Source organism: Paenibacillus sp. cl123 (genome assembly GCF_900101595.1).
Classification (GTDB): Bacteria; Bacillota; Bacilli; order Paenibacillales; family NBRC-103111; genus Paenibacillus_G.
Genome location: NZ_FMYY01000020.1, coordinates 1 through 115343, shown reverse-complemented (window position 1 = coordinate 115343; position 115343 = coordinate 1). Strand labels below are relative to the sequence as shown.

Below are 115343 nucleotides of genomic sequence, written 5' to 3'. Positions count from 1 at the left end.
CCCGTTTTTTGCGTTCACGCCGAGAACGAATAACCCCAGAGCAAGCCGGGGTGCCGGATTCCGGACGCAGACGGACACCCGGACTTCGCCGCAGCGAGGTTGCTTTGCTGGCAGATGTGGGATTGGATTGGTATACCTATCTGGAACAAGGGCGTCATATCAACGTATCCGCTGAAGTCCTTGATCGAATAGCGAAGGTGCTTCGGTTAGATGAATCGGAATGCAAGCATCTGTACCATCTTGCCCGTAAGCAATTTCCTTTGACCGGTACGAAGCAACCCTCTAAGGTAACGCCGGAGCTTCAACGTTTTTTGGGCAGCCAGAACCTTTCTCCTACGACTGTCATGGATGCGCGCATGAACATCATTGCCTGGAATGATGCCTACTGCGCAATAAATGGAAATCTCGCGGTTATGTCGGAAAGGGAGCGGAATTTGGTATGGATGACGTTTACTTCTCCCCGTTTCCGCTATCTAAAGGGAGACCAATGGGAAGTGCATGCCAAGCGAATCGTTGCTAATTTTCATGCCGGGTATGCGCGTCACGTCGACGATCCCTGGTGGTCCGAGCAGTTCGAAGCGCTTTCGCAGGCTAGCAGGGAGTTTCGAGAATTTTGGGATTCCCACGAGGTTCTCGATGCTATTGATGCTCCTAAGACGCTGCATTGTCCGAATCTCGGGATCTTGAATTTTGATCTTGTTTCGTTTCATTACTTGAACGATTCTAATTTGATCGTTTGCATTCATGTTCCTCATCCAGATGGGACGGTGGATAAGATGCAGCAGCTGCTAATGGATTATCAGAGCCAGCATTCTGAGCAGCTTGAATCTTCTCCAAGAGTTTAGTAGAGGAAGGCACTCAGAACTGGTATCAGGCATGAATCAAGACATCCGAGCGGTATCGCAAATAACGGCAAGTTTTAAATATGCTCCTCTTTAAGTAAGCAGGTTTAATAAATAAACCGGCTATTTCAGAGGAGCATATCAGTTGCCGTGGATGACGAATTCTTTGGTATCTTTTAAATTTGTTTTACCACATCATCTGAATCAGTGGAGTAAGCCAGCTCTTTTTGTGCCTCCAGAGCGGCCAGTCTGTCCAGCAGGGCTGCCCGGATTTGCTCATAGGCGTCACTGCCCAACGCCATACGTATCGGACCCTCTCCCTGGTCGACACGACGGATAATTTGCTGCGCCATTTTATCCGGATCGCCAATAACCATTTGATTGAACATGCTCATATCTATACCGGGCAGTTCTCCCTTCATCAGGCTAACGAATCGGCCCGCCTCCGTAACCCGGTATTCGTCCATCCGCTCACCGAATACGGCATTGCTTGTAAGGAAATTCGTTCGGATTCCGCCGGGCTCCACCAGAGTGGTCTTAATATTGAACGGAGCCACTTCCTTAGCTAGCGCTTCAAAGGCTCCTTCGACCGCCCATTTCGAAGAGCAATACAGTCCCATACCCGGAATAGAGTAATGACCCGCCATACTCGAAATCTGTACGATGTGACCGCCGCCCTGCTTGCGGAAAAAGGGCAGGGCTGCACGCGCTGCACGCAGGGAGCCGAGCACATTGGTCATAAACTGATGCTCAATTTGCCTGTCGCTTGCTTCTTCTACTGCGCCATACAGGCCATAGGCTGCATTATTGACAAACACATCGATCGTGCCCAGTTCTAAAAATGCACGTTCCACCACTTCAACAATTTGCTGAGAGTTTGTCAGATCTACATGAGCCTGCCAAAGTTGCGAGCCATACTGTGCCTGCAGATCATCCAGCACCCCCGGCTTGCGTACCGTTGCGGCTACACGGTCCCCTCTATCAAGCAACCGGCGAGTTATACATGAACCCAAGCCTCCTGATGCTCCTGTAATGAACCAAGTTTGCATGCTAAACACCCTCCATTTGCTGTCATCCACTGAATTATACAAACAACTGGAGGGAGCTAGCCACAGCACGTCTATTCTATTAACGGGAGTAACAGTCTACGGTAGCAGCCTGTCCTGCTCAAGTAGACGTAATAATCTTTCCTCCGTACCTGAACCGGCCACCGGAACAAAGAAACACCAGTGCAGTCCCGGGTCATTATCGATTACAGCCGCGGAATGGAGCTCGAACTCCACCTCCTGTGCGTCAGGAAGACGGAATAAAGCGGTAGCTACGCGTTTTTGTTTGATTTCATATAGCTCCCAGAAATGTACGAACTCCGTGCTTTCCCGCATCAAGCGTTCAAACCGTTCCATATATATCGGGTTGTTCTTGTAATGATCGAAGCTTGCCCGCAGGACGGCTACAGAGTAACGGGCAGCGGCTTCCCAATTCACCAGTCTGTGGCGGTAATCAGGCTTTAAAAACATAATGTCCATCATATTCCGTTCGTCGTCCGGCAGACTGCCGAAATCGGCTATGATCAGTTCTGCCGCTCGATTCCACACGATAATATCCGTACCTTCGTCTGTGATAAAAGAAGGATAATGCAGTTGCTCTACGATTTTCTGCAGAACTCCCGTGTCCGGCCCACCGTTATTCGGCACGGTGACGACGCTCGCCACATCTACATTGGCCAGATCGAACAGATGCTTCTGCTCGTCTTCGTCAAGCTGAAGCGCTTTGCTAATGCTTAGCAGCACTTCCGGCGAAGGATTAACCTCCTTGCCTTGCTCCAGCCAGGTATAGTAAGTCACGCTTATATGGGCAAGATAGGAGACTTCTTCTCTTCGAAGTCCCGGAGTGCGTCTTCGTCCGGGCAGCGGCTGAATTCCGGCCTCTGAAGGCTGCAACCGTTCTCTGCGCGATTTAAGGAAGTCACCCAATGCGGATGAGGAACGATTCATTTTCAAGTGGGTCACCTCTATTTACTCATCTGGAAGATACATATCGCGAATAACCAAATAGACCAAAAGCACTTTATACATGATTATTATAACCGTTGTTGAATATTCGTTTCCACAAAAGAGAACCATAGCGAGTACGGAGCTGTTAATCCCGCTAATACTTGCGCGCTTAGTATCAATTCGATTTGAAAAAAAGTCGAGTCTGTGCTATTATCAGAAAAATACAAATATTGCGAAGAAGAGAAGGCTATACAGTAGTGTTTATGTCCAGAGAGCAGAGGGATTGCTGGAACCTCCGCCGTAACGCCTGTATAGTGTCGTCTCGGAGCTGTTGACCGAACGCGGAAGGCGTGATTGCACGCCCGCAAGTAGAATCAACCGGCCTGGCATCCGTTAACATGCTGCAGGTATAGCATCGGCTTTACCTCATGAGACTGCAATTGCGAGATTGCAGTAAACCTGGGTGGTACCGCGAACATTCCCCTTTCGTCCCAAGGCTTCAAGCAGTAGCTTCGAGCCTTGGGAAGGAAGGGGTTATTTATTTTAATACCAGCAGGCGATGAAGAGAAAGCCAGCAAAGGCGCTTATGCCCAGAGAGCGGAGGAAACGCTGAAACCTTTGCCTTAACCCTTTGTACGGTGTCGTCTCGGAGCTGTTAACCGAAAGCGGCTGGTCTCATTCCATGCCTGCAAGTAGACTTAACCGAAATGGCGCTCGTTAACGCGCCGCAGGTAAGGCATCGGCCTTACCTCATGAGGCTGCATTCGCGAGAGTGGCAGCGAACTTGGGTGGTACCGCGAAAAAATCCCCTTTCGTCCCTGTATGAGCTGACTGAATCGCTGTCAGTTGACTCAGCAGGAGAGGGGATTTTATTTTGCAAAGGAGGCTGCCCAATGGAACAGCAAATAGGAATGACGAATGAAACAACGACGCCATCAGAGGAATATATCACCGGTTCGGAGGTGCTTTTGCGCGGCTTGCTGCAGGAAGGGGTGGAATGCGTATTCGGCTATCCGGGAGGCAATGTGCTCTACATTTATGACGCGATGGTACATCAGCCTGAATTCAAGCATATCTTGACCCGGCACGAACAAGGCGCGATTCACGCGGCGGACGGCTATGCCAGGTCTACGGGGAAGGTTGGGGTATGCATTGCGACATCCGGTCCGGGAGCAACAAATCTGGTGACTGGCATCGCAACCGCCTATATGGATTCGGTGCCGCTGGTCGTCATAACGGGGAACGTATCTACGACTGTCATGGGCACGGATGCTTTTCAGGAAGCGGATATCTTTAGCATCACGATGTCGATTACGAAGCACAGCTACATGGTTCGCCATGTAAACGACCTTCCTCGCATCATTCGTGAAGCGTTCTACATCGCGAATACGGGCCGCAAAGGTCCTGTCTTGATCGATATTCCGAAAGACGTGACCAATCAGCGGATGGCATATCGTCCGGCGGACACGGTTCAGCTGCGCGGATACCACAGAGCCCCGCAACCGAATCCGGCAGAAGTGGATGCGCTGCTTCAGGCGATGGCAGAAGCGCGCAAGCCGCTTATTATCGCAGGCGGCGGCGTTGTCTATGCGAACGCCTCGCAGGAACTCATCAAGTTCGTCCACACTACGCGGATTCCGGTCGCGACGACTCTGCTCGGCCTCGGCGGGTTTCCGAGCGATGACGAAATGTGGCTGGGCATGCTCGGACATCATGGCGTATATGCGGCGAACATGGCGGTGCAGAATGCGGATCTCATTATTTCGATCGGCTCGCGTTTCGATGACAGGGTCACGATGAAGCTGGACGGGTTTGCGCCTAAGGCCACACGTTTCGCCCATATCGATATCGATCCTGCGGAAATCGGCAAGAACGTCAAGACAGAGATCGCGTGCATCGGCGATATTAAAAACGTGCTGGCTTATGCGAACACGAAAGCGCAAGCAGCTCAGACGGAAGCCTGGCTCGAGCAGCTTCATGCGTATAAGGCGCAGCATCCGCTTCGATATACCGATTCGGATACAGTCATTAAGCCGCAATATGTGCTCGAGATGATTAGCGAGACGACGCAAGGCAATGCGATCATCACCACCGATGTCGGCCAGCATCAAATGTGGACCGCGCAGTTTTACCGCTTCAAGCATCCTCGCTCACTCATCACGTCGGGCGGTCTTGGCACGATGGGCTTTGGATTCCCGGCTGCGATCGGAGCTAAAGTCGGAAATCCGGATCGTCTGGTCGTCTCGATCAATGGCGACGGGGGCATGCAGATGTGCGCGCAGGAGATGGCGATCTGCGCGATTCATCAGATTCCGGTCAAAATCGTGGTCTTGAACAACCAGGTACTCGGCATGGTTAAGCAGCAGCAGGAATTGATGTACGAACGACGTTACAGCCAGATCGATCTGTCCGGCAGTCCGGATTTCGTCCAGCTTGCGGAAGCATACGGAATCAAGGGATTAAGGGCAACGAGCAAGGCTGAGGCTTCCAAGGTCTGGTTTGAGGCGCTGCAGACAACAGGACCTGTGCTCGTCGAGTTCGTCATCCCGGCCAATGAGAACGTGTACCCCATGGTGCTTGCCGGCACGACGCTGGATCAAATGCTTCTAGGGTACGACGAATAATTGCGCCGAAGAGTCGTTGCGCCTCCGGATGGAACGTGCCTTTTCTAACCGCCCTTTAGGGCGGTTATTTGCGTCCGGCAGGCATTGCCTAATTTGCAAACGACTAGGCAGCGCATGCTGTTATTCGTTGTTCTTAGTTTTAGCGTCCTCCAGCAAGACGACCAGCCATGTCGTCCGCAACGGAATCGGATATGGACGCTGCACTTATGAAATGGCTTGCAAAATATGAACGATTTTCCCCTCCATATTGGAATTGTCTATGATCTTCAGATATTCAGGTTTTAGCAATTGATACTGCTTCATGGAGTAGAAATCCATAATAGCTTGTTTCAAAGTGATATCATACTGAATCGAAAATGACGGCTCGATAAAGCGTCGCAGCACAGCGTCATCTTGAACCATAAACAACACGGCATTCAATCTGTTGAAAATCTGTTGCTCCATACCGGCTTCAAAAAAAGCTTGTAAGCTTTTATTCCGATTTTGCAGGGCAATGGACAGATTGTCAAAATGGTGCGGATAAAATTCCTTAAGATCTTGCAAGAACAAATCGGAGATATACGCGGCGCACATCAAAGATTGTAAAAATGTTAATTGAAAACGGTCCAAAAATGAGACGGAATCATCTTTGACAACGGTGTCAGCCTCCTTCGAATAATCAATGTAATAATCCACGACTTGTTCGATGATGTCGTCTTTGGAGGAAAAATGCTTATAAAGTGTCACTTTACTGATATCCATATATTTGGCGAGATCGTCGACCTTCAGTTGGCTGAATTTTGTTTTTCTTATAATGGGCTTTATTTTTCCCACATATGAATCTACACTCGCTGCTTTTCTCACGGATAAATACCTCCCTTTGATGCCTGCAAAACATATTATAACAAATGTGCTGCTCTTTATGTATAAAACTAATTAAATGAACTAAATTAATTAATTTTGTTTACTTATTAAATTTATTGTTTTATAATCGCTCCTGTACCTAACATCCGATTGCGGATTATAAAAGGAGGACGTTTGAAATGGATTTATTCAGCAAGGGCAAATTCTCTGACAAAAAGGTCGTAATCACGGGAGGCAGCAGCGGAATAGGTCTTGCGACAGCGAAGTTGCTAGTGGACGAAGGCGCACACGTTCTGATTACTGGACGTACCCAGGGGACGTTGGATGCGGCTCGTGCACAACTCGGCAACAGCGCAATCGCGGTTATAAGCGATGCCGCTTCATTGAAAGATATTGCCGCGTTAGCTGATCGAGTAAAGGATGAATTTGGAACAATTGATGCCCTGTTCGTTAACGCTGGTGTTACGGGGTTTGTCCCTTTCGAGACAATGACCGAAGAAAAGTACGACGAGATACTTGCTATCAATGCCAAAGGACCGTACTTTACCGTGCAGAAACTTGCTCCGTTGCTGGGCTCAGGCGGCGGGGTAGTCCTTACCACCTCCATCGTGAACGCAGTGGGTCTACCCATGCTCAGTGCTTACGCAGCTAGTAAGGCGGCGCTGCGCTCCATGACTCGAGGTCTGGCGCGCGAGTTATTGCCTCGAAATATTCGCGTCAACGCAGTCAGTCCCGGCGTTATTGACACAGGCATCATGGAAAAGGCAATGCCGGAAGAAGCTGCCAAACAGACAAAAGCACAGATGAGACAGCAGCTCCCAATGCTGCGTTTAGGCGATCCAGTCGAGGTCGCCAAGGCCGTTGCATTCCTGGCATTTGAGGCCACCTATACCACAGGAGCTGAGTTCCCTGTCGACGGAGGCGGCTCCCAGATCTAAGCTCGTCCATTTACGCGCCTTGGAAGACCATTCGAAATCGCAGAATGCACGATTTTATCAGAGCGAAATGCCCGACTCCGACTGATACGCACATTTAACCGGTGAAATTCTGAATGAAGGAGGACATGCTTTGAGTAAGAATCAACGAGAACGTATGGCATTGATTACAGGTGCAAGTAACGGGATCGGGTTGGCATTGGCCCGGAAAATGCTGTCGGAGAACTGGCAGGTGGTTGCTTTGAACCGGTCGGATTTTCCGGAGGAAGATAGATTCCTCCAAAATCATCTCAAGGACGGGCGGCTCCGCGCCTATAAAGTGAAGGATCTCACCGATTATGGCAGCTTGAGACACGCTTTGGAAGAAATCAAAAGCAAGGAGCAGCAGCTCGATATTTTGTTTAACAACGCCGGAGGAGGATTAAGTGAGCTGCGCTATTCGAAACAAGGACGTGAATTGCATTATGAATTGTTGACAGTCGTTCCTTATATTATTCTGATGGAATTGAAGGACCTGCTCAATAACGGCCGTTTAAAAACGGTGATTAACACTTCGTCGCAGGTGTTTAGATTTACGAAGGAGTTTACGATCGAAAAATTGGAGCATCCCCAAACCTTCCGCAAAATGTATGGACCCTATGCGACTTCGAAGCTGGCTCTTTCGTTGTGGACCCAAGCCGTCGCACCGCAGCTTGCCAAGGAAGGCATCAAGATCCGCAGCGTTGACCCGGGCATTAACAACACGCTAAGAAAAGAAAAAGATTCCGGACTGACCGCAGGGTTCGAACTATTCATGAAGTTTTTTTCCTCTCCGCCAACTCATGGAGCCAATCTATTATATGAGGGAGCTCTTGGCAAAAACAGCAATGAGACCGGCGTGTTTCTGTTCAAAGATCGGATTGCGGACTTGAAGTTTACAGAGCATGCGCAGACTGTGCTGGAAAAAGTCTCCGATATATATCGCCATGAATTTCTTGGCGGGAGTGTTCAACGATAACGCAGGAAAATAGTTCATGAGGCCACCGCAAATGATTAACCGGGTGGCCTCACCCCTCCCGGTTAGGCTATAATCAGAAGAATCAATAGTCCACGGCGTCGTGGATGATTGCGATTTGACTTTGCCCTTGGAGGTCGACAGCCATGAACGCTTCTTCCGCAAACCGCATCAAGATCGCGCCAGGCTTCTGGACCAGCTTGAGGGGGATAGGAATAGAACCCATTGATGTAGCCCGCCAAGCACGTCTGCCGCTAACCGTCATCAGCGAACCGTTAGTTACGACCACACAATATTATGCGATTTGGCAAGCTTATTCCGAACTAGTCGGGGACATCGCTGCAGGCATCGTCAAGCTTGCGACCGCGTACGAGACAGCACAGTATCCGCCGGATGCTTTGGCGACCTTTCATGCTTGCGACTACCGGGACGCGCTTAACCGAATGGCGCGCTATAAGCAAATGTGCCCTCCGGAAAACTTGAAGATTCAGGAAGAAGGCGGGCGATGTTCGATTGAATTGGAATGGCAGCATGCCGAGCTGCCCGGACCGCCGGTGCTTGTCGGCATTACGCTCGCTTATCTGCTTGAGCTCGGGCGTCGGGGAACCGGTCATCATCTGAAGGCACATGCCGTCGAATTCATAAACCCCATGGGCGATGTTGAAGCTCTTGAAAGTTATTTCGGTTGTCGCGTTCGGACAGGGACGGAGCGCAATCGGCTCATACTGAATCGTGAAGATCTGGATCGCCCCTTCACGTCGTACAACGAAGAACTTCTCGAGATTCTGACTCCCTCCTTGGATCGTACGTTAGAGGAGCGGCAGAGCCAGTCCACCATGAGCGCTAAGGTGCAGTGGCTCCTGTCTCGGTGCCTGACTCTAGGGAGAATCGACATTCAAACCGTAGCCTCGGAGCTAGGGATGAGCGAGCGCACCTTGCAGCGAAGGCTGACGGAAGAAGGCGAAAGCTTTAAACGGTTGCTGGCGAAAACGAAGCGGGAGATGGCTTTCGCTTACTTGGCAAACCCTGCGCTGGAGATCAAAGAGGTCGCTTTTCTCGTCGGCTACGAGGACCAAAATTCGTTTTATCGCGCGTTTCGCTTATGGACAGGGGAGACTCCTGCCAGTTGGCGTGTCTTGCAAGAGAATTGACGTTCCGTGCTAGTTACCGAGCAGACGAAACGATGTATCATGATCCCTATCCTAGACACAAGGAGTGCAGGCAGATGGATATGGGATTAAAGAATAAGACAGCTTTAGTAACGGGATCAACTAGAGGCATAGGAAAAGCGATTGCCTTTGAACTTGCCAGGGAAGGTGTTCATGTTCTCATAAATGGGCGTAACAACGATGACGTAGAACGTACGGTAGCTGAGATCCAAGCGGCATTCCCGGAAACGGAACCTCGAAATGCAACCGCCGATCTCGTCGATTCGCGGCAAAGAGAAGCTTTATTCACAAGTTTCCCCCACGTCGATATCCTCGTCAACAGCATGGGCATCTATGAGATCATGTCCTATGACAACGTAGACGATGCCGTATGGGAGAAGTACTTCCGTACGAACTTTCTCGCCGCCAACGCCTTAAGCAAGTTTTATTTGCCCTCCATGCTGAGACGCGAATACGGCCGTATTATCTTCATCGCGAGTGAGGAAGCCGTCATGCCTTCCGGACAGATGCCTCAATACGGTGTGACCAAATCCATGCTGTTGTCATTGTCCAAAAGCTTGTCCAAGCTGACCCGCGGCGCCGAAGTGACAGTGAACACGATCCTGCCGGGGCCGACCCTCTCCGAGAACGTGATGGAGATCATCGAGAGCATTTATTCCAACGACAAAATGACCTTCGAGGCTAAAGAGAAAGACTTTATGACGAAAAACCTGCCTCAATCCGAAATCGGGCGGTTTATCAGACCTGTGGAGATTGGCCGGTTGACTGCTTTCCTTTGCAGCCCGATGGCCTCCGCCTTCAAAGGATCCCCGATCCGAATAGATGGGGGAATGGTACCGACCATCTTTTAATTTTGGCGCGCAGCCAGAAGCGGTAGGCGAAGAACTTGCGGATTTATTCCATCTCGCCAAGTCGCTTCAATGTAATTGTGACTGCCAGAAACAGAACACAGAACTGATCTTCTGTTATGGAGATCAGTTCTGTTTTTTGGCATTAACTGCTTCGTATACTTTTGGTCACGCGCAGAAGCTCGGGCAACGTAACGATCCGGTAGCCTTTGGCTTGCAGCGCTTCGATGACTCGGGGAAGCGCCTGTACGGTTCCTTTCAGATTCTGGGAAGCTCCTCCACCGGAATGTTGGAGAACGATCGAACCGGCTGTGACATGATTCAATATATTGCTTGTGACTTGAGCTTCCCCCAGCTGCTTCCAGTCAAGCGAATCGACATTCCAATTGACGATTAAATACCCTTTTTCCGAGGCCCATAATAGCTGAGATTCTTTAATCTCACCGTAGGGCGGGCGTATAAGCTTGGGCATATAGCCGATCAGGGGTTTTAGAATATGTCCGGTTTGCTCGATCTGATCTTGGAAGCCGGTCTGAGAAAGCTTGGTGAACAAGGGATGAGAGTAGGAATGGTTGCCGATGACATGTCCTTCCTGAACGATTCGTTTGACAATGGCAGGATGCTTTTGGGCTTGAGAGCCGATCAGGAAAAAAGTCGCGCGTACCTTATACTTCTTTAAGATATCCAGCACTTGCGGGGTATAAGTCGTATCCGGCGCATCATCGAACGTCAAGGCGATCTGTTTGCTGCTTGTGCGTCCATGCAATAGCAGCAGATCGGGATATTTCCGGACAAGCTGGGATAAGGTCAAACTGCCGGATTTAGCATTTGCTGCCGCTGTGGGCTTGATGTTTTTCCGAACATCAGGCTTGGGCTTCGGTTTAAGAGCCGCCGGAGGCGCGGGAACTGCGGGAGACTCGGTTGACGGCTGAATGGGAGCCGGAGCTGCCTCAGCTTGTTTAGGAGGGGCGGCGACAAGCGGCGGTCCTATAAAATCGAATGGGCCAAGGGATAGCGGCTCCTTATTCCCGGCTCCTGCCGATTTCGGGTGCCCGTTTGGCTTAGCGACAGCGGAATTGGGAGCTTGAACTCCGTCGAGGCCCATAAGGCCATTCGAAACCGGGGCTTGCTGTCTGTGGGCAGCGGCGGAAGGCGGTGGAGCAGCGGGCGCTTCAGAAGAGGGCGCCGGTTTGCTGCTGCAAGCCGGGAGCAACAGAAGGAGCAGGCAGCCGGAAAAGGTATAGGCCAATAATCTCCTGTCGAAGGGTTGTGCAGCCAAAAAAATTCCCCCTATCACCCTGAATTGTTGTTAGTGTGGGATGAAGGGAGAGCTTTTATGCCTGTTGGCTTTTGGCACGGGCTATAAGATTTTAAAGCCTTCCAGAATCATTTTAACTGCAATGATGACAAAAGAGATGCGGAGCACCCAAAGCAATTTGGCGCTGCTCAGCTTACTGGCGATACGGGCGCCTAACCAGCCACCGATGATTGCGGTTGGGGCCAGACACACGACCATCCAAAGGTCGACCTGACCCAAGGAAAGCTTGGTGAAGGTGCCCATTAACGAAGAAAGCAGGATGACAAACATCGAGGTGGCTGTCGCTACATGAGGCGGATACCGGAACAGCAAAACCATCGCAGGTACGAACAGGGAGCCGCCGCCAATGCCGAACAATCCGGAAATAAAACCTACGGCTAGACCTAATGCAAGTGCGGGTACCAGGCTGTAGCCGTAGTTGAAGGTTTGTCCGGCACCGTCCGTATACGTGCGGTTTACGCTCCACCGGACATTCAGCGGCTTGATGCGGTCACGCACTATTAGCAGTATGGCCATAAACAGCATGAAGAACCCGAAGCTAAGCTGGAAGGAATCCGCATCGACGAATTGTGTGATGTAGGAACCAACCATAGCTCCTGGAGCGCATGTCACGATAAACAGCCAGCCGCTTTTGAAATCGACCCGTTTCTGCTTGACGAAGGTCATTGTTGAGGACAGAGCCGTGAAGATGAGCACTGCCAGCGAGGTGCCTACCGCCGTAGATACGGAGATGGATTGGCCGACAAATACAGGGCCTAAGTAAACGAGGGCCGGGACAATAATGACCCCGCCGCCGAGTCCGACAAGACTGCCGAAGGTTGCCGCGAGTAAGCCGATAGCTGTGAAAAACAATAAACTCATGAGATTAACCTTCTTCCTGGTCAATAATTAGCTTAGCTAAATAGTAACACAGGAAGAGTCAAGATCAATGCTGCAGCGCAAGAATATCGTTCAGCAGCTGTTTGTTTGGCAAGTAATGGCTCGATTGGATGAAACGAATGGTCCGGGTTTTGGCTCTCATCACGATGGAATGGGTGTCCGCACGATGGTCGGATGTATAGCGAATGCCGCTTAAAAATTCACCAGGCGTAATCCCTGTAGCGGCGAAAATAACATCCCCCGTGCCGACCATATCATCCATACTGAGCAGCTTCAGCGGATCGTGTATGCCCATAGCTTGGCAGCGGGCAACCTCCTCATCGTTGGCCGGCATTAACCGGCCCAGCAGCTCTCCACCCAAGCAGCGAAGAGCAGCGGCTGCCAGCACGCCTTCGGGGGCGCCGCCCGAACCTACATAAAGATCAATGCCGGATTCCGACAAGGCCGGAGCCATCGCCCCGGCTACGTCTCCATCGCTCAGCAGCTTGATCCGCACGCCAACCTTGCGCAATGTGGCTATTTTCTCCTGATGACGATCCCTGTCAAGTATCATGACGGTAAGATTGCTTAGCGGCTTATCCAAAATCTCAGCGGCCCGCTGCAGCGTAAGCTCGAGCGGATCGTCCAGGCTTAGTTTGCCTGTAAGGGCAGGCCCTACGGCAAGCTTTTCCATATACATATCGGGGGCATGCAGAAGCTGTCCCTTACCCGCGATGGCGATAACGGCGAGGGCGTTATTCAAGCCTTTGGCTACCAGCTCCGTGCCTTCCAGAGGATCTACGGCTACATCAACCTCAGGGCCTTGTCCATTGCCTACGGCTTCCCCGATGTACAGCATGGGGGCCTCATCCATTTCTCCTTCGCCGATGACGACGGTGCCTCGGATAGATACAGAATCGAACATGGCCCTCATAGCGGATGTAGCTGCTCCGTCTGCCTGATGTTTATCCCCTCGTCCCATCCAGCTTGCAGCCGAAAGTGCGGCCAGTTCGGTAACTCTTACGATCTCTAAGGCCAATTCTCTTTCCATCGGCGTTTCACTCCTCCAGATATAGTTGGTACTATTCGTTTAATATAGTATAATTAATGGATATATAATGCGCAATATATAAGTGATTAAATTTTAATATTATACGTATAAAAAGCTGTAATAGGGGGAATAGAGGTAAAACCCTCCTATGAGAAAGAGACTATTTTTGATACAATTGAAAGGGGTAATGCAGCTGGATAAGCTGTTGTAGGATAAGGAGGGACGGGTCATCGAACTGACTGCGCGCCAATTACAGATTGTTGAGCTTGTGAAAGCGAACGCGCCGATTACCGGCGAACAGATAGCCGAGCTGCTCGGTCTAAGCAGGCCGACGCTGCGGTCTGACCTGGCGCTGCTTGTCATGCTGGGTTTGATCGATGCCAAGCCTAAGGTGGGCTACACCGCCGGATCCTCCGTCAATATGGGATCGCATTTGTCTCGCAAGCTTCTGGCTTTGAAAATAAAGGATGTGCAATCGATTCCTGTCGTGGTGGGCGAGCAGGCAACGGTGCATGATGCTGTAGTTTCTTTATTTATGGAAAATGTAGGAAGTCTGATCGTGGTGGGCGAGGATGGCTGTTTATCCGGTGTGATCTCTAGGAAGGATCTGCTGAAATTTACACTCGGTCATGCGAATGCGGCCTCTATGCCGGTCAGTATGGTTATGACGCGCGAGCCCAATGTCGTCCACGTCACGCCGGATGAATCGATTATCGATGCGGCTCATAAGATGATCAATCATCAGGTCGACAGCTTGCCCGTCGTCGTACCCGCCAAAACCGAACAATCCGGCAACCGGGTCCGCTGGGAAGTGGTCGGAAGGATTACGAAGACGATCATGACTCATATTCTGCTTGATCTGGCTGTAGATCGATAAGCTGGAGACGCACTCATGTAAGGAGAAGAACCGGATGAAGGAAGAGAGGCATTACCAGATCACCATATGCTCGGATTCGGTCGGGGAGACGGCGGAAGCTGTCGTCAGAGCGACGATCCGTCAGTTCGATGCGCATCAAGTCACGACCAAACGGATCGGACATATTAAAAGCGAGGACGAAATCCGCTCCATCGTAGAAGCCGCCGCCAAGCGAGGGGGATTTGTGGCTTACACGCTTGTGCAGCCGGAGCTGAGGGAGACGATGAAGGAGGAAGCGCTGCGTCTTGGCGTGAGAGCCGTCGACATTATGGGGCCGATGATGGAGGCATTCGTCGACACGTTTAACGATGCGCCAAGGCGTGAGCCCGGGCTGCTTCATCGGCTGGATGAGGATTATTTCCGCCGGGTGGAGGCGGTGGAGTTTGCGGTCAAATGCGATGACGGGCGCGATACGAGCTCGCTGCTGAAGGCCAGCCTGGTGCTGATCGGCGTCTCGCGGACGTCTAAAACGCCGCTGAGCATCTTTTTGGCTCACAAAGGCATTAAAGTATCCAACCTGCCGCTGGTGCCGGAGGTCAAGCCTCCGAAGGAGCTGTTTCTCGTCCCCGGCGATCGGATCGTCGGTTTGACGATGGATGCCGATAAGCTGTACAAGATTCGAACGGAGCGTCTGAAAGCCGTGGGGCTGCCCTTCGGAGCCAAATATGCGACGATGGAACGGATTGAAGAGGAGCTTCGGTACGCGCATGCATTGATGAAGCAGGTAGGTTGTCTCATCATCAACGTAACAGATAAAGCGATCGAGGAGACCGCAGGCATCATTATAGGAGATTTGCGTTAGCAGTGGTCTAAACGATATTTCGGGGAAGTCGAGGTGACAGGGAATGACGCAGAGGTTGGTAGACCGGTATGGACGTGTTCACGATTATCTTCGTATTTCCGTCACGGATCGCTGCAACCTGCGATGTGTGTATTGCATGCCCGAAGAAGGCATGCAATTCGAGCCTGAGGAGAACATTTTATCCTTCGAGGAGATTCATGAAGTCGTTAGGGTGTTGGCCGGTTACGGCGTGCGCAAGCTGCGATTGACGGGCGGGGAGCCGCTGGTGCGCAGAGGCCTGGAGAGGCTGGTCGGCATGCTCCGCGAAATTCCGGGCATTGAGGATATAGCCCTGACGACGAACGGCATTTATTTCGCTTCGCGCGCGGAGGCGTTTGAAGAGGCCGGACTGACCCGGATCAATATTAGTCTGGATTCGCTGCGTGAGGATCGGTTCCGGATGATTACCCGCGGCGGAGATGTGAGAAGGGTGCTGCAATCGCTGGAGGCCGCAAAACGTGTGGGACTCGGGCCAATCAAGCTCAACGTCGTGCTGATGAAGGGGATTAACGACGACGAGATCGAAGACTTCCTGAGGCTCAGCCTGGAGGACGATCTGCATGTCCGGTTTATTGAATATATGCCGATCGGCCATGATGATCAAGGATGGAAGTCGAGATATTTGCCGTTGACTGAGGTTTTCAATCGCTGCGAGGCGCAAGGCTGGTCTGTGGAGAAGCTGGAGCAGGAGGTGCGCGGCAATGGTCCTTCGCAAAATTACCGGATTGCCGGCGCCGCAGGCTCCTTCGGCTTGATCCATCCGGTCAGCGACCATTTTTGCCAGACGTGCAACCGGCTGCGCTTGACGGCAGACGGGAACATCAAGCCGTGCTTGTATTGGTCTGATGAATTCAATGTGCGCAAGGTCATCGGGGATGACCGCAAACTGGCGGAGATGTTCTTCCGCGCGCTGGACGTGAAGCCGGAAAGCCATGAGATGGCCAAGGCGCTGGAAAATGAAAAACAAAGTCATACGCCAACGGAACGCCGGATGTCTCAGATCGGCGGTTAACAAGCGGCAAAGCAAGCCCCGGTCAAGCCAGGAAAGCTTAACCGGGGTGTTTGTCGTGCATTAGATAACGAAAGTGCGAGAAATGATAACGAGCAAGATGAACAATACAAGAATAACACCTGTCGAAGTGTAGAATCCGCCTACTGCGCTCATGTGACATCCCCCTTTCAGAAGTCATAATACACCATATGAGGCCGCGGCTTAAGCGGTATAGACTTTCGCCCGTTCCTGCATGAAAAAAACATCCGTCCATTCTGAACGGACGGATGACAAGGAGAAGGTATGTAAAGGTTAGAGCTGACGGATTAATAGGTGTGTCCCCCGAAAAGAAACCGATGCTCCCAGGAGGTGCCTGCGATCGAGTCGATGCGAACGCCGCCGGATTCCTCCGAATAAGTGTGCAGGACTTGGCCATTGCCCAGATAGATGCCTACATGGGTAATGGTAGCGGATGACTTGTCGATTCCGCTGTAGTTTGACGCTTTGGAGCCTTTATAGGACATGAAAAACATCAAATCGCCACGCTGCAGCTGCCGCCAGTCCGTCTGCGAACCGCCTATCGACCGCACATAAGAGCCTTGCGTGCGCGAGTTGCCGGGCAGCTGCTGTCCGATCCCGTCCAAGAACGCCTGTCGGACGAAATCAGAGCAATCGAAGGTGCTGGTATCATTGCGATTAGAGCCGAATTCGTAAGGAACGCCCATATATGACATTCCCGCTTGAATAACCTGCTCGGCGGCGGTCATGCGATTAAGCTGCTTATAAGGTTCAACAAAGGCAGTGCTTATGTATTTGGCGCTTGTGCTTACATAGCCGACGGTTCCGTTCTGATCCTGGACGTTATACCAGTAATCATTGTATTTGTCCAGCACAAGCACTTTCTCTCCAGCTGAGAGATAGCGGATCCGGGGATCGTCTGTTCCGGGTCCAGTCCGGAAAGAAACGGAGCTGACGATCGTACCGTTAGGAGGGGCCTGGAACAGCTCTTCTTCCTTTTCTTCCTCCAGCGCGGGCTCCTGATTATCATAAGTTTCTATGTACTGGGAGCTTGTACTAACATAGCCTGTATTCTCATTGGCGTCCATCACGCGGTACCAGTAGCTGTTTACTTTTTCCAATATGAGCACCTGTTCGCCTTCTTTGAGGAAGCGTGTGCGGGTGCTGGAGGTGGAAGGTCCGGTACGGAAGGAGACGGAACTGACGATTGTCGCGTTAGGCTCTGCCGGCACTTTGATCTTTGTTTCTTTCACATAGGTGGAGGAGGAGGATACATATCCGGTTTGTCCGGCCGCGTCCCGGACGAGGAGCCAATTATTATTGTAAGTCTGAATGAGCTCCAGCAGTTCTCCGGTTTTGAGCATGCGAATTTTGTCACCGCTTGTCGACGGCTGCTCTCGAAAATTGACGCCTTGGACCACTTTAAGCTGAGAGGTTTCGACATAGTACCCGAAGGCTTGGAATGGGAGAATGGACACGGTTGCGATCGCGCTGAGCAGGATGGCAAGCAGCTTCTTTTTCATGAGCTTGTAAACCCCCTTGTGGTTGTAGGACTACGGCAGTGCTGATGAACCCTGTCGAAAGTCTCCAAAAACTACCTTGCTTAGGTAAATGATAGCATAGGCTTTTTGCTAAAATTAGCGGAAAAACTTGACAAATCCCAGGGTGGAAAAAGACGAATTTAGGTATTTTGGGGGATTATTAACGTCATTCTATGGTGCCGATTAAATTAAAAGGGTATTTTCGCTTAATTACAATCAGGACATTTTTGTGAAATATGGATATTCAAAAAGTAAACAAAGGATGCCTATTGAAAAATAGTCTTAAAGTCACGGACATAATTGTTAGGTTTGACCCGAAATAATCGGCGGAAAAACCCGTCTTTCCTTGAGCTGGCATGTTAGTTTTGCCGATGGAAAAGCCTAGAAACTTAAGGTACAATGACTGCATATTAAGAAGTGAAAAAGGATGCCTAATCCTAATGTAAAAAGAATGGAGAACTAACCATGCCGAATCAGGATCAAGTTGAAATTCGCATCCTTGCCCAGGAACACTACGCCGAATCTATGGAGCTCTCGGCGTTCGCCTTTCAGTATGAGCTGTCCGAGGAGGAGCGCCGGCATCGCGAGGCTCTGCATCATATGCAGGAGCAGTGGGGGGCTTACGTCGAAGGAAAGCTGGCTGCGAAGCTGACGATTCTTGACTTTCAGTGCTATATGCAGGGGCATTCGCTAGCAATGGGCGGCATCGCCAGTGTCGCTACATGGCCCGAGTACCGCCGCGGAGGACTTGTGACCAAGCTGCTCGTGCAAGCCCTGTGCTCCATGAAGGACAAGGGGCAGACCTTATCCTTCCTGTATCCGTTCCAATACGGCTTCTACCGGAAGTTCGGCTGGGAGATGTGCGCGGAGCATAAGCAGTTCGAGATCGCCACCGCGCAGCTTCCCAAATGGCCGCATAGTCCTGGCAAGGTTGTACGCACGGATCGTCAGTGGGAGCCTCTTCATCGGATATATTCGGAGTACGCGGTCCGCTTCAACGGAATGCTGGAGCGCAGCGAAGCTTGGTGGACGCATCGGGTGCTGCCGAATAAGAAAGGGACGGCTGCCATCTATTATAATGAGGCGGGCGAGCCGACGGGTTATGTGCTGTATCAAGTGAAGGAACGGGTGCTCAAGGTACACGAACTGATAGGGCTTACGCATGAAGCGAAGCTGGGCTTGTGGCGCTTCCTGGCGGATCATGATTCCATGATCGAACGGCTGACTTGGAATGCCCCGGGGAACGAGGCGCTGCCGTTTCTGCTGGATAATCCGCGGGTGAAGCAGGAGATCGTCCCGACGTTCATGGCGCGGATTGTCGATGTTCCTGCCTTTCTGAATAAATATCCGTTTCAATCGGGTATGGAGGGGGCCTTCCTGCTGGATATCCGGGATGAGCATGCGCCGTGGAATCAGGGGGTCTGGCTTGTGGCTGTAGATGAGGCGGGACGAGCCGCCGTATCCTCTCCGGAGGAGGCTGGCGACCTGCAGAAGGTGAAGTGCTCGATCCAAACGTTGTCCGCGCTGCTGCTGGGCTACCAGAGGCCCTGCTTCCTGCAGGAAATCGGCAGACTGGATGCTCCGAAAGAAGCGGTAGACCAGTTGGAGCGGCTGGTGCCTTCTCGTCCTGTGTTTATTACAGATTTTTTCTAAATGGATGCGATGAAGAAATCCCGGCGCCCAGCGTCGGGATTTTTGTGCCATATAGCATGGACACTACAACGGCTGAACGAATGGGATTAATAATTTCAGGCTGCGGCGCATAGGTTCTGAATAAGCGCGAATAAGCTTCCAGACTTCAATAACCTCTAAATAAAGCTCCCCCCACTCCGTGGGGGTATTTGGCCTTCCGGGTGCGCTCATGGCCCGGGAAGCATGTCGGCTGGCGGAGGTCCTGCCCACAGCCGGGCAGGCGACTAGACTTAAGTCGAGTTGCAAAACCCGCCGCAGGTTCGTTTTGGGCGAAGGCGTTTTTCTCTAGAATAAAGACATAAGCAAGAGACATATCCAGAGAGGCGGTGAATCGAAACACATGAGAATGAATAAGCATACCGGCATCGCGCTGCTGATGATTTTCTTCGGAGTCCTGATCTTGCTGAACAAGATGGGGATACACACAGGCGGACATCTGATGAGCTACCTGTTCCCGATCGCAATGGTCGGCTTCGGATTCCTGGGATTGAAGAACGGCAAGTCGGTTATCGGGCTAATTCTTATCGGTATCGGCGGCCTGATCCTGCTGGGCAAGCTCTCCGGTCTGATCGGACTGCTGTTCGCAGGCGGATTGATCTGGTACGGCATCTCGCTCATCCGCAAAAAGTCGGTCTACTAAAGCGCATATGATATCTGATAGAAAAGGTGGTTGAGTCCTCTATGAGTCTAGGCAAAAGATTCCGTGATATCACGGTAGCTCACTTTAATGAAATGTTGGAAAACTCGGAAGATCCGGTTCGCCTGATCGACAAATACTTAGGTTCCCAATCGGAGCAAATCAGGGAGTCGGAGCGGCTGCTCCAGCAATGCCTGAGCCACGCCGCTTCGCTCCGGCATCAATACACCTCGGCCGAGCAGCTCAAGGAACGCCGAGAGCATCAAGCGATGCTGGCGCTTCGGGCGGGAGAGGATGAGGTCGCCCGCATCGCTCTGCAGGAGAAGATGGCGCAGGAGGAGAAAGCCTCGCAGTACAAAGCGTTGTATGAGCAAAGCAAGCTGGGCATCGTCGAGCTGGAGAACCAGATTCAGCAGCTGAAGGCGGATTTCGACGAAGTGGCGTCCAAACGCAGCTACTACATCGCAAGGCTGGAGTCGATCCGGCTGCAGCAGCGCATGAACGAGCGGCTGCGCACCATGGGGAGCGGACCGTCGCCGAGAATGTTCGATCGTCTGGACGAGCGCGTATCCGACATGGAGATGACGGCGCGAACGCTGCGGGAAGTGCGCGGTCACCTTCGCGAGGCTTGGAATACGGCCAGCGGGGCCGCTTCGCAAGCGGTGGATCAGGAGCTCGCCAAGCTTCGCAGCAAATTGCAGCAGGAGGGATGGAACCGGCCATGACGAAATTATACCGTTCAAGAACCGATCGCAAGTTAACCGGCTTGTGCGGCGGTCTGGCAAGCATGATGGGCATTGATTCCACGCTGCTGCGGCTTATCGTCGTACTGGCTGCTGTCTTCACTTCCGGCGTCGTACTGGGCATCTACGTGCTGGCCGCTCTGGTCATCCCTAGCGAGCCTTACTACGGCGGTCCATACGGACCAGGACCGGGTCCGGGACACGCGGGACCTTATGACGGCCGCGGCGAGCATAACTTCAGCAGCTGGAAGGACTGGAGACGCGCCGAGAGGCATTTCCGCAAAGCGCAAAAGTATGGTTGGGGTTCCTACGCCGCTCATGGCGGGCATCGCGAATATGACGCCGAGTATGCAGCGGGACCACAAATGCAGGGCCATCATGCCGGCAGCTACAGCCAAAGTCAGCACGCATCCGAACCGACGGGCAGCGATCTCGACGATATGATGAAGGACATCGAGAAAAAAGCGATGTGGAAGGAAATCGAAGAGCTTCGCGCCAAAGTCGCCAAATATGAAAAACAACAGCAAAACCAAAACCAACCAACTCAAACAACTAAAGGAGAGATCTGATCATGGGAGTATTTTCGAGAATTAAGGATATGACGAAAGCATCGCTGCACGAGGTACTGGACAAAGTGGAAGATCCGATCATCATGCTGAACCAGTACATCCGCGACATGGAAGAAGAGATCGCTCAAGCTGAAGTGACGGTAGCCCGCCAGATCGCCAGCGAGCGCAAGCTGAAGGAGCGTTTGGAGGAAGCGGGCCGCTTGGCCGCCCAGTTCGAAGCTCAGGCCAAGGACGCGCTGAAGAACAACCAGGAGGCGACGGCTCGCCAGGCGTTGGAGCAAAAGCTGTACTATGACGGCAAAATCACCGAGTACACGGATATGCATGAGCAAGCTAAAGCCCAAGCGGCCGAGCTGGTAGCTCAGCTGCATGAGATGAAGGATTCGTTCTATCAAATGCGCAACAAGCGCAGCGAGCTGATCACCCGGGCTCAGCTGGCCAAAGCCAAAAAGCAAATGGCCGAGGTGACGGCGAACAACGTGATCGAAGGCGGCAATGCGGCTAAAGGGTTCCGCCGTATGGAAGAGAAAATCATGACGATGGAAGTGGAAGCGGAGATTGCCCGCAAGCCTTATGTCGGCTCCGGCTCTTACGGAGGTTCGGTCTACAGCGCTACGGCATCGGCCGATCCGGCCAAGCAGCAGAAGCTCGATGAGCAGCTGAACCTGTTGAAAGAAAAGATTTCCTCGGAGCAGTAAACAGCCAGTGGAGTGAAACGGGCAGTTGTGATATGCTAGGTAAGGCAAAAGCCATGGGGCCGGAAAAAGCCGCTATGGCTTTTGCCTCAGTTAGGGGAGAGTTGTTTCGAAAGGGGGCGGCAGCATGAACAGCAAACGGAACCGCAACATTGCCATCGTGTTAATCGGTGCGGGGGTATTTTTACTGGCAGACGATCATCTTAGCTTCATGACGATTGTCGCCCTCTTTCTGCTTTTGTTCGGGGTGTATCAGGTTCGGTCGGGCACGGGCCGCAGGGGTTATGTCTTTATGATCATCGGACTGCTGCTGCTGATCGGCGGGAATTTGCCGCTTGTCATAGCGGTCATTCTGATCTCGCTCGGGTTTTTCTACAATAAATCGCGTAAGCTTCATCGGGATGATCAGCATTATCGCAAGCAGAGCATCATAGACAGCATTCGCTGGGGACGCGAGCCCTGGGTTCTGCGGAATATGTCGATCTGGAACGTGCTTGGCGAGATGCATATGGACCTGACGTATGCGATTCCCGAAACGAAGGAAACGACGATCATTTTACAAGGCGTGATCGGGGATATCGACGTAATTGTTCCCGAGGACGTAGGACTGTCCATCACGGCATCGGTGCTGTTCGGTCAGACCAGCATCGGCAACGACAAAGAGACCGGCATGATGAACAAACTGGTCTGGCAGTCGCCCAACTACTGGACGGCCGACCGTCAGGTGAAGCTGGAGATGTCCTACGTGATCGCGGATATCGACATTAAAATCGTGTAGTGCTGGAGGTTCTGGAGAATGGATGGACATGAAAAACGTCTAACCAATATGATATGGCGGAATATGGCGGAGTCCATGGGGCTCAGCCTTGTTCTGTTTGCCGTCATCGTGTATTTCCTCCAGGCTAACGGGTACTTGAGGCCATTCGAATCATGGAAGGAAGGCGTTAGCGTCAGTCTGACGCTGATCGCCATCACGGTTATCATCGGCGCGTCCTATGGGCTGTGGTCGGCTTACCGGATCACGCGCAGGCTGGAGCAGCTGAGGGAGGTCATGCTTTCGCTGGAGAAAGGCAATCTGAACCGCTCGGTGCCGCCGCTGGGCGAAGATGAGATCGGCCGGCTCGGCGAGCAGCTGAATCAGATCACGAAAAAGTGGGAGGAGCAGGTGTCTTCGCTACAGAGGCTGTCCAGCAACAATGCCCAGCTCGCCCAGCGGGCGAAGTATTCGGCGATCGTAGAAGAGCGGCAGCGGCTCGCGCGCGAGCTGCATGATGCGGTCAGCCAGCAGCTGTTTGCGATCTCGATGACGGCGACGGCTGTCGGCCGGACGCTGGACAAGGACTTTGACAAGGCTCAGCGGCAAATTTTCCTGATTGAGGAGATGGCGTCGGTCGCTCAATCCGAGATGCGTGCCTTGCTTCTGCATCTGCGGCCGGTCCACTTGGAGGGCAAGCGGCTGTCGGATGGGCTTGTCGAGCTGATGCAGGAGCTGTCCGCGAAGGTGCCGATGAAGATCGACTGGGAGTTCGCAGAAGGAGTCAGGCTGCCGCGGGGAATCGAGGACCATTTGTTCCGGATTGCCCAGGAGGCCATGTCGAACGCGCTGCGGCATTCCAAAGCAACCAAGCTTGAGGTGAAGCTGACCAAGCCATCGGTTGATGTGGTTAAGCTCATGATCCGGGATGACGGAGTCGGCTTCGATCTGGACACGCGGAAGCAGGCTTCCTACGGGATTGTGACGATGAATGAACGTGTGAACGAAATCGGCGGATCGATGAATCTGATCACGGCTCCCGGTAAAGGGACGCGCATTGAAATTAGAATTCCGATATTGGCGGAAGGAGGAACCCATCATGGAAGAGACGACGATTAAAGTACTGCTGGTGGACGATCATGAGATGGTACGGATCGGGCTTGCAGCTGTGCTTGGCACGGAGGACGATATCGAGGTGGTCGGCGAAGCCAGCGGCGGGCAGGAAGGAATCCGGCTGGCGCTGGAATACCGTCCGGACGTGGTGCTGATGGATCTGGTGATGGAAGGAATGGACGGCATCGAGACGACGCGCCGTCTGCTTGAGCAGCATCCGGATTGCAAGGTGATCGTGCTGACGAGCTTTATCGACGATGAGAAGATTTATCCGGTTATTGAGGCAGGAGCGTTCAGCTACCTGCTGAAGACGTCCCGCGCCGGCGAGATCGCCCAGGCGATTCGAGCGGCCGTTCAAGGTCAGTCGGTGCTGGAGTCCCAGGTCGCCTCCAAGCTGATGAACCGCTTCCGCCAGCCGAAGCAGGCGGCTATGCCGCATGAGGAGCTGACGGAACGAGAGATGGAAGTGCTGCGCCTGATCGCTTCCGGCAAGTCCAATCAGGATGTGGCGGACGATCTGTTCATCGGCGTGAAGACGGTGAAATTCCATGTGACGAATATTTTGGCGAAGCTTGGGGTCGAGGACCGCACTCAGGCCGCGATCTATGCTTATAAGAAGGGCCTTGTCGAGTAGACATAGCCATGAAAATAACCCCTTACAGACCGGCTTCGCATGAGGAGCAGGACTGTAAGGGGTTATTTGCCGGTTGCGGTATTTCGGTACGCCCGCCGCGCGGGTGTTTTAAGCGGCTTTCGAGCTCAAATCCTCGTTGGCCGTGCCGTCCAGAAACAAACGCTCGACCGCCAGCAGGGGACTGCCGGTGAACGCGAGACCGGCCGATAATACGAGCAGGATAAGCTCCAGTTCATAGCCTGCCGCCTGCGCGCTGCCGGTGAAGCCTGCCGACAGCTTGACCTTGAAGAGGGCAACGGCCATGATGATCACGAATAGAACGGAGATCAAGCGCGTGCCAAGTCCCAGAATGACCGCGACTCCGCCTACCAACTCGATAACAGCTACCAGATAAGCCGTAAAGCCAGGCAGCTGAAGGGTTTGAAACCAGCCCGAGACGTTGTCGATGCCTCCGGCGAATTTCTGATAGCCGTGAACGGAGAAGGTCAAACCCAGCATGACGCGGAACAGCAGCAGTCCGATGTTTACTTGTGTGTTCATAGTCGCTTCCTTTACTCCTTAGGGGATTAAAATTCAAAGCAGGCATAGCTCAGCGTGCCGAGCTCGTAGCTGCGGTGGATCAGCTCCGGCTTGCGGTCAGGGGAGCCCGCGCCCAGTGCGATGAACAGCGGCACAAAATGCTCGGGCCGCGGAACGGCTGCCTGGGCATGGGGAGCCAGGCGGTCATAGCTGAACAAGGCTTCCAGATCCCGGCGCTCCAGCCGGTCGATCAGCCAGTCGTCGAAGGCGACGGCCCAGGGCTCGGGCGTGTTTTGGCCCCAATTCACCATGCGCAGATTATGGACGGTGACGCCGCTGCCGATGACAAGAATATCTTCGTCCCCAAGCCCGCGCAGCGCTTCGCCAATCTTGTATTGCTCGGCCGGAGGCAGATACGGATTCACGGACAACTGGATAACGGGAATGTCAGCGGCCGGATACATCCGGTACAGCAATGTCCAGGAGCCGTGGTCAAGTCCGCGCGTGAGGTCGGTGTGAACGGCGATGCCCTGCTTCTCCAGACGGTCCTTCACGTCGCCTGCAATCCGGGAGGAGCCTTTGGCCGGATAGGTCAGCGCATACAATTCATCCGGGAACCCGCCGAAATCATAGATCGTTTCGTAGACGGCGTCGGAGGCGGAGACGGTGGTCGTTTGAGTCTCCCAGTGGGCGGTGAAAATCACAATAGCTTTCGGCTGCAGCCGTCCTGCAAGACGCTGCAGGAAATCCGTATAGTCATTTTGCTGCAGGGCAAGCATGGGAGAGCCATGGGCCAGGAAAAGGGACGGCATCATTTGAAAATCCTCCTAGTCGGTGTATGGAACTGAAAGTTATAGGTTACTTTATGTAAGTAAGTATATGATGATAACTTAATTTGGTCAAGTGGATAACTATAAAATATAAACTATATAATATTTAGTTAATATCGGTTATACTAGAAGGTAAAGCAGGTTAGTGAGGTGAGGCTACTTGAAACCGTCGTCCTTATGTCCCCGGATGGAGAAGGCAACACAGATCATAAGCAAGCGGTGGGCTGTGCTCATCATCTATCAATTGCTTGCCGGGCCGCAGCGGTTCTGTACGATCGAAGCTGCTCTGCCCATCAGCGGCCGGCTGTTGTCCGAGCGGCTAAAGGACCTGGAGCAGGAAGGCATCGTACAGCGCGATGTGTATCCGGAGATGCCGGTCCGAATCGAGTATTCGTTGACGGAGAAAGGTCTGGCGCTGGAGCCGGTATTAAGAGGCATCGAAGCATGGGCCCAGTCCTGGATCACATAGATCGAGTGGGATTTTGGAAAGAGCAAAAGGTCCGGTCGGAATCCGCTATCGAGTGGTGTTTGCACAAGGAAAAGATGTGGGTTGAGCAATAGTGACAGACAGGCTATAATGAGGCTTAATTCATGAAAATTGATGAGGGCAGGTGTCGGTTTGTGAGCAACGCTATTCTCAGAGGCGGCGGTTTCCACCACGTCGCAATCCGCGTATTTGACTTCGAGGGCACGATCCGCTTTTATTCCGATGTGCTGGGCTTTACCGTTCGGCATCAGTGGGGAGAAGGCGACAAGCGAGCGGTATTGCTGGATACGGGCGATGGCAACTATCTGGAAGTATTCGCGGGCGGTAAGGAAGGCCAGAAGCCGGAGGGGGCTTTTCTTCATCTGGCGCTGAGAACGGAAGATGTGGACGGCGTGACCGAGCGCGCCCGCGCGGCCGGAGCCGAAGTTACCGTGGAGCCGAAAAATGTCGAGCTAGGCGGTATTCCTGTAAGGCTGTCCTTTTTTAAAGGCCCGGATGGCGAGCTTATCGAGTTGTTCCAGAGCACGGGCGAAGACAAGCTGTAAGACGAGATAGGGCAAGATGCGCAGAAGGCAGGCAGGCAGGCAGAGCTGACGTCCCGCGTATCCTGACATACAAGGACAGACCTCTTATCATGGGGTCTGTCTTTGTGTTTTGTAGAAGAGCGAGCTGATGAAAGCCGGCTGGAGAATATGGATTAAAGGAAAGAGATTAATTAATTGTTCCACTGGAACAATTATAAACTTTTCTTTAGAAATGAGTGCTTCCCCCTCTCTAAACCGTCTATATATATGTTGGCCGCAGGAGGGAAGGACTGCCTGCGGAAGGCTGTCTTAAACGAATTGCAGCCGTTGCTCGTTGGCTGGCGGCGGCGGGATCTGAGATCATCGGGGACTTTCGCTCAATGAATCGTCGCCTATAAGCGTACCGCCTGGCTGTTTGCTAAGCATTGGAGGCGGGCGTTCGGGATGCGCAGGATGCCGCGCTGGAGCATATACAGATCGGAAATGAGAGAAAACGAATGTCGAACCGGCAGGAAAGAAGGGGAAAGGCTATGAAAGGTACGGCTGTGCCGTCGGAAAAAAACGAGATGCGTGACGCAAGCAAAAGCTTGTCATTTGGGGAGAAGACGGAAATATTGAAGCGCTACGAAGCATTCAGCTACCAGATCGCTCATTACCTGCTGCAGGAGGAAAGGGCGGCGCAGTCGGCTGCCGAAGGCGCGCTGCTGGAGCTGTACCGTTCGGAGGAATTTTTCCGCCTGACGGCGATCCAGAAGGGCGAATATGTCCGGAAGGTGAGCATGAAGCATGCGCTGCTCGTGCGCAGGCAGGCGGATACGTCGCGTATGCGGGCATAAACGCAAGAAAGCCCGGGGCGATCCGGGCTGCAGGCTCAAGGGCATGCTTAAACGGAGGAAGGCACCGGGATAAAGAAGACGAGACAGATGAATTGGAGAACAGGACGATACGTTGAGCAGACTGTAAGACAGGAAAGACAGGAAAGACAGGAAAGACAGGAAAGACAGGAAAGACAGGAAAGACAGGAAAGACAGGAAAGACAGGAAAGACAGGAAAGACAGGAAAGATAGGAAAGACAGGAAAGACATACAATCGGACGAGGCTGTGAATTGCCTCTTACATATAAGCGTCGAACAGTATGCCGGTTATAGGCACCGGCAGGTATGTTTTTAGCCCGCTGCCTGGGCTCTTCCCGTAGCTGCTAAGCGCACGGAGCGGGCCATACTTCGGCTCCAAAAGCTGGAAAGCCGGCGAAGTCTGCAGCTCGCTCGCGGCTGTCATGAGCCGCTCGGCGAAGCCTGCCAACGCTTGCGCGGCCTCTGCCGGCCGTCGTGCCGACTGCTCGGCGAATTTCGCCGCGTGGAGCGATAACGTACCGTCGGGCTGACGCTCCAGGCCCAGTTCCTCCAGCTGTCCAAGCGGCAGTTGGGCGGCAAACCGTGAAGCAGCGGAGCGGGTCATCGGCCCGGCCTCGCTCAGCGCGGTCACAAGCTCGTTGTAGCCGCGGGTCAGCTGTTCGGCCGCTAGGCCCGACTTGTCCCCTACGCTGCGCAGAGCGTCCCGTGCGTCGGCGGCGGTTTGCTTCGCCTGCCCGGCTTTGTCTTCGACTTGGGCAAGACCTGCGGCGGCTTCTTTGGCAAACTGGTCAAACCGGTATCCGGCCATCGTCGAGTCCGGGAAAACCGCTTTGGTGATACGGCTGACGGGGCCGCTGCGGCTCTGCTGCGCTTTGTCTTGTGCCGCCCACAGAGCATGGGTTTCATAAGCGCGAAATAGACTGCCGACCGGTGCGATCATGCTTCATCCCTCCGTTCAAGCTGGAATGTTCCGTTGACTGCTTTCTTCCATTATAACCCACAGAAAAGCAGGCGTAAACGCAGAGCGCACGACGCCGAAGCGGGCAAGGCTGCAAGATGACGTTAAAAACGTTATTACGTAAATTTCCCTACTTCAGAAGAAGGCCCAAGCAAGCAGTAACTGAAAAATCGTATAAGATGAGGAGGCCTAAGCAGTAACCAATAATCGCACGGCCTGCGACGTCTTTCCGAGTTGTAGCCGAAAAATCGTATAAAATGCGCCCGATGGGTGGTCAACGTATGGGATTTGTATGGAAAAACGTATAAATACGCTGCGGTGACAGATAAAAGCATGGGAGTTGTGCGGAAAACCGTATAAATACGCTCGGCTGGCGAGCAAAGGGATGAAGGGTATACGAAAAATCGTATAAATGGGCCTGAACTGCTGATCACGCGCAGCCTAGTCCCTATTTCGGCACGGGGGCCGGAATTTCCGAGTAGAAACACCGAGTAGAGACACCGAAGCAGTAATAAATAGCAAACAAATCCCTTCTGCAACTCTCCAACATGTCAATGTAAGCGAACGACGCCCTCCAAGTCAGCTGAGTTACTCCGTCCCAAGCCCACGGCCCCTCGCTTGCCCGTGATTGTTAACAAGCCATGTTACTCTCCATGGCATTTTGCATGAGCTGCTTCGCATTCTTGACAGATCCCTGCCGCGTATCTTACTATGGGATATTACCTGTCGATAAAAAGGGGCTTGAGACCGGATGAATGGATTGCATATATTCGTGATTGCGGCGGTGCTTGTCGTATGTGTCGCGTTTCTGTTATTTGTCGGCAAAAAGTATAAGAAATAGCGGACGCCTTGTTGAGCGTTTTGATTAACATTTCTCATGCCCGCCACATACGCTGTAGGAAAAGCTCGGCGGCCGGAATCCGGTCTCCGGGCGGCTGAAAGGCGGGAGGGCGATGCTTCGCAGACGCATTCCTAAGCGCGATGACCGCGCTATTTTTGAGCTTGTCGAGAAGGAGCTGCTGCCCTACGCCAGGGAGACGGCGCCTGGCCTGCGGGTTACGCGTCCCGAGCTGCGCAGACGTCTACGGGCCTGCACGACCTATGTAGAGCTGACAGCGGGGCGCCAGGCGGCGGGCTTTATTTCGCTTCGGACGGACCGGGAGCGGCTAACCGTCGATCTGCTGGCCGTGCATCCGAGGCATCAGGGACAGGGGTTGGGCAAGCGGCTGATGCGCTATGCCGAGAGGAAAGCGCAGCTGCTGAAGCTTCCGGAGATCGTGTTGTGGGTCGATGAGGCCAATGAGCGGGCCCGGGGATTTTATCACAAGCTCGGCTATGAGCCGGTTTATTATGACCGCCATATGCGGTGTTTTCTGTTGACCAAGCGACCGGCTCCGCCGGCAAACGGTATCGGATGAAGGAAGCCGCCGGCCAAGCGCGAACAAGCGCCGAGCCGGTGGCTTCGCTGCATATTGGGCGCGGCCCGAGGCAGTCAGATCAGGACGAACAGCAGCGCGATAAGCGCCAGGTCCAGAATAAACCGCCCGCCTCCCGGATAATAGGGACCGCCCGAGTAAGGATAAGGTCCATAAGGGAAGGCGGAGGTGGTCACCGCACCGGCACCAGGCGTCTGAGGCTTGCCTTTCCGGCCCGCGCGGCCCGGCAGCTTCTTATTTGCTTTGGCTCGGGCCCTGGAAGCTGCCTTGGTTTCGACCGTGGCTTCTGCGCCGCCCTCTTCTGTGCCGAGATACAGCTTGCCTCCCTCCACCCGGGAGAGCACGCCATAAATTTCCGTTCCGTCTTGCATCAGAACCAATACCGGTTTTCCGCAATGCGGCTTGCAGTCCTCTTCCGTCACCGGATAAATCCGTTTCATGCCGAACACACCTTTCTATCGTCTCAAGTGGTTTCCTGCCTACACTGTCAGCTTATGCGGCTATGGCCCGCATGCTCTAGGCAGATGGCCTGCCGAACGCCGCCCAATTTGCGGATCAGGTATAAACTCTCTCGACCCGGGTCATACTGAGTCCTAGATTGATAGATTCGGAGAAATGAGCGAAGGATGGGGTCGGCGATGAAGAAGGCGTGGTTGTTCGGCATGATGACAGGTTTGGCGATCGTCTGTATGGCGGCGCTGCAGGTGCAGGCCAAGTCCCTCCATTCGCCGGCGGATGAGGCGTCTTATGCCGATACGCGCCTGCTGCTGCAAGCAGCGGCCGAGTCGCTGGGACCGGCTGCGGCCGTCAAGCTGACGCTCAAGAAGGGCGGACCTTCCGCCCCGGCTGCGAATGACGCCGAGCTGCTCGCGCTTGGCCGGTCATGGAGCGAACGGCTCGGGATGGAGCCGGCCTCGTCGCTGTCGGATCAGCAAGGGCATGCCGTGTACCGCCAGCAGGCGGAGGCGCAGGGCTGCACGCAGACGCTGCTGCTCACCGCGCTGAACGCCGAGTCGACCTACCTCATCGTACGCGCGGAATGCGAGGGGTATCCGCTGCAGGATACGGAGCGGGCTGTCAGCCTGCAGCAGCTTGCGGATGCAGGGCTGCAGACAGCAGGCTGGAACGGAGCCTGGAACGTCGTCGTACAGGGAGAGCTTCCGGAACGGACGGAGGACGGCGCCTTGGCTGCGCTGGAGCGGACCCTTTACAAGCTCGCTGCGGGAGAGGTCGAACGTTATGAGGATAGAGGCACGATCAGCCGCTCCTACCGCTCGGATCGGTTGAACGGTTATGTGCTCAGCGGCACGGAGAAGCTCCATGTTCAGGCCGCGTTGCGCTGCGACTCCACGGATGGAGACTGGCGATTAACGATTGGAGCGCCGGTAGTTACGACTGAGTATTGAAAACCGTTATCATATTCGGTATGCTAGAGGGAATAGCAAAACAGGCGTTATCTGTTCCATTGCTCCTACCATATTCAGAAAGAATGAGGGAAACCATGACGAATGCCGTATTTCTAATTTTTGGGGCGACCGGGGATTTGGCCAAACGCAAGCTGTTCCCGGCCTTCTACAGTTTGTACCGCGAGCGCAAGCTTGGCGACAAGTTCGCCGTAATCGGACTTGCGCGCCGTCCGCGTTCAAACGAGCAGTTCCGCGAGGATGTGCTGGAGTCCATTAAAGAGTTCGCGCGTTACAATGTGACAAAGGACGAGCAGTGGGACTCTTTCGCCGAGCATTTCGAGTATATGTCCCTGGACATCAACAATGTGGAAGGCTTCCGCGAGCTCAGCAGCTTGACCGATAAGCTGGACGCGAAGTTCGAGATCGGGGGCAATCGCCTGTCCTACCTCGCGCTCTCACCGGAGCTGTTCGGCAGCGTCTCTCATAATCTGAAGGAGGGCGGGCTGCTTGAGACGGCGGGCTGGCACAGGCTGGTTATCGAGAAGCCGTTCGGCTATGATCTGAAGTCGGCTGAGAAGCTGAACGCGGAAATTCGCCAAGTGTTCGAGGAGAAGGATATTTACCGGATCGATCACTATCTGGGCAAGGAAATGGTTCAGAACATCAATGTCGTACGGTTCGCCAACGCGTTCTTCGAGCCGTTATGGAATAACAAATACATAGCCAATATCCAGATTACGCTCAGCGAGACGGTCGGCGTGGAGGACCGCGGCGGCTATTACGACAGATCCGGAGCGCTGCGCGATATGACGCAGAACCATATGCTGCAGATGCTTGCGATCATGGCGATGGAAGCGCCAAGCCGGATGCATCCGGAGAGTATCCGCGATGAGAAGGTGAAGGTGCTGCGCAGTCTGCGCGGTTTCGAATCTTCGGCTGACGTACTGGCCCACACGGTCCGCGGCCAGTACTCGGCCGGTCTGATGAAGGGGCGCGAGGTGCCGGGCTACCGCCAGGAGGATAAGGTCAATCCGGTGTCCAACACGGAAACTTATTTCTCGGCGCGCGTGTTCGTCGATAATTTCCGCTGGGCGGGCGTACCGTTCTATATCCGTACGGGCAAACGTCTTCCCGTCAAGACGACCGAGGTTGTAGTGGAATTCAAGAACGTTCCGAACAATGTGTACCTCTCGAGGAAGCATAAGCTGGAGCCGAATTTGCTCGTCTTCCGGGTCAACCCGATGGAGGGCATTTACTTTAAAATGAATGCGAAGCAGCCGGGCTCGGAAGGATCGATCGTGCCGGTGGCGATGGACTTCTGCCAGAGCTGCCAGGTGGGCCTGAATACGCCGGAAGCGTACGAGCGTCTGCTGCATGATGCGGCGCGCGGCGATTCGACCTACTTCACCCGCTGGGATGAAGTGGCCCTGGCCTGGAAGTATGTCGATCAGATTGCGGCTGTCTGGGCGGAGAAGGCGGAGGATGCCGACGATCTGCAAACCTATGCAGCCGGTACATGGGGACCGGAGAAGGCGCAGCGGCTGATCGAGGAAGACGGCTTTCGCTGGTGGCCGGTCAACGGACAGGACGAAGGCGAAGTCGCCTGGGAGTTCACTCAGCGCTAGTTGCCGGGCTATAAGAAGCAAGAGACGGTGGGAGGGCAGGCTGCCCGAAACCGTCTCTTTTTTTCGCTTCCCAAGTTATGTTATGATGACAAGGAAGTGTTGAAGAAACAAGGGGGAACGTATGTGTCCAGGCGCAAGTTTCTGGGATGGCTGGTATGGCTGCTGCTGTGGATCGGCGCGGCTTTGTTCGGGCTGGTCAAGTTGCTTGAGCGATCGGTCGCTACCCAGAGGAGTCAGACTTCGAACGGATTGACGAGCCAGAAGCCTGCCGCCACGGCCGACGAGCAGGCAGCGACGGAAGCAAACGATCCTGTCTGCTCGTTTCTGATTCTGAGCGATCTGCATATTTCCCGAGATGATCCGAATACGATCCGCCGGGTGAAGGCGGCCTTCGAGGATATGAGCGAATTCCGGACACCGGTCGAGGCGCTGCTGTTTACCGGCGATTTGACGGAATACGGGCGAGAGCAGGATTACAAAGAGCTGCGTAATCTGATGAATGGGTATGAACTGCCTCCCGTCTATGCCAACATGGGCAATCATGATTATTACGACATCTGGATCGACAAACGGGGCAGCTTCAAGCAGGATACAATGCCGAACGGCAAGACGGATTGGCAGTCGCGCGAGCGGTTCCAGCAATTTTTCGGCTTGAAGAAGCCTTACCAGGATGCATGGATCAAGGATCATCAGCTGATCCTGCTGTCCCAGGAGGCTTATGTGCAGGAGAAGCCCGAGGTAGGCGAAGGAGCCTGGTATTCGGAGGAGCAGCTCTCCTGGCTCGAGGAGAAGCTGGCTGCCCGCAAGGACGACAGGCCGGTGTTCATTATGACGCATCAGCCGCTTCCGCCCGCAGGGCGCGACGGGAAGACGCATCAGCTGATTCCGGCAATTCGCTTCCGCGAAATTCTGCGGCCTTATAAAAATGTGTTCGTATTCTGCGGACATTCTCATCAGGATTTTCAAGGCACGATCGAGCATTATGTAAAGGAAAGCTTCCATTATTTCCATAACTCGTCCGTCGGGCGCGTTATGAACCGGAAGTATGAGACGGTGGCCCAAGACAAGGCGCAAGGCTTGTATGTTCAGGTGTATGCGGACCGGGTGACGCTGCGCGGACGGGATTTCATCTCCCGCAGCTGGCTGAGCGAGGCCAACTGGACGATCCCTTTGAGCTAATCCATTATATGTCAAGGAAGGAATAAGAAACGACATGAGTACCGAGAAGCGCGAAACTTTAGCAGAAGAGGTTAACAAGCGGCGCACGTTTGCCATTATCTCTCACCCGGATGCGGGGAAAACAACGTTGACGGAAAAGCTGCTGCTGTTCGGAGGTGCGATCCGCCTGGCCGGCACGGTCAAAGGACGCAAGGCAAGCCGTCACGCGACCAGCGACTGGATGGAGATCGAGAAGCAGCGGGGGATTTCCGTTACTTCGTCCGTGATGCAATTCGACTATGAAGGCCATCGCGTTAATATTTTGGATACGCCGGGTCACCAGGACTTCAGTGAGGATACGTACCGCACGCTGACCGCCGCCGATAGCGCCGTGATGCTGATCGACTCGGCCAAAGGGGTCGAGGCGCAGACCAAAAAGCTGTTCCAAGTGTGCCGCAAGCGCGGAATACCGATTTTCACCTTCATCAACAAGATGGACCGCGAAGGACGTAATCCGTTTGAGCTGCTGGAGGAACTGGAGAATTTGCTCGGCATTCGTTCCTACCCGATGAACTGGCCGATCGGCTCCGGCAAGCAGTTCAGCGGCGTATACGACCGCAAGCTGACTCAGGTCGAGCTGTTCCAGGGCGACGACCACCGCGAGATTCAGGTCCAGCCGGTCAGCGGCTACGAGGACCCGATCGTGAAGGAGATTGCGGGCGAATTTTTTTACGACCAGCTGGTGCAGGATCTGGAGCTGCTCGATGTGGCGGGCGACGAGTTCGATATGGAGAAGGTGCGCACCGGCGAGCTGACGCCGGTATTCTTCGGCAGCGCGATCAACAACTTCGGGGTGCAGACGTTCCTGGAGAACTTCCTGCAGCTGGCGCCGACGCCGACGTCGCGACGCAGCAACGAGGGTGAGATCGACCCGCTGAACGAGAAGTTTTCGGGCTACATTTTCAAAATTCAGGCGAATATGAACCCGGCACACCGCGACCGGATCGCTTTCCTGCGTATCTGCTCGGGCAAGTTCGAACGCGGGATGAGCGTCAAGCATGTACGGGTAGGCAAGGATATTAAGCTGGCTCAGCCGCAGCAGTTTCTGGCGCAGGACCGGGATATTGTGGAGGATGCGTTCCCGGGCGATATTATCGGTCTGTTCGACCCGGGCATCTTCCGTATCGGTGATACGCTCAGCCAGATAGGCGGATTGGAGTTCGACGAGCTGCCGACCTTCTCCCCGGAGCTGTTCTCCAAGGTGACGGTCAAAAACGCGCTGAAGCACAAGCAGTTCCAGAAGGGCGTCGACCAATTGACGGAAGAGGGCACGATTCAAGTATTTAAAACGATCGGGTTCGAGGATATGATTCTCGGCGTTGTCGGCCAGCTTCAATTCGAGGTATTCGAGCACCGGATGAAAGGCGAATACGGCGTCGATGTGCAGCTATCGCGCATGACGTACCAGTTCGCGCGCTGGCTGGTCGGAGACGATATCGACTCCGGCAAGTTCCGCATTAACTCTCAGCTGGTGAAGGATAAGAAAGACAACTACGTGGCGCTGTTCGAGAACGAGTACGCGCTGCGGACGGCTATGGAAAAAAATCCGAATTTGAAATTTTTGGAGACGGCTCCGTAAGAAGCCGGACTCGCATGAGAACCTTCGCAGGCTTTCGCCTTATGGCGCGGCCGGCGAAGGTTTTTTATTGCTTCCGGCGAGGGAGGCGGGGGGTGGCTCTGAAGCCTGACAAGACTTAGGCGTCTATCCCTTGCCTGATCCGGCTTCCCGGCATACCTTGGTAAGGGCGAGGAAGGAGGAGGCCAGCGGCTCTCCGATCAGGGATGAGACGGCCCATTCCTCATTCGAAGCATATACCTGGACACCTGTACAATTGCACACTCCCGCGGCGGCTGTCATGTGTGCCGGCAAGCTTCGGCAAAAGGTCTGCTTGCTCCTGTCCGCGGCATAGAAACATAATCGAAAGAGGTGGTTGATATGAGAAAGCGAACCTACCGCAGACATATTACCAGCAAATGGGCGAAAACGAAGGCGCTGCTGGCTAACCCGGCGACGGCCCGGCATGTGCCCGATACCCGGAGGCTGACCAGAGGCTCCCTGCACGATATGCTTCGCACATACGGCATGGTGTATGTGAAGCCGAATAGCGGAACTTACGGGATCGGCGTTATCCGCGTGGAGCAGCATGGGGCCGAAGGGGGGCACACCTACGCGTATCATGCGGGGACGAGAATCCGGTCGTTCGCCACCTATGATGAGCTGTACCGGTCGCTGTCCGCTCTGACCAGGAAGCGGAAATATTTGGCTCAGAAAGGCATCCACCTGCTCAAATATAAAGGCAGGCGCTTCGACCTGCGCGTCATGGTGCAGCAATCTCCAGCCAGACGATGGGTAACGACCGGCGTAATCGGCCGGGTAGCGGCGCCGGGCAAGGCGGTAACCAATGTGCACAACGGCGGCAAGCTGAAGCCTGTGGAGGCTTTGCTGGGTTCTCATACGGGAGGCCAAGAGCGGGAACGGGTAGTGAAGGGCTTACGCTCGCTGGGGCTGAAGGTGGCCCGGCAGCTGCATAGCCGGTACCGCGGCATCAAAGAGGTCGGTCTCGACGTAGCGATGGACGACAGGCTGTTCCCCTGGATACTGGAGGTCAACACATGCCCGGACCCGTTTATTTTCCGCAAGCTGAAGGATAAATCGATCTACCGCCGCATCTACCGGTATGCGAAGGCTTATGGCCGGCTCTAGCCTTTAGGCTCCCTCCGGCTTTATCTGTAGCCGTTGGCATTGGCCGGCTTGCCGGCTTCCTGAACTTCTACGAGATACCGGAAGCAGTCCGGCTGTGAGCCGTCGAGATCCTTGAAGCCATAGACGCCAGCCAGCTGCCCGCTGGATAAGGACTGCCCGTTCCATCTGCCGGCATCAGGGTCGCCGGCCAAGGCGGCCACGGCGCGGCCGACAAAACGCGGCGTCTCGGAGATGATGAAGTGAGGCTCGCGTTCCGCCGCGTCGCGCCAGTTCTCCTCCTTGACGCCGAAGTGCTCCAGCATGATCTCCGAGCGCATCCAGCCTGGGGTTAAGGAAACCGCCGTGCAGGAGTAGGGCTTCAGCTCCTGAGCCAGTGCCCAGGCCATGCGGTTGATAGAGGTTTTGGCTTGATCGTAGAACAAGGATATCCGGTAATGGTCCTGGTTGTAGGCGGCCGTGCCGTCCGTCATTTCCACGACCAGGCCGTGCTTGTTGCGGATCAGCAGGGGCAATGCGAAGTGGCTGGTGATGATATGCGTATCGATCGCGAGCCTCAGCATGCGAAGCCCGCCCTCCAGCGAATGCTCCCAGACCGGAACATGCCATTCAGCCAGCAGCTCCGCTCCCCATATATCATTGATCAGAATATCCAGCCGTCCCTGCTCCTGCTCGATCCGCTGCACAAGAGCCTGCACTTGCTCGGGGATCAGATGATCGACTTGGACGGCGATGCCATGTCCGCCTGCTTGCGTAACCAGCTCGGCTGTTTCCTCGATCGTCTCGGGACGGTTGTATTCGGAACGCGACGCGCGAGTAGTCCGCCCGGTTACGTATACCGTAGCTCCGGCTGCTCCCAGCTCGGTTGCTATGCCCCGGCCTGCCCCTCGCGTAGCGCCCGCTACTAATGCCACTTTTCCGTTCAAAGGTTTCATTGAAATTCCTCCTGTCATTGGCTTGCTTCTCTAGTGTATCCTTTAAATACGACATCAATTGTCATATAATAAAGTTAATATGAGGAGAAGGTGGGGAGCGCTATGAGAGCCGACCGGCTCGTTTCCATTATGCTGCTGCTGCAAAATCAAGCCAAGCTGACGACCGGCGAGCTGGCCAGCCGGCTGGAGGTGTCCGAGAGGACGATTCTCCGCGATATGGATGCGCTCAGCGCGTCCGGCGTGCCTGTCGTGGCGGACAGGGGGAAGGGCGGCGGGTGGAGGCTGCTGGACCGGTTCCGCAGCCAGCTGAGCGGGATGAAGCTCGCCGATCTGCAGGCTTTGGTCATCATGCCGTCCGATACCTTGCTGAAGGATCTCGGCGTTCAGACCGAAGCGGAGGGCGTGCGCCAGAAGCTGCTGGCGTCCCTGCCGGGCTCCTTTCAATCGGAGGCCATGCCTTTTATAGAAAAAATATTTGTGGATACAGCGGCCTGGAGACCGTCCCGCACGGCGCTTGACGCGTTCCGTACGGTACAGCAGGCGGTGTGGGAGGACAAGCTGCTCAGCATCCGGTATGAGAAAGCGGACGGTTCGCGTTCCGAGAGGGTTGTGCTTCCTCTGGGACTGGTGGCCAAAGGGAGCACTTGGTATCTGGTGGCCGCCTCGCTAGATGGGGAATACCGCACCTATCGCGTATCCAGAATCCATGAGGCGAGCCTGCCGGGCGAAACCTTCGTAAGGCCGGAGGCGTTTCGGCTGGCGGATTATTGGAGGCAGAGCAAGGAGAGCTTCATAGGAGCGCTTCCCAGCTATAAGGTTCAGGTGCTGGCGCATTCGTCCATCATCCGCAGAATGACCTTCACCGATAAATTCATAGCGGATATACGGATGGAGGAAGCGGATGCGGACGGCTGGGTCCCTGTTTCCTTGACATTTAATGACGAGCAGCAGGCGGTGGAATACGTGCTGGGGTTCGGCCCCCAAATCCGGCTGCTGCAGCCGCGGCATCTGATCGCAGAGATTGCGGCCCAGGCGGCGGCTGTGGCGGAGATGTACAGGGCGGTAAGCGTCTCGATGCCGGAAGGGAACCGCACCGGGGCGCATGACAGGCAGGTCATAACTGCGGCTCTCCCGGTTGACAGCAACGGGCCATGCAGGAGATAATGAGCGCGTGCTAACTTGGAGTGACATGCTGGGGGTGAGAGGGATGGTAACCCGTAAAGAAGTTGCGGCTATGGCCGGCGTATCCGAAGCCACTGTCTCTCGGGTATTCAATGGCGTGGGGCCGATGAAAGAAGCGACGAAGCAGAAGGTGCTGGAAGCGGCAGCCGCGCTGAATTATCATCCGAATGCGATCGCGCAGAACTTCGCCAGAAGGCGGAGCGGCAATATCGGCGTCGTGCTTCCTTATGTGCCTAAAGTTCATATATTTACGACTTATTATTTTGCCGAAGTCTTAAGCGGGATCGGAGAGCAGGCCAGAACCTCGGGCTACGATATGCTGCTGATGTTTCGCGCGCCCGGCGAGGGCAGCGATTACAGCGGCTTTTTCCGCTCCCACAAGGTGGATGGCTGCGTCATTCTCGGCGCGACGGATACGCCCCAGGAGAGGGCCGAGCTGCGCAAGCTGCATGAGTTCGGGTATCCTTATTGTCTGGTCAATCAGCATTATCCGGGCGAGGCGTTTCAGCTCGTCGATGCGGATCATGTGCAGGGCAGCTATGAAGCGGTGCAGCATATGATCAGCCAGGGCAAGCGAAGCATCGCTTTCCTCAATGGCTCCCCGGAATATTCCAACAGCGGCGACCGGTGGCTGGGGTACAAACGGGCGATGCAGGAGGCGGGGCTGCTGGCCCCCGAGACGAATATGCCGGATCAGATGCCGCAAGGGATGTATTATGAAGGAAATTATAGCCGTAAGAGCGGTCTCCGGGCTGCGCAAACGATCGGTCCTTATCTGAAGGAAGGAAAAGTGGACGGCATATTTGCTTCCAATGACCGGATGGCGATCGGCTTGATACAAGGGCTGCGCGAACAAGGGCTTCAGCCGGGGACGGATTATTCGATTATCGGCTATGATGATTCCGAAGCGGCGCGTGTAACCGACCCGCCGCTCACGACGGTGGCCGTGCCTTTCTTTGACATGGGAAGGATGGCGGCGAAGCTGGTGCTTGAGCGGCTGCAGCAAGAAGCGGTTGGCGTGAAGCTGAAACATGCTGGGCAGAGGGGAGAATGGGGGCAAAAACCAACGATGCTGGAGACGCAGCTGATCATTCGGCAGTCGGTGTAAAAAGCCGTTGACGCTGGCTGGCCAGCAGGAACGTGACAGCGGGGATTGCGGCAGCTCGCTGCCGCAATTCCGCCGTGCGAGAAACGAGTTGATTTAAGCATGCGGCCGCATGGTTTTTGCCGGCTCTCCAGAGTCCGAAGCTGTTAAAAGGCTTAGGCGCCGGGCTTCCTTAAGCCAGATGCTCCTTAAGGGTCGTAATCATCTGGGATTGCTGCTCAGGAGCGCTATGCTTCCAGATGACTTCGAATAAAACGCCGAGACCCGGGAGCACGCGCTCCTCCCCGTCGATGGAGTCCTGGACGATATCGGTCAGCTCTTCCTGGTTTTTATCATGCATCCGTTGTACGATGGCTTGTCTTAAATTCAGGTTCATGGCATAGCTCCGCCTTTCGCTTATCATCATTGTCAACCTCTTATAATATGCTCCGATCGCCGCTCAATCATGCTCGCGGGTCCTGCTCCGGTGCAGTGGACTTCGCCTCGGCCCATTCTTTATAATACATAATAAGAAGTGGCGGTTCATGTCAATGGAATTCCGCGCATGAGGGGGAGTACGCATGAAAAAGCAATTTGCCGTTATCGGCATGGGAAGATTCGGATTCAGCGTCGCCAAGACGCTGGCTGGACTTGGCTTCGAGGTGCTGGCCATCGACAGCAGCGAGGAACGGATTCAGGAGGCTTCCCAGATTGTGACGCACGTCGTGCAGGCAGATTCGACGGATGAGGAAGCGATACGCGCGCTCGGGCTGCGTAATTTCGATGTGGTGGTCGTGGCGATCGGCCAAGATATTCAGGCGAGCATACTGACAACGATCATCGTCAAGGAGATCGGCGTGCCGAAAGTCGTGGTAAAGGCCCAAAGCGAGCTTCATGGCAGAGTATTGCGCAAGATCGGGGCGGATAAGGTGATCTATCCGGAGCGGGACATGGGCCAGCGGGTGGCGCATCATCTGATCGCCTCCAATATTATCGATCATATCGAGCTGTCCGAGGATTACAGCATCGTCGAGATTCAGGCTTCGCGGCAGATGGTCGGACGCAGCTTGAGACAGCTGGATATTCGGGCCAAATACGGCTGCAACGTGATGGGGATCAAGAGCGGAGAGCAGATGAATATCGCTCCTCATGCCGAGGATTTGATCCGGGAGGACGATGTGCTCGTTATTGTCGGGAAAAATGAAGACCTGCAGCATTTCGAACGCACCTTCGCGGAATAAATGACTGCCGCACACTAAGCAGTAGAATAGAGGGACTAACGCAGTGAGAGAATCTAAGCAAGCCGCTGAAATTATCAGCTCCGCACAAAATCCGCGCGTCAAGCAGTGGGCAGAGCTGCAAAGCCGCAAAGGCCGGGACAAAACGGGACGTTTCCTCATCGAAGGACTGCATCTGGTCGAAGAGGCGCTCGGGTCGGAGCTGATGCCGCCCGATACAATCGTTTACGCCGAGGATCGCAAGGCAAGCTGCGCTTCCTTGCTCGCGAAAGCGAGAGCCGCGGGCATCGAATGCGTGGCCGTATCGGAGTCGGTGCTGGCCAAATGCACCGATACGCTGACGCCACAGCCGGTATTTGCCGTCGTGCCGAAGCTGCCTTGGAGATTGTCCGATCTGCTCCAGACTAAGAGCGGAGCAACAGGCAAGGCGCTGGTCATCGCTATCGACGGCATGCAGGACCCGGGCAATCTGGGCACTATCATTCGCAGCGCGGATGCGGTCGGAGCTACGGGGATTGTACTCGGCAAGGGCACCGTCGATCTGTACAATCCCAAAACTGTCCGCTCGACGATGGGCTCACTGTTTCATCTGCCTATCGTCTCGGCCGACTTGACCGCATGTTTGCCTCAGGCGGCCGAAGCCGGCGTGCAGATCGTGGGCACGAGCCTGCAAGGAGCGGTCCCGCTGTATGACTGCGACCTGCGCCCGGCTACCTGGATCGTCATCGGCAACGAAGGACAAGGAGTGTCCGAGGCCGTCGGGCAGCTGGTCGAGCAGCATGTCATCATCCCTATGCAAGGACGGGCCGAATCGCTGAATGCGGCGATGGCGGCAACGGTTATGCTGTTTGAGGCTGCGCGGCAGCGGAGTGGCCAACCCTAAATAATTCCTGTCCACCAACACACTAAAGACTGGAAGATGCCCGGGCTAATCCCCAAGCATTATCCAGTCTTTTTCAAGCAGCCACTGTGGAGAAATATTGACCTCACTGCCCCCGCTTTGGACCGCTGGATTAAGCAGGCCTAAACGACAGGTTCGTCCTTTCGGCAGGACAATACCAGAAGAGAGCGCATCCAAAAGGAGACACAACGTGAACGTTTTATTCCCTACTATCCGGTTCAACTCTTTATTTTTCAAAATGCTAACGTATTTCCTGATTGTCATCATTCTGCTATCTTCCTACAATGTCTGGTCGTTCACCTTCTATACACGCAACGTCAGCACTGAAATCGTCAACTACAATCGAACGCTAATCCGCAACACGGTTGAAAGCTTCGAAACGCAGTTCAAGAACTGGAAGGGCAGGCTGCTGAATCTCCAGCATCACGAATATGTGCGGAACATTCAGCGGCAAGCCGACGAGAAAGGGAAACAAGGCATCGATTACCTTCAAGTCCAGAGCCTGGCTTCCACCATTCGCGAGCTCGTTAACCAGCCTTATTATCATCTGGTGAACGTGATGATTTACTACCGCAACCATTCCTTTCTCGTGGAGAAAGACGGCATCGTGAACGACGACCGGATGTTCGGCCACTATTATGTGAATCGGGACTACTCGCTTGAATACTGGAAGCATCCCGGTAACGATCCCCAGTTTCTCCAAACGGTTCCAAGCCGGGTGTTCATGGTGCGTCCGGACCTTGGCAACATGCTGCTCCTGCCGATCCGCACCAATGTAGCCGGAAGCCCTTACGAGGTCATCGCTTTTGTCGATATGAAAAAGTGGTACGAGTCCTATAAAGGGAAGCCGGGAAGCCAGTTTTTTCTTCTCGATGCGGACGGACGCCGGTTGTTCCAGTCGGATGGAGCCGACCCGGACCTGAAATTACCGGAATGGGATGGCGCCGCAGAGTGGGTGCTGCACGATGAAACCTACTACTTCTACGAGCGGGGAGTGGAATCGGGCTTCACCTATGTCACGGTCATTAAGCATGACGACCTGAACCGGAATATTAACCGGATGAACTGGATAGCCGTTGCGCTGTTTGCGGCTACTGTTCTGATCGGGATCAGTACCTCGCTGTTCTTCAGCCGCACCATCAATCAGCCGCTCAAGAACATCGTAACCGGCTTGACTGAAAGCGATGCGGTTCGATATAAAGGGAACATTGCGGAATTTAATGCGATCTCGGATCATTTACAGCAGCTCGGACAGGAACGCAAGCAGATCAAGGAATGGATGGATAGCGTGAAGCCGATGCTGACCAGCTATCATTACATGGCGCGGTTCAAAAAACTGAAGATCGACGCCCAGGACGCCCAGCAGCTCTATGCCGGAGACGGCGCATTTATGATCCTGGTTCACCAGATCCGGTACCGTCATTTGGAGGGCCAGCTGCCTTCGGATCTGACTTCCCGTATCCTTGGCCAAATCCAGGAGATCATTCGGCGGACGATCGGCTCGGAATTCCCGCTGTCTCACACCTTCCAAATGGAGACCCATCAAATTCTTTCTATCGTGTATACAAGCGAGAAGTCCAATCAGCTCAAGCAAAGTCTCGCCAAGCTGAAGCAAATCTATGATCACGACTCCGACTATTATCTGGTGACGATTAGCGTCTCCTCCTTATTCCAGCAATCCGCCGACTTCGACCAAGCCTATGCCGAGGCTCTCTCCTTGGTCCGGCAAGCGAGACCGGTGGAAGAAACGCAGATTATCTGGGAGAAGGAGCAGGTAACGGAGGTCGTCGGATTCACCACCGAGCAGGAGCAGGAGTTTTACGTCAATTTGCAGGCAGGCAACGAAAACGAATGCCGGCAGCTTATCCAGCGAGCTATCGAAGAGCTCACCCGGCAGGGGGCAACGACTGAACAGCTGGAGCGTTTCGCCGATTACACAGTCAGCCGCATCCGCCGAACGGTCAAGCTGCTGAAGATTACCCACGAATGGAGCGCAGAGCTTGATCCTCTGCTCGCTCACAGCGTCACGCCGGATCAATACCGGGAGGCGCTTCAACAGTTTGCCGCTGAGGCAGCCGGGGCGATCCAGCTCAAGCGGGAAGAAAACTATGACATCATCCAGTATGTCATCCGCTTTATCGATACCCATTACGCCGAGGATATTTCGCTGGACATGCTGGCCCATAAACTCAACATGTCGCCAGCTTACTTGTCCGGCTATATTAAGGAGAAAACCGGCCGCAACTTCAGCGACCAGCTCAACTCCCTGCGCATTGCCAAAGCCAAAGAGCTGCTGTCCGGAACGAACCTGCCGATTCAGGAGGTCGGCAACCGCATCGGATACCGTAACGTCACTTCCTTTATCCGCATGTACAAAAAAGAAACCGGCCAGACACCCGGAGATTACCGGAAAACGCTTCTCCGGAACAGCGAGTGACTGGACGGCTTCGTTAGCCTTTTACAGAGCCAATCAAGGCTCCTTTGACAAAATATTTCTGAATGAACGGGTAAACCAGAAGGATCGGAAGCGTCGACACCATGATGGTGGTGAATTTCAGGGCCTCGTCCATAATGACCATGTCCCCGACCGCCGGTCCTTCGGAGCCTGTAAACTGTCCGGCCAAGACAATGTTGCGCAGGATAACCTGAAGAGGCTGCAAATCGGCATCCCGCAAGTACAAGAGCGGCCCCATGAAGTTGTTCCATGTACCCACTGCATAATACAGTCCGATGGTGGCAAGAACCGGCTTGGACAGCGGCAGAACAATCCGGAAGAAAATCCCGATCTCCGACAAGCCGTCCATTTTCCCCGATTCCTCCAGCTCCTGCGGCATGCCCATGAAGAAGGTTCGCATGATTAATAAATTCCACGTCCCCACCGCTCCGGGCAGCACCATTCCCCAAATCGTATTAATTAAACCGAGCTCTTTGACGACCAGAAAGGTCGGAATCATCCCCCCGCTGAAAAACATCGTGAAAACGATCAGCAGAAGTATCGGCTTACATAGCACCATTCTCGTCTTGGACAGCGAGTAAGCTCCGAGCGCCGTTACCAGCAGGGAAATCGCCGTCCCGAGGGTCACGTAGATTAATGTATTCTTGTAGCCCTTCAGCACCCGTCCGTCTTCGAATACATACTGATACATATCGACCGTCAAGCCCTTTGGCCAGAGCCACACCTCTCCCTTGGCGATGGCCGCCGGCTCGCTAAGGGAGATGGCGAGCATATAGACGAACGGATACAGGCAAGCTGCCGTAACACCGAAGAGCAGAACGGTATTCACCAAGTCAAACGCGTTGTAGCGCTGCTTCATACTTTCCCCCCTCTACCAAATGCTGCTTCCGCTTACCTTGCGGCTGAACGCATTCGCCGCAATGATAAAGATAAAGCTGATCACCCCGGTGAACAAATCGATAGCTGTCGCATAGCTGTAGTTCCCCTGAGCCATACCGACTCGGTACACATAAGTCGATATGATATCGGCTGTTTCGTAGGTAGCAGGCGTGGCGAGCAGATATACCTTTTCGAACCCGATCTCCAGAATTTTTCCAATATCCAGAATGAGAATGATGACGATCGCCGGGGCGATGCCCGGAAGCGTAATATGGATCATCTGCTTCCACCGGTTGGCCCCGTCCATCCGGGCCGCTTCGTAGAGCTGGGGATCTATCGCCGTTAGGGCGGCAAGGTAAATGATCGTTCCCCAGCCGACATGCTGCCAAATATCCGTCGACACGTAAATGGTACGGAACCAGGAGGACTCCACCAAAAAATTGATCCGTTCCAGGCCAGAACGCTCCAAAATCTGATTCACGATCCCGCCGCTCGGCGACAGGAACGTGACGGCAATACCCGCTACCACCACATTCGAAATGAAATGCGGCAGGTAGCTGACCGTTTGGACGAAACGCTTGAGGAAGGACTTGCGGACTTCGTTAATCATCAGCGCCAGGATAATCGGAGCCGGGAACCCGAAGACAAGCTTATACAAGCCGAGCAGAAACGTATTGCGGATAACCGGCCAGAAATCGCGGCTGCTGATAAACATCTGGAAGTATTTCAATCCGGCCCAATCGCTTTCCAGCACACCTTTATACAGGTTGTAGTTTTTAAACGCAATGACGATCCCGAAGATCGGTGTATATTTGAAGACCAGGTAATACAGCAGGCAGGGCAGCAATAGAAGCAGCAAATACCGGTCCCGCTTGAGCTTGCGGACAAACGTCAAATCACGGGTCTTAGACGGCAACGGACCGGTTGTCGTTCTCGATGAAACCTGCAAGTAAAATAACCCCCTTTTGTGTCAAGAACCGCTGCTGCTGAGTTACTTGGCCTCGTTCAAGAACTTCAGTGTGCGGTCATGGGCGCCCTTGTGAACATCGAGTACCTTCTGAACGCCAAGCTGGTTCGATTCCTTCACATACGCATCCCATTCGTCCAGGCTCTTCTGGCCCAAAATAAATTTGGCTACCTGCTCCTCGCGATATTTCTTCACCGTAGCCCCCACCATGCTAAGCACTTCATTCTCCTCGTTCGTATAAGAAAGCCTAGGCTGAGCCTTTGTTTCGTGGTTCCCGATCTTCTTCATGGCCTCCCGCATCTTGGGCGAGTACAGGGAATCATAAGCCTTCATATCCAGCACGAAGTGCGCGCCGGTGGTCGCAAGACCGGTCTTCTTTCTCAAGTCGCCGAACTCCTTGTAATCCTCATTGAACTTGCGCACGCCATTCTCCGTCTTGAAGGTTTCCCCTTCCTTGCCCCACGTTACCAGCTCAATTCCTTCCTCAGAGAAAAGGAAATCCACGTATTTCAACAGCAGATCGCGCTCTTTGGACTTGGAAGCAATCGCAAATCCGTCGCCCATGAAGCCGGCTAACATATTCTGGGACTTGCCTTCGGGCGACCCGACGGGCGGGTTCATGTAATCGAGGCTGAACGCCGAAGCCTTTTCGCCAAGTGTTAAAGGAAGCTCATCCATAATGCCGATATAATCGCTCGCAATGAAAGCCTTGTTCTGCAGCAGCAGGTCGTTAAACTGCTTGCGCTTATGGGCCATGAAGTCAGGAGCGACCAGGCCTTCTTTATAAAATCTGTTCATATAAGAAACCATGAGCTTGTAGTTGTCCTCAGTCGGGCCATAGCGCCATTCCTTCTTGGCTTCATCATAGTAAAAGTCGCTGTGCGTGCCGAAAGCCGGAGCCATATTAATGAGCGGGCTGAGTCCGTTAAAGACGGCGAGCGGATAGCTGTCGGGATAGAGCTCCTTGAGCTTCTTGGCAACCGTATAGAGCTCATCGTAGGTGGTAGGCGGCTTCAGGTCATGCTTCTTGAACACATCGTCCCGGTAAAGCCAGGAACGGCGAGACTGCTGCTCGAGTCCGTACAAGGGCAGGAAGTAGTTTTTTCCGTCTGGTGACAGGATCGACGCCTTCACTTCCGGGTGTTCGTCCAGAAACTTCTTATAATTGGGCATTTGGTCGAGATGGTCGAAGAAATTGATGAACGCTCCGCTTTCTCCATGCGTGTTGGCAGCGGATAGGCTGTTCACCATCATCAGATCGGGAACCTCTCCGGACGAAATGGCGAGGTTCATCGTTGTCGAGTAGTCGTTCATGACCGGCTGAACCTTGAAGGAGATGCCCGTCTTTTCCTTCAGATAGCGATAAACCGGCCAATCCTCCTTATAAGGCCAGTTCGTATGCGAGAAGGTCATCATGTTCAAGGTTACCTCTTTTTGCCCGAGAACAACCCCGTCTTCCTTCGCGTCGCTGCTGGAGCCGGGCTTCTCCCCCTGGGAACATCCGGCTAACAACCCGCCCGTTACGGCTGTGGCCAGCGCTATTTTTCCAACCTTATTTTTCCAATTGCTCATTACCTTTTTCTCTCCTTTTACTGGATCATTAGGGTCATGCTCGGCAAGGGACGACTGATTCCGAGCCTCAGCCTCTCCCTGTTTCCCACGAATTGATTGTATCCCCCGTTTCCCTGGGCATCTATATACATTCCTTCCCGTTGCTGGCCGAAATTGAGTTTCTGAAAAAGTGGCAATGATATGAGAAATTGATAATTATCATTGCCTATTGTTCGGTGATATGCCGAAAATGAATCAATTAAACCGCACCGAATCCTTCAAATGCTTTAAATAACGGGCGCGGATCAGTAGGAAGTAGAGGAATTGCGCGGCAAGGAAAACGATGCAGACCTTGACGGCCGAATGAGTCACCGGCGCATGGAGCAGGTTATGCAGCGCGTAGAGCGCAACCGAGCTGTGGATGAACGCGACGGCAAGCGGCATGAAAAACAACAGCGCCATCTGCAGATTCGCCACCTTCTCCAGCTCCTTGTCAGTCAACCCGAGCTTCGTGAGGGAACGGTACTTCTGCTTGTCATCGTTCAGGTCGGTAAACAGCCGGAAATATAGAAAGCTTCCCGAGGCAATAAAAAATAGGCAGCTGACAAACAGCCCGACGAACAGCATCAGATTATAGGTCCGTTTCATCTGTTCCTCCAGATAGGCAGGAGATGCGAACCCATAATCGGAGTTTTGCGCATCTCCGAGCTGCCCGGCGATGGCTGCTCCCGTGTCTGCCGTTGAATCGGCGCTGTCCGTAGCGTACACGGTTAGAAGCTGTTCATGTTGCGGCTTGCCCAAGGAATCAAGCATCCGATCCTGAACGATCAGCAGCGGTTCATCGCCAAGGGGAGGCGTGACCGCCTTTCCGACGGTTTGGGTCATGGCGAGTGTGACGGATGTTCCCTTTACCGACCACTCCTGATCCGGAAAAGGCCGGTTTTTCATGGTCCAGATGGCCGCGGCTTCATTTCCCTGCAGCGACAGTGCCGGGTAATCCAAGGCTTGGGCAAGCTTGGTATAATCGGACAAGCGGATGAAGTTCAGGGGTTGTCCCTTTATCGAATCGAAGTTCGCTATACGGACAGCCAATTTATTATAACGAATGCCCCGTTTTTCGAGCGCTTGTTCGATTATTTTCGTTTGAAAGGCTGCCTGTCCGGCATTGCCGGTCGTTTGGATGTAACTGTAGGCGAACGGGTACGCATCCGAGACTTGCTTGTGAATGGTAGTCAGAAATCCCAACAAGCCGCCCATGGCGCAGATGGCGGCTGTCGAAACGATCGTCACGAGAAAGAACATATGGGCGTTGTCCTTCAGGCGGTAAACCATGTCGGAGAGAACGAGCACATTCGTTTTGCGCAAAAAGACAGAGCGGTTGCTTCGTAAAGTGTGAATTACAAACACGCTCAACTGGGTGTACAGTAAGTAGGTGCCGATGATGACCAGGACCGTGACCGGCAAAAGAGCGAAAACGACCGTGACGCCTTTCACCAGGAACGATATGACGTATCCGGCAAGAAGAAGGCAGCACGCTGCAACGGAAAGAAAAACGGATGATTTAGGCTCCGGTTTCGGTTTGGCGCTGCCTTTCAGCAGATCGATCGGCTTGCTGGCCCGCACGAATGCGGCAGTGAATACGGAGATGACGAGGAATAACAGCATGAATGCGGACAACGTGAGCAGAATGGCTTTGCCTGGCATATAGTACGGCAGCGGGCTCATCCGCATCGCATCGGCCCCGATCATCATAAATAGCTTGGCGAACAGCATGCCGGCGGCAAGACCTGACACTATGGAAGCGAAGCCGATCGTCATGCTTTCGATAAAGGCGATCTGCCGCAGCTGATTGCAGGTCATGCCATGCACGATAAGCACGCCGAATTCCCGTTTGCGGGATTTCAGGAAGGCACTGACGGAATACAATACGAAGAAGATGGAGAACGCATAGACGATATATGCCGCAGCTTTCATAGCCTGAAACGCCGACCAGTTGAAACCGGAATTTTTAAGGGCAGGGTGAAAAATAAATAGTGCATAAATGAAAAAGATCATCACCGAAAACGTGCTGCTCAGAAAAAAAGCGGCATACGTTCGTTTGTTCCGGCTAACATTGCGGAAGGCAAGTTGTCGCAACGTCATTTATTGACCCTCCCGGAAACCCCTCTTATTTAACGCGAAACGGTGAAAGCTCATGTGCATTCCCTCCCATCAACGACAGCATATCGATAATCTGTTGAAAGAAGGCCTGCCGGTTGTTCCCCCGGTGAACTTCATTATAGAGCCGGCCGTCCTTGATAAATACGACCCGGTGACAGTAGCTGGCCGCGAGAGCGTCATGGGTGACGAGCAGCATGGTCGTATGGTCGGTGTGGTTGAGGGTCTCCATCGTTTCCATGACATCGCGTGAGGATTTGGAATCGAGGTTTCCCGTCGGCTCATCGGCCAGCAGCAGGGAAGGGGAATGAATGATAGCCCTTGCGATGGCTGCCCTCTGCCGCTGCCCTCCCGACACTTCATAGGTTCGTTTATTGAGAATGGGGGTGATGCTGAGTTTTTCGGCCACCAGCTGAAGCTTGGCGTCCATCTCCTGCACGCTTTTCCCGTCAAGCGTAAGAGGGAGAATGATATTTTCCCCGATGGTCAGCGTATCCAGCAAATTAAAATCCTGGAAGACAAAACCCAGCTTCCGTCTGCGGAACAGGGCCAACTCGTGGCTGGACAACAAATGAGGGTTTTCCCCATGAATCAGCACTTCCCCGGATGTAGGCGTATCGATGGTGGATATGACATTCAGCAGCGTTGTTTTGCCGCTGCCTGAAGGACCCATAATGCCGACAAACTCGCCTTTCTCGACCACGAGGTTCATGTCGCTCATCGCCCTATACGCGATGCTGCCCTCATAAACTTTTGCCAGATTGCGCACGATTAACATATCCATGTCAAAGCATTTTTCCTTTCGCGATTCCCATCCATATACGTACTGCTGTTCCTTGTCCCGGCTCGGATTCAAGCTCGAGGCGATGGTCAAGCCGCGAGGCGATCTCGCGAACCAGATAGAGCCCCATGCCGGTGGATTCGCCGAACCGCCTCCCGTTTTCCCCTGTAAAATACGCGTCGAACACCCGCTTGATGTCCTGTGCCGGAATTCCGGCGCCGTTGTCCCGAATCTCCAGAACGGCTTGCTGTCCGCGCACATCGGAGGTAATCATGACACGGCTGCTTGCGCCGGCCGAATACCGTACCGCGTTGGTGATTAATTGTCCGAGTGCGAAGGCAAGCCACTTCTCGTCGGACATGACCGTCAATCGGTCATCCACCTGAATTTCCGGGAATACCTTATTGCGGATAAATAAATTTTTGTGTTCGGCCGCCACTTTCCCGACCAGCAGACGAAGATTCACCGGCTCCGCCACGAAATCCTGCGCGAACGCATCCAATCGTGAGGTATACAGCACGGTGTCAAGCCCCTTCTTCAGCTTGTCTATTTCCTCTCGCATGCTGTCGAAGAAAGGGTCGGCTTCTTTCTGAACCGCAAGATGCATAACGGATAGCGGGGTTTTCATCTGATGCACCCATTGATTGATAAAGGTGATGTGATCGTTCAGCTTCTTCCGGTATTGCTGGAGATCGTTCTGATAAAGCCGATACTTCTGCTGGAGCAAATGCCCAAGCGCATCCGCGAGCGGTGCGTTCCCGATAAATTCGCCCGATTCGTCAATCGACACAAGAGGCCGGGTCAGTCTCCGATAAAATTGAAAATGGCGGATATAACGGTATGTCAAGTAACAAGCGAACAAGGCCGTATTGACCAGGCAGATGTACGCAAGATCGAAGGAATTTCGGAAACCGGATAAGCGGCACATATACACCGTCAGCAGAAGCTGCCCGGCATACATAAACACCAGCGGAACATGCTCTCTCCAAAACAGCCTCATGGCTCCTCCCTCCAGCAAGGCCGCAGCTTATACCCGGCTCCCCGCACGGTTTCCAACGCTTCTTCAATGCCGAGCTCGGATAATTTTTTGCGGATGCGCGTGATATTGACATTAAGCGTGTTGTCGTCAACTAACGGCTCACCGTCCCACAGCTTGTCCAGAAGCCAATCGCGGCTGACCACCTTGGAGCTGCTTTCCATCAATATTTCCATCAGCAAGGATTCCTTATGACTGAGATCAATGGTTTTGCCGGATAAAGTCAGCTCAAGTCTTTCGGGATACAACACGAGTCCCGAGCATTCCACGATCCGTTCTCTCTTGCTCGGGGCGTAGGAGCCGTAAGCGCGGCGAAGCTGGCTCTTGATCTTGGCCATGACCACTTCATAATCGAAGGGCTTGGCAATATAATCGTCCGCTCCGTTTTCCAGCGCCATGATCTGCTCCATCTTGCCGTCGCGGGCGGAGATAAACAGAATCGGGCAGGTGGAGACGGTTCGGATTTGCCTGCACCAGTAGTAGCCGTCATAACGGGGCAGATTGACGTCCAGCAGCACGAGATCCGGACGAATGTCCTGGAACGTCTCCATCACCCGGTCGAACTCCCGGACCGCTTCAGCCTGGTACCCGTACTTCTCCATATAGGATTGAAGCAGCTGCGCCAGCTTAAGATCGTCTTCTACAATCAGAATACTAGACATTGGAATGGGCTCCTTTTCAGAAGAGCGAGATGTAATCTATTATAACCTTCAGCGGCACTCTTTCAAGGTGGATAGAAACCGGTTGACGAGTCCTCCCATACCGCAAGATCGGATTACAAAGCTGTAAGGCAGATGTAAGGCAAATCGATAGCTTAGGCCAGCCTGGCAGGATAAAATGGGAACCAATGAACCTAGAAACGGGTTGAAAGGAGAATCGGGATGAGGCTGTTTGAGCTGTTGCTGTTTTTGTCGAACATCGGCTTGTTTGCACTAACCGTCCTATTAACAAAGGGACGGCGCAAAATTCCGATCTTTGCTGCAAGCGGGATCGCCACACTTTTACTGATCATTCATGGGGCGGTGGAAGGATTCCGATGGCAGCTGTTTTTCGTATATGGCCTAACGATCATTTTTTTAGCCATTTCAAGCTACAGCTATTTTAAAAAATCCGAACCCCCAAAACTCCCGCGATTCATGTTGGGTTCAGCTTATGCCGCTATAGCGGCAATGCTGGCCGCAACAGCGGGTCTCCTGTATGTTTTTCCTGTAAGTGAACTGCCTGAGCCGACAGGCGAATTTAAGGTGGGCACGCAAACCTTTCATTTCGTGGATACCAACCGAGAAGAGATTTTCGGCGAAACCAGGGACGGTAAAAGAGAATTGATGGTTCAGGTATGGTATCCGGCCCAAGCCGGCACCGGCAAGTACGCTCCCTTTATTCCCGATACCCGGATTTTGCGTTATATGGCGGCGAACTATGGCCTTCCGGGGTTTACTTTTCAACACCTGAAGTACGTGTCCGCTCATGCTTATTCGGGAGCTGAAGTTTCTGCGGCACAGACTTCCTATCCGCTGATTCTGGCGAATCCCGGCTTCGGCTCTTCCCGGTTCCTCCACACGTCCCAAGCCGAAAATCTCGCGAGTCACGGATATATCGTGGCCGTGATCGACCACACCTACAATACATTTGCAACCGAGTTCCCTGACGGTCGAATCACCACCAGCACAACCAATGATTTATTTTCGCCAGACCATGATTACCGGACAGAACGCGAAAGTCGCGACAAGCTGGGAAAAGTGTTAACCGACGATGTGGCGTTTGCGCTGGACCAATTTGAGCTCATCCAATCGGGGCAGATGCCAAGCCGTCTAACCGGAAGAATGGATCTCGGTCGTGTGGGGGTGTTCGGGCATTCCATCGGCGGAGCGACGGCCTATGACGCTTCTTATGACCCGCGAATCGCGGCCGGCATAGACTTGGACGGAGGGCTTTATCGACTGCGCGACAGAGAGGAGCTGGGCAAGCCGTTTTTGTTCATCCAATCGGAAAGTAATTTTGAAAAATTAGAAATGGTAAAAAATAACCGGGTCTACACGGATGTTGAGCTTAAAAGCATGGGCTCGACAAGAGAGTGGGAGGATCAAGTCACGGAGGATAAAAAGCGGGAGCTTGAACGGATGCGCGAAGCGGTGGGCGCTGGGGGACAAGTCCTCTATATCGACAATGCGGAGCATTTGAATTTTACCGACGTGCAGTTTATTTCTCCGATTTTCAACATGCTGGGCGTTACAGGGAAGCTGGCGCCCGAAAGAGCGAGCTCCGTTATCAATGCCTATATGCTGGATTTCTTCGATAGGTATCTGAAAAACCAAGGCGGGAGCCTAATGAAAGGACCGGATAGCCGCTTTCCGGAGATGAAGTTTGCAGCCTCGCTCTTCTAAATGACGGTGCTGGAGCATCGCCCGGCCTAGGTCCGAGTTTCCTGACATAAGGAGAACTCGAACCTGCAAGGCTTAGATTTATTTGAGCCTAAACTTGCCTACCATTTCTTGAAGCTCGCCCGCCGTAACGCTAAGCGATTCGGAGGAGCTCGAAATCTCCTCCATCGAACGATATTGATCCGTCATGGCTTGCGAAACTTTCTCCAGTTGGGAGGAGGCCCCTTTTACGATGCCGGCGACCTCTTGCATAGAAGCGGCAACCTGCTCGGTTCCGGCCGAGATTTGCTCCGAAGAAGCGGATATATCATGGATTTGATCATTCACGCTTTGGATAGCTTCGGTAATCCGGTTAAAGGTTTGTCCTACTTGTTCTACCCGTTGCACACCGGATGCAACCTCGGCCATGCCGTGGTTCATGGAGGTGGAGGCTTTGCCGATAGCCTGCAGCACTTCATTGATCGTATCCGCTATCTCTTTGGTGGCGGCGCCCGTTTGCTCAGCCAGCTTCTTGACTTCTCCCGCCACTACCGCAAAGCCGCGGCCATGCTCACCTGCTCTGGCCGCTTCGATAGAAGCGTTCAGCGCCAATAAGTTCGTTTGGCCCGAAATATCAAATATGAGCTGAACGGTTTGATGAATGGCTTGAGATTTCTCTTCCAGGGACCGGATCGTTTCAGCGGTACCTTCAACAGACTGGGTCACCTGATTCATTTGAGCTACGGCAACTCGTACTTCCTCATTGCCTCTGTTGACTTCTTCCACGGCTGTAACGGCAGCTTCAGAAACCCCGGAAGCGGAGCTGGCGATTTTCTGAATGCCTGTTGACATTTCATCCATAGCGATGCTCGTCTGCTCCAATGCCTCCGCCTGGGTCTCAGAGCCCTGCGCCACGAAACCGATAGACTGGGAAATTTGTTCGGAAGTTTGTGTCGATTCCTCGGCAATGGCAGTGAGTTCTTCCGAGGAGGAGGCTAATTGTTCCGCGGTTTCCGCAACCTTTCCGATCAAGTCGCGCAGACTGTCTGTCATCACTTGAATGTGAGTCCCAAGCTGGCCGACCTCATCCTTGCTCTTCAGGATAAGAGTGCTGCCTGACAAGTTGCCGCTTGCTATCTGCTTGACCCGTTCGGTTACCTTCTTAATCGGCTTTGCGATCGTTCCGCTCACATAAATGGCTAAAGCTACGACAACGACGGCGGCAATGCTCATGATCAGGATCATGTTCAATTGAATGGACTTTGAGCTTTTCAGGACTTCATCCATCTTGATGCTATAGAAGAGACTGTAGCCTGTTTCCTGGATCGGTCCATAGGCAATTAAATATTCTACGCCAGCTTCGGTAAGAGCTGTAGTGCCCAGTTCTTTTTTCTCATTTTTCAAAATGGATTTGTAAGCTTCGCTATACGAGGTTTCATCGATTGACTTGCCAAGAACATCTTTGTCGGAGCTGTGCTGTAAAGTCTGGCGTTCATCCACCAGTGTGATATTGATGCTTGCATCCTCGTTTTGCAGAAAATTGTAGGTCAGCGATTCGAAGTTTACTGTTGCGTACATCAAGCCGATCACATTGCCATTGCCGGCTTTGATAGGAGAGGCGATAACAATAACCCGGTTCCCGGTGGATTTGGAGTTTAAAACATTTGAATAGGAAGTCTCGCCGCGCATTCCTTTACCAAAGTAATCGCGATCCTTGAGGTTGACTCCTAACGAAGTATCCGATGAGCCGGCTATCACAATCCCGTCAGGTCCTGCTACACCTACCGATTCGTAAACGTCGGATTGCGCTTTGATCAGTTTTAAATAGGGAGTCATCCGGGCAGGCTGGAGTGATTGGATGGTTTCCGTCTTAGCCGCCAATTCAATTTCACTCATACGGCGATCCAGCCATTCATCCATGCCTTGCGTCTTACTCTCGATAAGGCTGCGGAACGATTCTTGCTGCTTCCTGACCAGCTCCTGCGAGCTTTGGCTGTAGGTTAGCATAGAGGAGGCAACTAACGGAACGAGGGCGACAAGCAAAAACCATATTAATAGTTTGATTCTAATGGATTTCGATACATAGCTTATTTTTTCTCTAAACATACTCATCCGAATAACGACCTCTCTGTTTGACCGTAATTGTTAAAGCGTGAATTTCAATTAGTTTCACTTCGCGAAGCGAAAATAAGCTATTTCAAACCTTCATTATTTTGACTCGATGCTTCACACATAACTGACTTCACTCCTTGTCTTATTATGTTGGTAAATGTCGATTTATGTCCGAGAACATATGAATAGTTTATCGGCAGGTTATGTGCAAAATGTTACAATTCGCCCATACGAAACCCATCCATATGCTACCGCCGCGAATAACTCCGAAATAAACAGGAAAAAGTATGAAAAAACGTCCTGCGGAGGAGCTTATGGTATTTGGTATAGCTTTGGCTGTTATTGCGGCATTTGTGTTATGGGGCATTTTCAATCCGGAGGGCTTGGCCGAGCAAGCGAATCAATTTCTTGTATTCACAACGGGTAAATTCGGATGGCTGTATTTGTTTGCCGCACTGGGGTTTCTTGTTTTTGTCATTTATTTGGCATTCAGCAAATACGGGCGCATTCGGCTCGGCGATGACGACGATGAGCCGGAGTATTCCGATATAAGCTGGTTCTCTATGCTGTTCAGTGCCGGTATGGGCATCGGCCTGGTGTTTTGGGGCGTGGCCGAGCCGATTTCCCATTACGCCTCCCCGCCTCAGGAAGCGACAGGCCAGACCGCCGAAGCCGCCAGATTGGCGATGCGGTACGCTTTTTTTCACTGGGGCCTGCATCCTTGGGCGATTTATTCCATCGTGGGGGTGACGCTCGCTTATTTCCAATACCGTAAAAAGAAATCTGCGCTCATCAGCCAAACCTTCTATCCGTTGCTTGGAGAGAGGGTGAACGGACCGCTCGGCAAAACGATCGATATTTTGGCTATTATTGCTACAGTTTTCGGTGTAGCTACCTCCTTGGGACTCGGTACGCTGCAGATCAACGGCGGCCTGGGGTTTCTATGGGGCATTCCGAATCAGGCCGGCGTCCAGAGCGGGATATTGATTGTGCTTACGATTCTGTATATGGTTTCGGCGACTACAGGATTGGATAAGGGGATCAAGCTGCTCAGCAACGCCAATCTGATGGTGGCGGCAGGGCTGCTGCTCTGCACCTTCATTCTGGGTCCGACGATTTTTATGCTCGATACGTTTACTATGACTATCGGAGGCTATCTGCAAAATCTGATTCAAATGAGTCTGCGGCTGACACCGTTCACGCAAGGCAGCTGGGTGAATGAATGGACGTTGTTCTACTGGGCTTGGTGGATTGCTTGGGCGCCGTTCGTAGGCATGTTCATCGCCAGAGTTTCCCGCGGGCGCACGATCAAGGAGTTTGTTTTAGGCGTGCTGTTTATCCCCAGTTTGTTCAGCTTTATCTGGTTTTCCGTATTTGGCGGCACGGGCTTGCATCAGCAGCTGCTTGGCGGGATAAATTTGGTCGAGGCTGTAGGCAAGGATGTCACCTCGGTCTTATTTATATCGCTCTCCCAGCTTCCCGGCGGTATGGTGCTGGCCTTTCTGGCTACGCTGCTGACCGTCACCTTCTTTGTGACCTCGGCTGACTCGGCGACCTACGTACTCGGCATGTTTTCCAGTGGAGGCAGCCTGGACCCTTCCTTGAAAATCAAAGTGGCCTGGGGGCTCGCCCAGGCCGCCATTGCCTTTGTGCTGCTGCTCAGCCACGGCCTTGAGGCTTTGCAAACGGCCTCGATCGTGACAGCATTGCCCTTTGCCGTCATTATGGCGTTTATGTGCATGGCGCTGATTCGCTCGCTGCGGGCGGAAGCCCGGCAGCTTCGCAAGCAGGAGCTGGAATTCCGCAGAGCAGTCGAGGAGCTGGTAGGGCGCCGGCTTAAGGGAGAATAGCGGTTGTTGGAATAAAATGGGCCGTCCCGATCCGCAAATTATAGTTTGATGTCATAAATTGACATGTAGTTGCCTGAGGGACGGCTTATGGAACATGTACCGGGTCGCTTGAGAGCTTGAGTCATTAACATACTTGATATGGAAAGAAAACCGCCGTTTTGACCAGTATACGGTATGATCCGGAAGGAAAAAGGAGGATCGGTCCTGTAATCTCCCCTAAGCCCAAGAGGGCAGGGATTATCTGGAAGTATCCTCCGTGAGCCCAAATGACACCCCTCACAGAACTATGCTAGCATTATACGTGTTCGTGCGAACGAGTGCTTTAGAAAGGCCATGGTGCCGCTGGAACAGGGAGGCGTCGCTGCTGTTTCTATCGCTGCTCCCATCAGTCGCCGGCTGCGGTCCGACGGTCAATTGACGGGAGAAGCCGTAGAAATTGCTCGCGCCGTGCTGAATCGCACAGGGTTATGGAGACGGCAAGCCTTCCCGAAGCGGTGCCGATCACCCGAGGAAGGGAGAGAAGTTGCCTATGACAAGGGAAAGCATCAGCTGCCGCAAGCCGCAGAAGGAAGACGGCGCCGCAGTGTGGCGGCTGGTGAAAGAAACGGGTACGCTCGATTTGAATTCCGTGTATTGCTATATCTTATTATGTGATTACTTCAAGGAAACCTGCGTCATTGCGGAGGCGGATGGCGAAATCGCGGGTTTTGTTTCCGCTTTCCGCCCGCCGGAGCATCCGGACCGTCTTTTTGTATGGCAGATTGCCGTCTCGCCGGGCAAGCAGCGCAGAGGGATCGGGCGGATGCTGCTGCAAGAGCTGCTGTCGCGAGTGGAGCCCGATACGATCCGTCATATCGAAGCGACCATCAGTCCGTCGAACGCGGCGTCGCGCGCCTTGTTTTTGAGCTTGGCGAAGCGGGAAAAACTGGAGTGCCACTGGTCGGCAGGCTACCGGACATCGTTATTCCCGGCGGAGCAGGCGCATGAGGAGGAGCTGTTATACAAGCTGGGGCCGCTTTCTGATCAGTCGGCTGTCCGATAGACAATGTACGCAAACGATAACCAGGGAGGTCAATCTATGAAAACGCAAAGGATGGAAATGCCGTCCATGGACGTATTTAACCGGCTGGAGTCAGAAGTCCGCAGCTATTGCCGGAGCTTTACGACGGTATTTACAAAAGCCAAAAACGCCAAGCTGTGGGACAAAAGCGGAAACGAATACATTGATTTCTTCGCTGGAGCGGGTGCGCTTAATTACGGACACAATAACGAACGAATTCGTGAGGCGCTCGTCGATTATTTGCTGAGCGACGGCGTGACGCATAGTCTCGATATGGCCACTGCGGCCAAGGAAAAGTTTCTGGCGGCGTTTAACGACATTATTCTGAAGCCGAGAGGGCTTGATTATAAGGTGATGTTTCCCGGCCCTACCGGGACAAACGCGGTAGAAAGCGCGCTGAAAATCGCCCGCAAGGTGACAGGCAGGAAATCGGTCATTTCCTTCACCAACGCGTTTCACGGGATGACGCTGGGCTCCCTGGCTCTGACGGGCAACAGCGCTAAGCGAAAAGGAGCGGGCGTCGAGCTCGGTCATTCCGTATTCATGCCCTATGACGGCTATATGGGCAAAGGGCTTGATACGGTCGCCTATATGGAGAAGCTGCTCGACGATCCCGGGAGCGGCGTCGATCTGCCGGCTGCCGTTATTCTGGAAACGGTACAGGGTGAAGGGGGGCTGCAGGTCGCAAGCGGAACGTGGCTGAAGAAGGTGGAGACACTCTGCCGCAAGCGGGGAATCCTGCTCATCGTCGACGATATCCAGATGGGCTGCGGCCGAACGGGGACCTTTTTCAGCTTTGACGGCATCGGCATCGAGCCGGATATCGTATGCCTGTCCAAGTCCATTGGCGGTTACGGCCTGCCTATGGCGCTGACGCTGATGAAGCCGGAGATCGATCAATGGAATCCGGGCGAGCATAACGGCACGTTCCGCGGCAACAACCTCGGATTTGTGGCGGCGGCTAAGGCGCTGGAGTACTGGCGGACGGCGGAGCTGCAGCGTGAGACGGAGAGCAAGAGCAAGCTGATCCGGACGACGCTGGAGAAGCTGGCGCAGCGGTTCCCGGAGCTTGAAGGGGAGATTCGCGGCAAAGGATTCATACAAGGCATGGCCTTCAAACAAGAGGGGCTTGCGGAGGAGCTATGCGGTATCGTTTTTGGCAAAGGGCTGATTATGGAAACATCCGGTCCCCGCAGCGAGGTCGCCAAGCTGATGCCGCCGCTGACCATCGAGGTGAAGGTGCTTGAGAAGGGCTTGCAGCTGCTTGCCGAAGGCATGGAGCAGCTGGCGGCCAGGCAAGCGAGAGGCCGGATATCGCCTGTGGCGCTGTAAATTGAACTTGGGGAGCTGCCGGTAGTCGAGCCAGCTGCCGGGGATGAAACGCTGATCGAGTAATAAAAAGAAATAGTGGGTAATAGAAGGAGGATGAACTACCTAAAGGAGTGATTCAGCGATGTCCCACGAGCAAATTCAAGCTTGCATCGATGAATGCATCCGTTGCATGCAGGCTTGCAATCACTGTTACAAGGCGTGCCTAAATGAAGAACATATAGGTATGATGAAGGAATGCATTCGATTGGACCGGGAATGTGCGGAAATTTGCGCTTTCGCGGCACAGGCCATGTCCCTGAATAGTTCCTATGCGCCGGATATTTGCCGTATATGCGCGGACATCTGCGAAGCATGCGGCAATGAATGCCGTAAACACCATCATGAACATTGCCGGCATTGTGCGGAGGCTTGTTTTTCTTGCGCGAAGGCTTGCAGATCTATGGCGGCCTGAATGCCGCTGCTCCGAAACATGAATGAGGAAAAAACACGCTGCCGATATCGAGCAGCGTGTTTTTTCTGTTGGACTCTACAAACCTACAAGGAGGACAGGCAGCAAGGCTTGCAAAGATCGATCTCCCGGCTTATAATACTGAATGAATGTTCAGTATTGTGATTGCCCCTAGAAGAGCTTGTCATTCCGAAGGCGGTGAAGCAGGTGTGAATAAAAAGCAGCAGCAAACCGAGCAGACCAAGAAAAAGATAGCCGATGCGGCAAGGTCGATGTTTGCTCAAAAAGGCTATAAAGCAACGTCCATTGAAGATATTGTGAAAGCGACCGGCTGCAGCGCCGGCAACATCTATTACCATTTCAAGAGCAAGGAAGGGCTTTTTCTATACTTAATCGAAGATTGGAACAGGGAATGGGATCAAACATGGCTGGTCAAGGAAAAGCAGTATGCTACTACAATCGATAAGCTGTATGGCATGGCCGAATATTTGGCGCTTGATCAACTGAGTCATCCGCTGACGAAGGCGGCCAATGAATTTTTCAACAATTCGGAGAAGGCCCCGGATGTGGAGGAGCGCATCCATGTGATCGTCCAAGGGTATATTGACTTTAACCGGCAGCTGCTTCAGCAGGGAATTGATAACCAGGAGTTAGAGGCTGCGAATGTGTCCGGCTTGGCCATTATTTTGGACAGTCTGCTGTTCGGGTTAAATCAGCATAGCCGGAGAATGGAACGGGAGGAAACGCTGGCGGCATATCGGTTGGCTATGGACGTGTTTCTTCATGGCATCGCCAAATCAACCCGCTAGCTTTTTTTTGCCATTATCCTGAATAAATATTCAGTAATATAAGTGTGGAGGAATTAACATGGCTTTATTAACAAAAAATCGGGGAGCTTTGCTGATCCTCATGTTCAATCTGCTGCTGGTTTTCTCAGGCATCGGGCTAGTGATTCCTATCATGCCCAAGTTTATGGAAAGTCTGGGCATTACCGGGGGAACGATCGGTCTGCTGGTTGCCGCTTTTTCGCTCACGCAGCTTTTGTGCTCGCCGTGGGCCGGCCGGTTAACCGATTCCTTCGGCAGAAAAAAGATGATTGTCATCGGCTTAGTCGTGTTCGCCGTCTCCGAAGGGTTGTTCGGGGTGGCCAGTTCATCGGGTCTGCTGTTTGTTTCCAGGCTGATGGGCGGCGTCAGCGCAGCTATGATTATGCCGGCCGTCATGGCTTACGCGGCAGACATCACCACGCCGGAAGAACGCGCGACCGGGATGGGGTATATTACAGCGGCCATTACGACCGGCTTTGTCATCGGCCCGGGCATCGGCGGTTATATCGCCGAGTTTGGCATCCGCGTGCCTTTTTACGCTGCGGCCGCCGCGGGGATTGTTGCGGCTGTCATGACCTTGTTTATCCTGCGGGAATCGCTCCCGTCGCCGGCAGCTGCATCCGATACCCCGGCGCCTGAACCGGAGGAACGGAAAAGCTTGCTTGGGCAATTGAGGTCCGCTTATAAAGAGCCTTATTTTCTGAGCTTGATTATCGTTTTTGTTATGTCGTTTGGACTGGCCAATTTTGAAACGGTCTTTGGACTGTTTGTGGATCACAAATTCGGCTTCGAGCCCAAGGATATCGCCTTTATCATCACGTTTGGGTCTATAGCGGGCGCTGTTGTTCAGGTGACGGCCTTCAGCTGGATATTGAAGCGTTTCGGAGAGCGGCGCGTCATTTCGCTCTGTCTGCTTTTTGCCGGCTTGTTTATTTTGCTGACGCTGTTCGTTCACCGGTTCTGGATGATTTTCGCCGTGACCTTTATCGTATTTTTGGCAATCGATATATTGCGGCCGGCCATCAGTACGCAGATGTCGATGGTGGCCAAAGATCAGCAGGGCTATGTGGCCGGCCTGAACTCGGCTTTTACGAGTCTGGGCAACATCGCCGGGCCGATTGCAGCTGGATTTTTATTCGATTTGGATATCAATTACCCGTATACGCTCGCTTGCCTGGTCTTGCTTATGTGCTTCGCCTTATCGGTCAAGGGCAAGAAGCGACGCCTGCGGAATGCCCAGGTATCCTCATGACCCGATCAAATGGAATTCACCTAAAAAGCCGATTCGATCTTATGTCGAATCGGCTTTGTTTTCGCTTGGCAGGAGCAGAGCCAAGACTGGGCGACCCGCCGTCTTCACGAGTTCGTCGATTGTCCGCCGTCTACATGCAGCACCTGTCCCGTAACGTAACGGGAGTCGTCGGAGGCGAGGTAGACGAACGTCGGCGCGACCTCGAACGGCTGGCCCGGCCTCTCCAGCATCGTGTCCGCTCCGAAGACGGCGACGCGATCGGCCGAGAAGCTGGATGGAATCAGCGGCGTCCAGATCGGACCGGGGGCGATCGCATTCACCCGGATGCCCTGCTTGGCGAGGTTGCGCGCGAGCGCCCGGGTGAAGCCGACATTGGCCGCCTTGGTCGCGGTATAATCGAGCAAATACGGCTCGCCGACGTAGGTGACCACGGAAGCGGTGTTGATGATGGAGCTGCCGGGCTTCAGATGAGGGAGAGCGGCGCGCGTCGTGTAGAAGTGGGAGTAAATATTGACCTTGAACGTATTGTCGAACTGTTCATCCGTAATATCCAGCAGGCTGGCCTGCTGGAATTGGATGCCCACATGATTGCAGAGCACATCCAGCTTGCCGAACGTATGCACCGTGCGCTCTACGATGGCTGCGCAGTGGTTTTTGTCGCGCACATCGCCCGGCAGCGTCAGGCAGCGTCTGCCCAGCTCCTCGATCCGCCGTTTCGTCCGTTCGGCGTCCTCGTGCTCATCCAGGTAGGCGATGGCCACATCGGCGCCTTCCTTGGCGAAGGCGATAGCTGCGGCAGCTCCCATCCCGCTGTCTCCGCCGGTGATCAGCGCGGCCTTGCCGGCCAGCTTGCCGCTGCCTTGATAATGCGGGTTCTCGATAATCGGTAGCGGGACCATGAGCGATTCCGCGCCCGGCTGGCGCAGCTGACGCTGCTCGGGCACCGCCAGCGGGATTTCCTCATAGCGGGTAATTTTTCCGTAATTGGGGTAGAGCGGGTAGCCACCCTCATCTTTGTGCTGATCGAACAGCTGCTGGTAGCCTTGAATGCCGAGCCCCTGATTTTCGTTCATGGCCGTCTTGCCTCCTCATGTACGTTTCTTACAGAGTATGGGCGCTGGGCGTTTGTTGTGCTCCCTGATAAAATAAATGCGCCGCGTAAACAGGTACTGGCTCATCCGTGCAAGCAGGGCATAGGCTGTAAGCAAACGACGTGAAGGAGAATAACGATGTCTATGTCCCCTCTGGCATTTTATCCGCAAGTACACTGGCTGCTGCTTCCGTACTCGAAGGAACGGGTCCCTCTTTATTACGCTTTCAATAATCAGCCTTGGTCCATCCCGGCAATCGGTCCTCGGCCTCCCTATTACGCCAATCCCCGTTACGTGCTGAATAGGCCTGTTATCTGAAAGTGTGGCGAATAGGAGGACGGCCGGAGAGCCGGTAGGGAGTTGAAGCTTGGTCAGCAAAAACGGCGGCAAGCCTCGGACGAGAAATAAAGTCCTGGCCTGCCGCTATTTGCGTTGTTCCTTTCTAAGATTCGAGTTGTTTATCTTGGGCTGGAGCTGCCGCACGGCTGGTTCTCCGGGACCATATCAGCACAGGGATAAGCAACAAGGCAAGCCCGCCCCCGGCTAACGATAACGTCGCATAGCTGGAATGGGCTACAACCATGCCGGACAACGCCCCGCCCGAGGCGCCGGACAAGGCGATCAAAACATCAATCGTTCCTTGCGTTTTGGCGCGCGTAGCCGGATCGGTAGAATCCACAATAATGGCGGTTCCGCTGATTAACCCAAAGTTCCAGCCGATCCCGAGCAAGGATAAGGCAATAAGCAATACGGCCAAGGAATCCGGAGGAGCTGCGGCGGCTACTACACCTGCGAGCAGCAAAACGCCCCCCGAAGCGATGGACATCGCCTCGCGGCCGATTTTATCGACCAATGCCCCTGTAAGGAGTGAAGGCAAATACATGGAGCCTATATGGACACCGATTACTAATCCGACGTCTCCCAAGCTATGACCGTGATGCTTCATGTGGACAGGGGTCATGGTCATGATGGCAATCATGACGATTTGGGTTAAAATCATGACCGTTGCTCCGATAACCAAACCCCTGTTGCTGCTTGTATGAACCGTTGTACGCTCCTCATCAGTGCGCCGGTCCCGAGATTGCTGCGCTGCAGATATAGCCTTGGCAACGATGTAAGGATCGGGCCGCAGAAAAATAAAGAAAACCAGCCCGGCGAGCGTATAGGCGGCCGCAGCTAGAATAAAGGGCCCTCCAAGCGCCGGAACGCCGACAGAAACGGCAAAATCCCCTGTCATATCCACCATAGCAGGACCCGCAACCGCGCCTAAAGTGGTCGATACCATGGCGATACTGACGGCTTTCGCCCGCTGATTGGGCATAGCCAGGTCGGTTCCGGCGTAGCGGGCCTGCATGTTGGTTGCCGACCCTGCACCGTAGATCAGCAGCGACAGGAACAGAAGCGCCACGTTATTGGTCACCGCGGCCCATATTACCCCTAGCGCGCCAAGCCCGCCTGCGAAAAATCCTGTAGACAATCCCAATCTGCGGCCATAACGTTCCGAAAATCGGCCTACCAGTAAAGCGGCCGCGGCGGAGCCAAGAGTAAATAAAGCCGTAGGAACGCCTGCAAAACTTTCCTTGCCCAACATCTCTTGGGCAAGGAGCGCACCGACCGTTACGCCGGATGCAAGACCTGCGCCTCCGAAAATTTGGGAAAGTACAATGATCAGCAGAGAGCGCTTGTAAAGCTTTTTCTGCATATCAGGAGAATCCGCATAGTGCCTAATCGTATGGTCCGTGAAGCCGGGATCATGAGTCATCTCGTAGAATCACCTTTCTGGCTATTGTTTAAATTCCGCGTAGCGTTTCCATTCATGTACGCCTTCTTCCAGGCGAGATGCTTTGATTCCCTTGCTTTTCAGGATCTCAACTGCCTGCGCGGACATCAGACAATAGGGGCCTCTGCAATAAGCGACTATTTCCTTATCCGCCGGCAAGGAGGCCAGGTGTTCCTCCAACTCTTCTATAGGTACAGAGATCGCGCCCGGAATATGACCTGCCAGGTACTCTTCTTCCGGCCGGACATCCAGCAGCAAAACTTCTCCTTTCTCCATTCTCTCGAGAAGCTCTTCCAGGGCTATGGGCTCCATACTGACATGAGCTTGCAGGATGTCTGATTTAAGCTTCTGAACCTCTACAAGCTGCTTTTCACTAAGACGATGCAAGGAAACCATAAAATCGGCCACAGAGCTCTCGGCAATGCCGTAGATCACAAAGTTGCCTTGTTTGTGCGAACGAACCAGCCTGGATTCATGCAGCGTTTGCAAGTGCTGCGAAACATTCGCCACACTCATCCCCGTTGTTTTTGCCAGCTGATCGACCGATTTAGGCCCTTGAGAAAGCAAATCAAGCAATTCCAATCGTTTAGGACTGGATAAACATTTGCCAATGCGAGCAAATTCCTGGTATAACTGATCTTTCCATACTCGTTCCATATGTAGGCGGCATCTCCTCAACTATTCAATTGTTTTATTGAATAGCTATAATGTAGTGGTTTCATAAGGGGAAGTCAAGCACAAACAAAACGCTTGACAGGAGACGCCAAATCATATATCTTTAATTTAAGATAATTAATTTAAAGACAACTTCAACACACTACGGCAGAAAGGATGGTCCAGATGGGGGGCGGCTAATGTGAGGTGAGACAAGGTGAAGAGACATGGCTGCCGCGCAAAATGTTTATCTCGGACATTATACGAGGGAGCCGAACCGCTGTTTTAAAGGATAGCACATAACAGCATATCAGATATCTTTAATTAAAGATTAATTATTTCTAACAAAATAAGGAGGCTGGTTTTTATGATGGCATGGGGACTTTTGATTATTCGATTGGTAGTGGGATTATTATTCGCAGGTCATGGCGCGCAGAAGCTGTTCGGTTGGTTTGGCGGCTATGGGCCGAAAGGGACGGGCGGCTGGATGGAGTCGGTCGGCATTAAGCCCGGGGTGGCGATGGCCGTATTGGCCGGCTTGATGGAGCTGGCGGGAGGCTTGCTGTTCGCCGCCGGCTTGTTCACGCCGCTGGCCGCTGCGCTGCTTGCTGTCACAATGCTGGGCGCAATCGTCAAGGTGCATGGGAAAAACGGCATTTGGTCGACCGCTGGCGGCTACGAATATCCGCTAGTGCTCATCGCCGTTGTCCTGGGCGTCGCCTTGACCGGCGCAGGGACTATCTCGCTCGATGCTTGGCTGCTGCCATAACGGATCGAACGGGTCAACGCTGCGGCCTGTAATCACCTAAATCGAAAGGGGAATTACGATGTCCAAACACACCACAGGCATTCACCATATTACCGCATTCGCCCGCGATCCGCAGGCCAATGTCGATTTTTACGCCGGTATTCTGGGTCTCAGACTGGTGAAGAAAACAATCAATTTCGACGCGCCCGAGGTGTATCACTTGTACTTCGGCAATGAATCCGGGAGTCCGGGGACGATCATCACCTTCTTCCCGGCTCCGGGATCTTCGAGAGGCCGCATAGGCGGCGGGCAGGTCGGCATTACCACCTATGTCGTACCGCCTGGTTCGCTGGGCTTCTGGCGTTCGCGGCTGGAGCGCTTCGGCGTTCAGACGGAAACTGCAAGCCGCTTCGGGGAACAGTACCTGCAATTTCAGGACAATGAAGGCTTGCGTCTGGAGCTGGTCGAACGTGAAGCCGGAGAGCCGAGCAGATGGAGCTTCGACGGTATAACCTCCGAGCAGGCTGTCAAAGGATTCGGAGGCGCCGTGCTCTTCAGCGGCAATCCGCAGGATACGATGAACGTCCTGGAGCATACGCTGGGACTCAGCAGGCTTGGAGAGGATGCGGGTTATGCGCGGTTCCAGGCTTCCGGGGACATCGGCAACCGGATAGACGTTCCTCTGGAGCGTGTAGGCTGGGGAGTAGGCGGCGCGGGTACCGTTCATCATATCGCGTGGCGCGCCCAAGATGCGGCAGACCATGTCGAGTGGCAGAAATTCGTGATGGAGCAAGGATTTCGTCCGACGCAAATTATCGATCGCCAATACTTCGACGCCATTTATTTTCGCGAGGCCGGCGGCATCCTGTTCGAGATTGCGACCGACCCGCCGGGCTTCGCCCATGATGAACCGGCCGAAACGCTTGGCGAGAAGCTGATGCTGCCCGAGTGGTATGAGCCGCATCGGGCTCAGATCGAAGCGAATCTGCGGCCGATCCAGGTGAGAGAGCTGGGAGGTGACTCGCGATGAAGCATCTGTTCAAGCCTGGCGCTCCCGGCGCTCGGAGCCATGCGCCTGCGCTCGTTTTATTCCACGGCACAGGCGGCACGGAGCATGATCTGCTGCCGCTGGCGGAGCGCATCTCCCCCGAATCCGCTGTGCTGAGCCTGAGGGGCAATGTGCTGGAGAACGGGATGCCGCGTTTTTTCCGGCGGCTGGCAGAAGGCGTATTCGACGAGGAGGACTTAATCTTCCGGACGAAGGAAGTGCATGATTTCCTGGACGAAGCGTCCGTTCAGTACGGGCTGGACCGCGGCTCCCTGGTAGCCGTCGGTTATTCCAACGGAGCCAATCTGGCCGGCAGCCTGCTGTTTCATCAACCGGGAGCGCTCAAGGCGGCGATCCTGCATCATCCGATGGTGCCCCGGCGGGGGATTGCGCTTCCCGACTTGAGCGGCACGCCCGTTTTTATCGGCGCGGGGCTGAATGATCCGATCTGCCCGGCCGCCGAGACGGAGGAGCTGAGCGGCCTGCTGGAGCGGGCCGGCGCGTCTGTCGCCGTTCATTGGGAGCGGTTCGGCCATCAACTGACCGGTACGGAGGTTCAGGCCGCGGCCGATTGGTTCAGGAAACATTTGTGATGGTCCCGGCGGCCGGATACAATAGAGCATAAGCAATCATATGTTTATGCTGGGAGGGAGTCACCGTAAACGCGGTCTTCGGGAGTTTGGCGCCAACTGTCCACTGGGCGGCGCAGATGGAGCGGGCGGAGCCTCAGCTGATCCAACGCCGTCTGTATGATTTTGAGCTTTTGTACGTCGTGAAGGGAGAGCTGCAGGCTGAGGTGGGAGAGAAGAGCTTGACGGTTCTCCCCGGCAGTTTGCTGTATCTCCCTTCACTGCTGCCTCATCGTCTAATTCTGCGCGAAGAGGCCTCGCTGATCGGCATCCACTATGATTATTTCGGAGAGCTGTCTCTGACGGGGGACGAAGAGATCATCGTCGATGAGGGAAATGTCCGCCAGAGCAGGTTCTGCCGCGAGCCCGATTATGCGATAATCGGCGGCTTGCAGAGCCGGCATGTTCTGCCGGTCGACAGCCAGTGCGTCCGTTTGATGGAACAGATCGTGAAGGAGTTTCATGTCCGGTCGGAAGGATACGAGCTGGCATGCCGGGGACTGCTGCTGCAGCTGTTCGCCCATCTGCTGCGGACTCCGGACAAGCCGGTCCGGCTGCAGCCCCATGCCAGAAAATATGAACGGGCGATCGCCCGGATCGTCCGCAGCATCGAAGCGTGCTGTGCGGAGGAATGGTCCCGTGCCCGGCTGGGCCGGGAGCTGAATGTTCACGAAGACTACGCCTGCCGGCTGTTCAAGGAAATTACCGGGCAATCCTGGAGCAAGTATGTGCAGCAGGTTCGGCATCAGGAGGCCAAGCGGCTGCTTCGGATGTCGGAGCTGAAGGTCGAGATGGTCGGCAGACAGGTCGGGTATGAGGATCAGCATTATTTCAACCGCATTTTCACCAAGTGGGAAGGGGTTTCGCCAGGCAATTACCGCCGGATGGCGGAGACGCTGTAGCGGTGCGGCCGCTGCTCGCGGTGATGCGGCAGGCAGAGAAGGCAGAAGAGGGAGTCGCTTCGGTCAAACGAAATAAAACCGGGTGCTTGGGTCAGGAAAAATCCAACATGATCTCCGGATTATCCAAAGCCATGCAAGCTTGCGCCAGCTACAATAGGCGTAGTGCAAGATGCAAGCTAACTTTATGAGGAGGCGTTTCATCCATGGCTGCACCCGCTATTTCCTTCGAAACCCGCTGCTTGAGTTCACTGGCCAAAGTATTCGCCGACGAGGAGCTGCGGGACGAAGCGTTCCATTCCGGCTCCGCGCTCCGCGGTGAAGTATATGCTTTTCAGGTGGCTTACCGGTCACAGACGCTTGTCAAACCGCTACATATCCGGGTAGAGTCTCCGCTGGAGGCGCATGTCCATCTCCGGACGGTTGGCCTCGCTCCTTCGGAGCTCCCCTGCTTCGACGATTATGATGAGGATGTGCTTCGCACAACGCCCGGTCTGTATCCCGACCCGCTCTATAGCTTGACGGAGATGTCCCCGATAGCCCTGCCCGGACAATGGCGCGCGGTCTGGGTTACCGTAGAGGTACAGGCGGAGGAGGCTGCCGGCCTTCATCCGATCCGTATCCGCTTCGAGAACGGTGAAGGCGATGCGCTGGGCGAGGAGCTTTTCGAGCTGGACGTAATTCCTGCCGCATTGCCCCGGCAAAAGCTGATCCGTACGGAATGGTTCCATACCGACTGCCTGGCGTCCTATTATGGCTGCCCGGTATTCAGCGAGGAGCACTGGCGCCGCATCGGGCAATTTATGGATACGGCCGCGCGTCACGGCATCAATATGCTGCTGACGCCGCTGTTCACACCGCCTCTGGATACCGCTGTGGGAGGAGAGCGTCCTACCGTGCAGCTGGTCGATGTGAGCAAGGACGGGGACAAGTACACGTTCGGCTTCGAGCGCCTGGAGAGATGGATCGGCTTGTGCGACCAGTACGGCATCGAATATTTGGAGTTTTCTCATCTGTTTACCCAATGGGGAGCCCGGCATGCGCCCAAAATCATCGTTCGGGTGAATGGGGAGGACAAGCGGCTGTTCGGCTGGGATACGGATGCGGCGGGCGAGGACTATGCGGCTTTCCTGAATGCCTTTCTCCCTGAGCTTAAGTCGTTTCTGCTGGCCAACGGGTTGGAGCGGCGCAGCTACTTCCATGTATCCGACGAGCCCGGGGCGGACCATCTGGAATCGTACCGGCAGGCTGCGGCTCTGCTCCAAAGCCATCTGAGCGAGTTTCCGTTCCTGGACGCTTTGTCCGAATATGCTTTCTACGAGCAAGGGCTTGTCCGCAGGCCGGTTGCAGCGAACAATCATATTGAGCCTTTTCTGGAAAATAACGTGGAGCCTCTATGGACCTACTACTGCGTATCGCAGCGGCAGAAGGTGTCCAACCGCTTCTTCCATATGCCGTCAAGCCGCAACCGGATCATCGGGCTGCAGCTGTACAAATACGGGCTGGAAGGATTTTTGCACTGGGGCTTCAACTTTTGGCATTCGCAGTATTCGATCAAGTCGATCAATCCCTTCCTGGTGACTGATGCCGACCGCAGCTTCCCGTCAGGGGACCCTTTCCTAGTCTATCCCGGCGAGGATGGGCCGATCGAATCGATCCGGCTCGAGGTGTTCTACGAGGCGATGCAGGACCTGCGCGCGCTGCAGCTGCTCGAGGGTCTGATCGGCAAGCCTGCCGTGATGCAGCTGCTGGAGGAAGGGCTTGCCGAACCGCTTACGTTCAGCGAATATCCGCGCTCGGCCGAGTGGCTGCTGAGCGTCCGGCATAAGATCAACGATAAGATTGCCGCCATGGCGGACGTTTCCTCCAAGCCTGCAAGCTGAGCCTTGGCGTTATGGGAGCGGCACAGCCAAGCACAAGAAGACCATTCTCGGAGGATGGTCTTTTTCGTGTCGGACAGCTGTCTGGGTGCCGGCCGTTTCATAGCGCCCAAAGCGGGGTAATAGAGAGGGTTATTGGCAGGTTATGGTATCCGATGGGAGGGAAATGATGTTGAATACAAGAAAATGGATAATTCCTTTGAGCATTGGCGGAATGATTGCTGCGGGAGCGGCCGGTGCGTATGCCGCCAGCAATCTGCAGACCATTCAGGCATATTTGAATCACGGCATCGCTATTGAAGTGAACGGCGCGGCTTTCAGCGCGGCTGACAACGAAGGAACGAAGCTGCCTCCGATTACTTATGAAGGGTCGACATATTTACCGGTTCGCGCCGTAGCGGAAGCGCTGAAAGTGCCGATCAGCTATGACGAGCAGCAGAATAAGGTCAGCATCGGCACGGGAGCCGGCACCGAATCGCCGCCGCCAGCCGCCGGAACGAACCGGGATGTCCGGCCTGCCTACTTGCCGCCTGATCTGCCGCTGCCTGCGGACTTCAAGATCGTGACTTCGGTAGACAGCTCGGAGAACGGCAAAAAATCGTTTACCTTCAACTATTTATCCAAGGAAAGCGTAGATGCGCTCGGCCTGCTTTATAAAAATTATGTGAAAAATAAAACCTTCGAAAGCGGCGTGCAAATCGTCGATTCCAGCGGCATTACCATTACCGGCGTCATAGACGGCGTACACGGGATTTCAATTATTGGCGGGGAATCAGCATCCAGTGAAGGCTATACGGATATTCTCATCACTTGGTCGGAGGAATAGCGATCTTCCTTCCCCCGAAATGTACATAAAAGCCTGACGGACCTCGACCTGGAGCCGTCAGGCTTTTGCCGCATCCTGCTCTGCGTTTCCCAGGCCAAGCCCTGAGCCGGCAAAGAGCGCTCGAAGCGGATATTACAGGGAACCAACATAGAAGGGCAAGCACTTGCTCATCCTACAGATGTTGCGGAAGGAGGGAGTAAGTATGCGATTGCGCATCTATGTCGGATTGCTGGCAACTTTTGTGCTGGTCGCCGGATTATGCTTGCCCGCGGTGCAGGCGGCTCCGCGCACGCCGGCCAACAGCCGCTCTTATTATGAAGAGCGCGGAGAGGTTGTGTGGGAGGTGCCGAGCGATGAGAAAATTATCGCTTTGACCTTCGACGACGGGCCCGATGAGAAGGATACGCCGGCTATTCTGGATTTGCTCAAGCAATACGAGGCTAGGGCGACCTTTTTCGTGGTCGGGAAGCGGGTGGAGGAGTTTCCGGAGCTGGTGAAGCGGGAGGTGGACGAGGGCCATGAGATCGCCAATCACACCTACAGCCATACGTATTTCAGGAAGAAGATGCCCGATACCCGGATTGAAGAACAGCTGATGAAGGCCGAGCATGTCATTGAGAACGCGACGGGAAAAAAGACCAAGCTGTTCCGGCCCCCGGGGGGATACTACAGTGAAAATGTCGTGAGGGCTGCGAAAAAGTCCGGTTATCTCGTTGTCATGTGGTCCTGGCATCAGGACACGGAGGATTGGGATACCCCGGGCGTCGGCAAGATTGTAAACAAAGTATTGAATAACGCCCGCAATGGAGACATCGTCTTGTTCCACGATCATGTCGAAGGACGCACCCAAACGATCGAGGCGCTGAAACAAATTCTTCCGGAATTAAAGGCAAGGGGCTACAGGTTCGTAACGGTCAGCGAGCTGCTGACGTTCCGCAAATCGACGACGGTAGAGAAATAGTCAAGTTATGAGGCTTACTTCCCTGAGTAGAAGTGCAAACTGTGTTATACTGGAATGATTCCAGGCACCAGGCCAAGGCAGCACAGTTAAAGGGGTAAAGCTTCAGATGAAAGATTTGACTTCAATGACTTCAACAGCCCGGCGCGGAGCTTGCGATCTTCCGCCTGACGCAGAGCGGTTTTTCCGGCGCAAGGCGGCGGAGATCGGGGTGGAGCTGAACGGCATTCAGCAGCAAGCCGCCGTGTTGACCGAAGGGCCGCTGCTATTGCTGGCCTCGCCCGGGTCAGGCAAGACGACGACGGTCATAATGCGCATCGGCTATTTGCTGGAGGAGAAGGGCGTCGATCCTGCGCGGATCAAAGCGGTGACCTTCAGCCGGGCGTCGGCGGCAGACATGAAGAGCGGTTCGCCCGCTTTTTCCCGGACTTGCCGCCCGTCGATTTCTCTACGATCCACAGCCTGGCCTTCGAGGTTGTGCGCGAGCATATGCGCCGGACACGCACGCCTTATCGCCTGATCGAAGGGGAGCTGCGGCAGGAGGAGCTTCAGCCTGAAGAGGGCGGCCCGCCTCCGCTTCACAAGAAAATGATCCTGCGCCATCTTTTCGCCAAGATGACCGGCGCTTCGATTACGGACGATCAGATGGATGCGTTAACCACTTATATCAGTCTGATCAAAAACAAGCTGATCCCTCGGGAGGATTGGCACGCAGTTCGCTGCGATGTCAAGGAGGCCTCGGCGATCGCGCGGGAGTATGAGCTGTTCAAGCAAAGCGGAGCGGACCGGCTGCTGCTGGATTACGACGATATGCTGACGATGCCCATGATGTCCTGGAGTCGGACGCCCGGCTGCTGGAGAAATACCAGCGCCGGTACGACTATATCCTGACGGACGAAAGCCAGGATACATCCGCGGTCCAGCATGCGATCATCGCCAAGCTGGTCCGCGTTCACGGCAATCTGTGCGTCGTAGCGGACGATGACCAGTCGATCTACAGCTGGCGCGGCGCCGATCCCTCGTATTTGCTCCAGTTCGGCAGCTATTATCCGAAGGCGAGAACGCTGTACATGGAACAAAATTACCGGTCCACAGGGCAAATTGTGCGTACGGCCGACGCCTTTATCAAACGGAACAAAAACCGCTACGATAAAAACATGTTTACGGCGAATCCGGCCGGCAAACCGGTCGCCATCCGCTCGCTGGGCAGCTATGCCTACCAGGCGAATTATTTGGTCCGGGCGGGCATTCCGTTCTATATGAAGGATGCCGATCTCCGGTTTTTCTCCCATTGGGTGGTGGAGGACGTGCTGAATTTCATGCGGATGTCTTATACCGATCGGCGGCCCGATCTGCTGGAGAGCATACATATGAAGCTGACGGGGTATATCTCGAAGAAGCAGATAAGCGTCTTGAAGGAAACGGCAGCGGACGGGGAGTCGGTATTCGATGTGCTGCTGGAGCGGGTGGAGCTGCAGGATTACCAGCGAAAGCCGCTGGCCGAGGCGAAGGAGACGCTCCGTTCGATGAACAAGATGCCGCCGCGGGAGGCCATACGCACGATTCGGTCCAGGCTCGGCTATGAGAAGGCGATCGACCGGATGTGCGAGCGCCTGGGCTTCCGCAAAGAGTATTTGCTTGGCATTCTCAATACGCTGGAGGATATCGCAGAGCCTCTCATGACGCTGGAAGAGTTCGCCGCGCGGCTGAAGCAGCTGGAAGCTCTGCTGAAGCAGTCCCGCAACCGCAAGAACCAGAATGCCGTCACCTGCTCCACGCTTCACAGCTCCAAGGGGCTTGAGTTCAGACGTGTTTATATGATCGACCTGATCGACGGCATTATCCCGTCAAGCGAGGATAAGGAGAAGAAAGGTGCGGAGGGCGGCTTCGCTATGGAGGAGGCGGTCAGGTTGTTTTATGTCGGGATGACCAGAGCCCGCAGCGAGCTGGAGCTGATCTCTTACCGCGAAAGGGACGGGACGGAGGTGGCGGAGTCACCCTTCGTTACGGCTGTGCGCCGGATTATGAATCCGGACGCCGAGTCGGCCGGCGTTGAGAGTTCTGGGGGAGCTGTCGCGCGGAAGAAGGCAAGTGCTGCTGGCGGCGGCAGACGTGAGGAGCAGAGCCAAGGTCATGGCGGCAGGAGGTCCCTTAAACCGGCTGTGTCACGAGATGTGTCTGGCGGCGGGACGGGCGTGCGAGTCGTTAAGACAGTTGCGCGGACAAGCCCTCGCGCTATTGCCGACAGCGGCGAGCTTCAGCCGGGCAGGCTGGTGCGTCACCGGGTGTTTGGCGAAGGGGAGATAGGCTCGCTGAGCGGAGATCGTATCGTGATCCGGTTCGGGCAAGCGGCCAAGACGCTGTCTGTGCAAACCTGCCTGGAGCAGGGCCTGCTGGAGCTGGCTGACCAAGCCATGCAACGCAGGCCATCAGGCGGCCATTCAGGATAGAAATAATTAGGACAGGTGCGTACCGACGTACCGAACGGGGAGAAACGAAACGGATGGAAAGCTATCAATCAGAATTGCTGCCGAAAGGGCCGCGGAAAGAAACAAATCGCAAGATGGTGACGCTCGGCCTGCTGGCCGCGCTCTTCATCGGCGCGCTGGATGTCACGGTGGTCAGTACGGCCACGCCTCATATTATCGAAGAACTGCAAGGACTCGCCATGATCACGTGGGTATTCTCCATCTACACGCTGACGACGTGCGTGGCGACGCCGATTTTCGGCAAGCTGGCGGATTTGTACGGGAGAAAATCGGTGTTTATGATCGGTCTGATCGTCTTCGTCCTGGCTTCCGTCCTCTGCGGAATGACTGAATCGATGACGGGATTGATCTGGTTCCGGGCGCTGCAAGGGATCGGAGCGGGAGCGCTGACACCGGTCACCTTCACGCTTATCGGCGACTTGTATCCGGGCGAGCAGCGGGGGCGCATGCAAGGGGTGTTTGCGTCCGTCTGGTCGGTCGCCGGCCTGCTCGGGCCGCTGGTGGGCGGCTATTTTGTCGACTATTTGTCGTGGCGCTGGATTTTCTATATCAACATCCCGATCGGGGTGGTGTCGCTTGTGCTCGTATTCGGCTTCCTGCATGAGAAGTTTGAGAGGCAGCGCAAAAAGATTGATTATGCAGGCGCGGCTGCTTTCACGCTCGGTATATCCGCACTTCTGTATGCGCTGCTCAGCGGAGGAGAAAGCCTGCCGTGGAGCTCTCCGGTGCTATGGACGCTGCTCGCGGTTGCGCTGCTTGCTTTCGTGGCGTTCATTCGTATCGAAAGGCGCGCGGAAGAGCCGATGATCCCGCTCAGCTTATTCCGCAATGGCGTCATGAATGTATCCAATCTCAGCGGATTTCTGGCTTTCTCGATCTCGACGGGGACGACGATTTATGCGCCGATGTGGCTCCAGTCCTTGCTGGGCTACAGCGCTACGCATTCGGGTCTGATGGTGATGTCGATGTCGCTGTCCTGGCCGATTGCCGCCAATCTGGCCGGCAAGCTGATGTTCAGGCTCGGAGCCAAGAGGTTTGTCGTCTTCGGCTCGCTGCTGGTGCTGCTCGGAGGCATCTGGCTGATGGCGCTGCGGATCGAGTCGCCTTTCTGGTCGATGACGGCCATTCTGACCATTATCGGCTTCGGCATGGGCTGTCTGTCCACGCCGCAGACGGTGCTGATCCAGTCGGTCGTCGGCTGGCAGATGCGCGGCACGGCGACGGCGACCAACTCGCTTATGCGTTCGCTGGGCCAGACGGTCGGCGTTGCGATCTTCGGCGTATTGTTCAACAGCCATCTGATGGATCACACGAAAGCGGAGATGGCTGCCGGGATGCAGTCCGTGTTCGCGGCGATCTTCGTCATCGCGTTGTTGAACCTGGCGGCGGTGTTTTTCCTGCCGTCCGCAGCCAAAATTGCCGCCATGCAAAAAAGCTAGCTGGGCTCGCAGCTTCACCTCAGCTTCACTTCAGCACCCTTGACGTTTTGTACCGGTTGTCCTTGGAGGACGGCCGGCAGGCGGCAGGGGTGTTCGTTTTATCTGAAAGTGCGGTGAACAAGATGAAAACTTTGATCAGCGGAAGATTGCGCGTAGTTCACTGATATCTTGAGGATAAGAGATATGAGTTAGTGACTTTGCTTGCCGACTGTGTTACTATTTTGTTATTTCATGCTACTTTATTTGCATATGGGAGTGAACGGGTTGTGAGGAGACGAAAGAAACCGCTGATTTGGCTAGGCATGCTGCTGATGGCCCTGCTGGTCGGCTGCACCTCCCAGGGACCGGGGGAGAAAACAGGTGCTCCGGAGGAGGCCGCGGCTTCGATGAAGGATGAGCTGATTCTCGCCGTCGGCGGAGAACCGGAAACGGGCTTCGATCCGACGACAGGCTGGGGCAGGTACGGCTCGCCGCTTTTCCAAAGCACTCTGTTAAAGCGGGACAGCGAGCTGAAGATCGGCTATGATCTGGCGACCGGTTATGAATTGAACGGGGACGGCACGGTCTGGACGGTGAAGCTGCGCCGGGACGCCAAGTTCTCGGATGGGAAGCAGGTGACATCCGCTGATGTCCAGTATACGTTCGAAGCCGCAGGCAAGAGCGGGTCGGCGATCGATCTGGGCAATCTGAAATCCATCGAAACGCCGGACGCTTATACGGTCAAGTTTACGCTGAAAGAGCCGCAGTCGACCTTCGTTCAGATGCTGGTCGCCACGGGGATCGTACCTAAGCATGCGCACGGCAAAGATTATGCATCCAAGCCGATCGGCTCGGGGCCTTACAAGCTGGTGCAATGGGACAAGGGGCAGCAGGCTATCGTGGAGACGAATCCCGACTATTACGGGAGCAAGCCTTATTTCCGGAAGCTGACGTTTCTGTTCCTGAATGAAGATGCGGCTTATGCGGCGGCCAAGGCTGGCAAGGTCGATATGTCCTACATCCCTGCGGCCTTCAGCAAGCAGCCTGTTGCGGGGATGCGGCTGGAAACCGCGCATTCGGTCGACAACCGGGGCATCATGTTCCCGTATGTCAAAGCCGGGGGCAAGACCAAGGACGGTTATCCGGTAGGGAATGATGTGACGGCCGAACTGTCGATCCGCAAGGCGATCAACCTGGCGCTCGACCGCAAGGCCATCGTACAGGGTGTGCTGGAAGGACATGGAACCCCCGCCTATACCGTCAATGACGGATTGCCCTGGTTTAATCCCGAGGCTGTGATTCCGGATGCGGATATGGACGGGGCGAAGAAGCTGCTGGAGGCGGATGGCTGGCAGGATACGGACGGCGACGGCGTCCGGGAGAAAGGGGCGCTCAAGGCTCAGTTCAGCCTGCTCTACCCGGCCAGCGATGTGACGCGCCAGTCGTTGGCGATCGCGGCTGCCGATATGCTGAAGCCGCTCGGCATTCAGGTGAAGGCGGAGGGCAAGAGCTGGGATGAGCTGGAGAAGCTGATGCATGCGAACCCCGTGATGTTTGGCTGGGGAAGCCATGACCCGCTGGAGATGTACAATGTATATAGCGCCAAGTACCAAGGCGTCGAATATTACAACCCGGGTTATTACAGCAACGATACGGTTGAAGATTACATGAACAAAGCGCTGAGGGCGGCGAGTGAGAAGGAAGCGATAGAGTTCTGGAAGAAGGCCCAATGGGACGGCAAGACAGGTCTCAGCGCCAAAGGCGACGCTCCATGGGCATGGATGGTCAATATCGATCATCTGTATCTGGTGAGGGACGGGCTGGATATCGGCAAGCAGCCGATCCATCCGCATGGTCACGGCTGGCCGGTGACGGATAACATCGAGGAGTGGCGATGGACGAAATAAAACGGACCCGAGCGGGCGAAAAGGCGAGTGGGCATCAGGTCGGTCATGTTGGCGGTTCTGCGGCTGCGGATAAGCCTGCTACCTCAGCCGCCGGAAATGAGCCGGAGCCGGATAAGGAAGATGTCGGCGGCCGCCGCGGCTTGCTTGCCGGATGGCTGTCCTATCTGCTGCGCAAAGGAATAAGACTGGTGCTGCTGCTCGCCGCGGTCAGCGCCATCTCCTTCACATTGGTCGAGCAGTCGCCGATTGATCCCGTCCAGGCTTATGTCGGCGCGGACTTGCTCAAGGTGGGGCCGGAGCAGCGGGAGGCGATCGCCGCCTACTGGGGACTGGACCGTCCTCCGGTCGAGCGCTTCGCCAAGTGGGCTTCGGCGATTGCGCGCGGAGACCTCGGAGAGTCCATGATCTACCGCAGGCCCGTGCTGGAGGTCATCGGAGAGCGGTTCGCCGCTTCGCTGGCGCTGATGCTGACCGCCTGGCTGCTGTCCGGCCTGGTCGGCTTCGCCGCCGGGGCGCTGGCGGCGATGAAGAAGGACACGTGGATGGACCGGCTGATCCGGTGGTATTGCTACACGCTGGCCTCTACGCCGACGTTCTGGCTTGGTCTGCTGCTGCTGCTTGTGTTCGCCGTCTGGCTCGGCTGGTTACCTGTCGGACTTGGCGTCCCCGCCGGGGTGCTGGCCGATCAGGTCACGGTTGCCGACCGGCTTCGCCATATGCTGCTGCCTGCGCTGACGCTGAGCGTGATCGGGATTTCCGGCATCGCGCTGCATACGCGGCAGAAGCTGATCCAGGTGATGGACAGCGATTATGTGCTGTTTGCCAGGGCGCGCGGAGAGCGGGGCTTTACCTTGTTCTGGCGCCACGGGCTTCGCAATGTGGCTTTGCCCGCCGTGACGCTGCAGTTCACCTCCTTCTCGGAGCTGTTCGGCGGGGCTGTCCTGGCGGAGCAGGTGTTTTCCTATCCGGGTCTCGGGCAGGCTACGGCCCAAGCGGGGCTAAGGGGAGATGTGCCGCTGCTGCTCGGCATCGTGCTGTTTAGCGCGCTCTTCGTCTTCCTGGGCAATCTGCTGGCCGATCTGGCTTACCGGCTGATCGATCCGAGAATCCGGGAGGAGGCGCAGCTATGAAGAAGTCCGGAGGCCTTGGCTTTGGCTTTGGTTTACGCTTGCGCGCCCGCCGCAGCTCGATGCTCGCCGGGGGAGCGGGCGGGGCGGGCCTGCTGCACGGACGCCAGCGCGCCCTGCTGTCAGCCGCCGCCGCAGCGGGCCTGCTTCTGCTGTTCGCGCTGGGCGCCCAGCTGACGGACAGCGGGCAGCTCACCTCGCGGCTGGAGCTGCGCAACCTCGCCCCGTCCCTGAGCCATCCGTTCGGCACGGACTGGCTGGGCCGGGACATGCTGGCGCGCACGCTCAAGGGACTGGCGCTCAGCCTTAAGGTCGGCCTTGCCGCAGGCTCGATCAGCGTAGTCATTGCCGCGCTGCTCGGGCTGATAGCGGCTACGATGGGGCGGACGGCGGACCGGATCGTGACTTGGCTGATCGATCTGTTTCTAAGCGTGCCGCATTTGGTAACGCTGATCCTTATTGCCTTCGTCCTTGGCGGCGGAGCCAAAGGAGTCATCGTCGGCGTGGCGCTGACGCATTGGCCCAGTCTCTCGCGCCTGATCCGCACTGAGGTGCTCCAGCTGCGCTCGGCCGAATTCGTGCAAATCTCAAAGCACTTGGGGCGTTCGCGGTGGTGGATCGCTTCTCGCCATATACTGCCCCATCTGGTGCCGCAGCTGCTGGTCGGCCTTGTGCTTATTATTCCGCATGCGATCCTGCATGAGGCGGCCGTCACCTTCGTCGGGATGGGACTGTCCCCCCATGAGCCGGCTATCGGCATCATCTTGTCGGAGTCCATGCGTTATCTGTCGACCGGGATGTGGTGGCTGGCGCTCTTCCCGGGGTTATGTCTGCTGCTCGTCGTTCGCTGCTTCGACCGGCTGGGCGACCATCTGCGGCTGCTCGTCGATCCGAAGCGGGCTCATGAGTAACGATCCAAGACACTTAACCGAAGGAGGGAGCAAGCCGTGGCTTTGCTTGAAGTAAATGATCTCTCGGTAGCCTTCGTTCAATACGTGCGCGGCTTCCGCCAGCAGCAGGCGCAGGTGCTTCACGGCTTGAGCCTGTCTGTCGACAGCGGCGAGATTCTCGCGGTGGTGGGCGCCAGCGGCTCAGGCAAAAGCCTGCTCGCTCACGCGATACTCGGCATACTGCCGGTTAACGCGCGGGCCCGGGGAAGCCTTCGCTTCCGCGGAGAGGAGCTGACGCCCGAGCGGCAGCAGGCGCTGCGCGGCAGCGAGATTGCGCTCGTGCCGCAATCGGTGCAGTACCTGGACCCGCTGATGCGGGTCGGGCGCCAGGTCCGGGACGCCGTCCGGACCGGTGACCCGGCGGAAGCTCAGCGGAGCGTGTTTGAGCGTTACCGTCTGAAGCCGGGGACGGCGGCCTTGTTTCCGTTTCAGCTGTCGGGCGGGATGGCCCGCCGGGTGCTCGTCTCGACCGCCACGGTCAGCGGGGCGAGGCTCGTGGTCGCCGACGAGCCGACGCCCGGCCTCGACCCCGCGGTAGTGGCCGAGGCGCTGGGCAGCTTTCGCGAGCTGGCGGACGAGGGCTGCGGTGTCATGCTGATCTCGCATGACATCGAATCGGCGCTTGCGGTCGCCGACCGGGTAGCCGTGCTGTACGCCGGCTCGGTGGTCGAGATCGCCCGGGCGGAGGAGTTTGCCGGAGCGGGCGAGGCGCTGCGCCATCCGTACACGAGGGCGTTGTGGCGGGCATTGCCGCAGAACGGCTTCGTGCCGCTCCGGGGCTCCCAGCCGCCGGCGAATGCGCTGCCAGCAGGATGCGCCTTCGCTCCCCGCTGCGCTTATGCCGACGCGTCCTGCACGGCAGAACGTCCGGGCGAACGAGCGCTGCGCGGAGGAATGGTGAGGTGCATCCATGCTTCTTGAAGCGCATGAGCTCGGCTACCGTTACGGCAGCAGACATCCATGGCTGCTGCGCGGGGTGAGCTTGACAGTTGGGCCCGGCGAGATTGTGGGGCTGGTCGGCCCGAGCGGCTGCGGCAAGTCGACGCTGGCGCGGCTGCTGGCCGGTTACGACCGGCCCTGGGAGGGCCGGGTGACGCTGGGCGGTCAACCGCTGCCCAAGACCGGCTACCGCCCGGTTCAGCTCGTCTTCCAGCATCCGGAGAAGGCGGTGAATCCGCGCTGGACGATGGGACGGACGCTGGTCGAGGGAGGAGATCCGGACCCTTCCCTGCTGGCTGACCTCGGGATCGAAGAGGCCTGGCTGCGCCGGTGGCCCAGCGAGCTGTCCGGCGGCGAGCTGCAGCGCTTCTGCGTTGCGCGGGCGATCCGTCCGCAGACCCGGGTACTGATCGCCGATGAGATGACGACCATGCTGGATGCGATTACTCAGGCACAGATTTGGCAGGCTGTGCTGGAGCGAGCTGCCCGCGGGCAGATGGGGGTGCTGGTGATCAGCCATGAGCATCGGCTGGTCGAGCGGCTGTGCAGCCGCGTCATTGAGCTGGGGAGCGGCCGGGCGTAAGCCGGGCGGCCAGCGCCCGCCGCCGACGGCAATGCCAGTGGGCGAACCGCAATCCGCAGGGATGGAATGTCCGGCCCTGGGAAGCCGCGGGAAATCGGGGGCCGGCTTGAGCTGGCAAGGAGCGAGCCGGTTCGGAAATTTTTCAAAAAATATTCTCATTAAAGGAATTGGAATATACTAGATTTCACGTTATAATCGGGAATGGGAATAGTTATCATCGGCGGCAACCGCGCCAAATTCACGAACAAGGAGCTTGATTATGGCAAAAGCACTTATTTTCGGGCATAAAAATCCGGACACGGATACGATTTGTTCCGCAATCGCATACGCGGATCTTAAGACGAAGCTGGGCCAAGAGGTCGAGGCGGTCCGTCTCGGCAGCGTGAACGGCGAAACGCAATACGCGCTGGACAAATTCAAGGTGGAAGCGCCGCGCCTCGTGGAGACGGTAGCGGGCGAAGTGAAGGAAGTTATTCTGGTCGACCACAATGAGCGCCAGCAAAGCGTATCGGATATCGATCAGGTTCGCGTTATCGAGGTTATCGACCATCACCGGATCGCCAACTTCGAGACAAGCGGTCCGCTGTACTACCGTGCGGAGCCGGTCGGCTGCACCGCGACGATCCTGAACAAAATGTATAAAGAGAACGGCGTAGCGATCAGCCCCGAAATTGCAGGTTTGATGCTGTCCGCCATCATCTCCGACTCCCTGCTCTTCAAATCGCCTACCTGCACGGATCAGGACGTAGCCGCTGCCCGCGAGCTTGCGCAGATCGCAGGCGTGGATGTGGACAGCTACGGGCTGGAGATGCTGAAAGCCGGAGCCGATCTGAGCGACAAAACAATCGCCCAGCTTATCTCGCTGGATGCCAAAGAGTTCCAAATGGGCGCCTACAAGGTCGAAATCGCCCAAGTCAACGCGGTAGACACGAATGATGTACTGTCCCGCCAGGCTGAAGTCGAGGCGGCTCTGAACCAGATCATCGCCGACAAAAACCTGGACCTGTTCCTGTTTGTCGTTACGGATATCCTGAACAACGACTCGATCGGTCTCGCTCTCGGCGGCAAAGCCGAAGCGGTCGAGCAGGCGTACAACGTGAAGCTGGACAGCAACAAAGCCGTCCTGAAGGGCGTCGTTTCCCGCAAGTCGCAGATCGTCCCTGTGCTGACGGACGTATTTAACAAACTGTAATCCTTGTCAGGCTGCAAGCGGCCGGTTGACTGCCAAGTCGACCGGTTTTTTGTGCGGCAGAACGTTGAAATCGGCGCCTGCCTGCGGTACCAGCCGATAGCTTCTTGAATACGAGAAGGGGACGTATATTTTCGCTTAACTGTACAGCGATGAATCCGGAAATTCCTTTTGAGATGGTCCTCGTCGAAAAAAACCTCCTTGTCCCTACCCGGACAGAAGGTTTTGCGCAATAAAATAATCATTTGAATTCAATGACTAGGCCCTGATACTTCAATTCTGTATACGGCTTTGATTTTGCCTGCTCCTTTGGTTTGGAACCGACGAGCAGCAATTTACCGTTATCCGGGCTCCAAACCATTTGATAGGGTACGATTCCCTTATAGATTTGCTTCATATTCAACACATTGTTGCCGTATATACTGGCGGCATAAACAGCATCGCCTTCCTGTGTATAGACAATAAATTTGCGGTCACTCGACAGGCGAAACTGTCCGATATCGTTCAGCAAAACCGAAAGGACATCATTGCGCTGATCGTAAGCATACAATATTCCGTCCGCCCCAACAAAGGAGATTTGATCTTGATGAATCCATTCTACCCAGTCTTCATTGCTTATAGGATGACGGTATTGGCTGATGAATTCATTCCCCCTCAATTCACCCAATTCCAGCACCGATTCTTGACCCAATCGCTTGACAATGACCGCGGCTTCGCCACTGTTCGAAACATAAACCGAAGTAACGAGTTCGTCCTGTTGCGCAAGGGGAAGAGTGTACCGTCTCGACTTTCCTTCTATCGTATCGTAGACGCTTAGTTGAATGGCCTTCTCATCCTCGTTGTCAATTGTATAACAGAGTAAGCGGCCGTTGCTCGACCACGACATCCGCGCATTTAAGATTTGCTTGTTTTTCGTGGTTTCAATGAGTGTATTTCCGCTGTCACCAAGAGAATGCAAGTTCAATTGCAGTACACGGTCGGACACACTTATATAAGCTGCATTTTGCCGATCCGGCGACGAGACGAGGCTGTTCTGGGGATAGGTGAATACGCCTACCTCGGACAATTTCTGTCGAGCGGTATACGGCTCATTCACGCGATCCAAACGGGACCAGGACGGAAACTCGGGCGTAAACGCGAGCAACGCACTGGCGTCGATCCATCCAATCGGATATATGCCTTCTCCTTGTCCATCCAGTACGGAATAGATCGTTTGTACCGTAAAAGGCGAAGTTTCTTCGCCAGGCTGCTGCTCCGCATCATTCAAAATAATGGTCTCCGTCCGCGGCGCTCCCAGGCAGCCGGTCAGCAAAAAGCAAACAGTCGCAAGTAGTACATACAAGCTGATTCGTCTTTTCATCGTCATCCCCTCTTAAGCTTTCGCGAGCGGAAAGTCCATATCCACATTCGTATACCCGTTATCGCTTGATATCTGGATGCGACCCCGGTGCTCGTCCACAATTCCTTTGCATATACTGAGACCGAGTCCGATACTTGCTGATTCCGTGTAGGGATGTCCTGCCCGATAATAAGGTTCGAAGATTTTTGCCAAATTGTCTGCGCTTATCGTCTTCCCTTGATTGGATACGATCATTCGGATCCGATCGTCCTCCAAGCTGGCAATCACGATAATTTCGGTGTGCGCGTACGAATATTTGATCGCATTATCCAACAGATTGATAAACAACTGTCGCAGTCGATCCGACTTGCCGCGAATAAAAAGCCCTTTGTCCGCTTCGCAGCGAATGGTCTTCTTGTACCTTTGCGCTTTGATTGCCATCGTATCGCAAACGTCTAACAAAATTTGCGCCGCGTCCACTGTTATATCCGTATGATGTGCTCCCGTCGCCTTAGACCTTTCGAGCAATTCCAAAACCATAGCATGCAGCCGCTTGCTTTCATCTACGATATGGTTGACCCCTTTTTGGAAAAGGGCCGGGTCATTGATCCCGTTTTTACGAATGATTTCCGCATAACCCATAATCGTGGTTAACGGTGTTTTAAGTTCGTGGGTGACTTGATCGAAAAATCGTTTCCGATGATGATTCAATTCTTCGAGCCTGTCCCGGTCTTTTTCGATGATCGCAAACTGTTCCCGAAGCTTCTCGACCATACTGCTAAAGTTGACGGCCAGTTGACCGACTTCATCCTTTTGCTTAACCTCGATTCGAATGTTAAAATTCCCATTCATTACCTCTGTAGTGGCTTTCGTCAGCTTGCTCAGAGGAACGGTGATATGCCGACAGAGGAGATAAGAGAACAGGAACGCGGCGGCAAATACGGCCAACGCAATCGAAAATATCGTACGCTGTATATAACCGCTTTGCTCGTAAAGGGGAGTAAAGTCCTTGGCAAAGCGTACAATACCCACTTTCGTGCCATGGACCACGACTGGATAAGCAAATAACACGGAAGCTCCCCGCTTGGCCCGCGTAAGGGTATACGCGGTCTTGCCTTGCCGCGCCAGTTGCAAATCTTCTCCACTTGTCGTAAAGGCTGCTTGATCGGAAGCGTAGAGCAGCTCGCCAGCGATCGAATACATCGCAACCCCGCTGGAAGCAGCATACTGCAGCACCGTTGCCGTCTCTTCGGCTATTTGCTCAAAATAAATCTCATCGCTCGTGAAGTGATGCGTCAGAAAAGATTGCTGGATAAAGCTGTTGCTGTTGTTTTTCAGATCCTGGAGCTGATTGTTCACAGTGTTTCGATTGCCGGATTCGATATTTATGCTCACCCATTGTTGAAGGATCAGGAAAAACACGCCAAAAATAATGAAAAAACCAATCATAAACTTGGTTCGAATAGTCCGTATCATATCACAAATCCGACATACTATTGAATTTGTAGCCGATGCTGAAAACCGTTGTGATCAAATCGCTAATATCCAGCTTTTTGCGCAACCTCTGAATATGCGTATCAACCGTTCTTGTATCCCCGGAGTAAAAGTAACCCCATACGTCATCTAGAAGTTCCGATCGGGTATAAATTTTCCCTCTGTGCGAATACAACCTGAGCAGAAGGTCGTATTCTTTGGGCGTTAATTCAATTTCCTTACCGGCCTTCCTGACCAATCTTTCCCTGGTGACGATTTCGATATCTTTAAACCGCAAGACTGGCCCGCCGGCTCCCACGGCCTCCTCTTTACTCCGGACGGCTTGATCGAATCGTCTAAGAATGGTACGAATTCGGGCATTGACCTCTCTCATGTCAAACGGCTTCGTGATGTAATCGTCCGCCCCGAACTCCAGCCCCAATATTTTGTCGGTAATATCCGATTTCGCGGTAATCATCAAAATGGGAATATTATAGGTGGCTGTAACTTTCTTGCAAATATCCAACCCGCTTTGATCGGGCAGCATCCAATCAAGTATAAGCAAATCGGGCTGGAAATCCGCAAGCACCTTCAATCCATCCGTACCCGTATGAGCTATCTTCGTAAAGTATCCTTCCTCGATCAAGCCGTATTCCAATATATCCGCAATGGCAACTTCGTCTTCAATAATGAGTATTCTGTTTTTTTTCATAAGAATTCCTTCTTAAAGAGATATTATATTCATCAATTATAGCTTAGTATCGCACTCGCTGACCATCTTCAAGAGGCTCGCTGCTCTCCAAAATGATGTTTGCTTTCTCCAAAAAATCGCCACTGATCGCAGTTTGCTGTTCGTTTGCACCGGAGACCGTGACGGGGCGTTTGGATGCATAATACACATTTCCGAGCGGTCCGGATGTGCTCTCTAGCGCAAATACATAGGCACCATTCCGATCTTGTCGCACCGCTTTGCTTGAAATAATAAGAGTCTCTTTGCCGACTGTCTTTGATAATTCCACCTGCACACGATCGCCATCATGCAGGGATTCGTCATGAAGACTCACAAGCAGGCGGTTCGTCTCACGTACTGTAGGGGACTCGCCCGAAGAGGTTGAACTAGTTGGGGGGCCGTTTGTCGGTTTGTCGCTCTCATTCGGTGTGGTACTTGCTTCGATTTTCATAATTTGGCCTTGAAGCAAGCGGCTCTTTTTACCGATTGTGCGAACTTTGAGGGACTCGCCTTCGGTGAGCCCAACTGCCAACTCGATCGGCACCTGTATATCGAATCGAAGTCCTTTATCCGTGTAAAATAGACGAATATCCGACGCTGTAGAGGGGAGACCCTCGATGGCGTTCACCGCTGTCACAATGCCGTCAAAAGGAGCCAAGAGCTTTTCTTTGGCTGACATTTGGGTTTGCAGCATTCGAATCCGTTTCTCCTGTGCGGTAATATCGAGTTTAACACTTTCCAACCCATTCTGGGCCGCGGCGATTGCATCGGGGTCTTCGCCGCGGGCGACTTGCTTATACTCGTCAAACCGTCTGTTCAAGTCAAGCTTTGTCTTTTTCAGGACATCTTGTTCCGCATCAATTTGCTGTTCCGCTTCGCTGTTGTCGTACTGAACCAAAATTTGCCCTTTACGGACCGCATCTCCTTCTTTCACCAGCACTTTCGTCGTTGTTAACCCACCGGGGTTCGTGAGATCGACTTCTATCGCGGACCTAAGGATGGCAGTGCCTTGAAAGGTGAGATCAAGCGTGCCGGAGACAGGTTGCTCCGTTATCACTTTCGGCAGCGTTAATGCGACCAAGGTATTGCCGAACAAGGTCAAAGCGATGAGGCAAGCGAAAAACAAGCTCGCGATCACGGCGATATTGCGTTTACGTGTTTTCTGTTGTTCTTCGTTTATCAGAGCTTCCATCACATTCACTCCTGCTTTCAGCTACCCCTTGATCCCGGAATGCTCGATGCCTTCGATCAAATACGTTTCGGCGTACAAAAATAGTAGTATCATCGGGGCCATATACAGAACGGATGCGGCGAAGATCACGCCTCGCTCGCCTTGTTGAATTTGCGATAAATATAGCGACAGCGGATATTGGAACTCCTCCTTCAGGAAGATGAGGGGCTGCTCGACCATATTCCAATAATCGACGAACAATAGCACGATCAACGCAGCCAATCCCGGTCTAACTAAGGGAAGGATGACAAGGAGAAATAGGGTGAAGTGCCCCGCGCCGTCCATTTTGCCTGCTTCCGTATAGACATGCGGAAGATTTGCCATAAACTGGCGTATCATAAAGACGCCGAATGCGCCGAAAATCCCCGGCAGAATGATTGCAGCCGATGTATTCATGAGGCCAAGCTTGTCGATCATGATGTAATTCGGAACCAGCGTAACCTGAAACGGCATGAGCATGGTCATCAGATAGATCATGAACAACGTATCTCGCCCTCGGAAACGAAGCCTGGCAAAGGCGTAAGCAGCCAGCGCGGCAACCGCGGCCTGTCCGGCTACGATCGGAACGACATATCGCACCGAGTTCCAGAACATCTGCAGAAACTTCGTCGTCGTGATCAGCAACTTCGTATATTGATCCAGCGTGATCCAATCCGGAATCAACTTCAAGTTGACGAACGTATCTTGGACCGAAGCATCGGTCATCTTGCCCACCAAATCGTAATTAAAGCTCATTTCTCTTTCGGTCATCAACGAGTTCGTTATCGTCAGTATGATCGGCACCATCATGACTATCGAGACAATACCGACAAAAAGAGAAAAAACCAGTGTGGGGACCTTCCGTGTCTCTAGCATGGGCTCCTCTCTTCCCGGTTATTCCATATTTCTCTGAAATCTTCGTTCGAACGATAACAGGACGGATACTAACATCACCATACAGCCGACCATAAGCACAGCAGCAGCCGTTAATTTCTGGATATCAAGCGAGAAAAACATGTTGTTCATATAATGCTGCATCATATAGATGCGGTCATACGGGTATGGACCCGCAAGCAGGTAAATTTCCCGGAACACCTTGAACGAATTGACGATCGACATCAGGATGACGAAAAGCATCGTTGGCGTTAAGTAAACGAGCGTAATGCCGGTAAACCGGCGTATCTTGCCTGCGCCTTCGACGAGCGCCGTTTCATAATAACTGCGCGGGATCGTCTGAAGTCCCGCGACGAAGAGAATCATGTTGTATCCGATATTTTTCCATATATAGATCATGGCCAAGATGATTAACGATCCATCCGAATTCAGCCAATCGATGCGCGGAAGATGGATACGGTGCAGCCAGGCGTTCAAAGCCCCGTTCCAATCAATGAAAATTTGCGCGATCATCACGATTGATGCGACGGGGACAACGAGAGGCAAGACAATAGCTGTCTGCATCGCGTTCCGCAGGCAAATTCGCTGATTGAGAAAGAGCGCCAAGGTCAGAGACAGCACGATCAGAAGCGGAACGCTAACTCCAGCGAAGAGCAGCGTATTGCCGGCCGCTTTGCGAAAGGAACTGCTCAGTAGCAATTCCTTATAATTGTTGAACCATACGAATGTTCCATCCGACACTTGATCGTTGAACGAATAGTAGATGCTTATGGCAAACGGAATCGCAAAGAACAGGGAAAATCCCAGCAAACTGGGCGCCAAAAAAGGGATTGCCGTGATTTCGTCTTTCCGCAGCCAGGATGAGAAACGACGTTTATTCATTGAGGTAGGTCGTTGCTTTGTTCTGGAGGATTTTCGCCACGGCTGGGGCGGATTTCTGCCCGCTGAAGAAGGCCGGTGATTCTTTAAACAAACTCGTCCCTATATCAATCTGAGCGATGGGTTTGTTGGCTTGCAAAAGAATGGATTCCAATTCCTGCAGATCCTCTTTCGTCACGCGAATTGTGCCATTGTTCGTAACCGTGGGTACCTCGCCCGCCTGAAGCAGCTTGTCTGTTTTCGCTTCATAAACTGTTCTGGAGATCGGAAACGTCCCATTATACCCTTGCCCTTCATAAGCAAGGTCATCGGGTCCCCAACTCGAAGCGGTGCTCGCTTCTCCCGACATCAAAAATTTGAGAAAGTCCCACGCTTCCGGTTGTAAGGAAGATTTCGAGTTGATGGCGATATTTGTAAGCGGCGAGAAGTATCCTCCGGGTTGCTGGCCTTCTGCCTTTGGTTTTTCGTAGAGCTTGGGCTTATTTCCCCTATTCTCTTTCATATCCGCTGTACTTATAAAATATTGATAAGGGGTCAGCAGCACTGTTTCTGTAAAATAAGCTTTGCTCTCACTTAGATTGTTGACATACGAAACAACCTTTTCGGCTTCCATCGTCTTGATCTGCTCCAGCATTCGAATGAAAAAATCGGAATCAAAGTGGGCCTTGCGGGTTATACGATCCATAAGCAGAGGGTAGCTGGCACTGACCATATCGGACAACAAAACTTGCGGTGCTTTGGTAACAAGCGCGTACTTGTTGCCCCCCAATTGGGATAGCGCCTTTCCTGTGTCGATGAATTGATTCCAAGTCCAGGTTTTATCGTCGAATTTCACGCCCGACTTCTCCAATGCCTCCTGATCTCCCATCCATGCGGACAAGGAGAACGATAACGGCACGGTATACAAGCCGCCATCGCTTTCTTTCAAATTGTTCAATATGTTCTGGAAATATTGCTCTTCTGAGAATGCAGGGTCACCGCTCATCATTCGGCCCACATCCGCGAGCAAACCTTTACCGACATATTTACTTGAGGGCAAGTTGTCCGTCACGATCATGTCGGGGCCTTCTCCCTTCAGAAAATCCGCAATCAAGGTTGATTGAAATTTCTCCTGCTTAACTCCGGAAACATCTTCGCTGCCATTTTTAATGGTGTATCTCAAATCAATCTTAATATTCGGGTGCTTTTTCTCGTAAGCTATCTTCGCATCCTGAAGGTAGGGATCGTTTTTATACATGGTGAAAACAAGGGTGCTCTGTTTGTTAGGATCCGGTGTAGGCATTGCGGTCGATTGTTCAGGCTTTGCCGGAGCATGCGTTTGCGTTCCTTGTAAGTCCTGTGTCCCGCTTCCGCTGCTCGCCCCTTCACTGTTATTGCCGCTGCATCCGGCCATCACAACGATTAACAGACAGCTTATCAGGATAATCGTCATTTTTCTCAGTTTCCTCATCGTGATTTTTCCTCCCATGGCATATCATCTGATTTGTACTCTTTCGAGTATAGAGGGCACATGTCAATACGAGCCGTCTAACTTGTAAACAAAATGTCACAGCAAGAAGAACTTGATCGAATGCATTAAGAACCAAGCTGTCCGGCGGGAAAAAGCCTCGATAAAAAGAGCGAAAGCATTGTTTTATTCTTAAGGGGAGCAACATGGTAGTAACCAGTCAGACGCCTCTGCCCACCCGACAGTAGACAGAAACTTGATGATTCCTGTTCGCCTTCAATCGTAATCTCCTCCTCGTGACCAAGGTAAGCGCACGGATCGAACTGCAGCGCAATTGAGCTCCGTTAAAGTTCCGCGCCAGCCCCCTTGACTTTCCTATCCAATTTGCTCTATAGTAGGGCTAGCTTCCAAACAAGGAGAGATTTTGATGTCGGTGGTTGTTCTTAACTCATAATTCCATAGTGAGGATTTTGTTTGCTGCACTTGGGCAGCTTGCCGGTTTTAGGCAGGCTACGTTTGCTGTGCGCGCAGAAGTCCTTGGAATTGGTTAAGAACAGCGGATATCATACAATGCCTCAGGAAGTATCCTGTCCATTGCGGCCCATCCGTGCTGAGTTCTCAGCGCGGTTTTTTTTGTTATGGTCGCTTCATGAGACGGGTTCCAACGAAGGGCGGAGAATGACCTGCGGTCATTCTTCGTCCTTTTTGAGTTTGCGTTCCTAAAAAGTCAGCCCCACTAAATCCCGCTCAATAAAAAGGAGAGATCGACATGAACAAACAAGCGCTGCAACGTCTGGAATACAACAAAGTAAAGGAAGAGCTCCGCTCTTACGCCATCTCTTATTTGGGGCAGCGGCATATCGAGGCGCTCGTGCCGATGACCCAGGAGAAGCTCATCCGGCAAAAGCTCGATGAAACGGAGGAGGCCAAGGGCTTGCTCCTGACCGGCTCCAGCGTGCCGATCCCGTCGCTGGAGGGGATGGAGCCGATCGTCGCGCTGCTCGGGACCGGCTATGTGCTCAGCGAGCGGGACTGCTCGCATCTTTATCAATTTCTGCTCAGCTGCGCCCAGCTCATCCGGTATATGGCCGCCAAGACGGCTGCCGCGCCTCACGTGGCTTCCTATGCAGCCTCCATGTATACGGCAGATCCGCTGAAATCCGCGATCGAACGGTGTATCCGCGGCGGGGCGGTGCTGGACTCCGCGAGCAAGGAACTGTCCCGAACCCGCAAGAGAATGAGGACGGTGGAGGAGCGGCTCCAGGCGAAGCTGAACGGACTGATGAACCGGTACAGCGGCATTTTGCAGGAAAATTTGTACAGTATGCGGGGCGGCCGGTATGTGCTTCCCATCAAGAAGGAGCACAGGCGACAAGTGCAGGGGGCGGTGCTGGATGAGTCGGGCAGCGGCCAGACCGTCTACATCGAGCCTGCCGACATCGCAAATCTGCACAGCGAGCTGTCGGCCTTGCGGGCCGAGGAAGCCCGCGAGGAGCTGAAGGTGCTGAGCGAATTGACCGAGCTGGCCGAAAGCTACGCCTCCGACATTCAGCTGAACATGGAAACGGTCGGGGCGTACGACTTTTTATTTGCCAAAGCGAAGTATGCGATAGCTCTGGGCGGCGGCAACGTCGGACTGAACGGGGAGGGCCGCATGGAGCTCCGCGAGGCGAGACACCCGCTTATGAAGGGCGCTATGGTCCCGCTTGATTTCGCTGTCGGGAACGGATATCGGTCCCTGATCATCACGGGGCCGAATACGGGAGGTAAGACGCTTGCGCTTAAGACGGTCGGGCTGCTGACCCTCATGGTGCAATCGGGTCTGCTTGTTCCGGTGAAGGCGGGCAGCGTGTTTGCCGTATTCGAGCATATTGCTGCAGATATCGGAGACGGGCAAAGCCTGGAGCACGCGCTTAGCACCTTCTCGGCCCATATCCGCCATGTCATTGAGATCCTGCGAATTGCGGACCGGAAAACCTTGGTTTTGATCGATGAAATGGCGACCGGCACTGACCCTGGCGAAGGCGTCGGATTGTCCATCGCGATTCTCGAGGAGCTTCTCAGAAGGCAGGCGACCGTAGTGGCAACGACCCATTACACGGAGATCAAAAACTTCGCCTCCGCTACGGACGGGGTGGAGAATGCCAGAATGGAATTTGACGCCGAGACGCTGCAGCCGCTCTATCGGCTGAAGATTGGAGAAGCGGGACAGAGCTACGCCTTCTTGATCGCACAGAAGCTGGGAGTGTCCGCCGGGCTGATTCGGCGTTCCCGCGAGATAGCGGAGGGCGGGCTCGCCGGGGGAACCGTCTTTGCCTCCGCCTCCGTTGCCTCCGTTGCGGAAGCACACAACAGCGGACTGGAGACCCAGCCTGCCTTAAGCAGGGATGCCTCCGGGCAGGGAGCCGCGCAAGCTCCGGCCAAGGAAGAGCTTGGACGGTCGGAGCTTGCCAAGACGCAGCCGCCGGCGCTCGCCTCCGCTGAACAGCTTGCCCAATCCCGGCCTGCAGCGGAGCGGCGGACGGCTCGGGAGCAGCAACCGGCGTCGCCCGATTCGGACAGCGGCGCAGCTGTTGCTCGCGGTCTCGAACTCGGGGACAGCGTCTACATCGCTTACCTGGGCCGTACAGGCATCGTATGCGAGCTGGAGGATAGCCGGGGGAATGTTGGAGTGCTTATACAGAACCAGAAGTTCGTTATTAATAAGAAAAGGCTTGCCCTGCACATCGAAAACACGAAGCTTTACCCCGCCGACTATGATCTGGATATCGTCTTCGAATCGAAGGAAAACCGCAAGAAACGCAAGCTGCTGGGCCGCAAGCATGTGGAGGGACTGCGGATAGAGAAAAAGCCCGGTGAATAGGATAGCGACAAGCGAAGATCCCGGTCCGGGAAGGGCTTGACCGGCTTGCCGTTTTCCCCGAAGCCGGTCCCGGAAATTTCAGCGGCGGGCATAACGGGGAGGGAGTAGGGAAACCTAAGGGGGCATCCAAAACAGACAAAGGCAGGTAATCATCCATGCCGACTACTACGATACCTTCGGGGTCGATGATTGTATATGCGGTCATCCTTTTCCTGGTCGAGTTCGTCCGCGGGGCGTTTCTGGTCTCCTTCCTGCCGGTCTACGGCGTTCAGCAGCTGGGGCTTGCCGCAGCCGGGATCGGGCTGGCCGTCTCGCTTCATTATGTAACGGATACGCTAATCAAATGCACGGCCGGCTACCTGCTGGACCGCTTCTCGCTGCGGCTCGTCGCTCCGATCGGCCTGGCGGCCTCGCTGGCCGGGCTGCTGCTCGTGCAGCAGGCTCATTCGCTGTGGGCCTTGGCGCTGGCCGCCGGATTGTTCGGCGTCGGAATGTCGCCGGTGTGGCTGGGCGGCTTGAGCCGGGCGGATGCCAAACGGCGCGCTTCCCATATGGGCATCGTCTACTCCTGCTGGCTCGCTGGGCTGGGGGCTGGACCGGTGGTCCTGAATCTGCTGCTCGACCGGAGCTACTTCGCTTCCTATTGGCTGATGATCGGGCTATGGGGGGCCGCCTTGATCTTGTCGCTATTTATTGGAGGGGAGCAGGAGCGGGGCCGGGAAGCGGTCATTCCGCTGGGCGCGCAGCTTGTGATGCTCTGGGAAAGGGTGCGCTCGATGCGGGTGCTGCTGCCGGCCATGATCCTGCAGACGACCGCGGCAGGAATGCTGGTGCCGGTGCTGCCTTCTTTCGCCCAGAGCAGTCTGGGGCTGGCCTATTCGGAGTATTCGCTGGTGCTTATTGCGGCCGGCGCCCTCACGGTAGCGGGGCTCGTTCCGATGGGACGGCTTTCGGACCGGTCGGACCGGCGCTGGTTTGTCATTATCGGCTTCGCTTCATTTGCCGCCTGCTTGTTCACCTTGACTCAGGTTTCAGGACTGTGGGCGTCCATTGCCGTCGCCGGGGTGCTCGGCATTTCTTATGCCGCGGTGCTGCCATCGTGGAACGCTGTGCTGGCCCAGTTTGTGCCTTCCGATCAGAAGGGCCTCGGCTGGGGGCTGTTCTCCAGCGTGGAAGGCGTCGGGGTGATGATTGGCCCGGTGCTGGGCGGCTGGCTGGCGGATCGCTACCAGGTGCATACCGCCGTATGGAGCAGCGCCGCCCTGCTGGGGACTGTTGCTGTTTATTATGCCTTTATCTCGTCCGGTCCGCTGCTCCGCAGAACGGAAGCCTAACGCGGCGGCGGCCGGCCGCCGTCCTGATGAGTGGCAGAACCCTCGGTTAACCGGGTTAACCGCAGGGTTCTTTGTCGTTCTTGTTCTCTGCCTGATCGGCTAAGCTCGTCTCTGAGCTACATTGCTCATCTTTATTTCTTTTTGGTATTAAATCAACAAGTCCTATCGGAAAAGAGGACAAGGAGATCCATGATTTACGGGGATATAACTAGAACTTATCGCCTTTCTACTAAAAAAGTAATAGCAAATTTTCATTTAGTTTATTCCAAAAAGGTAAAAAGTCGAGTATAATACAAGTAACAAGCTTCGCAGACAAGACATGAGAAAGGGGACAAATTCATGAAAGAACGTTCTTGGCGGCTGCTCGTCGAGCTGTTCGTTACGTTTCTGAAGATCGGTCCCGTTACATTTGGCGGAGGCTACGCGATGATCCCGGTGATTGAACGGGAGGTGGTCGGCAAGCGCGAATGGATAGCGGAGAAGGACATGTCCGACGTGCTGTCCGTCGCCGGCTCAGCTCCAGGCGGCATCGGGGTCAATGCGGCGGCGTTCGTCGGGTACCGGATGGCCGGTCTCGCCGGAGCGGCGTCCGCCGTGCTGGGCATTACGCTGCCGACCTTTCTGCTGGCGCTGGCGCTTTGCCTGGTGTACGCGGGGGTAGGGGACTATCCGAAGGTGGAGGCGGCGCTGCAGGGCATACATGCGGCCGTCTTCGGCCTGATTATCGTGGCCGCTTACCGGATGGGCCGTCAGGCGGTCGTCGACAAGACGACATTTGCCTCCGCCGTATGCACGCTGGTTTTGCTGCTCAGCGCCCCGATTCATCCGTTATTCGTCATTGCTTCCGGCCTGTGGCTGGGGATTGTGTTCGTGATGGTCAAGCAGAAGCTGGGGATCGTGGTGCAGTTGAACGGCCCGGAGACCGGGGATTCGGATACGAGATACGGGGGTCACAAATACGCCGACTATTACATCGCTGACGGCATCTAGGGAACCGGGGTGGATTGGCATATGCTGTGGAACTTATTCATTACTTTTTTCAAAATCGGCCTGATGTCCTTCGGCGGCGGCTATGCGATGCTGCCCGTAATTCAGCATGAGGTGAATCAGCATGGCTGGCTCAGCGATCAGGCGTTTGCCGATACCGTTGCCTTGGCCGGGATGGCCCCGGGGCCGATCGCGACCAACAGCGCCACACTGATCGGCTTCAAGACGGCCGGAGCGAGCGGCGCTTTTGCTGCGACGGCGGGGATGGTGCTTCCCTCCTTGCTGATTGTCGTTGTAATCGCGACGTTTTTCCTGAAGTACCACCGGCATGAACGGGTGAAAGCCGCGTTCTACGGATTGCGGCCGGTCGTAACAGGCCTGATCGCCTATGCGGCCTTGCGTTACGGACTGGCTTCCACGGAGGAGAGCGGGATATGGAACTGGTCGCTGCTGGGCGGACTGATCATTACCGCCTGCGTAGTGGTCGGCATGATCCGGTACAAGATGCATCCGGCCGCCGCCTTGGTTTTGTCCGGGCTCCTGGGCATCGCTTTCTTCAGCTGAGCATACTGCCGAATGTCCCCTTTCGTTGAAATACGCGCGCGACTTTATTATGATCAGGGTACCGGACTTGGAGCCGGTGCCCTTTTCTCCTATTGGAAGGGGTAGTGGAATGCGAGGAGAAAACAATGAACCAAGTGCTTGTGGTCGATGACGATCCGTTTATCCGCCGGTTGGTTAAAGCGACGCTGCAGGCCGAAGGCTTTACCGTCCTGGAGGCGGAGAACGGCAAGGAAGCGTTGGCCTTGCTGGAGAGCGAGTCTGTGGCGCTGGTCGTGCTCGATATTATGATGCCTCATATGGACGGATGGGAGCTGTGCCGGGAAATCCGCCGCTATTATGCCGATCTGCCGCTGCTGATGGTGACGGCGCGCTCCCAGTCGTCAGACAAGGTGAAAGGCTTTCAGCTGGGCACGGACGATTATTTGGTCAAGCCGTTCGACCCGATGGAGCTGGTGATGCGGGTGCGCGCGCTGCTCAAGCGGTACCGGATCAGCTTGTCGCAGACGGTCCGCTTCGGCGGGCTGGAGATGAACCGGGAGCAGTACGAGGCGGTATGCGGCGGAATACGGCTGGAGCTTCCGCTGAAGGAGTTTGAGCTGCTGTTTAAGCTGGCTTCCTATCCGAATCAAATATTTACGCGCAACCAGCTGATCGAGCAAATCTGGGGCCTCGATTACGACGGGGATGAGCGGACGGTAGACGTGCATATCAAGCGTCTGCGGGAACGGCTTCCCGAGCAAGGGGCGGGTCTGGCGATCAAGACGATCCGGGGGCTCGGCTACAAGCTTGAGGCGGCTCCATGATCCGCTCCCTGTATCAGAGAGTTGTCCTGACGTTTCTCGTCGCCGTTATCCTCGGGCTGACGGTCGCCTTCTTCGTGATGCTGTCGCTGTATCGGGATACGTTCAATGCAGGCATTCAGCGACAGTTCAGCGATACGGCCGCGGATATAGCCGGGGTGCTGGGGCGAGTAGAGCGCGGACAGTGGGATGAGCTGCTGCGGGAGCAGCATTGGATATCCGTGTTAAGGATAACCTTGATCGCTCCTTCGGGTGAAGCGCATGCTTACGGAGGCGGCCCGGTTCAACCGGAGCCGATGCAGATCCCGCCGGATGCGCTCCGGCAGGTCCGCTCCGGCCAGAGCTATGCCAGCACCGGCATCGGCTCGCTGTACAGCCGCATGTACGGGGCGCCGGTGCGCACGGAGGAGGGTGTGTACGGGCTGTTCATTCAACCCGGGAATCAGTCGGAGCCGGATGATCTGGGCAAAACGCTGCTGACGACGCTGCTGATCGCCTTGGCAGCGGGCAGCTTGTTTATTTTGGTGGCCGCGAGGTATCTCGTCAACCCGCTCAATCGGATGACGCAGGCCACCCGCCGGATGGCCAAAGGCGACTTCAACGTTCAGCTTAAGCTGCGCAAGCGCAGGGACGAGCTGGGCGAGCTTGCCCGCAGCTTCGATCATATGGCGGTCGAGCTGCGGCAGCTGGAGCGGATGAGGCAGGATTTCGTCGCCAATGTTTCGCATGAGATCCAATCTCCGCTAACGTCCATCTCCGGCTTCTCCAAGCTGATGCGCAATCCCGGCATGCCGGAGGAGGAGAAAGGCCAGTACCTCGATATCATCGAAACGGAGGCTGACCGGCTGTCCCGGCTGACCGAAAATCTGCTCAAGCTTGCTTCATTGGATAGCGAGCATCATCCGTTTCATCCCGTCCCGTTACGGCTCGATGAGCAGCTCCGCCGGATCGTAGTGGCGCTGGAGCCGCATTGGTCGGCTAAGGGGCTGGAGCTGCAGCTGGAGCTGCCGCAGGTAAAAGTAATGGGAGACGAGGATCAGCTGAGCCAGGTATGGGTCAATCTGTTGACGAACGCCGTAAAGTTTACTCCGGAGGGCGGCTCTATCGAGCTTAAGCTGGAGGCGCTGACGGATCGGGTGCGGGTCATATTCCGCGATACGGGCATCGGGATAGCCGCCGAGGATATGGAGCGAATCTTCGAGAGGTTCTACAAGGCCGACCGTTCGCGGGGACGCGAGAAGGGCGGCAGCGGGCTCGGCCTGGCCATCGTGCGGAAGATTGCGGAGCTGCACGGGGGAACGGTCGAGGCGGCCAGCGAGCCGGGACGCGGAACGACGGTGACGGTGACGCTGCCGAGCGGGCTCGGTCCGCCGTCCAAGCCTTAAAGCGCTGCCGCCGCTCGAAGCAAGAGCAGAGCGGCTGGAGGGGGCCGCCGCTGCCAACCAAACCTAGGATAATCGCCGGACAAGTCCAAGCGCTGCAGGAAGCTGCAGGCTTGGGCTTTTTGCGCTTTTTTCCAATGGGGGCGGGAGAGCGCGGCTGTGTCAGAACGACGGCATGGCCTATTATCCGCAAACCGCCCGTCTATTCGAACATGGGCCGAAGCAGGGGAGCTTCTGTTCATACGGAGTTCATAATTCGGGTATATAGTGGGTTGTGCATATACAGACAGGACCTGAGGTCCGCATAGGGGATGAGGGGTGCAGGAATGAACCGAATGACGCAGTTTTCAATGAAAAATATTTCCGCCGTGTTCATCATCATGCTGCTGCTGTTCGGTAGCGGCCTGTATGCCGCGGGCAAGCTGAAGGTGGAAAATATGCCGGATGTCTCGTTCCCTGTCGTGGTGGTGACGACGCAGTATGCGGGCGCTCCCCAGGACGTGATGGATGAGGTTACGGCCCCGATCGAGGAAAAGCTGGCCAATCTGGAGGATATCGATTCGCTGACCTCCACCTCGAGCGATAACAACTCGTTCGTTATCATCATGTTCAAGCAGGATGTGGATATCGACAAGAAAAAGCAGGATGTGGAAAGCCTGCTTACCGAGGTCCGGCTTCCGGCATCCGCAGGAACGCCCAAGGCGTCCACATTCGGCGCTTCGTCGATGGCCAGCAATTATCTGGTCGTGTCCGCCGAAAACGGCATGAGCCAAACCGAGCTCGACAAGGTGTTCAAGGACACGATCGAACCGGGGCTTGCCGGCATCAAGGGCGTCGATCATATGGATATCGTCGGGGCGAGGGACACGAGCCTGGACATCGAGCTGGATGCGGGCGCGCTCGCGAACTTCGGCCTCTCGCCGATGCAGGTCAGCAGCGCGATCAGCTCCGCCATGACGAAAAGCCCGATCGGCAGCGTGACGCTGAGCGGCAACGACAAGATGGCCCGGGTGACGGGCAGCATCGAAAGCGTGCATGAGCTGGAGGAGCTGGAGCTGACGACGGCCAAAGGGGATATCGTCAAGCTGTCCCAGGTCGCTCATGTCAAGGCGATTACCGAATCCGACTTTGTCGGACGTCTGGACGGCAAGCCGGCTATCGCGCTTATTTTGTACAAGACGGGCAGCGCCAATGCGGTCGATTTCTCCGACGAGCTCAAAGCCAAGGTGGACGGCTGGCATCAGACGCTTCCGAATGTCATGTTCAAAAGCACGTATGACAGCGCCGACCAGATCAAGGAATCGATCCATGGCTTGCTACGCGAAGGGATTATCGGCGCTTTGCTCGCTTCGCTGATGATCCTGCTGTTTCTGCGCAATGTCCGCATGACCTTGATCGTGCTTGTCTCGATCCCGCTGTCGATCCTCATCACGCTGCTGCTGATGTGGCAGCTGGATCTCACGCTCAATACGATGACGCTCGGCGGGATGTTTATCGCCGTCGGACGGGTCGTGGACGACGCGATCGTCGTTATTGAGAACATTTACGCATCTCTTGAGAAGGCACAGAAGAGAAATGAATCGGTCATTCTGCTCGCTACCCGGCAGGTGGCGATGGCGATCACCTCGTCCACGCTGGCGACGGTCGGCGTATTCGCGCCGCTCGGCATGGTCAGCGGGATCGTGGGAGGCTTCTTCCGCCCGTTCGCCATCACACTCGCCTGCGCGCTGCTGGCATCGCTGCTCGTAGCGCTCACCGTCATCCCGATGCTGGCCAAGCTGCTGGTGCTGAGCGGCAAGAAGCAGCCGAAGGCTCATGACGAGTCCGATCACGGCAAGCTGGGCCGCTTCTACGGCAGAGTGCTGGAGTGGTCGCTAACGCATCGCATCAAGACGCTGGTCATCGCGGGCCTGCTGTTCGTCGTAACGCTGGGCGCTACGATTCCGGCGTTGAATGTCTCCTTCCTCCCGAGCGGAGAAGCTTCGCGGACGATGTATTTCTCCCTGAAGCTGCCTTACGAAACCTCCTTCGAAGCGACGGATGAGAAAACGAAGGAGCTGGAGAGCATTCTGATGGAGACAAAGGACAGCGACGGACAGCCGCTGCTCACCTTTGTCGAAGGGCTGGTCGGCTACAGCGGCAGCGATGACGAGCGTTCGCCTTATGCCTCGCAAATTTATGTGGAGCTGAACGAACGTGTCGATCCGGAGCGCGTGAAGGAGCAGATCAAGGAATTTCTGATATCCGAGCTGCCACAGGGCTCTGAGGTGACCGATCATGCGCTCGGCGGCGACTTCGGCGTAGCGACAACGGATTTCTCGTATTCGCTGAAAGGCGAGGATCAGGAGCAGCTGGTGCAGGCTGCGGCTCTTATCAAGGAGAAGCTCCGCACGTTCCCGGAATTGTCGGAGATTGAAGATAATTTGAGCGATGCGAAGACGGAAGTCGTGATTGACGTCGATCCGAAGAAAGCGCGCAGCTACGGGCTGAATGCCGCGAATGTACGCGATACGGCCCGCATCTGGGTGCAGAAGCAGAGCTTGGGCGATCTGAAGCTGGACAATGTGACCTATACGACGACTGTGTCTCTTAACAAGTCGGATAAAGATACGCTGGAGAAGCTGGGCAATCTTCCGCTTACCTCGGGCAGCGGCGCGACCGTTTACCTGAGGGAGATTGCGACCATTCAAGAGAAGCAGTCCCCGGCCTCGCTGTCGCGCGAAGAGCAGCAGCAGCTGGTGAAGGTGACGGCCAAAATCAACGACGAGAATAAAAACGGCGTCAGCGCCAAGCTTACCGAGCAGCTGGCAGGCGTAGAGCTGCCGGACGGCGTCTCCCGCGAGGTGCAGGGGGTGTCGGCCGACATCGAGGAAAGCTTCTCTCAATTGTTCATGGCGATGGCGGTTGCGGTCTTCGTCGTTTACCTGATCATGGTGCTTGCCTTCGGCAACGCGAGCGCTCCGTTCGCGATTTTGTTCTCCCTGCCGCTGGCGGCTATCGGAGGTCTGCTCGGTCTTGTCCTGACGGGCGAGGCGTTGAACGTTACCTCGATGATCGGCTTTATGATGCTGATCGGCATCGTCGTCACCAATGCGATCGTGCTGATCGACCGGGCTCAGCAGCTTCGCGAGGAAGGCTTTACAGTCCGCCAGGCGCTGATCGAAGCCGGACTTGTCCGCTTGCGTCCGATCATCATGACCGCCGGAGCGACGATTATGGCGCTCATTCCGCTGGCTATGGGCTTGTCTGGAGAAGGCGGACTGATCGGCAAAGGGCTTGGCGTAGTCGTGATCGGCGGACTGGCGACTTCGACCGTATTGACGCTGGTTGTCGTACCGGTCGTCTATGAGCTGATCGAAGGGGTCAAGGCGCGTGCGGGCCGGTGGTTCGGGAACGGCGCCAAGCCTGTGGAGACAGCAACGGCACCGGCTTCCGCTTCCGAGCTGTAAGGGGCAAGCCGGCCGCAAGCAAGCGGGCGATTACTAAAGCAAGTCGGGAAAATAGAGAGGGCGGCCCGGCGTTAAGCCGATGAGCCGCGTAGAGAAGCTTTTTGAGGAGGCCAGAGGGATGAAGAGGGTTAGCGGAGATAAAAAACGGGCGGCCAAAAGCCGGCTGGCAAGCGTCGTGCTTGCGTCAGCCGTTCTGTCTGCCGTAGCGGCAGGCTGCTCCGTCGGAGGAGCGGGCGGCAGCGGGGCAGCCGAAGCGCAGCTGCAGGTGCGCCCGGTAAAATTGGAGACGGTGGCGAAGCGAAGCATCGGCCAGCCTGCCGAGCAAGTGGCCGAGGTGATCGCCCAGCATGTGGTCGATGTGCTGCCCAAGGCGAGCGGCGAGGTTGTCGAGGTGTTCAAGCAGCGCGGGGAGCGGGTAGAGAAGGGAGACGCGCTGCTGCGCTTGGACAGCCGGGATGCGGAATCCGCGCGCAGCAAAAGCGAGCTGGCCTTGCGCAGCGCGCAGGAGTCGCTGCAGAAGGCCAAGGATGACCGTGCTAACGGCCGGCAGGATCTGGCCGACGGCGTCACCCGCGCAGAGACGGCGCTGCGCAATGCGGAGGAGGAGCAGGCCAAGCTGCGCAACGATTATGACGCCGGCCAGGCGACCGAGCACCAGCTCCAGCAGGCTCAGCAGCAGGTGGACAATGCCCGGATGACGCTGGATTCGGCCCGCAGCAAGCTGGCGGCGAGCGATAACTCAAATGCGATCGCCTCGGTGGAGACGCAGGCCGAGTCTGCGAGGCTGTCGTACGACGATGCGGTCCGGGCGCTGGATCATTACACGGTTCGGGCGCCGGTCAGCGGCTTGTTGACGGACTTTAACGTCACCGCGGGACAGACGGTATCTCCCGGAGGCAAATTGGGCCAGGTGCAGCAGGTCGATCCGATCCGGATCAAGACGGAGCTGTCGGAGGCGAACTATTTGCTGGTGAAAAACAAGCAGGAGCTTGTGTATTACACGCCTGGCTTGCCGGAGTCCAAGAAGACGGCGGCCATTGCTTATCTCTCTCCCGTGATGAGCGCCGCGACCAAAACATACACCCTTGAGCTTGAGGTGGCGAACAGCGATGGCGCTCTTCAGCCCGGCCAGCGGGTGACGGTGCAGCTGACCTCCGAGGCGGAGGAGCAGGTGCTTGCCGTACCGACCTTGAGCCTAATTCGCGAGGAAGCGGGAGCCTTCCTGTTCGTGCAGCAGGGCGACCAATATGTGAAGCGGGCCGTGAAGCTGGGACGCATCAACGGCGCGTATCAGGAAGTGCTGGAGGGCATCCGCGAAGGCGATCAGCTGGTCGTAACCGGGCAGCATACGCTGAAGGACGGACAGAAGACCGGGGAAACGCAGAACGCGCCCGCTCAGGCGGCAGGCACGAATTCCAACTAAAGCGAGGAGACTAACTTCATGAATAAACCTTGGAAATCGGGCGTAACCGCCCTTGTCGTCGGGGCGATGATGCTGCAGGGAGGCGCAGGCGCGCTGGCGGCGGATGCGGGGGCGGGCGAGGCGGATGCTTCCGCTTCTGTCTTGGCCGCATCCTCTGCCACGGTGCCTGCCGCAGCGCCGGCCAACTATGGCCTCACCGCCGATATTCGCGCCGCGGTCAAGAGCGTCTCGGTGGAGACTACTGCGCAGGGACTTCAGCTGGCGGCGACGGTAAGGCTGTATAACGGGGGCGCCGTGTCCAACCGCGTGCCTGAGCATGAGCTGCGCCTGTATGGGCAGGATGGCATCGCCTACGTGCTGAAGCCAAGCGCAGCGAACAAGAAGGCGCTGCAGCCGAAGGAGATCGGCGAGCTTGTTTATATGGCGACGATCGACAGCAAGGATACGTTTCGCGCCGCGCGGCTGTCCTGGGTGAAGGTCAATGAATATGTGTATCCGAAGCAGGAGACGCTGCTGCTGGATATGCCCGTCGGCCATGTCTGGTACGGAAGCGGACAGCAAGCTTTGTCCGCTCTGCCCGAGCTGGCTTGGGGAGAGACATTCACCATTCCCGGCGTCAACTCCGGGCTGAGGTATACGCCGTCCCAATACGCCATCCAGAGCACGGAACAGGGACAGGTAGCGAACGTTACGCTGTTGGCGGACAATCCCGGAACGGGCCGTGAGACGGTGCCCGCCTTCCGGCTGGATGCCGCGGCCGAGCAGAAGGCTTATCGGGGAGAAGCGGCTGAGAAGGAGCCTGTCGTGCTCGAAGCAGGCGGACAAGCCTATCTGCACTATGCGATTCCGCTGGAGACGGGGGCTGCGGTGACTGGGCTGACCGTCGTCACGACGGAAGCGTTCGTCCCCCAACCGGGCGCGCCGTCCGTGGCGGTCGATACGGGCAAGCTGACCGTGTCGCTGCCGGCGGACCGCGGCGGCCAGCCGGTGCCGGTTGCCTATACGCTGGGCAGCCCGATCGCCTTCGATCCGGTCTCCAAGCTGATCGACGGTCAAACCTCGGTCTCCCTGATGGAGCTGCATGTGAGCGAAAATCCGGATATGGGCTACCAAACGGCTGTCGCCAAGTTCAGGCTGACCAATAACGGGACGGTTCCCGTCACGCTGCCTTCCTTTGGAGCTGAGCTTGTCGGCAGCGGAGGAGCCGCCTACGCAGGCATGCGGCAGGCTAACGCGCCGGCCATGCTGAATCCGGGACTGAGCTCCATCGTCAACTACTCGTTCTCCGTGCCGAAGTCCGAGCAGGCGGAGGCGTTCACCCTGAAGCTGCTGGATACCCGTGCGGCTGCGCCATATAAGACTACGGTCGCTTCTCTGCGGACGCCGCTGGAGAAGGATGGAGACAGCATGAGCGATGAGACCGTGTACAAGGTGTATCCGTTCGATATCCGGTTCAATCTGTATCAAATCTCGGCACTGTTCAACTCGGCTACCTTTACGTATACGTATAAGGTTATGCTCGATCTGGACATTACCCAGGCCGATGATGTTGTCGTCGACGACAGCTCGTCCAAGCTGAGATTCGAAGCGGTGGATGCGGCGGGACGTACGCTGGACGCGATCGAGGCGCCGTTCGCAGGGACGAACCGGCTGATCAGCGGCCGCCAGTCGCTGACGTTTAACAATATCAAGAGCGAGCAGCTCGACTCGAACGTCACGATCCGGGTATATGAATCGGTCGCGCTGCCGAACGGAGCAACGGCCAAGCGGCTGCTCAAGACGCTGAAGTAAAGAGGCTGAAGTAAAGAGGCTGAAATAAAGAGGCTGAAATAAAGAGGCTGGAGTAAAACGGCCCGCGGATAACGGAATGACGATCGGTAACAGAACGAGGCTGTCCCATACAGGGGGCAGCCTTGTTTTACTAAGGACACAATATTTGCCGCTGCTCATTTTCACGCTGGAGTTGTGCCTTGAGACATGTTAATATCTGTCCAAATTCCACATGGTGGATGAGGGGCGGAGTATGTTGTAAGGATTTCCATACAAATCTCCAGTATTGGCCATTAGGTCGGGGCTCGTTGTACGGATTTCCATACAAATCCCCTATTTGGCTGCCGGACAGGAAGGCATACTACGGTTTTCCCTTACTGCCTGGTGCTTTCCTTGCATCATCATGCGAGAAGCCCTTTTTTGAGACAGCTCCTTCCTTTTTCTGTATTCGAGCAGCTATTTCGAGTTCAATTATGAGGCTTTAAACTTATTCAGATTGCTGTTGTCATACATGCAGCTTTCAGTTGCTTGTGCTTGACATGCAACTCCGGAGTTGCCTATAATCCATGTTATGAATAAGGAGAAAAATGACGCTATATTCAAAGCTCTTGGCGAGTCCACGCGCCGGCTTATATTAGACGAGCTGGCCGAACGCAATGAGCAAACATTGTACGAGCTTACCGTTCGTCTTATTACGAAGCATGACCTTTCCATCACGCGGCAGGCGATAGCTAAACATCTATCCGTATTGGAAGAAGCAGGGCTCGTAAAGTCAGAAAAAAAGGGAAAATATCGAGTGCTTGTATTCAACAACGAACCGCTTAAACATTTGCTGGAAGGATGGATATAAATTCAGACCCAAGCCAGATACTCGCACAGTGCCAATGCTGTAATATCAAAGGAGGAATATGGATGAAAATCATCGTGACCAGTTTATTCGTTCAAGATCAGGACAAGGCGTTGGCGTTCTATACGGAGACGCTCGGATTTGTAAAAAAGCATGACGTCCCCATGGGAAAATTCAGGTGGATCACGGTCGTTTCTCCCGATGAGCAGGACGGTACCGAGCTTGTCCTCGAACCGAATGACCATCCTGCCGCCAAAGATTATCAAAAGAAAATATCGGAGGATGGCATCCCGGCGACCATGTTTGGCGTTGCTGATATTCACCAAGAGTATCAACGGTTATTGGACAAAGGTGTGAAGTTTACTATGAAGCCGACAACAATGGGCGAATTCACAATAGCCGTGTTCGACGATACATGCGGCAACCTGATTCAGATGATACAGAAGTGACTGCATGCTCCATCAACGGGAACATAGGCTATTGATCCTCATTCGCCGCGGGATGCTAAAGCTTTGATTGATAAGGGGTTTCTCGGAAATAGCTTTTGTCCCCAAATTGTCCCCATAAAAAACTTAGCTGCCCATAACGGCGTTCAGAGTTGAATTGAACTCTTTCACCGCCGTCAATGTGTAAGGCAGTGAAGCTATACTTGCATTGTTTAAACTAATACCTGGAAAAGGGAAATCCTCCTTGCAGATAAGTATGGAAGGTGGATTTTTCAGCGAATTTATATTTAATTTGCTCTTTTTTCGTGATTCTTTAGGAATGGTATTTTGCTGCTCAATGACGACGAGAACACAACCAAAAAGCGCGGAGCCAGACCGCAGCGCAAAGCTTAAATGTAAAGCAAGGGTTCAATGCAGGTCGGGGCAGCAAGTTCAGTTTCCAGGAAATATCCCCGCGGCAAAGGAGTTAATCATGACAAAACAACGTAAGATTATGCTTACCTTAACCATACTCTATACCGTTATAATTCTTTATTTTATGTTTTTCGCTTTCGGTAGAACAGGTGCCTCCGAGCGAGCCGATGGCTACACTTTTATCTTCTTACCTGACAATTTCTTCACGCTGCCAACTATATCTGATCTTCTACATCCTACGCTCATGGATATTGTAGATTTTGGGAACACCATAGCTTTTATTCCTTTTGGTATACTGATTCCCTTGTTATATCGGATCACTTTTGTTCGATTCCTTACATTGTTCTTTTTGTCGATTATCGTACTGGAAACTGTACAGGCACTTTCGTTTCTCGGCAGCTTTGATATTAACGACGCCATTCAAAACTCATTAGGCGCAGCAGTCGGTTTTGGGGCGTATAAGCTTGGTTTTCGTTCAAAAAATGGTTGGCGCAATATCATAATAACTGCTATCTCCTCTGTGTTTCTTTTAGCTGGGTTATGGGGATTGTGTGGGATTGTGGATAAAGCGTTAACTAAAGAAGAAGGTCCGTTTGTCGCCATAAACGAATTGATGGACAACTCCGGAATCTTATCAGCCGGAATAAAACCGAATCGCTTTACATTAAGTGGTCAAGACGTAATCCCTCGCTATAATATGTATGATGTCGGGAATGAACATTTAAAAACGTTCACATACGCGAGTAAAGAGGAGATGATTTTCTTCTTAAATTACGGGATGCCTGAACAAACGGACTACGCTGGAAGCATCCGTGTTTCCGTCAATGGACGGGAGGTATTGACCAGCTCTGGCGAGGATCAACGTCTTTATCCGGAACTGTTCCCGGCGATGTTTAAGATTCCTGTCGAGGCGGGGAGCGAGATTAGGATAACCGTTGAAGGGAACGAAAAAATATGGGATGTCGGTTATAGGAAGATGAAATACTTTTGGAACTGAGTCCGAACACGCACTCCGCATGCTCGGTCAACGAAGGCTGAGGCAATCCTTGAAAAGCAGGCAGATTCAGGAAGGAACAAGCCGCACGATGTCGAATACGAACAGGAAGCTGGTTCCGGCAGAACGGCCGGCCACAATCTTGCCAAGCATCGAAAGGGGAATGTTCAGATGTCTGTGATGAAAGTATGGCCGCAGGAGCTGCCTGACCGGCAGCCGGATGTGGAGGAGGAGCAGCCGACGTTAACTCCGTACCTGCTGCCAGCCGGGGAAGGGGAGCATCATCCCGCCGTCATCGTATGCCCGGGAGGCGGTTACGTCAAGAGAGCGGATCACGAAGGGCGGCCCGTAGCCGAGTGGCTTAACCGGATCGGCATCTCGGCCTTCGTCCTGGATTACCGGGTGGCGCCGTCCAAGCACCCGGCTCCGCTAGGAGATGCCAAGCAGGCGATCCGGATCGTCAGAGCGAATGCGGAAGCATGGGGGATCGATTCGGGGCGTATCGGTATTCTGGGCTTCTCTGCGGGCGGCCATCTGGCGGCCTCGGCCAGCGTGCTGTTCGAGCCGGGAGACGAGGCGGCGGAAGACCTGCTGCAGCGGCAGTCGACGAGGCCGGATCTGGCGATCCTCTGCTATCCGGTCATCAGCCTGCTCCCCGAGTTCGGTCATCAAGGCTCGAAGAATAACCTCATCGGAGAAGAAGCGCCCCAAGAGCTCGTGAAGGCGCTCAGCCTGGAGCTGCAGGTGAGTCCCGAAACACCGCCGGCGTTCATCTGGCATACGTCCGATGATGCGTCAGTGCCTGTAGAGAACGCGCTGTACTTCGCCGCGGCGCTGCGCCGCAACGGGGTGCCGTTCGAGCTGCACAGCTACGAGAGCGGCCGGCACGGCCTGGGGCTTGCGCCGGAGCACCCGTACGCGGAGCCATGGACGGCCGCCTGCGAGCGCTGGCTGCGCAACCGGGGTTTCTAACGCGAAGCCCTGCATCAAGAAACATAAATGGCGAAGGCGGCGGGGCTCAGGCTCTGCCGTCTTTGTCATGCGGAGGCGCTTGCTTAGGCCCGGCTGCGCTTCGTATTTATAGCAGGAAGGGTAATACTGCTTGAGGGCGCTCGGCTGTCCCGGTGATACTCCTATTGAAAAAGTGGCATCCTACCAGTATCATGGATTTCAGACAACATAGGAGAGATGCAAGCAGGGAGGGGAAGGCATGAGGAACAAGAAAGGGAAAGCAGGATACACGGCAGTCATTTCCCTCATCGTCATGTTTGCGGGATTTGTGCTGACCATCCCTTGGGCGGCTGCGATCCCATGGGTAAGATTTCTGCAAAGCGGCTTCGAGGCGGGTCTGGTCGGCGGTCTTGCGGACTGGTTCGCGGTGACGGCGCTGTTCCGGCATCCGCTTGGCATCCCGATCCCCCATACGGCGCTGCTGCCGAAGAACCGGGAGCGGGTCACGCAGGCGCTGGTATCGACGGTGCAAAATGAGCTGCTCAGCAAGGAAAGCATGACCGCCAAGCTGGAGACGCTGCAGATCGGCGAGCGGCTGCTGGAGCTGCTTGATCGGCAGGTGGGCACGGAGCAGGCCAAGGAAGCTTTGCTGAAGCTGGTCGAGACGGTGCTGGAGCAGATTCCGTGGGACGAGGCAGCGGGTCTGGCGGAGAAGGAGCTGCGCCGCTATGCGGATGAGCTGGATGTCCCTCAGCTGCTGCAGACAGGGGTACGGTATGCGGTTGATCGCCAATATGACGAGAAGGCGCTGAACGGACTGCTGGATCTCGTCTACGATCTGGTAAGCCGTACGGACACGCGAAACCGGCTCGGCGCGCTGGCTGTTAATGCGGTATCGCAGATGAATACCGGAGGCGGGTTTATGTCCTTTGCAATGAACGCCTTTGCCGGGTTCGTGAACGAGGATAAGCTGGGCGGCATGATCCAGGAACAGCTGCTCCGCGAGATTATCCGGCTGAAAAATGCCCAGGACGGCAACCGCCGCTGGGTGCTTGGCGAGCTGCGCCAAGCTCTGCAGTCGTTCGGCCAGACCGAGGAGCAACGCGAGGCGATTGAATCCTGGAAGCGCGAGCTGCTGGACGGACTGGAGCTGTCCGACAAGACGGCCCGGGTCGTGCAGAGCATCCGCTCCAGGCTGACCGATTTTGTCCGCGGGGAGCGCTTTGCCGAGGAGTACATGATTCCTTATCTGAAGCGCATGCTGCACAAGCTGAAATCGGACGCTGCCGCCATGCACAGCCTGGAGACATTTATCCGCACCGGTCTGACCCATTGGATCGGCGAAAACCATCATCTCATCGGCAAGCTTATTCATGAGAATGTGGACAAGTTCGACAATGCCACCTTGATCTCCCTGATGGAAGACAAAATCGGCAAGGATCTGCAGTGGATTCGGGTGAACGGGGCGATCTGCGGATTTTTGATCGGCCTCGTCTTATTTGGAGTCCGGGCCCTTATCTAAGCGCAGGCATGGTATAATGTCGTATAGAGGAATCCATTTGCTTGAAGGAAGGGCGGTGCGAGATGAGCAACATCGTGCAGGAGCAATGCGACGATACCTGTGAAGGCACGTCCGGGCTCGCTGAGCTGAAGCGCAATCTGATCGGGGAAGCGACGGCTGGAGGGCTTGCGGATATTTTCAAAGCGCTGGGCGATCCGACCCGGGTCAAAATTATTCATACGCTGCTGCAGCAGGAGCTTTGTGTGCATGATATTACCCAAGTGCTCGATATGGGGCAGTCGGCCGTCTCCCATCAGCTCCGCTACCTTCGCAATCTGCGGATCGTGAAGCGGCGCAAGGAAGGCAAGACCGTCTTTTATTCGCTCGACGACGAGCATATTGAACAAATCTTCGTCCAGATGCTTCAGCATATGAAGCATACATGAAGCTAAGCCTGTCCGGTTCGCCGGGCGGGCTTTTCTCTTGTTTTGCCGGTCTGGCCCAGCTTGGAGGGGAAATAAAAGCCCCGTCAGCCAAGGCCGATTTGGACCTTCCATTGGCAAAACTGAGGCTTTGAGGGTTTTGAATACTTTATTGAATCATCATATACGCGTTACTCGTGCTTTTTTTGGGCCCGACTTGTCGGGCGGCGAACCCATTCCTCCGTCTTTCTCTCCGGTGGCTTCGACGTCGAAATGGCTTGATCCGTTGTTTGTCCATTTGGACTAGTGCTGGTATGTTGGGCTTGGGCTTATTTGCGTTTACGCAAGCCTTCCTCGCGTTCCCATTTGCGCAGATGCGGATAAGGATCGAAAGACCAGTCCGTTAGCCCGTTGTCCCGATATAAGCCGTAATGCAGATGTGGAGGGAATTTGCCGCTCGTTCCCGGCTTTCCGTAGCCTGAGCTTCCTACCCAGCCGATAACCTGACCGGGCTTGACGACGGTGCCCGTGCTGATCTCCTTTTTGTTGAAACCGGACAGATGGGCGTAATAATGATACACGTTGTTCAGATCGCGTATGCCGATGCGCCAGCCTCCGTAAGGATTCCACCCCATAATTTCCACGATGCCATAGGTGGCGCTCCGAACGGGCACGCCATGGCCGGCGAACAGATCCGTTCCTTCATGAATCCGGTACCCGCCCCAGCCGCGGCTTGCGCCCCAGGTGCTGCGGTAGGAATAATCCGAGCGGAGCGGCAGCACGAAGCAATGCTCGTGCAGGTCCAGCGTGTCCGAGGCTGCATAGATGGCGGAGAACTGCTGGATGCGCTCGACGCTGCGCGTATTTTGATAATACTCCCACAAGGCAATTTTTAAGTCTTCCTGAGCCGTGCCCCGCTGCAGCAAATAGCGGGCCATCGCATACAGCCGGTCCATCTCATTGGCCCGGTCCGCGAGCCCGTCGCCCGAGCCATCCTGCCCCAGTCCGCCGAAGAAGGCGATACTGGTTAAATTTTGATCCTCATGATCCGGATTCATGATCCCTCCCCACTGCAGATCTGTGAAGTGGATGGCAATCAAGCCGCCCGGAACCGTTCTTTTTTTGGCGATATTGATAGTGCGTTCGTATTGATCGATAGCAGCCAGCGTGTACCACGGAATACCCGTCAGCGCGCTGATCTTATCTAACATATCCTTGCGTTCGGCGAAGACGGCTTTCATATTGCCCGAGGTCTTCGGCTTGGCGGGCGTTGGCGCCGCCGGCTTTGCAGGGGCCGCGGCTGCTGCGTAACCCGACTGGGGGATGCCGCTCCAGATGCCGGCTGCGAGCAAAGCGCCGCAAACCCAGCCGGCGATAGGTTTTGTGCCAGGGAATACCATGAACAATTTCCTCCTGCTGCTTGATGCGAGTCTTCGCTTAAGTCGGTAAAGTTAGCTTGCGCGCGCCGCTGGCTTTTTATCCCGGAACAAGTTTGATATGATGCTGGGAAGGGGAGGAATGATAGAGATGGCATTTGACCACCGAACGGAGCACGTGGATACGGGGATGCTGATTATTCAGGCCAATCTGGACGATATGAATCCGGAATTTACTTCTTATATTACCGACAAGCTGCTGGGAGCCGGAGCCAACGATGTGTACTGGATTCCGATTATTATGAAGAAGGGACGTCCGGGCGTCATGCTCAACGTGCTGACAACCGAAAGGAAAGCCGGGGAGCTTGAGGAGATCATCTTCTCGGAGACGACGACGATCGGGTTGCGGTATGTGAGGGCGGAATGCCATCGGCTGGGAAGGGAGTTTATACCGGTCGACACTCGGTGGGGGACGATTCACGTAAAAGCGGCCTTCCATGACGGCCGGATGGTGCAATTCGCGCCTGAGTTCAAGGAATGCGAGCAAGCGGCTAAAGCCCACCAGGTGCCGTTAAAGCAGGTGTATGACGAGGTGAGGCGATTGTTTTTGGACACGCGGGAGGATTAAATGGGCGTGCAGGCCGGAGATGCGGCTATGAAGGGGCGGCGCGGTAGCGATGACTTTTACAAATCGGAGGTTTGACCGCCGCTGTGGCGAGATGGGCGGTTTTTCGTATAAATACGGATAGCGCAATCGCAAATTGGGGACGTGTATACGATTTTTCGCATAAAAGCTATAGTTTGAGCGCCAGTCGCGGGGCATTTGCACGGTTTTTCTGTGAAAATACGTTAAACAGATGAGTGTGCGATTTTCTGTTTTTAGGCAATACAATGCCCGGGATCTCCATTTCAATGAGTCCATGTTTATCCTGTCTATAAGTTGGTAACAATAATTAACTTGCTCGTTTTTTTGGTCCGCCTTCTAGGTAAGCTTCTTTGTTTTTAAGCATGTTATAGGCAATGACCAGTATGGTTCGTGCAACAGCAATGCAAGCTTTCTTCTTTCCACGCCTTGATGCGATCTTCCAAAATTTCGTGGATAAACCGTTGTTTCTCGTACGAGCGATTGCCCAGGCCGCTTCGCATAA

At 54.7% G+C, this 115343-nt stretch carries 102 protein-coding genes and 2 pseudogenes (1 of these 104 running past the window's edge); 70 read left to right on the top strand and 34 right to left on the bottom strand.

The annotated features are described in order from the left end of the window. On the top strand, positions 1-845 hold the 3' portion of the coding sequence (locus BLR08_RS23960; RefSeq protein WP_083537473.1) for a helix-turn-helix transcriptional regulator. It extends 34 nt beyond the left edge of the window; the window shows 845 of its 879 coding nt (coding positions 35-879); its start codon lies off the left edge, out of view; the stop codon is at positions 843-845. A 173-nt stretch (positions 846-1018) separates the two neighbouring features. Here the strand turns inward: BLR08_RS23960 and BLR08_RS23955 are convergent, their stop codons facing one another. Continuing rightward, positions 1019-1891 (bottom strand): SDR family oxidoreductase, encoded by an 873-nt coding sequence (locus tag BLR08_RS23955; protein WP_072336191.1) that lies wholly within the window; start codon positions 1889-1891, stop codon positions 1019-1021. Between the two features lie 96 nt (positions 1892-1987). Further along, complete coding sequence (locus BLR08_RS23950) at positions 1988-2836, bottom strand: helix-turn-helix transcriptional regulator (RefSeq protein WP_256257764.1); 849 nt, start codon at positions 2834-2836, stop codon at positions 1988-1990. Between the two features lie 893 nt (positions 2837-3729). Here BLR08_RS23950 and ilvB point away from each other — a divergent pair. After that, positions 3730-5460, top strand: a complete 1731-nt coding sequence (gene ilvB / locus BLR08_RS23945) for a biosynthetic-type acetolactate synthase large subunit (protein WP_083537472.1) — start codon at positions 3730-3732, stop codon at positions 5458-5460. Between the two features lie 204 nt (positions 5461-5664). Here ilvB and BLR08_RS23940 read toward each other — a convergent pair whose 3' ends face one another. Next, entirely contained in the window at positions 5665-6303 is a 639-nt protein-coding gene (locus tag BLR08_RS23940; protein ID WP_072336184.1) for a TetR/AcrR family transcriptional regulator, read from the bottom strand. Between the two features lie 179 nt (positions 6304-6482). On the opposite strand from BLR08_RS23940, the gene BLR08_RS23935 reads away from it, so the two are divergent. From BLR08_RS23935 to BLR08_RS23920, 4 genes are all read left to right on the top strand, one after another. Next, positions 6483-7241, top strand: coding sequence for an SDR family oxidoreductase (locus BLR08_RS23935; RefSeq protein WP_072336181.1), 759 nt, complete (start codon positions 6483-6485; stop codon positions 7239-7241). Between the two features lie 130 nt (positions 7242-7371). Further along, positions 7372-8235 carry an SDR family NAD(P)-dependent oxidoreductase gene (locus BLR08_RS23930; protein WP_072336178.1) on the top strand — a complete coding sequence of 288 codons (864 nt, stop codon included), beginning with the start codon at positions 7372-7374 and terminating at the stop codon, positions 8233-8235. A 143-nt stretch (positions 8236-8378) separates the two neighbouring features. After that, the gene (locus tag BLR08_RS23925) at positions 8379-9383 is read left to right on the top strand and encodes a helix-turn-helix transcriptional regulator (RefSeq protein WP_072336173.1); all 1005 of its coding nucleotides are present in this window, start codon (positions 8379-8381) and stop codon (positions 9381-9383) included. A gap of 74 nt (positions 9384-9457) precedes the next feature. Next, positions 9458-10252 carry an SDR family NAD(P)-dependent oxidoreductase gene (locus BLR08_RS23920; protein WP_072336170.1) on the top strand — a complete coding sequence of 265 codons (795 nt, stop codon included), beginning with the start codon at positions 9458-9460 and terminating at the stop codon, positions 10250-10252. Between the two features lie 142 nt (positions 10253-10394). Here the strand turns inward: BLR08_RS23920 and BLR08_RS23915 are convergent, their stop codons facing one another. The 3 genes from BLR08_RS23915 to glpX all read right to left on the bottom strand — a co-directional run bounded on the left by BLR08_RS23915 (position 10395) and on the right by glpX (position 13476). Then, the gene (locus BLR08_RS23915; RefSeq protein WP_072336234.1) at positions 10395-11060 is read right to left on the bottom strand and encodes a polysaccharide deacetylase family protein; all 666 of its coding nucleotides are present in this window, start codon (positions 11058-11060) and stop codon (positions 10395-10397) included. Positions 11061-11609: 549 nt separating this feature from the next. Continuing rightward, the gene (locus tag BLR08_RS23910; protein ID WP_072336167.1) at positions 11610-12428 is read right to left on the bottom strand and encodes a sulfite exporter TauE/SafE family protein; all 819 of its coding nucleotides are present in this window, start codon (positions 12426-12428) and stop codon (positions 11610-11612) included. A gap of 64 nt (positions 12429-12492) precedes the next feature. Further along, entirely contained in the window at positions 12493-13476 is a 984-nt protein-coding gene (glpX, locus tag BLR08_RS23905; RefSeq protein WP_072336164.1) for a class II fructose-bisphosphatase, read from the bottom strand. 256 nt (positions 13477-13732) lie between these two features. Here glpX and BLR08_RS23900 point away from each other — a divergent pair, with 256 nt between their 5' ends. Genes BLR08_RS23900 through moaA form a run of 3 tightly spaced genes read left to right on the top strand, consistent with a single transcriptional unit; the run spans position 13733 to position 16245 of the window. After that, positions 13733-14353: a helix-turn-helix transcriptional regulator gene (locus tag BLR08_RS23900; protein WP_256257763.1), complete on the top strand. Its 621-nt coding sequence runs from the start codon at positions 13733-13735 to the stop codon at positions 14351-14353. Positions 14354-14387: 34 nt separating this feature from the next. Next, positions 14388-15194: a pyruvate, water dikinase regulatory protein gene (locus BLR08_RS23895; protein ID WP_072336158.1), complete on the top strand. Its 807-nt coding sequence runs from the start codon at positions 14388-14390 to the stop codon at positions 15192-15194. Positions 15195-15237: 43 nt separating this feature from the next. Next, positions 15238-16245 carry a GTP 3',8-cyclase MoaA gene (moaA, locus tag BLR08_RS23890; protein WP_072336155.1) on the top strand — a complete coding sequence of 336 codons (1008 nt, stop codon included), beginning with the start codon at positions 15238-15240 and terminating at the stop codon, positions 16243-16245. Between the two features lie 60 nt (positions 16246-16305). On the opposite strand, the gene BLR08_RS31870 is transcribed toward moaA, so the two are convergent. Next, positions 16306-16398 carry a sporulation protein YjcZ gene (locus BLR08_RS31870; protein ID WP_083537471.1) on the bottom strand — a complete coding sequence of 31 codons (93 nt, stop codon included), beginning with the start codon at positions 16396-16398 and terminating at the stop codon, positions 16306-16308. Between the two features lie 152 nt (positions 16399-16550). Then, complete coding sequence (locus tag BLR08_RS23880) at positions 16551-17765, bottom strand: C40 family peptidase (RefSeq protein ID WP_072336152.1); 1215 nt, start codon at positions 17763-17765, stop codon at positions 16551-16553. Positions 17766-18248: 483 nt separating this feature from the next. Here BLR08_RS23880 and eis point away from each other — a divergent pair, with 483 nt between their 5' ends. The 8 genes from eis to BLR08_RS23840 all read left to right on the top strand — a co-directional run bounded on the left by eis (position 18249) and on the right by BLR08_RS23840 (position 24620). Then, complete coding sequence (gene eis / locus BLR08_RS23875; RefSeq protein ID WP_072336149.1) at positions 18249-19436, top strand: GNAT family N-acetyltransferase; 1188 nt, start codon at positions 18249-18251, stop codon at positions 19434-19436. A 379-nt stretch (positions 19437-19815) separates the two neighbouring features. Continuing rightward, entirely contained in the window at positions 19816-20115 is a 300-nt protein-coding gene (locus tag BLR08_RS23870) for a LiaF transmembrane domain-containing protein (RefSeq protein ID WP_072336146.1), read from the top strand. Between the two features lie 41 nt (positions 20116-20156). After that, positions 20157-20837 carry a PspA/IM30 family protein gene (locus BLR08_RS23865; RefSeq protein ID WP_072336143.1) on the top strand — a complete coding sequence of 227 codons (681 nt, stop codon included), beginning with the start codon at positions 20157-20159 and terminating at the stop codon, positions 20835-20837. Next, complete coding sequence (locus BLR08_RS23860) at positions 20834-21424, top strand: PspC domain-containing protein (protein WP_072336140.1); 591 nt, start codon at positions 20834-20836, stop codon at positions 21422-21424. The genes BLR08_RS23865 and BLR08_RS23860 overlap by 4 nt, the downstream gene beginning before the upstream one ends. A 2-nt stretch (positions 21425-21426) precedes the next feature. Beyond that, on the top strand, positions 21427-22122 hold the full coding sequence (locus tag BLR08_RS23855) for a PspA/IM30 family protein (protein ID WP_072336137.1): 696 nt from the start codon (positions 21427-21429) through the stop codon (positions 22120-22122). 124 nt (positions 22123-22246) lie between these two features. Beyond that, a complete protein-coding gene (gene liaF, locus BLR08_RS23850; protein ID WP_072336134.1) occupies positions 22247-22897 on the top strand; it encodes a cell wall-active antibiotics response protein LiaF in 651 nt (216 codons plus the stop codon). 18 nt (positions 22898-22915) lie between these two features. Further along, positions 22916-23992 carry a sensor histidine kinase gene (locus BLR08_RS23845; protein WP_072336131.1) on the top strand — a complete coding sequence of 359 codons (1077 nt, stop codon included), beginning with the start codon at positions 22916-22918 and terminating at the stop codon, positions 23990-23992. Beyond that, positions 23973-24620, top strand: coding sequence for a response regulator (locus BLR08_RS23840; RefSeq protein ID WP_072336129.1), 648 nt, complete (start codon positions 23973-23975; stop codon positions 24618-24620). The genes BLR08_RS23845 and BLR08_RS23840 overlap by 20 nt, the downstream gene beginning before the upstream one ends. A 108-nt stretch (positions 24621-24728) precedes the next feature. On the opposite strand, the gene BLR08_RS23835 is transcribed toward BLR08_RS23840, so the two are convergent. Both BLR08_RS23835 and BLR08_RS23830 read right to left on the bottom strand, forming a co-directional pair. Next, positions 24729-25160 carry a DoxX family protein gene (locus BLR08_RS23835; RefSeq protein WP_072336126.1) on the bottom strand — a complete coding sequence of 144 codons (432 nt, stop codon included), beginning with the start codon at positions 25158-25160 and terminating at the stop codon, positions 24729-24731. A 26-nt stretch (positions 25161-25186) separates the two neighbouring features. Continuing rightward, positions 25187-25954: a DODA-type extradiol aromatic ring-opening family dioxygenase gene (locus BLR08_RS23830; RefSeq protein WP_072336123.1), complete on the bottom strand. Its 768-nt coding sequence runs from the start codon at positions 25952-25954 to the stop codon at positions 25187-25189. 175 nt (positions 25955-26129) lie between these two features. On the opposite strand from BLR08_RS23830, the gene BLR08_RS23825 reads away from it, so the two are divergent. From BLR08_RS23825 to BLR08_RS23815, 3 genes are all read left to right on the top strand, one after another. Further along, positions 26130-26438 (top strand): winged helix-turn-helix transcriptional regulator, encoded by a 309-nt coding sequence (locus BLR08_RS23825; protein ID WP_072336120.1) that lies wholly within the window; start codon positions 26130-26132, stop codon positions 26436-26438. A gap of 152 nt (positions 26439-26590) precedes the next feature. Beyond that, a complete protein-coding gene (locus BLR08_RS23820; protein ID WP_256257762.1) occupies positions 26591-27001 on the top strand; it encodes a VOC family protein in 411 nt (136 codons plus the stop codon). Between the two features lie 509 nt (positions 27002-27510). Further along, a complete protein-coding gene (locus BLR08_RS23815; protein WP_072336114.1) occupies positions 27511-27816 on the top strand; it encodes a hypothetical protein in 306 nt (101 codons plus the stop codon). 277 nt (positions 27817-28093) lie between these two features. On the opposite strand, the gene BLR08_RS23805 is transcribed toward BLR08_RS23815, so the two are convergent. Next, positions 28094-28774 carry a hypothetical protein gene (locus BLR08_RS23805; protein ID WP_072336111.1) on the bottom strand — a complete coding sequence of 227 codons (681 nt, stop codon included), beginning with the start codon at positions 28772-28774 and terminating at the stop codon, positions 28094-28096. A 971-nt stretch (positions 28775-29745) separates the two neighbouring features. Between BLR08_RS23805 and BLR08_RS23800 the strand changes: the two genes are divergently transcribed. Further along, positions 29746-30210 carry a GNAT family N-acetyltransferase gene (locus tag BLR08_RS23800; protein ID WP_072336109.1) on the top strand — a complete coding sequence of 155 codons (465 nt, stop codon included), beginning with the start codon at positions 29746-29748 and terminating at the stop codon, positions 30208-30210. Between the two features lie 74 nt (positions 30211-30284). Here the strand turns inward: BLR08_RS23800 and BLR08_RS23795 are convergent, their stop codons facing one another. After that, positions 30285-30668: a hypothetical protein gene (locus BLR08_RS23795; protein WP_072336106.1), complete on the bottom strand. Its 384-nt coding sequence runs from the start codon at positions 30666-30668 to the stop codon at positions 30285-30287. A 198-nt stretch (positions 30669-30866) separates the two neighbouring features. On the opposite strand from BLR08_RS23795, the gene BLR08_RS23790 reads away from it, so the two are divergent. The 5 genes from BLR08_RS23790 (at position 30867) to BLR08_RS23770 (ending at position 37181) form a co-directional block, all read left to right on the top strand. Further along, positions 30867-31634 carry a YwmB family TATA-box binding protein gene (locus BLR08_RS23790; RefSeq protein WP_072336103.1) on the top strand — a complete coding sequence of 256 codons (768 nt, stop codon included), beginning with the start codon at positions 30867-30869 and terminating at the stop codon, positions 31632-31634. Between the two features lie 95 nt (positions 31635-31729). Continuing rightward, positions 31730-33259, top strand: a complete 1530-nt coding sequence (zwf, locus tag BLR08_RS23785) for a glucose-6-phosphate dehydrogenase (protein ID WP_072336100.1) — start codon at positions 31730-31732, stop codon at positions 33257-33259. Between the two features lie 123 nt (positions 33260-33382). Further along, entirely contained in the window at positions 33383-34438 is a 1056-nt protein-coding gene (locus BLR08_RS23780; RefSeq protein ID WP_072336231.1) for a metallophosphoesterase family protein, read from the top strand. A 34-nt stretch (positions 34439-34472) separates the two neighbouring features. Continuing rightward, positions 34473-36056 (top strand): peptide chain release factor 3, encoded by a 1584-nt coding sequence (locus BLR08_RS23775; protein WP_072336097.1) that lies wholly within the window; start codon positions 34473-34475, stop codon positions 36054-36056. A 357-nt stretch (positions 36057-36413) separates the two neighbouring features. After that, positions 36414-37181, top strand: coding sequence for a YheC/YheD family protein (locus tag BLR08_RS23770; protein WP_072336094.1), 768 nt, complete (start codon positions 36414-36416; stop codon positions 37179-37181). 20 nt (positions 37182-37201) lie between these two features. Here the strand turns inward: BLR08_RS23770 and BLR08_RS23765 are convergent, their stop codons facing one another. Beyond that, complete coding sequence (locus tag BLR08_RS23765; protein ID WP_072336091.1) at positions 37202-38113, bottom strand: SDR family oxidoreductase; 912 nt, start codon at positions 38111-38113, stop codon at positions 37202-37204. 102 nt (positions 38114-38215) lie between these two features. Between BLR08_RS23765 and BLR08_RS23760 the strand changes: the two genes are divergently transcribed. Both BLR08_RS23760 and BLR08_RS23755 read left to right on the top strand, forming a co-directional pair. After that, positions 38216-39277, top strand: coding sequence for a helix-turn-helix transcriptional regulator (locus BLR08_RS23760; RefSeq protein WP_072336088.1), 1062 nt, complete (start codon positions 38216-38218; stop codon positions 39275-39277). A gap of 43 nt (positions 39278-39320) precedes the next feature. Next, positions 39321-40403 (top strand): LacI family DNA-binding transcriptional regulator, encoded by a 1083-nt coding sequence (locus tag BLR08_RS23755; RefSeq protein ID WP_072336086.1) that lies wholly within the window; start codon positions 39321-39323, stop codon positions 40401-40403. Positions 40404-40572: 169 nt separating this feature from the next. On the opposite strand, the gene sspI is transcribed toward BLR08_RS23755, so the two are convergent. Beyond that, the gene (gene sspI / locus BLR08_RS23750; RefSeq protein ID WP_072336228.1) at positions 40573-40776 is read right to left on the bottom strand and encodes a small acid-soluble spore protein SspI; all 204 of its coding nucleotides are present in this window, start codon (positions 40774-40776) and stop codon (positions 40573-40575) included. Positions 40777-40960: 184 nt separating this feature from the next. Between sspI and BLR08_RS23745 the strand changes: the two genes are divergently transcribed. From BLR08_RS23745 to BLR08_RS23735, 3 genes are all read left to right on the top strand, one after another. Next, a complete protein-coding gene (locus BLR08_RS23745; RefSeq protein ID WP_072336083.1) occupies positions 40961-41620 on the top strand; it encodes a potassium channel family protein in 660 nt (219 codons plus the stop codon). Between the two features lie 43 nt (positions 41621-41663). Next, positions 41664-42500: a TrmH family RNA methyltransferase gene (locus tag BLR08_RS23740; protein ID WP_072336080.1), complete on the top strand. Its 837-nt coding sequence runs from the start codon at positions 41664-41666 to the stop codon at positions 42498-42500. Between the two features lie 208 nt (positions 42501-42708). Then, a complete protein-coding gene (locus tag BLR08_RS23735) occupies positions 42709-44955 on the top strand; it encodes a helix-turn-helix domain-containing protein (protein ID WP_256257760.1) in 2247 nt (748 codons plus the stop codon). Positions 44956-44968: 13 nt separating this feature from the next. Here BLR08_RS23735 and BLR08_RS23730 read toward each other — a convergent pair whose 3' ends face one another. From BLR08_RS23730 to BLR08_RS23700, 7 genes are all read right to left on the bottom strand, one after another. After that, complete coding sequence (locus BLR08_RS23730) at positions 44969-45832, bottom strand: carbohydrate ABC transporter permease (RefSeq protein WP_072336077.1); 864 nt, start codon at positions 45830-45832, stop codon at positions 44969-44971. Between the two features lie 12 nt (positions 45833-45844). After that, entirely contained in the window at positions 45845-46768 is a 924-nt protein-coding gene (locus BLR08_RS23725; protein WP_072336223.1) for an ABC transporter permease, read from the bottom strand. Positions 46769-46843: 75 nt separating this feature from the next. After that, a complete protein-coding gene (locus BLR08_RS23720) occupies positions 46844-48391 on the bottom strand; it encodes an extracellular solute-binding protein (RefSeq protein WP_072336074.1) in 1548 nt (515 codons plus the stop codon). 234 nt (positions 48392-48625) lie between these two features. After that, positions 48626-50512 (bottom strand): FtsX-like permease family protein, encoded by a 1887-nt coding sequence (locus BLR08_RS23715; RefSeq protein ID WP_072336071.1) that lies wholly within the window; start codon positions 50510-50512, stop codon positions 48626-48628. A gap of 25 nt (positions 50513-50537) precedes the next feature. Beyond that, positions 50538-51311: an ABC transporter ATP-binding protein gene (locus BLR08_RS23710; protein ID WP_072336068.1), complete on the bottom strand. Its 774-nt coding sequence runs from the start codon at positions 51309-51311 to the stop codon at positions 50538-50540. Between the two features lies 1 nt (position 51312). Then, positions 51313-52308 (bottom strand): sensor histidine kinase, encoded by a 996-nt coding sequence (locus BLR08_RS23705; protein ID WP_072336065.1) that lies wholly within the window; start codon positions 52306-52308, stop codon positions 51313-51315. Further along, on the bottom strand, positions 52305-53006 hold the full coding sequence (locus tag BLR08_RS23700) for a response regulator transcription factor (RefSeq protein ID WP_072336062.1): 702 nt from the start codon (positions 53004-53006) through the stop codon (positions 52305-52307). Before BLR08_RS23700 ends, BLR08_RS23705 begins: the two co-directional genes overlap by 4 nt. Positions 53007-53225: 219 nt before the next feature. Between BLR08_RS23700 and BLR08_RS23695 the strand changes: the two genes are divergently transcribed. Continuing rightward, positions 53226-54728 carry an alpha/beta hydrolase family protein gene (locus tag BLR08_RS23695; RefSeq protein WP_072336058.1) on the top strand — a complete coding sequence of 501 codons (1503 nt, stop codon included), beginning with the start codon at positions 53226-53228 and terminating at the stop codon, positions 54726-54728. Between the two features lie 78 nt (positions 54729-54806). On the opposite strand, the gene BLR08_RS23690 is transcribed toward BLR08_RS23695, so the two are convergent. Beyond that, complete coding sequence (locus BLR08_RS23690) at positions 54807-56816, bottom strand: methyl-accepting chemotaxis protein (RefSeq protein ID WP_072336055.1); 2010 nt, start codon at positions 56814-56816, stop codon at positions 54807-54809. 314 nt (positions 56817-57130) lie between these two features. Between BLR08_RS23690 and BLR08_RS23685 the strand changes: the two genes are divergently transcribed. The 6 genes from BLR08_RS23685 to BLR08_RS23660 all read left to right on the top strand — a co-directional run bounded on the left by BLR08_RS23685 (position 57131) and on the right by BLR08_RS23660 (position 63585). Beyond that, positions 57131-58666, top strand: coding sequence for a glycine betaine uptake BCCT transporter (locus BLR08_RS23685; RefSeq protein ID WP_072336220.1), 1536 nt, complete (start codon positions 57131-57133; stop codon positions 58664-58666). Between the two features lie 529 nt (positions 58667-59195). Further along, the gene (gene ectA, locus BLR08_RS23680) at positions 59196-59708 is read left to right on the top strand and encodes a diaminobutyrate acetyltransferase (protein ID WP_072336050.1); all 513 of its coding nucleotides are present in this window, start codon (positions 59196-59198) and stop codon (positions 59706-59708) included. A gap of 36 nt (positions 59709-59744) precedes the next feature. Beyond that, a complete protein-coding gene (gene ectB, locus BLR08_RS23675) occupies positions 59745-61058 on the top strand; it encodes a diaminobutyrate--2-oxoglutarate transaminase (RefSeq protein ID WP_072336046.1) in 1314 nt (437 codons plus the stop codon). A gap of 121 nt (positions 61059-61179) precedes the next feature. Beyond that, positions 61180-61509 carry a four-helix bundle copper-binding protein gene (locus BLR08_RS23670; RefSeq protein ID WP_072336043.1) on the top strand — a complete coding sequence of 110 codons (330 nt, stop codon included), beginning with the start codon at positions 61180-61182 and terminating at the stop codon, positions 61507-61509. Positions 61510-61715: 206 nt separating this feature from the next. Beyond that, a complete protein-coding gene (locus BLR08_RS23665; RefSeq protein WP_072336040.1) occupies positions 61716-62315 on the top strand; it encodes a TetR/AcrR family transcriptional regulator in 600 nt (199 codons plus the stop codon). 58 nt (positions 62316-62373) lie between these two features. After that, on the top strand, positions 62374-63585 hold the full coding sequence (locus tag BLR08_RS23660) for an MFS transporter (protein WP_072336037.1): 1212 nt from the start codon (positions 62374-62376) through the stop codon (positions 63583-63585). A gap of 104 nt (positions 63586-63689) precedes the next feature. On the opposite strand, the gene BLR08_RS23655 is transcribed toward BLR08_RS23660, so the two are convergent. Beyond that, on the bottom strand, positions 63690-64658 hold the full coding sequence (locus BLR08_RS23655) for an SDR family oxidoreductase (protein WP_072336034.1): 969 nt from the start codon (positions 64656-64658) through the stop codon (positions 63690-63692). A 156-nt stretch (positions 64659-64814) separates the two neighbouring features. On the opposite strand from BLR08_RS23655, the gene BLR08_RS30820 reads away from it, so the two are divergent. Then, on the top strand, positions 64815-64994 hold the full coding sequence (locus tag BLR08_RS30820; RefSeq protein WP_143014445.1) for a hypothetical protein: 180 nt from the start codon (positions 64815-64817) through the stop codon (positions 64992-64994). A 124-nt stretch (positions 64995-65118) separates the two neighbouring features. Here the strand turns inward: BLR08_RS30820 and BLR08_RS23650 are convergent, their stop codons facing one another. Together BLR08_RS23650 and BLR08_RS23645 are read right to left on the bottom strand one after the other, a co-directional pair. After that, positions 65119-66438: an MFS transporter gene (locus BLR08_RS23650; RefSeq protein WP_072336031.1), complete on the bottom strand. Its 1320-nt coding sequence runs from the start codon at positions 66436-66438 to the stop codon at positions 65119-65121. A 21-nt stretch (positions 66439-66459) separates the two neighbouring features. Further along, a complete protein-coding gene (locus BLR08_RS23645; protein ID WP_072336028.1) occupies positions 66460-67113 on the bottom strand; it encodes an ArsR/SmtB family transcription factor in 654 nt (217 codons plus the stop codon). Positions 67114-67477: 364 nt separating this feature from the next. On the opposite strand from BLR08_RS23645, the gene BLR08_RS23640 reads away from it, so the two are divergent. The 15 genes and pseudogenes from BLR08_RS23640 to BLR08_RS23570 all read left to right on the top strand — a co-directional run bounded on the left by BLR08_RS23640 (position 67478) and on the right by BLR08_RS23570 (position 84703). After that, on the top strand, positions 67478-67879 hold the full coding sequence (locus tag BLR08_RS23640; protein ID WP_072336025.1) for a DoxX family protein: 402 nt from the start codon (positions 67478-67480) through the stop codon (positions 67877-67879). 58 nt (positions 67880-67937) lie between these two features. Continuing rightward, complete coding sequence (locus tag BLR08_RS23635; RefSeq protein WP_072336022.1) at positions 67938-68888, top strand: ring-cleaving dioxygenase; 951 nt, start codon at positions 67938-67940, stop codon at positions 68886-68888. After that, a complete protein-coding gene (locus tag BLR08_RS23630) occupies positions 68885-69499 on the top strand; it encodes an alpha/beta hydrolase (RefSeq protein WP_072336019.1) in 615 nt (204 codons plus the stop codon). Before BLR08_RS23635 ends, BLR08_RS23630 begins: the two co-directional genes overlap by 4 nt. A gap of 86 nt (positions 69500-69585) precedes the next feature. Further along, positions 69586-70437: a helix-turn-helix transcriptional regulator gene (locus tag BLR08_RS23625; protein WP_143014444.1), complete on the top strand. Its 852-nt coding sequence runs from the start codon at positions 69586-69588 to the stop codon at positions 70435-70437. A 203-nt stretch (positions 70438-70640) separates the two neighbouring features. Beyond that, positions 70641-72317, top strand: coding sequence for a DUF4091 domain-containing protein (locus BLR08_RS23620; RefSeq protein WP_072336014.1), 1677 nt, complete (start codon positions 70641-70643; stop codon positions 72315-72317). A 169-nt stretch (positions 72318-72486) separates the two neighbouring features. Then, positions 72487-73140 carry a stalk domain-containing protein gene (locus BLR08_RS23615; RefSeq protein ID WP_176835593.1) on the top strand — a complete coding sequence of 218 codons (654 nt, stop codon included), beginning with the start codon at positions 72487-72489 and terminating at the stop codon, positions 73138-73140. Between the two features lie 202 nt (positions 73141-73342). Further along, the gene (locus tag BLR08_RS23610) at positions 73343-74101 is read left to right on the top strand and encodes a polysaccharide deacetylase family protein (protein ID WP_072336008.1); all 759 of its coding nucleotides are present in this window, start codon (positions 73343-73345) and stop codon (positions 74099-74101) included. Between the two features lie 124 nt (positions 74102-74225). Beyond that, positions 74226-76548: pseudogene (locus BLR08_RS23605) on the top strand (ATP-dependent helicase). Between the two features lie 53 nt (positions 76549-76601). Continuing rightward, the gene (locus tag BLR08_RS23600) at positions 76602-78026 is read left to right on the top strand and encodes an MDR family MFS transporter (protein WP_072336005.1); all 1425 of its coding nucleotides are present in this window, start codon (positions 76602-76604) and stop codon (positions 78024-78026) included. A gap of 302 nt (positions 78027-78328) precedes the next feature. Beyond that, a complete protein-coding gene (locus BLR08_RS23595; protein ID WP_072336002.1) occupies positions 78329-79912 on the top strand; it encodes an ABC transporter substrate-binding protein in 1584 nt (527 codons plus the stop codon). Beyond that, the gene (locus tag BLR08_RS23590; RefSeq protein ID WP_083537467.1) at positions 79900-81042 is read left to right on the top strand and encodes an ABC transporter permease; all 1143 of its coding nucleotides are present in this window, start codon (positions 79900-79902) and stop codon (positions 81040-81042) included. The genes BLR08_RS23595 and BLR08_RS23590 overlap by 13 nt, the downstream gene beginning before the upstream one ends. Before the next feature lie 59 nt (positions 81043-81101). Then, positions 81102-81950 carry an ABC transporter permease gene (locus BLR08_RS23585; protein ID WP_072336214.1) on the top strand — a complete coding sequence of 283 codons (849 nt, stop codon included), beginning with the start codon at positions 81102-81104 and terminating at the stop codon, positions 81948-81950. 36 nt (positions 81951-81986) lie between these two features. Further along, positions 81987-82910 (top strand): ABC transporter ATP-binding protein, encoded by a 924-nt coding sequence (locus tag BLR08_RS23580; RefSeq protein WP_072336000.1) that lies wholly within the window; start codon positions 81987-81989, stop codon positions 82908-82910. Beyond that, positions 82900-83511: an ABC transporter ATP-binding protein gene (locus BLR08_RS23575; RefSeq protein ID WP_072335996.1), complete on the top strand. Its 612-nt coding sequence runs from the start codon at positions 82900-82902 to the stop codon at positions 83509-83511. The genes BLR08_RS23580 and BLR08_RS23575 overlap by 11 nt, the downstream gene beginning before the upstream one ends. Positions 83512-83770: 259 nt before the next feature. Then, positions 83771-84703, top strand: a complete 933-nt coding sequence (locus tag BLR08_RS23570) for a manganese-dependent inorganic pyrophosphatase (RefSeq protein WP_072335993.1) — start codon at positions 83771-83773, stop codon at positions 84701-84703. Between the two features lie 238 nt (positions 84704-84941). On the opposite strand, the gene BLR08_RS23565 is transcribed toward BLR08_RS23570, so the two are convergent. The 7 genes from BLR08_RS23565 to BLR08_RS23535 are packed head-to-tail and all read right to left on the bottom strand — an operon-like array spanning position 84942 to position 92675. After that, entirely contained in the window at positions 84942-86060 is a 1119-nt protein-coding gene (locus BLR08_RS23565) for a hypothetical protein (RefSeq protein ID WP_072335990.1), read from the bottom strand. 12 nt (positions 86061-86072) lie between these two features. Next, positions 86073-87515, bottom strand: a complete 1443-nt coding sequence (locus BLR08_RS23560) for a HAMP domain-containing sensor histidine kinase (protein WP_072335987.1) — start codon at positions 87513-87515, stop codon at positions 86073-86075. A 1-nt stretch (position 87516) separates the two neighbouring features. Beyond that, positions 87517-88224, bottom strand: a complete 708-nt coding sequence (locus BLR08_RS23555) for a response regulator transcription factor (RefSeq protein WP_072335984.1) — start codon at positions 88222-88224, stop codon at positions 87517-87519. A 43-nt stretch (positions 88225-88267) separates the two neighbouring features. After that, entirely contained in the window at positions 88268-89434 is a 1167-nt protein-coding gene (locus tag BLR08_RS23550; protein WP_072335981.1) for an efflux RND transporter periplasmic adaptor subunit, read from the bottom strand. Between the two features lie 21 nt (positions 89435-89455). Next, the gene (locus tag BLR08_RS23545) at positions 89456-90328 is read right to left on the bottom strand and encodes a carbohydrate ABC transporter permease (RefSeq protein WP_072335977.1); all 873 of its coding nucleotides are present in this window, start codon (positions 90326-90328) and stop codon (positions 89456-89458) included. 18 nt (positions 90329-90346) lie between these two features. Beyond that, positions 90347-91228, bottom strand: coding sequence for a carbohydrate ABC transporter permease (locus BLR08_RS23540; protein WP_072335974.1), 882 nt, complete (start codon positions 91226-91228; stop codon positions 90347-90349). Beyond that, a complete protein-coding gene (locus tag BLR08_RS23535) occupies positions 91221-92675 on the bottom strand; it encodes an ABC transporter substrate-binding protein (protein WP_072335971.1) in 1455 nt (484 codons plus the stop codon). The genes BLR08_RS23540 and BLR08_RS23535 overlap by 8 nt, the downstream gene beginning before the upstream one ends. A gap of 766 nt (positions 92676-93441) precedes the next feature. On the opposite strand from BLR08_RS23535, the gene BLR08_RS23530 reads away from it, so the two are divergent. From BLR08_RS23530 to BLR08_RS23460, 15 genes are all read left to right on the top strand, one after another. After that, positions 93442-95535: an endonuclease MutS2 gene (locus BLR08_RS23530; protein ID WP_072335968.1), complete on the top strand. Its 2094-nt coding sequence runs from the start codon at positions 93442-93444 to the stop codon at positions 95533-95535. Positions 95536-95690: 155 nt separating this feature from the next. Then, complete coding sequence (locus tag BLR08_RS23525) at positions 95691-96869, top strand: MFS transporter (RefSeq protein ID WP_072335965.1); 1179 nt, start codon at positions 95691-95693, stop codon at positions 96867-96869. 339 nt (positions 96870-97208) lie between these two features. Then, entirely contained in the window at positions 97209-97859 is a 651-nt protein-coding gene (locus BLR08_RS23520; protein ID WP_072335962.1) for a chromate transporter, read from the top strand. Positions 97860-97880: 21 nt separating this feature from the next. Next, on the top strand, positions 97881-98420 hold the full coding sequence (locus BLR08_RS23515) for a chromate transporter (protein WP_072335959.1): 540 nt from the start codon (positions 97881-97883) through the stop codon (positions 98418-98420). Positions 98421-98545: 125 nt separating this feature from the next. Next, positions 98546-99223 carry a response regulator transcription factor gene (locus BLR08_RS23510; protein ID WP_072335956.1) on the top strand — a complete coding sequence of 226 codons (678 nt, stop codon included), beginning with the start codon at positions 98546-98548 and terminating at the stop codon, positions 99221-99223. Then, complete coding sequence (locus tag BLR08_RS23505) at positions 99220-100605, top strand: HAMP domain-containing sensor histidine kinase (protein WP_072335952.1); 1386 nt, start codon at positions 99220-99222, stop codon at positions 100603-100605. The genes BLR08_RS23510 and BLR08_RS23505 overlap by 4 nt, the downstream gene beginning before the upstream one ends. A gap of 323 nt (positions 100606-100928) precedes the next feature. Further along, positions 100929-104051: an efflux RND transporter permease subunit gene (locus tag BLR08_RS23500; protein ID WP_072335949.1), complete on the top strand. Its 3123-nt coding sequence runs from the start codon at positions 100929-100931 to the stop codon at positions 104049-104051. A gap of 118 nt (positions 104052-104169) precedes the next feature. Beyond that, positions 104170-105474 carry an efflux RND transporter periplasmic adaptor subunit gene (locus BLR08_RS23495; protein WP_072335946.1) on the top strand — a complete coding sequence of 435 codons (1305 nt, stop codon included), beginning with the start codon at positions 104170-104172 and terminating at the stop codon, positions 105472-105474. An 18-nt stretch (positions 105475-105492) separates the two neighbouring features. Next, positions 105493-107265 carry a hypothetical protein gene (locus BLR08_RS23490; RefSeq protein WP_072335943.1) on the top strand — a complete coding sequence of 591 codons (1773 nt, stop codon included), beginning with the start codon at positions 105493-105495 and terminating at the stop codon, positions 107263-107265. 550 nt (positions 107266-107815) lie between these two features. Continuing rightward, positions 107816-108094: an ArsR/SmtB family transcription factor gene (locus tag BLR08_RS23485; RefSeq protein ID WP_072335940.1), complete on the top strand. Its 279-nt coding sequence runs from the start codon at positions 107816-107818 to the stop codon at positions 108092-108094. A 62-nt stretch (positions 108095-108156) separates the two neighbouring features. Continuing rightward, entirely contained in the window at positions 108157-108540 is a 384-nt protein-coding gene (locus tag BLR08_RS23480; protein ID WP_072335936.1) for a VOC family protein, read from the top strand. Between the two features lie 469 nt (positions 108541-109009). Next, positions 109010-109948: a VanZ family protein gene (locus tag BLR08_RS23475; RefSeq protein WP_072335933.1), complete on the top strand. Its 939-nt coding sequence runs from the start codon at positions 109010-109012 to the stop codon at positions 109946-109948. 168 nt (positions 109949-110116) lie between these two features. Next, complete coding sequence (locus tag BLR08_RS23470) at positions 110117-110917, top strand: alpha/beta hydrolase (protein ID WP_072335930.1); 801 nt, start codon at positions 110117-110119, stop codon at positions 110915-110917. Between the two features lie 238 nt (positions 110918-111155). Continuing rightward, positions 111156-112418: a DUF445 domain-containing protein gene (locus BLR08_RS23465; RefSeq protein ID WP_072335925.1), complete on the top strand. Its 1263-nt coding sequence runs from the start codon at positions 111156-111158 to the stop codon at positions 112416-112418. Positions 112419-112480: 62 nt separating this feature from the next. Next, entirely contained in the window at positions 112481-112843 is a 363-nt protein-coding gene (locus BLR08_RS23460; RefSeq protein WP_072335922.1) for an ArsR/SmtB family transcription factor, read from the top strand. Positions 112844-113148: 305 nt separating this feature from the next. Here the strand turns inward: BLR08_RS23460 and BLR08_RS23455 are convergent, their stop codons facing one another. After that, positions 113149-114219 (bottom strand): M23 family metallopeptidase, encoded by a 1071-nt coding sequence (locus tag BLR08_RS23455; protein ID WP_072335919.1) that lies wholly within the window; start codon positions 114217-114219, stop codon positions 113149-113151. Positions 114220-114346: 127 nt separating this feature from the next. Between BLR08_RS23455 and larC the strand changes: the two genes are divergently transcribed. Next, positions 114347-114823 (top strand): nickel pincer cofactor biosynthesis protein LarC2, encoded by a 477-nt coding sequence (gene larC / locus BLR08_RS23450; protein ID WP_072335916.1) that lies wholly within the window; start codon positions 114347-114349, stop codon positions 114821-114823. A 325-nt stretch (positions 114824-115148) separates the two neighbouring features. Here larC and BLR08_RS31490 read toward each other — a convergent pair. Further along, positions 115149-115343: pseudogene (locus BLR08_RS31490) on the bottom strand (IS110 family transposase); the annotation flags it as partial.

Excerpts from the sequence above, each read along its gene's own strand:
- BLR08_RS23575 (WP_072335996.1), top strand. The coding sequence starts at position 82,900 with ATGCTTCTTGAAGCGCATGAGCTCGGCTACCGTTACGGCAGCAGACAT.
- BLR08_RS23865 (WP_072336143.1), top strand. The coding sequence starts at position 20,157 with ATGAGTCTAGGCAAAAGATTCCGTGATATCACGGTAGCTCACTTTAAT.
- BLR08_RS23730 (WP_072336077.1), bottom strand. The coding sequence starts at position 45,832 with ATGAAGCAGCGCTACAACGCGTTTGACTTGGTGAATACCGTTCTGCTC.
- BLR08_RS23840 (WP_072336129.1), top strand. The coding sequence starts at position 23,973 with ATGGAAGAGACGACGATTAAAGTACTGCTGGTGGACGATCATGAGATG.
- BLR08_RS23455 (WP_072335919.1), bottom strand. The coding sequence starts at position 114,219 with ATGGTATTCCCTGGCACAAAACCTATCGCCGGCTGGGTTTGCGGCGCT.
- BLR08_RS23870 (WP_072336146.1), top strand. The coding sequence starts at position 19,816 with ATGAGAATGAATAAGCATACCGGCATCGCGCTGCTGATGATTTTCTTC.
- ilvB (WP_083537472.1), top strand. The coding sequence starts at position 3,730 with ATGGAACAGCAAATAGGAATGACGAATGAAACAACGACGCCATCAGAG.
- BLR08_RS23560 (WP_072335987.1), bottom strand. The coding sequence starts at position 87,515 with ATGATACGGACTATTCGAACCAAGTTTATGATTGGTTTTTTCATTATT.
- BLR08_RS23655 (WP_072336034.1), bottom strand. The coding sequence starts at position 64,658 with ATGAACGAAAATCAGGGGCTCGGCATTCAAGGCTACCAGCAGCTGTTC.
- BLR08_RS23460 (WP_072335922.1), top strand. The coding sequence starts at position 112,481 with ATGAGCAACATCGTGCAGGAGCAATGCGACGATACCTGTGAAGGCACG.
- BLR08_RS23715 (WP_072336071.1), bottom strand. The coding sequence starts at position 50,512 with ATGACGTTGCGACAACTTGCCTTCCGCAATGTTAGCCGGAACAAACGA.
- BLR08_RS23685 (WP_072336220.1), top strand. The coding sequence starts at position 57,131 with ATGGTATTTGGTATAGCTTTGGCTGTTATTGCGGCATTTGTGTTATGG.
- BLR08_RS23650 (WP_072336031.1), bottom strand. The coding sequence starts at position 66,438 with ATGACTCATGATCCCGGCTTCACGGACCATACGATTAGGCACTATGCG.
- BLR08_RS23585 (WP_072336214.1), top strand. The coding sequence starts at position 81,102 with ATGCTCGCCGGGGGAGCGGGCGGGGCGGGCCTGCTGCACGGACGCCAG.
- BLR08_RS23670 (WP_072336043.1), top strand. The coding sequence starts at position 61,180 with ATGTCCCACGAGCAAATTCAAGCTTGCATCGATGAATGCATCCGTTGC.
- BLR08_RS30820 (WP_143014445.1), top strand. The coding sequence starts at position 64,815 with ATGTCTATGTCCCCTCTGGCATTTTATCCGCAAGTACACTGGCTGCTG.
- BLR08_RS23610 (WP_072336008.1), top strand. The coding sequence starts at position 73,343 with ATGCGATTGCGCATCTATGTCGGATTGCTGGCAACTTTTGTGCTGGTC.
- BLR08_RS23595 (WP_072336002.1), top strand. The coding sequence starts at position 78,329 with ATGCTGCTGATGGCCCTGCTGGTCGGCTGCACCTCCCAGGGACCGGGG.
- BLR08_RS23635 (WP_072336022.1), top strand. The coding sequence starts at position 67,938 with ATGTCCAAACACACCACAGGCATTCACCATATTACCGCATTCGCCCGC.
- BLR08_RS23815 (WP_072336114.1), top strand. The coding sequence starts at position 27,511 with ATGAAAGGTACGGCTGTGCCGTCGGAAAAAAACGAGATGCGTGACGCA.
- moaA (WP_072336155.1), top strand. The coding sequence starts at position 15,238 with ATGACGCAGAGGTTGGTAGACCGGTATGGACGTGTTCACGATTATCTT.
- BLR08_RS23500 (WP_072335949.1), top strand. The coding sequence starts at position 100,929 with ATGAACCGAATGACGCAGTTTTCAATGAAAAATATTTCCGCCGTGTTC.
- BLR08_RS23855 (WP_072336137.1), top strand. The coding sequence starts at position 21,427 with ATGGGAGTATTTTCGAGAATTAAGGATATGACGAAAGCATCGCTGCAC.
- BLR08_RS23910 (WP_072336167.1), bottom strand. The coding sequence starts at position 12,428 with ATGAGTTTATTGTTTTTCACAGCTATCGGCTTACTCGCGGCAACCTTC.
- larC (WP_072335916.1), top strand. The coding sequence starts at position 114,347 with ATGGCATTTGACCACCGAACGGAGCACGTGGATACGGGGATGCTGATT.
- BLR08_RS23800 (WP_072336109.1), top strand. The coding sequence starts at position 29,746 with ATGCTTCGCAGACGCATTCCTAAGCGCGATGACCGCGCTATTTTTGAG.
- BLR08_RS23660 (WP_072336037.1), top strand. The coding sequence starts at position 62,374 with ATGGCTTTATTAACAAAAAATCGGGGAGCTTTGCTGATCCTCATGTTC.
- BLR08_RS23480 (WP_072335936.1), top strand. The coding sequence starts at position 108,157 with ATGAAAATCATCGTGACCAGTTTATTCGTTCAAGATCAGGACAAGGCG.
- BLR08_RS23535 (WP_072335971.1), bottom strand. The coding sequence starts at position 92,675 with ATGAGGAAACTGAGAAAAATGACGATTATCCTGATAAGCTGTCTGTTA.
- ectB (WP_072336046.1), top strand. The coding sequence starts at position 59,745 with ATGAAAACGCAAAGGATGGAAATGCCGTCCATGGACGTATTTAACCGG.
- BLR08_RS23570 (WP_072335993.1), top strand. The coding sequence starts at position 83,771 with ATGGCAAAAGCACTTATTTTCGGGCATAAAAATCCGGACACGGATACG.
- BLR08_RS23520 (WP_072335962.1), top strand. The coding sequence starts at position 97,209 with ATGAAAGAACGTTCTTGGCGGCTGCTCGTCGAGCTGTTCGTTACGTTT.
- BLR08_RS23920 (WP_072336170.1), top strand. The coding sequence starts at position 9,458 with ATGGATATGGGATTAAAGAATAAGACAGCTTTAGTAACGGGATCAACT.
- BLR08_RS23705 (WP_072336065.1), bottom strand. The coding sequence starts at position 52,308 with ATGAGGCTGTTTTGGAGAGAGCATGTTCCGCTGGTGTTTATGTATGCC.
- BLR08_RS23545 (WP_072335977.1), bottom strand. The coding sequence starts at position 90,328 with ATGCTAGAGACACGGAAGGTCCCCACACTGGTTTTTTCTCTTTTTGTC.
- BLR08_RS31870 (WP_083537471.1), bottom strand. The coding sequence starts at position 16,398 with ATGAGCGCAGTAGGCGGATTCTACACTTCGACAGGTGTTATTCTTGTA.
- BLR08_RS23590 (WP_083537467.1), top strand. The coding sequence starts at position 79,900 with ATGGACGAAATAAAACGGACCCGAGCGGGCGAAAAGGCGAGTGGGCAT.
- glpX (WP_072336164.1), bottom strand. The coding sequence starts at position 13,476 with ATGGAAAGAGAATTGGCCTTAGAGATCGTAAGAGTTACCGAACTGGCC.
- BLR08_RS23525 (WP_072335965.1), top strand. The coding sequence starts at position 95,691 with ATGCCGACTACTACGATACCTTCGGGGTCGATGATTGTATATGCGGTC.
- ectA (WP_072336050.1), top strand. The coding sequence starts at position 59,196 with ATGACAAGGGAAAGCATCAGCTGCCGCAAGCCGCAGAAGGAAGACGGC.
- BLR08_RS23640 (WP_072336025.1), top strand. The coding sequence starts at position 67,478 with ATGATGGCATGGGGACTTTTGATTATTCGATTGGTAGTGGGATTATTA.
- BLR08_RS23805 (WP_072336111.1), bottom strand. The coding sequence starts at position 28,774 with ATGATCGCACCGGTCGGCAGTCTATTTCGCGCTTATGAAACCCATGCT.
- BLR08_RS23490 (WP_072335943.1), top strand. The coding sequence starts at position 105,493 with ATGAATAAACCTTGGAAATCGGGCGTAACCGCCCTTGTCGTCGGGGCG.
- BLR08_RS23475 (WP_072335933.1), top strand. The coding sequence starts at position 109,010 with ATGACAAAACAACGTAAGATTATGCTTACCTTAACCATACTCTATACC.
- BLR08_RS23925 (WP_072336173.1), top strand. The coding sequence starts at position 8,379 with ATGAACGCTTCTTCCGCAAACCGCATCAAGATCGCGCCAGGCTTCTGG.
- BLR08_RS23775 (WP_072336097.1), top strand. The coding sequence starts at position 34,473 with ATGAGTACCGAGAAGCGCGAAACTTTAGCAGAAGAGGTTAACAAGCGG.
- BLR08_RS23835 (WP_072336126.1), bottom strand. The coding sequence starts at position 25,160 with ATGAACACACAAGTAAACATCGGACTGCTGCTGTTCCGCGTCATGCTG.
- BLR08_RS23830 (WP_072336123.1), bottom strand. The coding sequence starts at position 25,954 with ATGATGCCGTCCCTTTTCCTGGCCCATGGCTCTCCCATGCTTGCCCTG.
- BLR08_RS23745 (WP_072336083.1), top strand. The coding sequence starts at position 40,961 with ATGAAAAAGCAATTTGCCGTTATCGGCATGGGAAGATTCGGATTCAGC.
- eis (WP_072336149.1), top strand. The coding sequence starts at position 18,249 with ATGCCGAATCAGGATCAAGTTGAAATTCGCATCCTTGCCCAGGAACAC.
- BLR08_RS23600 (WP_072336005.1), top strand. The coding sequence starts at position 76,602 with ATGGAAAGCTATCAATCAGAATTGCTGCCGAAAGGGCCGCGGAAAGAA.
- BLR08_RS23690 (WP_072336055.1), bottom strand. The coding sequence starts at position 56,816 with ATGAGTATGTTTAGAGAAAAAATAAGCTATGTATCGAAATCCATTAGA.
- BLR08_RS23530 (WP_072335968.1), top strand. The coding sequence starts at position 93,442 with ATGAACAAACAAGCGCTGCAACGTCTGGAATACAACAAAGTAAAGGAA.
- BLR08_RS23895 (WP_072336158.1), top strand. The coding sequence starts at position 14,388 with ATGAAGGAAGAGAGGCATTACCAGATCACCATATGCTCGGATTCGGTC.
- BLR08_RS23950 (WP_256257764.1), bottom strand. The coding sequence starts at position 2,836 with ATGAATCGTTCCTCATCCGCATTGGGTGACTTCCTTAAATCGCGCAGA.
- BLR08_RS23880 (WP_072336152.1), bottom strand. The coding sequence starts at position 17,765 with ATGAAAAAGAAGCTGCTTGCCATCCTGCTCAGCGCGATCGCAACCGTG.
- BLR08_RS23700 (WP_072336062.1), bottom strand. The coding sequence starts at position 53,006 with ATGTCTAGTATTCTGATTGTAGAAGACGATCTTAAGCTGGCGCAGCTG.
- BLR08_RS23935 (WP_072336181.1), top strand. The coding sequence starts at position 6,483 with ATGGATTTATTCAGCAAGGGCAAATTCTCTGACAAAAAGGTCGTAATC.
- BLR08_RS23755 (WP_072336086.1), top strand. The coding sequence starts at position 39,321 with ATGGTAACCCGTAAAGAAGTTGCGGCTATGGCCGGCGTATCCGAAGCC.
- BLR08_RS23955 (WP_072336191.1), bottom strand. The coding sequence starts at position 1,891 with ATGCAAACTTGGTTCATTACAGGAGCATCAGGAGGCTTGGGTTCATGT.
- BLR08_RS23515 (WP_072335959.1), top strand. The coding sequence starts at position 97,881 with ATGCTGTGGAACTTATTCATTACTTTTTTCAAAATCGGCCTGATGTCC.
- BLR08_RS23465 (WP_072335925.1), top strand. The coding sequence starts at position 111,156 with ATGAGGAACAAGAAAGGGAAAGCAGGATACACGGCAGTCATTTCCCTC.
- BLR08_RS23760 (WP_072336088.1), top strand. The coding sequence starts at position 38,216 with ATGAGAGCCGACCGGCTCGTTTCCATTATGCTGCTGCTGCAAAATCAA.
- BLR08_RS23720 (WP_072336074.1), bottom strand. The coding sequence starts at position 48,391 with ATGAGCAATTGGAAAAATAAGGTTGGAAAAATAGCGCTGGCCACAGCC.
- BLR08_RS23695 (WP_072336058.1), top strand. The coding sequence starts at position 53,226 with ATGAGGCTGTTTGAGCTGTTGCTGTTTTTGTCGAACATCGGCTTGTTT.
- liaF (WP_072336134.1), top strand. The coding sequence starts at position 22,247 with ATGAACAGCAAACGGAACCGCAACATTGCCATCGTGTTAATCGGTGCG.
- BLR08_RS23550 (WP_072335981.1), bottom strand. The coding sequence starts at position 89,434 with ATGGAAGCTCTGATAAACGAAGAACAACAGAAAACACGTAAACGCAAT.
- BLR08_RS23860 (WP_072336140.1), top strand. The coding sequence starts at position 20,834 with ATGACGAAATTATACCGTTCAAGAACCGATCGCAAGTTAACCGGCTTG.
- BLR08_RS23470 (WP_072335930.1), top strand. The coding sequence starts at position 110,117 with ATGTCTGTGATGAAAGTATGGCCGCAGGAGCTGCCTGACCGGCAGCCG.
- BLR08_RS23790 (WP_072336103.1), top strand. The coding sequence starts at position 30,867 with ATGAAGAAGGCGTGGTTGTTCGGCATGATGACAGGTTTGGCGATCGTC.
- BLR08_RS23555 (WP_072335984.1), bottom strand. The coding sequence starts at position 88,224 with ATGAAAAAAAACAGAATACTCATTATTGAAGACGAAGTTGCCATTGCG.
- BLR08_RS23565 (WP_072335990.1), bottom strand. The coding sequence starts at position 86,060 with ATGAAAAGACGAATCAGCTTGTATGTACTACTTGCGACTGTTTGCTTT.
- zwf (WP_072336100.1), top strand. The coding sequence starts at position 31,730 with ATGACGAATGCCGTATTTCTAATTTTTGGGGCGACCGGGGATTTGGCC.
- BLR08_RS23645 (WP_072336028.1), bottom strand. The coding sequence starts at position 67,113 with ATGGAACGAGTATGGAAAGATCAGTTATACCAGGAATTTGCTCGCATT.
- BLR08_RS23495 (WP_072335946.1), top strand. The coding sequence starts at position 104,170 with ATGAAGAGGGTTAGCGGAGATAAAAAACGGGCGGCCAAAAGCCGGCTG.
- BLR08_RS23795 (WP_072336106.1), bottom strand. The coding sequence starts at position 30,668 with ATGAAACGGATTTATCCGGTGACGGAAGAGGACTGCAAGCCGCATTGC.
- BLR08_RS23540 (WP_072335974.1), bottom strand. The coding sequence starts at position 91,228 with ATGAATAAACGTCGTTTCTCATCCTGGCTGCGGAAAGACGAAATCACG.
- BLR08_RS23630 (WP_072336019.1), top strand. The coding sequence starts at position 68,885 with ATGAAGCATCTGTTCAAGCCTGGCGCTCCCGGCGCTCGGAGCCATGCG.
- BLR08_RS23770 (WP_072336094.1), top strand. The coding sequence starts at position 36,414 with ATGAGAAAGCGAACCTACCGCAGACATATTACCAGCAAATGGGCGAAA.
- BLR08_RS23510 (WP_072335956.1), top strand. The coding sequence starts at position 98,546 with ATGAACCAAGTGCTTGTGGTCGATGACGATCCGTTTATCCGCCGGTTG.
- BLR08_RS23485 (WP_072335940.1), top strand. The coding sequence starts at position 107,816 with ATGAATAAGGAGAAAAATGACGCTATATTCAAAGCTCTTGGCGAGTCC.
- BLR08_RS23710 (WP_072336068.1), bottom strand. The coding sequence starts at position 51,311 with ATGGATATGTTAATCGTGCGCAATCTGGCAAAAGTTTATGAGGGCAGC.
- BLR08_RS23620 (WP_072336014.1), top strand. The coding sequence starts at position 70,641 with ATGGCTGCACCCGCTATTTCCTTCGAAACCCGCTGCTTGAGTTCACTG.
- BLR08_RS23765 (WP_072336091.1), bottom strand. The coding sequence starts at position 38,113 with ATGAAACCTTTGAACGGAAAAGTGGCATTAGTAGCGGGCGCTACGCGA.
- sspI (WP_072336228.1), bottom strand. The coding sequence starts at position 40,776 with ATGAACCTGAATTTAAGACAAGCCATCGTACAACGGATGCATGATAAA.
- BLR08_RS23845 (WP_072336131.1), top strand. The coding sequence starts at position 22,916 with ATGGATGGACATGAAAAACGTCTAACCAATATGATATGGCGGAATATG.
- BLR08_RS23505 (WP_072335952.1), top strand. The coding sequence starts at position 99,220 with ATGATCCGCTCCCTGTATCAGAGAGTTGTCCTGACGTTTCTCGTCGCC.